Source organism: Spiroplasma endosymbiont of Villa modesta (genome assembly GCF_964030925.1).
Taxonomy (GTDB): Bacteria; Bacillota_I; Bacilli_A; order Mycoplasmatales; family VBWQ01; genus Spiroplasma_E.
Map to the genome: position 1 here is coordinate 1,038,087 of NZ_OZ034992.1, position 115,343 is coordinate 1,153,429.

General features: G+C 22.4%; 149 protein-coding genes (2 of these 149 cut by a window edge). 58 read left to right on the forward strand and 91 right to left on the reverse strand.

Going from position 1 to position 115,343, the window contains the following annotated elements:
* Positions 1-63 carry the 3' portion of a hypothetical protein gene (locus AAHM89_RS06750; RefSeq protein WP_342265820.1) on the forward strand. The gene continues 135 nt to the left of window position 1, outside the view, so only the last 63 of its 198 coding nucleotides appear in the window; the start codon falls outside the window, past its left edge; the stop codon is at positions 61-63.
* Here AAHM89_RS06750 and AAHM89_RS06755 read toward each other — a convergent pair.
* The 23 genes from AAHM89_RS06755 to mgtA all read right to left on the reverse strand — a co-directional run bounded on the left by AAHM89_RS06755 (position 60) and on the right by mgtA (position 20,812).
* Complete coding sequence (locus AAHM89_RS06755) at positions 60-2,087, reverse strand: hypothetical protein (protein WP_342265821.1); 2,028 nt, start codon at positions 2,085-2,087, stop codon at positions 60-62. The two genes, AAHM89_RS06750 and AAHM89_RS06755, sit on opposite strands and share 4 nt — an antisense overlap.
* Positions 2,038-3,279: a hypothetical protein gene (locus AAHM89_RS06760; RefSeq protein WP_342265822.1), complete on the reverse strand. Its 1,242-nt coding sequence runs from the start codon at positions 3,277-3,279 to the stop codon at positions 2,038-2,040. Before AAHM89_RS06760 ends, AAHM89_RS06755 begins: the two co-directional genes overlap by 50 nt.
* 20 nt (positions 3,280-3,299) lie before the next feature.
* A complete protein-coding gene (locus tag AAHM89_RS06765; protein WP_255495924.1) occupies positions 3,300-3,422 on the reverse strand; it encodes a hypothetical protein in 123 nt (40 codons plus the stop codon).
* A gap of 4 nt (positions 3,423-3,426) precedes the next feature.
* Complete coding sequence (locus AAHM89_RS06770; RefSeq protein WP_342265823.1) at positions 3,427-5,670, reverse strand: hypothetical protein; 2,244 nt, start codon at positions 5,668-5,670, stop codon at positions 3,427-3,429.
* Between the two features lie 3 nt (positions 5,671-5,673).
* A complete protein-coding gene (locus AAHM89_RS06775; RefSeq protein WP_342265824.1) occupies positions 5,674-7,392 on the reverse strand; it encodes a hypothetical protein in 1,719 nt (572 codons plus the stop codon).
* A gap of 14 nt (positions 7,393-7,406) precedes the next feature.
* Positions 7,407-8,591, reverse strand: a complete 1,185-nt coding sequence (locus tag AAHM89_RS06780; protein WP_342265825.1) for a hypothetical protein — start codon at positions 8,589-8,591, stop codon at positions 7,407-7,409.
* Positions 8,592-8,609: 18 nt separating this feature from the next.
* Entirely contained in the window at positions 8,610-8,984 is a 375-nt protein-coding gene (locus tag AAHM89_RS06785) for a hypothetical protein (protein ID WP_342265826.1), read from the reverse strand.
* 16 nt (positions 8,985-9,000) lie between these two features.
* Complete coding sequence (locus AAHM89_RS06790; RefSeq protein ID WP_174480113.1) at positions 9,001-9,189, reverse strand: hypothetical protein; 189 nt, start codon at positions 9,187-9,189, stop codon at positions 9,001-9,003.
* 207 nt (positions 9,190-9,396) lie between these two features.
* Positions 9,397-10,137 (reverse strand): hypothetical protein, encoded by a 741-nt coding sequence (locus tag AAHM89_RS06795; RefSeq protein ID WP_342265827.1) that lies wholly within the window; start codon positions 10,135-10,137, stop codon positions 9,397-9,399.
* 11 nt (positions 10,138-10,148) lie between these two features.
* Positions 10,149-10,385, reverse strand: coding sequence for a hypothetical protein (locus tag AAHM89_RS06800; protein WP_174480108.1), 237 nt, complete (start codon positions 10,383-10,385; stop codon positions 10,149-10,151).
* A 293-nt stretch (positions 10,386-10,678) separates the two neighbouring features.
* Positions 10,679-10,837: a hypothetical protein gene (locus AAHM89_RS06805; RefSeq protein ID WP_342265828.1), complete on the reverse strand. Its 159-nt coding sequence runs from the start codon at positions 10,835-10,837 to the stop codon at positions 10,679-10,681.
* Positions 10,838-10,840: 3 nt separating this feature from the next.
* Positions 10,841-11,134, reverse strand: coding sequence for a hypothetical protein (locus AAHM89_RS06810; RefSeq protein WP_342265829.1), 294 nt, complete (start codon positions 11,132-11,134; stop codon positions 10,841-10,843).
* Positions 11,135-11,136: 2 nt separating this feature from the next.
* Entirely contained in the window at positions 11,137-11,601 is a 465-nt protein-coding gene (locus AAHM89_RS06815; RefSeq protein WP_342265830.1) for a hypothetical protein, read from the reverse strand.
* Between the two features lie 2 nt (positions 11,602-11,603).
* Entirely contained in the window at positions 11,604-11,777 is a 174-nt protein-coding gene (locus AAHM89_RS06820; RefSeq protein ID WP_342265831.1) for a hypothetical protein, read from the reverse strand.
* Between the two features lie 134 nt (positions 11,778-11,911).
* The gene (locus AAHM89_RS06825; RefSeq protein WP_342265832.1) at positions 11,912-12,430 is read right to left on the reverse strand and encodes a hypothetical protein; all 519 of its coding nucleotides are present in this window, start codon (positions 12,428-12,430) and stop codon (positions 11,912-11,914) included.
* 2 nt (positions 12,431-12,432) lie between these two features.
* Complete coding sequence (locus AAHM89_RS06830; protein WP_342265833.1) at positions 12,433-12,684, reverse strand: hypothetical protein; 252 nt, start codon at positions 12,682-12,684, stop codon at positions 12,433-12,435.
* 889 nt (positions 12,685-13,573) lie between these two features.
* On the reverse strand, positions 13,574-14,134 hold the full coding sequence (locus AAHM89_RS06835) for a hypothetical protein (RefSeq protein ID WP_342265834.1): 561 nt from the start codon (positions 14,132-14,134) through the stop codon (positions 13,574-13,576).
* The gene (locus tag AAHM89_RS06840) at positions 14,106-15,605 is read right to left on the reverse strand and encodes an AAA family ATPase (RefSeq protein ID WP_342265835.1); all 1,500 of its coding nucleotides are present in this window, start codon (positions 15,603-15,605) and stop codon (positions 14,106-14,108) included. The genes AAHM89_RS06835 and AAHM89_RS06840 overlap by 29 nt, the downstream gene beginning before the upstream one ends.
* Before the next feature lie 133 nt (positions 15,606-15,738).
* Positions 15,739-16,131: a hypothetical protein gene (locus AAHM89_RS06845; RefSeq protein ID WP_342265836.1), complete on the reverse strand. Its 393-nt coding sequence runs from the start codon at positions 16,129-16,131 to the stop codon at positions 15,739-15,741.
* A gap of 217 nt (positions 16,132-16,348) precedes the next feature.
* Complete coding sequence (locus tag AAHM89_RS06850; RefSeq protein WP_342265837.1) at positions 16,349-16,807, reverse strand: hypothetical protein; 459 nt, start codon at positions 16,805-16,807, stop codon at positions 16,349-16,351.
* Positions 16,782-17,660, reverse strand: coding sequence for an ankyrin repeat domain-containing protein (locus AAHM89_RS06855; RefSeq protein WP_342267300.1), 879 nt, complete (start codon positions 17,658-17,660; stop codon positions 16,782-16,784). Before AAHM89_RS06855 ends, AAHM89_RS06850 begins: the two co-directional genes overlap by 26 nt.
* Positions 17,661-17,786: 126 nt before the next feature.
* Positions 17,787-17,942, reverse strand: a complete 156-nt coding sequence (locus tag AAHM89_RS06860; RefSeq protein WP_342265838.1) for a hypothetical protein — start codon at positions 17,940-17,942, stop codon at positions 17,787-17,789.
* Between the two features lie 146 nt (positions 17,943-18,088).
* Positions 18,089-20,812, reverse strand: coding sequence for a magnesium-translocating P-type ATPase (gene mgtA / locus AAHM89_RS06865; RefSeq protein WP_342265839.1), 2,724 nt, complete (start codon positions 20,810-20,812; stop codon positions 18,089-18,091).
* A 389-nt stretch (positions 20,813-21,201) separates the two neighbouring features.
* Between mgtA and AAHM89_RS06870 the strand changes: the two genes are divergently transcribed.
* From AAHM89_RS06870 to AAHM89_RS06890, 5 genes are all read left to right on the forward strand, one after another.
* Positions 21,202-21,531: a hypothetical protein gene (locus tag AAHM89_RS06870; RefSeq protein ID WP_342265840.1), complete on the forward strand. Its 330-nt coding sequence runs from the start codon at positions 21,202-21,204 to the stop codon at positions 21,529-21,531.
* Between the two features lie 3 nt (positions 21,532-21,534).
* Positions 21,535-21,714: a hypothetical protein gene (locus tag AAHM89_RS06875; RefSeq protein ID WP_342265841.1), complete on the forward strand. Its 180-nt coding sequence runs from the start codon at positions 21,535-21,537 to the stop codon at positions 21,712-21,714.
* 188 nt (positions 21,715-21,902) lie between these two features.
* The gene (locus AAHM89_RS06880) at positions 21,903-22,310 is read left to right on the forward strand and encodes a hypothetical protein (protein WP_342265842.1); all 408 of its coding nucleotides are present in this window, start codon (positions 21,903-21,905) and stop codon (positions 22,308-22,310) included.
* 22 nt (positions 22,311-22,332) lie between these two features.
* On the forward strand, positions 22,333-22,572 hold the full coding sequence (locus tag AAHM89_RS06885) for a hypothetical protein (protein WP_342265843.1): 240 nt from the start codon (positions 22,333-22,335) through the stop codon (positions 22,570-22,572).
* 44 nt (positions 22,573-22,616) lie between these two features.
* Positions 22,617-23,279, forward strand: coding sequence for a hypothetical protein (locus tag AAHM89_RS06890; protein WP_342265844.1), 663 nt, complete (start codon positions 22,617-22,619; stop codon positions 23,277-23,279).
* Positions 23,280-23,335: 56 nt separating this feature from the next.
* Here the strand turns inward: AAHM89_RS06890 and guaB are convergent, their stop codons facing one another.
* From guaB to AAHM89_RS06935, 9 genes are all read right to left on the reverse strand, one after another.
* Positions 23,336-24,802, reverse strand: coding sequence for an IMP dehydrogenase (gene guaB / locus AAHM89_RS06895; protein ID WP_342265845.1), 1,467 nt, complete (start codon positions 24,800-24,802; stop codon positions 23,336-23,338).
* A 3-nt stretch (positions 24,803-24,805) separates the two neighbouring features.
* Positions 24,806-26,347 (reverse strand): glutamine-hydrolyzing GMP synthase, encoded by a 1,542-nt coding sequence (gene guaA / locus AAHM89_RS06900; RefSeq protein WP_342265846.1) that lies wholly within the window; start codon positions 26,345-26,347, stop codon positions 24,806-24,808.
* A 200-nt stretch (positions 26,348-26,547) separates the two neighbouring features.
* Positions 26,548-27,249 carry a hypothetical protein gene (locus AAHM89_RS06905; RefSeq protein ID WP_342265847.1) on the reverse strand — a complete coding sequence of 234 codons (702 nt, stop codon included), beginning with the start codon at positions 27,247-27,249 and terminating at the stop codon, positions 26,548-26,550.
* Positions 27,237-27,806, reverse strand: a complete 570-nt coding sequence (locus tag AAHM89_RS06910) for an amino acid permease (protein ID WP_342265848.1) — start codon at positions 27,804-27,806, stop codon at positions 27,237-27,239. The genes AAHM89_RS06905 and AAHM89_RS06910 overlap by 13 nt, the downstream gene beginning before the upstream one ends.
* Before the next feature lie 246 nt (positions 27,807-28,052).
* Positions 28,053-28,460, reverse strand: coding sequence for a transposase (locus AAHM89_RS06915; RefSeq protein ID WP_342265849.1), 408 nt, complete (start codon positions 28,458-28,460; stop codon positions 28,053-28,055).
* Positions 28,461-28,483: 23 nt separating this feature from the next.
* Positions 28,484-28,906 carry a transposase family protein gene (locus AAHM89_RS06920; RefSeq protein WP_339045912.1) on the reverse strand — a complete coding sequence of 141 codons (423 nt, stop codon included), beginning with the start codon at positions 28,904-28,906 and terminating at the stop codon, positions 28,484-28,486.
* Positions 28,907-28,946: 40 nt separating this feature from the next.
* A complete protein-coding gene (locus AAHM89_RS06925) occupies positions 28,947-29,195 on the reverse strand; it encodes a hypothetical protein (protein ID WP_342265850.1) in 249 nt (82 codons plus the stop codon).
* A gap of 322 nt (positions 29,196-29,517) precedes the next feature.
* On the reverse strand, positions 29,518-30,495 hold the full coding sequence (locus tag AAHM89_RS06930) for an IS3 family transposase (protein WP_342265776.1): 978 nt from the start codon (positions 30,493-30,495) through the stop codon (positions 29,518-29,520).
* Between the two features lie 367 nt (positions 30,496-30,862).
* Entirely contained in the window at positions 30,863-31,993 is a 1,131-nt protein-coding gene (locus tag AAHM89_RS06935) for an Mbov_0401 family ICE element transposase-like protein (RefSeq protein ID WP_342265851.1), read from the reverse strand.
* A 289-nt stretch (positions 31,994-32,282) separates the two neighbouring features.
* Here AAHM89_RS06935 and AAHM89_RS06940 point away from each other — a divergent pair, with 289 nt between their 5' ends.
* Genes AAHM89_RS06940 through AAHM89_RS06950 form a run of 3 tightly spaced genes read left to right on the forward strand, consistent with a single transcriptional unit; the run spans position 32,283 to position 32,869 of the window.
* Positions 32,283-32,483: a hypothetical protein gene (locus AAHM89_RS06940; RefSeq protein WP_338960314.1), complete on the forward strand. Its 201-nt coding sequence runs from the start codon at positions 32,283-32,285 to the stop codon at positions 32,481-32,483.
* A 25-nt stretch (positions 32,484-32,508) separates the two neighbouring features.
* Positions 32,509-32,709 carry a hypothetical protein gene (locus AAHM89_RS06945; RefSeq protein WP_338960314.1) on the forward strand — a complete coding sequence of 67 codons (201 nt, stop codon included), beginning with the start codon at positions 32,509-32,511 and terminating at the stop codon, positions 32,707-32,709.
* Positions 32,710-32,734: 25 nt separating this feature from the next.
* Entirely contained in the window at positions 32,735-32,869 is a 135-nt protein-coding gene (locus tag AAHM89_RS06950) for a hypothetical protein (protein ID WP_342265852.1), read from the forward strand.
* A 721-nt stretch (positions 32,870-33,590) separates the two neighbouring features.
* Here AAHM89_RS06950 and AAHM89_RS06955 read toward each other — a convergent pair.
* Positions 33,591-34,475 (reverse strand): DDE-type integrase/transposase/recombinase, encoded by an 885-nt coding sequence (locus tag AAHM89_RS06955; RefSeq protein ID WP_342265853.1) that lies wholly within the window; start codon positions 34,473-34,475, stop codon positions 33,591-33,593.
* Positions 34,476-35,302: 827 nt separating this feature from the next.
* On the opposite strand from AAHM89_RS06955, the gene AAHM89_RS06960 reads away from it, so the two are divergent.
* The 8 genes from AAHM89_RS06960 to AAHM89_RS06995 all read left to right on the forward strand — a co-directional run bounded on the left by AAHM89_RS06960 (position 35,303) and on the right by AAHM89_RS06995 (position 38,023).
* Positions 35,303-35,554, forward strand: a complete 252-nt coding sequence (locus AAHM89_RS06960) for a hypothetical protein (RefSeq protein WP_342265854.1) — start codon at positions 35,303-35,305, stop codon at positions 35,552-35,554.
* Between the two features lie 168 nt (positions 35,555-35,722).
* Positions 35,723-35,851 carry a hypothetical protein gene (locus tag AAHM89_RS06965; protein WP_342265855.1) on the forward strand — a complete coding sequence of 43 codons (129 nt, stop codon included), beginning with the start codon at positions 35,723-35,725 and terminating at the stop codon, positions 35,849-35,851.
* Positions 35,851-36,315: a hypothetical protein gene (locus AAHM89_RS06970; protein WP_338978835.1), complete on the forward strand. Its 465-nt coding sequence runs from the start codon at positions 35,851-35,853 to the stop codon at positions 36,313-36,315. The genes AAHM89_RS06965 and AAHM89_RS06970 overlap by 1 nt, the downstream gene beginning before the upstream one ends.
* A 2-nt stretch (positions 36,316-36,317) precedes the next feature.
* Positions 36,318-36,611: a hypothetical protein gene (locus AAHM89_RS06975; protein ID WP_342265856.1), complete on the forward strand. Its 294-nt coding sequence runs from the start codon at positions 36,318-36,320 to the stop codon at positions 36,609-36,611.
* Positions 36,612-36,614: 3 nt separating this feature from the next.
* Positions 36,615-36,776: a hypothetical protein gene (locus AAHM89_RS06980; protein WP_338978831.1), complete on the forward strand. Its 162-nt coding sequence runs from the start codon at positions 36,615-36,617 to the stop codon at positions 36,774-36,776.
* Positions 36,776-37,012, forward strand: coding sequence for a hypothetical protein (locus AAHM89_RS06985; RefSeq protein WP_174480108.1), 237 nt, complete (start codon positions 36,776-36,778; stop codon positions 37,010-37,012). Before AAHM89_RS06980 ends, AAHM89_RS06985 begins: the two co-directional genes overlap by 1 nt.
* A gap of 11 nt (positions 37,013-37,023) precedes the next feature.
* A complete protein-coding gene (locus tag AAHM89_RS06990; protein WP_342265857.1) occupies positions 37,024-37,848 on the forward strand; it encodes a hypothetical protein in 825 nt (274 codons plus the stop codon).
* Between the two features lie 16 nt (positions 37,849-37,864).
* A complete protein-coding gene (locus AAHM89_RS06995; RefSeq protein WP_174480221.1) occupies positions 37,865-38,023 on the forward strand; it encodes a hypothetical protein in 159 nt (52 codons plus the stop codon).
* A gap of 102 nt (positions 38,024-38,125) precedes the next feature.
* Here AAHM89_RS06995 and AAHM89_RS07000 read toward each other — a convergent pair whose 3' ends face one another.
* The 7 genes from AAHM89_RS07000 to AAHM89_RS07030 all read right to left on the reverse strand — a co-directional run bounded on the left by AAHM89_RS07000 (position 38,126) and on the right by AAHM89_RS07030 (position 41,117).
* Positions 38,126-39,103, reverse strand: coding sequence for an IS3 family transposase (locus AAHM89_RS07000; RefSeq protein WP_342265776.1), 978 nt, complete (start codon positions 39,101-39,103; stop codon positions 38,126-38,128).
* Positions 39,104-39,297: 194 nt separating this feature from the next.
* Positions 39,298-39,483 (reverse strand): hypothetical protein, encoded by a 186-nt coding sequence (locus AAHM89_RS07005; protein WP_281748210.1) that lies wholly within the window; start codon positions 39,481-39,483, stop codon positions 39,298-39,300.
* A 1-nt stretch (position 39,484) separates the two neighbouring features.
* Positions 39,485-39,673 (reverse strand): hypothetical protein, encoded by a 189-nt coding sequence (locus AAHM89_RS07010; protein WP_174481134.1) that lies wholly within the window; start codon positions 39,671-39,673, stop codon positions 39,485-39,487.
* Between the two features lie 35 nt (positions 39,674-39,708).
* The gene (locus tag AAHM89_RS07015) at positions 39,709-39,867 is read right to left on the reverse strand and encodes a hypothetical protein (protein ID WP_342265858.1); all 159 of its coding nucleotides are present in this window, start codon (positions 39,865-39,867) and stop codon (positions 39,709-39,711) included.
* 16 nt (positions 39,868-39,883) lie between these two features.
* Positions 39,884-40,708 carry a hypothetical protein gene (locus tag AAHM89_RS07020; RefSeq protein WP_342265859.1) on the reverse strand — a complete coding sequence of 275 codons (825 nt, stop codon included), beginning with the start codon at positions 40,706-40,708 and terminating at the stop codon, positions 39,884-39,886.
* A gap of 11 nt (positions 40,709-40,719) precedes the next feature.
* Positions 40,720-40,956, reverse strand: coding sequence for a hypothetical protein (locus AAHM89_RS07025; RefSeq protein WP_174480108.1), 237 nt, complete (start codon positions 40,954-40,956; stop codon positions 40,720-40,722).
* Positions 40,956-41,117 carry a hypothetical protein gene (locus AAHM89_RS07030; protein ID WP_338978831.1) on the reverse strand — a complete coding sequence of 54 codons (162 nt, stop codon included), beginning with the start codon at positions 41,115-41,117 and terminating at the stop codon, positions 40,956-40,958. The genes AAHM89_RS07025 and AAHM89_RS07030 overlap by 1 nt, the downstream gene beginning before the upstream one ends.
* Positions 41,118-41,261: 144 nt before the next feature.
* On the opposite strand from AAHM89_RS07030, the gene AAHM89_RS07035 reads away from it, so the two are divergent.
* On the forward strand, positions 41,262-42,239 hold the full coding sequence (locus AAHM89_RS07035) for an IS3 family transposase (protein ID WP_342265776.1): 978 nt from the start codon (positions 41,262-41,264) through the stop codon (positions 42,237-42,239).
* 27 nt (positions 42,240-42,266) lie between these two features.
* Here the strand turns inward: AAHM89_RS07035 and AAHM89_RS07040 are convergent, their stop codons facing one another.
* The 11 genes from AAHM89_RS07040 to AAHM89_RS07090 all read right to left on the reverse strand — a co-directional run bounded on the left by AAHM89_RS07040 (position 42,267) and on the right by AAHM89_RS07090 (position 51,120).
* Positions 42,267-42,515: a hypothetical protein gene (locus AAHM89_RS07040; protein WP_342265860.1), complete on the reverse strand. Its 249-nt coding sequence runs from the start codon at positions 42,513-42,515 to the stop codon at positions 42,267-42,269.
* A gap of 2 nt (positions 42,516-42,517) precedes the next feature.
* Entirely contained in the window at positions 42,518-42,718 is a 201-nt protein-coding gene (locus AAHM89_RS07045; protein WP_342265861.1) for a hypothetical protein, read from the reverse strand.
* The gene (locus AAHM89_RS07050; RefSeq protein ID WP_342265862.1) at positions 42,711-42,989 is read right to left on the reverse strand and encodes a hypothetical protein; all 279 of its coding nucleotides are present in this window, start codon (positions 42,987-42,989) and stop codon (positions 42,711-42,713) included. The genes AAHM89_RS07045 and AAHM89_RS07050 overlap by 8 nt, the downstream gene beginning before the upstream one ends.
* A 168-nt stretch (positions 42,990-43,157) precedes the next feature.
* The gene (locus AAHM89_RS07055) at positions 43,158-43,409 is read right to left on the reverse strand and encodes a hypothetical protein (RefSeq protein WP_342265863.1); all 252 of its coding nucleotides are present in this window, start codon (positions 43,407-43,409) and stop codon (positions 43,158-43,160) included.
* 867 nt (positions 43,410-44,276) lie between these two features.
* Positions 44,277-46,463, reverse strand: coding sequence for an ATP-dependent helicase (locus tag AAHM89_RS07060; protein WP_342265864.1), 2,187 nt, complete (start codon positions 46,461-46,463; stop codon positions 44,277-44,279).
* A gap of 35 nt (positions 46,464-46,498) precedes the next feature.
* On the reverse strand, positions 46,499-47,194 hold the full coding sequence (locus AAHM89_RS07065; RefSeq protein WP_252320210.1) for an RDD family protein: 696 nt from the start codon (positions 47,192-47,194) through the stop codon (positions 46,499-46,501).
* Between the two features lie 4 nt (positions 47,195-47,198).
* Positions 47,199-48,197, reverse strand: coding sequence for a glycosyltransferase family 2 protein (locus AAHM89_RS07070; RefSeq protein ID WP_342265865.1), 999 nt, complete (start codon positions 48,195-48,197; stop codon positions 47,199-47,201).
* 73 nt (positions 48,198-48,270) lie between these two features.
* Positions 48,271-49,086 carry a hypothetical protein gene (locus AAHM89_RS07075; RefSeq protein ID WP_252320214.1) on the reverse strand — a complete coding sequence of 272 codons (816 nt, stop codon included), beginning with the start codon at positions 49,084-49,086 and terminating at the stop codon, positions 48,271-48,273.
* Between the two features lie 383 nt (positions 49,087-49,469).
* A complete protein-coding gene (locus tag AAHM89_RS07080) occupies positions 49,470-49,877 on the reverse strand; it encodes a transposase family protein (RefSeq protein WP_339045908.1) in 408 nt (135 codons plus the stop codon).
* 23 nt (positions 49,878-49,900) lie between these two features.
* Positions 49,901-50,095, reverse strand: coding sequence for a hypothetical protein (locus AAHM89_RS07085; protein ID WP_342265866.1), 195 nt, complete (start codon positions 50,093-50,095; stop codon positions 49,901-49,903).
* A gap of 47 nt (positions 50,096-50,142) precedes the next feature.
* Entirely contained in the window at positions 50,143-51,120 is a 978-nt protein-coding gene (locus AAHM89_RS07090) for an IS3 family transposase (protein WP_342265776.1), read from the reverse strand.
* Positions 51,121-51,555: 435 nt separating this feature from the next.
* Between AAHM89_RS07090 and AAHM89_RS07095 the strand changes: the two genes are divergently transcribed.
* From AAHM89_RS07095 to AAHM89_RS07130, 8 genes are all read left to right on the forward strand, one after another.
* Positions 51,556-51,858 carry a hypothetical protein gene (locus tag AAHM89_RS07095; protein ID WP_342265867.1) on the forward strand — a complete coding sequence of 101 codons (303 nt, stop codon included), beginning with the start codon at positions 51,556-51,558 and terminating at the stop codon, positions 51,856-51,858.
* Positions 51,859-51,872: 14 nt separating this feature from the next.
* The gene (locus AAHM89_RS07100; RefSeq protein WP_158500808.1) at positions 51,873-52,025 is read left to right on the forward strand and encodes a hypothetical protein; all 153 of its coding nucleotides are present in this window, start codon (positions 51,873-51,875) and stop codon (positions 52,023-52,025) included.
* Between the two features lie 313 nt (positions 52,026-52,338).
* Positions 52,339-52,725 (forward strand): hypothetical protein, encoded by a 387-nt coding sequence (locus tag AAHM89_RS07105; protein ID WP_342265868.1) that lies wholly within the window; start codon positions 52,339-52,341, stop codon positions 52,723-52,725.
* A gap of 85 nt (positions 52,726-52,810) precedes the next feature.
* Positions 52,811-53,041, forward strand: a complete 231-nt coding sequence (locus AAHM89_RS07110) for a hypothetical protein (protein WP_342265869.1) — start codon at positions 52,811-52,813, stop codon at positions 53,039-53,041.
* Positions 53,041-53,280 carry a hypothetical protein gene (locus AAHM89_RS07115; RefSeq protein WP_342265870.1) on the forward strand — a complete coding sequence of 80 codons (240 nt, stop codon included), beginning with the start codon at positions 53,041-53,043 and terminating at the stop codon, positions 53,278-53,280. The genes AAHM89_RS07110 and AAHM89_RS07115 overlap by 1 nt, the downstream gene beginning before the upstream one ends.
* A gap of 74 nt (positions 53,281-53,354) precedes the next feature.
* The gene (locus AAHM89_RS07120; protein WP_342265776.1) at positions 53,355-54,332 is read left to right on the forward strand and encodes an IS3 family transposase; all 978 of its coding nucleotides are present in this window, start codon (positions 53,355-53,357) and stop codon (positions 54,330-54,332) included.
* Positions 54,333-54,496: 164 nt separating this feature from the next.
* A complete protein-coding gene (locus AAHM89_RS07125) occupies positions 54,497-55,288 on the forward strand; it encodes a hypothetical protein (RefSeq protein ID WP_342265871.1) in 792 nt (263 codons plus the stop codon).
* A gap of 175 nt (positions 55,289-55,463) precedes the next feature.
* Positions 55,464-55,685, forward strand: coding sequence for a hypothetical protein (locus AAHM89_RS07130; protein WP_342265872.1), 222 nt, complete (start codon positions 55,464-55,466; stop codon positions 55,683-55,685).
* A 2-nt stretch (positions 55,686-55,687) separates the two neighbouring features.
* Here AAHM89_RS07130 and AAHM89_RS07135 read toward each other — a convergent pair whose 3' ends face one another.
* The gene (locus AAHM89_RS07135) at positions 55,688-55,966 is read right to left on the reverse strand and encodes a hypothetical protein (RefSeq protein ID WP_342265873.1); all 279 of its coding nucleotides are present in this window, start codon (positions 55,964-55,966) and stop codon (positions 55,688-55,690) included.
* Positions 55,967-56,172: 206 nt separating this feature from the next.
* Here AAHM89_RS07135 and AAHM89_RS07140 point away from each other — a divergent pair, with 206 nt between their 5' ends.
* The 7 genes from AAHM89_RS07140 (at position 56,173) to AAHM89_RS07170 (ending at position 62,024) form a co-directional block, all read left to right on the forward strand.
* The gene (locus AAHM89_RS07140) at positions 56,173-56,391 is read left to right on the forward strand and encodes a hypothetical protein (RefSeq protein WP_342265874.1); all 219 of its coding nucleotides are present in this window, start codon (positions 56,173-56,175) and stop codon (positions 56,389-56,391) included.
* 1,095 nt (positions 56,392-57,486) lie between these two features.
* The gene (locus AAHM89_RS07145; RefSeq protein ID WP_342265875.1) at positions 57,487-58,803 is read left to right on the forward strand and encodes a hypothetical protein; all 1,317 of its coding nucleotides are present in this window, start codon (positions 57,487-57,489) and stop codon (positions 58,801-58,803) included.
* A 29-nt stretch (positions 58,804-58,832) separates the two neighbouring features.
* Positions 58,833-59,852: a hypothetical protein gene (locus AAHM89_RS07150; RefSeq protein ID WP_342265876.1), complete on the forward strand. Its 1,020-nt coding sequence runs from the start codon at positions 58,833-58,835 to the stop codon at positions 59,850-59,852.
* Positions 59,853-59,961: 109 nt separating this feature from the next.
* Entirely contained in the window at positions 59,962-60,456 is a 495-nt protein-coding gene (locus AAHM89_RS07155) for a hypothetical protein (protein ID WP_342265877.1), read from the forward strand.
* A 14-nt stretch (positions 60,457-60,470) separates the two neighbouring features.
* Positions 60,471-60,695, forward strand: a complete 225-nt coding sequence (locus tag AAHM89_RS07160) for a site-specific DNA-methyltransferase (protein WP_342267301.1) — start codon at positions 60,471-60,473, stop codon at positions 60,693-60,695.
* Between the two features lie 524 nt (positions 60,696-61,219).
* On the forward strand, positions 61,220-61,609 hold the full coding sequence (locus AAHM89_RS07165; RefSeq protein ID WP_342265878.1) for a hypothetical protein: 390 nt from the start codon (positions 61,220-61,222) through the stop codon (positions 61,607-61,609).
* A 130-nt stretch (positions 61,610-61,739) separates the two neighbouring features.
* Positions 61,740-62,024: a hypothetical protein gene (locus tag AAHM89_RS07170; RefSeq protein ID WP_342265879.1), complete on the forward strand. Its 285-nt coding sequence runs from the start codon at positions 61,740-61,742 to the stop codon at positions 62,022-62,024.
* Positions 62,025-62,234: 210 nt separating this feature from the next.
* Here the strand turns inward: AAHM89_RS07170 and AAHM89_RS07175 are convergent, their stop codons facing one another.
* The 5 genes from AAHM89_RS07175 to AAHM89_RS07195 form a co-directional block, all read right to left on the reverse strand.
* Positions 62,235-63,122: a hypothetical protein gene (locus tag AAHM89_RS07175; RefSeq protein WP_342265880.1), complete on the reverse strand. Its 888-nt coding sequence runs from the start codon at positions 63,120-63,122 to the stop codon at positions 62,235-62,237.
* A 22-nt stretch (positions 63,123-63,144) separates the two neighbouring features.
* Positions 63,145-64,221 carry a hypothetical protein gene (locus AAHM89_RS07180; RefSeq protein ID WP_342265881.1) on the reverse strand — a complete coding sequence of 359 codons (1,077 nt, stop codon included), beginning with the start codon at positions 64,219-64,221 and terminating at the stop codon, positions 63,145-63,147.
* A 30-nt stretch (positions 64,222-64,251) separates the two neighbouring features.
* Positions 64,252-65,289: a DUF3137 domain-containing protein gene (locus AAHM89_RS07185; protein WP_342265882.1), complete on the reverse strand. Its 1,038-nt coding sequence runs from the start codon at positions 65,287-65,289 to the stop codon at positions 64,252-64,254.
* Between the two features lie 152 nt (positions 65,290-65,441).
* Positions 65,442-66,596 carry a YitT family protein gene (locus AAHM89_RS07190; protein WP_338956719.1) on the reverse strand — a complete coding sequence of 385 codons (1,155 nt, stop codon included), beginning with the start codon at positions 66,594-66,596 and terminating at the stop codon, positions 65,442-65,444.
* 13 nt (positions 66,597-66,609) lie between these two features.
* Complete coding sequence (locus tag AAHM89_RS07195; protein WP_342265883.1) at positions 66,610-67,503, reverse strand: hypothetical protein; 894 nt, start codon at positions 67,501-67,503, stop codon at positions 66,610-66,612.
* 126 nt (positions 67,504-67,629) lie between these two features.
* Between AAHM89_RS07195 and AAHM89_RS07200 the strand changes: the two genes are divergently transcribed.
* Positions 67,630-69,696 (forward strand): hypothetical protein, encoded by a 2,067-nt coding sequence (locus tag AAHM89_RS07200; protein ID WP_342265884.1) that lies wholly within the window; start codon positions 67,630-67,632, stop codon positions 69,694-69,696.
* Here the strand turns inward: AAHM89_RS07200 and AAHM89_RS07205 are convergent.
* Both AAHM89_RS07205 and AAHM89_RS07210 read right to left on the reverse strand, forming a co-directional pair.
* The gene (locus AAHM89_RS07205; protein WP_342265885.1) at positions 69,671-71,146 is read right to left on the reverse strand and encodes an anthrax toxin-like adenylyl cyclase domain-containing protein; all 1,476 of its coding nucleotides are present in this window, start codon (positions 71,144-71,146) and stop codon (positions 69,671-69,673) included. The two genes, AAHM89_RS07200 and AAHM89_RS07205, sit on opposite strands and share 26 nt — an antisense overlap.
* A gap of 236 nt (positions 71,147-71,382) precedes the next feature.
* Entirely contained in the window at positions 71,383-71,886 is a 504-nt protein-coding gene (locus tag AAHM89_RS07210) for a Pycsar system effector family protein (protein WP_342265886.1), read from the reverse strand.
* Positions 71,887-73,168: 1,282 nt separating this feature from the next.
* Between AAHM89_RS07210 and AAHM89_RS07215 the strand changes: the two genes are divergently transcribed.
* The 11 genes from AAHM89_RS07215 to AAHM89_RS07265 all read left to right on the forward strand — a co-directional run bounded on the left by AAHM89_RS07215 (position 73,169) and on the right by AAHM89_RS07265 (position 77,337).
* Positions 73,169-73,381 (forward strand): hypothetical protein, encoded by a 213-nt coding sequence (locus AAHM89_RS07215; RefSeq protein WP_174480025.1) that lies wholly within the window; start codon positions 73,169-73,171, stop codon positions 73,379-73,381.
* A gap of 18 nt (positions 73,382-73,399) precedes the next feature.
* Positions 73,400-73,534, forward strand: coding sequence for a hypothetical protein (locus tag AAHM89_RS07220; RefSeq protein WP_342265887.1), 135 nt, complete (start codon positions 73,400-73,402; stop codon positions 73,532-73,534).
* The gene (locus AAHM89_RS07225; protein ID WP_342265888.1) at positions 73,524-73,751 is read left to right on the forward strand and encodes a hypothetical protein; all 228 of its coding nucleotides are present in this window, start codon (positions 73,524-73,526) and stop codon (positions 73,749-73,751) included. The genes AAHM89_RS07220 and AAHM89_RS07225 overlap by 11 nt, the downstream gene beginning before the upstream one ends.
* Positions 73,744-74,397, forward strand: a complete 654-nt coding sequence (locus AAHM89_RS07230) for a PD-(D/E)XK nuclease family protein (protein ID WP_342265889.1) — start codon at positions 73,744-73,746, stop codon at positions 74,395-74,397. The genes AAHM89_RS07225 and AAHM89_RS07230 overlap by 8 nt, the downstream gene beginning before the upstream one ends.
* Complete coding sequence (locus AAHM89_RS07235) at positions 74,387-74,611, forward strand: hypothetical protein (RefSeq protein ID WP_174480767.1); 225 nt, start codon at positions 74,387-74,389, stop codon at positions 74,609-74,611. The genes AAHM89_RS07230 and AAHM89_RS07235 overlap by 11 nt, the downstream gene beginning before the upstream one ends.
* Positions 74,604-74,795, forward strand: coding sequence for a hypothetical protein (locus AAHM89_RS07240; RefSeq protein ID WP_338977522.1), 192 nt, complete (start codon positions 74,604-74,606; stop codon positions 74,793-74,795). The genes AAHM89_RS07235 and AAHM89_RS07240 overlap by 8 nt, the downstream gene beginning before the upstream one ends.
* A 9-nt stretch (positions 74,796-74,804) precedes the next feature.
* Positions 74,805-74,948, forward strand: coding sequence for a hypothetical protein (locus AAHM89_RS07245; RefSeq protein WP_342265890.1), 144 nt, complete (start codon positions 74,805-74,807; stop codon positions 74,946-74,948).
* Positions 74,941-75,765, forward strand: a complete 825-nt coding sequence (locus AAHM89_RS07250) for a RecT family recombinase (protein WP_342265891.1) — start codon at positions 74,941-74,943, stop codon at positions 75,763-75,765. Before AAHM89_RS07245 ends, AAHM89_RS07250 begins: the two co-directional genes overlap by 8 nt.
* Positions 75,766-75,781: 16 nt before the next feature.
* Entirely contained in the window at positions 75,782-76,015 is a 234-nt protein-coding gene (locus AAHM89_RS07255) for a hypothetical protein (protein ID WP_342265892.1), read from the forward strand.
* A 233-nt stretch (positions 76,016-76,248) separates the two neighbouring features.
* Positions 76,249-76,506 carry a hypothetical protein gene (locus AAHM89_RS07260; RefSeq protein ID WP_342265893.1) on the forward strand — a complete coding sequence of 86 codons (258 nt, stop codon included), beginning with the start codon at positions 76,249-76,251 and terminating at the stop codon, positions 76,504-76,506.
* Between the two features lie 3 nt (positions 76,507-76,509).
* Positions 76,510-77,337 (forward strand): hypothetical protein, encoded by an 828-nt coding sequence (locus tag AAHM89_RS07265; protein ID WP_342265894.1) that lies wholly within the window; start codon positions 76,510-76,512, stop codon positions 77,335-77,337.
* A gap of 37 nt (positions 77,338-77,374) precedes the next feature.
* On the opposite strand, the gene AAHM89_RS07270 is transcribed toward AAHM89_RS07265, so the two are convergent.
* The 14 genes from AAHM89_RS07270 to AAHM89_RS07335 all read right to left on the reverse strand — a co-directional run bounded on the left by AAHM89_RS07270 (position 77,375) and on the right by AAHM89_RS07335 (position 89,580).
* Complete coding sequence (locus AAHM89_RS07270) at positions 77,375-77,581, reverse strand: hypothetical protein (RefSeq protein ID WP_342265895.1); 207 nt, start codon at positions 77,579-77,581, stop codon at positions 77,375-77,377.
* A 17-nt stretch (positions 77,582-77,598) separates the two neighbouring features.
* Positions 77,599-77,721 (reverse strand): hypothetical protein, encoded by a 123-nt coding sequence (locus tag AAHM89_RS07275; RefSeq protein ID WP_338973392.1) that lies wholly within the window; start codon positions 77,719-77,721, stop codon positions 77,599-77,601.
* Positions 77,722-77,725: 4 nt separating this feature from the next.
* Positions 77,726-79,471 carry a hypothetical protein gene (locus tag AAHM89_RS07280; RefSeq protein ID WP_342265896.1) on the reverse strand — a complete coding sequence of 582 codons (1,746 nt, stop codon included), beginning with the start codon at positions 79,469-79,471 and terminating at the stop codon, positions 77,726-77,728.
* Positions 79,455-80,237, reverse strand: a complete 783-nt coding sequence (locus tag AAHM89_RS07285; protein WP_342265897.1) for a hypothetical protein — start codon at positions 80,235-80,237, stop codon at positions 79,455-79,457. Before AAHM89_RS07285 ends, AAHM89_RS07280 begins: the two co-directional genes overlap by 17 nt.
* A 5-nt stretch (positions 80,238-80,242) precedes the next feature.
* Positions 80,243-81,433, reverse strand: a complete 1,191-nt coding sequence (locus AAHM89_RS07290) for a hypothetical protein (protein ID WP_342265898.1) — start codon at positions 81,431-81,433, stop codon at positions 80,243-80,245.
* A 2-nt stretch (positions 81,434-81,435) separates the two neighbouring features.
* Positions 81,436-81,642, reverse strand: a complete 207-nt coding sequence (locus tag AAHM89_RS07295) for a hypothetical protein (RefSeq protein WP_342265899.1) — start codon at positions 81,640-81,642, stop codon at positions 81,436-81,438.
* A 2-nt stretch (positions 81,643-81,644) separates the two neighbouring features.
* The gene (locus AAHM89_RS07300; protein WP_342265900.1) at positions 81,645-82,106 is read right to left on the reverse strand and encodes a hypothetical protein; all 462 of its coding nucleotides are present in this window, start codon (positions 82,104-82,106) and stop codon (positions 81,645-81,647) included.
* A gap of 16 nt (positions 82,107-82,122) precedes the next feature.
* Positions 82,123-83,964 (reverse strand): hypothetical protein, encoded by a 1,842-nt coding sequence (locus AAHM89_RS07305; RefSeq protein ID WP_342265901.1) that lies wholly within the window; start codon positions 83,962-83,964, stop codon positions 82,123-82,125.
* A gap of 370 nt (positions 83,965-84,334) precedes the next feature.
* Positions 84,335-85,312, reverse strand: a complete 978-nt coding sequence (locus AAHM89_RS07310; RefSeq protein WP_342265776.1) for an IS3 family transposase — start codon at positions 85,310-85,312, stop codon at positions 84,335-84,337.
* A 100-nt stretch (positions 85,313-85,412) separates the two neighbouring features.
* On the reverse strand, positions 85,413-86,087 hold the full coding sequence (locus AAHM89_RS07315; RefSeq protein WP_342265902.1) for a hypothetical protein: 675 nt from the start codon (positions 86,085-86,087) through the stop codon (positions 85,413-85,415).
* Positions 86,056-87,405 (reverse strand): phage portal protein, encoded by a 1,350-nt coding sequence (locus AAHM89_RS07320; protein ID WP_342265903.1) that lies wholly within the window; start codon positions 87,403-87,405, stop codon positions 86,056-86,058. Before AAHM89_RS07320 ends, AAHM89_RS07315 begins: the two co-directional genes overlap by 32 nt.
* Before the next feature lie 3 nt (positions 87,406-87,408).
* Complete coding sequence (locus AAHM89_RS07325; protein ID WP_342265904.1) at positions 87,409-88,761, reverse strand: phage terminase large subunit; 1,353 nt, start codon at positions 88,759-88,761, stop codon at positions 87,409-87,411.
* Positions 88,755-89,150 (reverse strand): terminase small subunit, encoded by a 396-nt coding sequence (locus AAHM89_RS07330; protein ID WP_174480004.1) that lies wholly within the window; start codon positions 89,148-89,150, stop codon positions 88,755-88,757. Before AAHM89_RS07330 ends, AAHM89_RS07325 begins: the two co-directional genes overlap by 7 nt.
* Before the next feature lie 160 nt (positions 89,151-89,310).
* A complete protein-coding gene (locus AAHM89_RS07335) occupies positions 89,311-89,580 on the reverse strand; it encodes a hypothetical protein (protein WP_342265905.1) in 270 nt (89 codons plus the stop codon).
* Between the two features lie 219 nt (positions 89,581-89,799).
* On the opposite strand from AAHM89_RS07335, the gene AAHM89_RS07340 reads away from it, so the two are divergent.
* A complete protein-coding gene (locus AAHM89_RS07340; RefSeq protein ID WP_342265906.1) occupies positions 89,800-90,975 on the forward strand; it encodes an Mbov_0401 family ICE element transposase-like protein in 1,176 nt (391 codons plus the stop codon).
* Between the two features lie 398 nt (positions 90,976-91,373).
* Here AAHM89_RS07340 and AAHM89_RS07345 read toward each other — a convergent pair whose 3' ends face one another.
* The 8 genes from AAHM89_RS07345 to AAHM89_RS07380 form a co-directional block, all read right to left on the reverse strand.
* A complete protein-coding gene (locus AAHM89_RS07345; protein ID WP_339045908.1) occupies positions 91,374-91,781 on the reverse strand; it encodes a transposase family protein in 408 nt (135 codons plus the stop codon).
* A 23-nt stretch (positions 91,782-91,804) separates the two neighbouring features.
* A complete protein-coding gene (locus AAHM89_RS07350) occupies positions 91,805-92,020 on the reverse strand; it encodes a hypothetical protein (protein WP_339047170.1) in 216 nt (71 codons plus the stop codon).
* Positions 91,963-92,226, reverse strand: coding sequence for a hypothetical protein (locus AAHM89_RS07355; RefSeq protein WP_342265907.1), 264 nt, complete (start codon positions 92,224-92,226; stop codon positions 91,963-91,965). The genes AAHM89_RS07350 and AAHM89_RS07355 overlap by 58 nt, the downstream gene beginning before the upstream one ends.
* Positions 92,227-92,313: 87 nt before the next feature.
* The gene (locus AAHM89_RS07360; RefSeq protein ID WP_342265908.1) at positions 92,314-92,463 is read right to left on the reverse strand and encodes a hypothetical protein; all 150 of its coding nucleotides are present in this window, start codon (positions 92,461-92,463) and stop codon (positions 92,314-92,316) included.
* Between the two features lie 440 nt (positions 92,464-92,903).
* Positions 92,904-93,641: an Abi family protein gene (locus AAHM89_RS07365; protein ID WP_342265909.1), complete on the reverse strand. Its 738-nt coding sequence runs from the start codon at positions 93,639-93,641 to the stop codon at positions 92,904-92,906.
* A gap of 21 nt (positions 93,642-93,662) precedes the next feature.
* Positions 93,663-95,576, reverse strand: a complete 1,914-nt coding sequence (locus AAHM89_RS07370) for a hypothetical protein (protein WP_342265910.1) — start codon at positions 95,574-95,576, stop codon at positions 93,663-93,665.
* 155 nt (positions 95,577-95,731) lie between these two features.
* Positions 95,732-96,661 (reverse strand): RluA family pseudouridine synthase, encoded by a 930-nt coding sequence (locus AAHM89_RS07375; protein ID WP_342265911.1) that lies wholly within the window; start codon positions 96,659-96,661, stop codon positions 95,732-95,734.
* Between the two features lie 11 nt (positions 96,662-96,672).
* Positions 96,673-97,749, reverse strand: a complete 1,077-nt coding sequence (locus tag AAHM89_RS07380; RefSeq protein WP_174480467.1) for a CPBP family intramembrane glutamic endopeptidase — start codon at positions 97,747-97,749, stop codon at positions 96,673-96,675.
* Between the two features lie 185 nt (positions 97,750-97,934).
* Here AAHM89_RS07380 and AAHM89_RS07385 point away from each other — a divergent pair, with 185 nt between their 5' ends.
* Entirely contained in the window at positions 97,935-98,627 is a 693-nt protein-coding gene (locus tag AAHM89_RS07385) for a superoxide dismutase (protein WP_338959788.1), read from the forward strand.
* Between the two features lie 61 nt (positions 98,628-98,688).
* Here the strand turns inward: AAHM89_RS07385 and AAHM89_RS07390 are convergent, their stop codons facing one another.
* A complete protein-coding gene (locus AAHM89_RS07390; RefSeq protein ID WP_252319187.1) occupies positions 98,689-98,925 on the reverse strand; it encodes a hypothetical protein in 237 nt (78 codons plus the stop codon).
* A 345-nt stretch (positions 98,926-99,270) separates the two neighbouring features.
* On the opposite strand from AAHM89_RS07390, the gene ligA reads away from it, so the two are divergent.
* Genes ligA through gatB form a run of 4 tightly spaced genes read left to right on the forward strand, consistent with a single transcriptional unit; the run spans position 99,271 to position 104,487 of the window.
* Entirely contained in the window at positions 99,271-101,286 is a 2,016-nt protein-coding gene (gene ligA / locus AAHM89_RS07395; RefSeq protein WP_252319186.1) for an NAD-dependent DNA ligase LigA, read from the forward strand.
* Entirely contained in the window at positions 101,279-101,593 is a 315-nt protein-coding gene (gatC, locus tag AAHM89_RS07400) for an Asp-tRNA(Asn)/Glu-tRNA(Gln) amidotransferase subunit GatC (protein WP_338959780.1), read from the forward strand. Before ligA ends, gatC begins: the two co-directional genes overlap by 8 nt.
* A complete protein-coding gene (locus AAHM89_RS07405; protein WP_342265912.1) occupies positions 101,583-103,055 on the forward strand; it encodes an amidase family protein in 1,473 nt (490 codons plus the stop codon). Before gatC ends, AAHM89_RS07405 begins: the two co-directional genes overlap by 11 nt.
* The gene (gene gatB / locus AAHM89_RS07410) at positions 103,048-104,487 is read left to right on the forward strand and encodes an Asp-tRNA(Asn)/Glu-tRNA(Gln) amidotransferase subunit GatB (RefSeq protein WP_342265913.1); all 1,440 of its coding nucleotides are present in this window, start codon (positions 103,048-103,050) and stop codon (positions 104,485-104,487) included. Before AAHM89_RS07405 ends, gatB begins: the two co-directional genes overlap by 8 nt.
* Before the next feature lie 532 nt (positions 104,488-105,019).
* On the opposite strand, the gene AAHM89_RS07415 is transcribed toward gatB, so the two are convergent.
* From AAHM89_RS07415 to AAHM89_RS07445, 7 genes are all read right to left on the reverse strand, one after another.
* On the reverse strand, positions 105,020-105,367 hold the full coding sequence (locus AAHM89_RS07415) for a DDE-type integrase/transposase/recombinase (RefSeq protein WP_342265914.1): 348 nt from the start codon (positions 105,365-105,367) through the stop codon (positions 105,020-105,022).
* A 9-nt stretch (positions 105,368-105,376) separates the two neighbouring features.
* Positions 105,377-105,820, reverse strand: coding sequence for a hypothetical protein (locus AAHM89_RS07420; RefSeq protein ID WP_342265915.1), 444 nt, complete (start codon positions 105,818-105,820; stop codon positions 105,377-105,379).
* Positions 105,821-106,020: 200 nt separating this feature from the next.
* A complete protein-coding gene (locus tag AAHM89_RS07425) occupies positions 106,021-106,383 on the reverse strand; it encodes a hypothetical protein (protein ID WP_342265916.1) in 363 nt (120 codons plus the stop codon).
* Between the two features lie 91 nt (positions 106,384-106,474).
* Positions 106,475-106,744: a hypothetical protein gene (locus AAHM89_RS07430; RefSeq protein ID WP_342265917.1), complete on the reverse strand. Its 270-nt coding sequence runs from the start codon at positions 106,742-106,744 to the stop codon at positions 106,475-106,477.
* A 118-nt stretch (positions 106,745-106,862) separates the two neighbouring features.
* Positions 106,863-107,102 carry a hypothetical protein gene (locus tag AAHM89_RS07435; RefSeq protein ID WP_342265918.1) on the reverse strand — a complete coding sequence of 80 codons (240 nt, stop codon included), beginning with the start codon at positions 107,100-107,102 and terminating at the stop codon, positions 106,863-106,865.
* 29 nt (positions 107,103-107,131) lie between these two features.
* Positions 107,132-107,482 carry a hypothetical protein gene (locus AAHM89_RS07440; protein ID WP_342265919.1) on the reverse strand — a complete coding sequence of 117 codons (351 nt, stop codon included), beginning with the start codon at positions 107,480-107,482 and terminating at the stop codon, positions 107,132-107,134.
* 149 nt (positions 107,483-107,631) lie between these two features.
* Positions 107,632-108,477, reverse strand: a complete 846-nt coding sequence (locus AAHM89_RS07445) for a TrkA family potassium uptake protein (RefSeq protein WP_342265920.1) — start codon at positions 108,475-108,477, stop codon at positions 107,632-107,634.
* A gap of 166 nt (positions 108,478-108,643) precedes the next feature.
* On the opposite strand from AAHM89_RS07445, the gene AAHM89_RS07450 reads away from it, so the two are divergent.
* From AAHM89_RS07450 to AAHM89_RS07475, 6 genes are all read left to right on the forward strand, one after another.
* Positions 108,644-110,131, forward strand: coding sequence for a TrkH family potassium uptake protein (locus tag AAHM89_RS07450; RefSeq protein WP_342265921.1), 1,488 nt, complete (start codon positions 108,644-108,646; stop codon positions 110,129-110,131).
* A gap of 21 nt (positions 110,132-110,152) precedes the next feature.
* Positions 110,153-111,007 carry a bifunctional 5,10-methylenetetrahydrofolate dehydrogenase/5,10-methenyltetrahydrofolate cyclohydrolase gene (locus tag AAHM89_RS07455; RefSeq protein WP_342265922.1) on the forward strand — a complete coding sequence of 285 codons (855 nt, stop codon included), beginning with the start codon at positions 110,153-110,155 and terminating at the stop codon, positions 111,005-111,007.
* A 13-nt stretch (positions 111,008-111,020) separates the two neighbouring features.
* Positions 111,021-111,752: a hypothetical protein gene (locus AAHM89_RS07460; protein WP_342265923.1), complete on the forward strand. Its 732-nt coding sequence runs from the start codon at positions 111,021-111,023 to the stop codon at positions 111,750-111,752.
* A gap of 83 nt (positions 111,753-111,835) precedes the next feature.
* Positions 111,836-112,258 carry a transposase family protein gene (locus AAHM89_RS07465; protein ID WP_342265924.1) on the forward strand — a complete coding sequence of 141 codons (423 nt, stop codon included), beginning with the start codon at positions 111,836-111,838 and terminating at the stop codon, positions 112,256-112,258.
* A gap of 23 nt (positions 112,259-112,281) precedes the next feature.
* Positions 112,282-112,623: a transposase family protein gene (locus AAHM89_RS07470; RefSeq protein WP_342265925.1), complete on the forward strand. Its 342-nt coding sequence runs from the start codon at positions 112,282-112,284 to the stop codon at positions 112,621-112,623.
* A gap of 108 nt (positions 112,624-112,731) precedes the next feature.
* On the forward strand, positions 112,732-113,661 hold the full coding sequence (locus AAHM89_RS07475; protein WP_342265926.1) for a DDE-type integrase/transposase/recombinase: 930 nt from the start codon (positions 112,732-112,734) through the stop codon (positions 113,659-113,661).
* A 183-nt stretch (positions 113,662-113,844) separates the two neighbouring features.
* On the opposite strand, the gene AAHM89_RS07480 is transcribed toward AAHM89_RS07475, so the two are convergent.
* On the reverse strand, positions 113,845-114,252 hold the full coding sequence (locus tag AAHM89_RS07480; RefSeq protein WP_339045908.1) for a transposase family protein: 408 nt from the start codon (positions 114,250-114,252) through the stop codon (positions 113,845-113,847).
* 23 nt (positions 114,253-114,275) lie between these two features.
* Positions 114,276-114,698, reverse strand: a complete 423-nt coding sequence (locus AAHM89_RS07485; RefSeq protein WP_339045912.1) for a transposase family protein — start codon at positions 114,696-114,698, stop codon at positions 114,276-114,278.
* 493 nt (positions 114,699-115,191) lie between these two features.
* Here AAHM89_RS07485 and AAHM89_RS07490 point away from each other — a divergent pair, with 493 nt between their 5' ends.
* On the forward strand, positions 115,192-115,343 hold the start of the coding sequence (locus AAHM89_RS07490) for a DDE-type integrase/transposase/recombinase (RefSeq protein WP_342265927.1). Its footprint extends 472 nt past the window's final position; 152 of the gene's 624 nt are visible here — the first part of the coding sequence; it begins with the start codon at positions 115,192-115,194; the stop codon falls past the right edge of the window.

The following is a 115,343-nucleotide window of genomic DNA, read 5'->3' on the forward strand; positions in this document are numbered from 1 at the left end:
AAGCATAATGATGATGATATAGTATGAGATGGAAATTATCCAGAAGGATATTTTAATCATTAAATTTCTATATTTATATAAGAAATATTTTCATTATATTTATCGAATAAATTAATATTTTTTAAATCAATTTCTTGTTTATCAGTTAATAAAATTAAATCATAATTTCCAGCACCAAATATACCATTAATTTCAATCCGATTTAAGTTATTAATCGGATTTTCAATTTTTAACTCAAATTCACTATTATTATCAATTTGTGTAATTTCTTTATAAAATTCTAATTTAGAAAATAATTGTGTTTTATTTGAACCATATAAGTTTAAAGCATTTTTAATTTTAGATTTTTCAATAATTGTTCTTGTAAAATACTTTCCATATTCACCATTACTTAATGTTCAATCAGCAGGAATTAATGAAGGAATATTATTACTTTCTAATTCATTTGTAATAGATAATCAATTAAACTGGTTATCATCTAATTTAAATAATTCATTTTGACTAATATCATTGTTTTTTAATTTAATATTATTTATATCTGTAAAATCAAAATACTCAGATTTTAATATTACTTTTACATCTTTAAATTGTCAAATATCATTTTTGCTAGGATGTATTGGGCTTGATTTTAATTCAAAATAATAAGGTAATAAAATTTTATTATCATCATTTAAACCTTTACTAATAGACATATTTGAATAAATATTATTTGATAACATAATAATTATTTGTTTAAATATTTTTATTTGTTCTAAATTAATATAATTTGGATAATCTAATTTTCATTGTTTAAACAAATTAGTAATAACTTCATCGGGTTTTTGACCTTCAAATTTTTCACGTAATTTTGCAATAGCATTTTCTGGTTTTCCATTTTTATCATTATATGTAGCACCCTCAAAGTTTCTATTATAGTTATATGTATAACTTAACATATCTAATAATAGTTGTTGTAAACTATCAATTGTTGGTGCATCTTGTATTTCAATTGCTATACTTTTAAATCTATTATTGGTTGCAAGATAAACATATCATCCTTCATTACTATAAGATAAAACTTTTTTATCTTCTAAATGTATTTCGTGTTTTAATGGTCAATTACCATCTCAAACAGCACCCATTTCTCAACCTAATCAAGTATCAGTTACTCTTGCATTATTAATAACTTCTTTTCTTGTTACAGTACCAGTACTAATTTTAATCAAATCTAAAACTGATTTTTCTTGTCCTATAAATTGTTTTGCTAAATTTCAAGGCAATATTTGTTCACTAAATCATTGTTGTAATATTCTAACTTTTGGTTGAGTTTCAATAGGCATTGATAATAGCGGAAATGCTATCTTATCTTTGACAAATAACTTTGGGTATACTTCCATATTGTCAACTTCACCAAGTACCTTTATATTACCAAAAATCATGCTTCTAGGGGCTTTAATTTTTAAACCAGTTACTTTGGTATCTTTGTCTAATGGTTTTTGTAATTTAATAATAATGGGATAACCATCTCTTGTTTTAAAATCTTTAATTTTAATAATAGTAATGCTTTTAGTACTTCTTGTTTTTGGATTTTGATAAGGTTGTGAATAGTTATTAATGATATATAAATTATCAATATTATTTTCAATTAATGGTTCATTAATAGATACTGCATATAATTTAAATTGATTTAGTAAATTTATTTCTTGAAATATTAAATTTTTAATATCAGTCATACTATATTCAATTGTATTATCATTAATATTAGTACTTGCTCTTTGATTTAATTGCATAGTAAAATCAGATGTTTCAACAGCAGTAGTTTTTAATACTTTATCAATATCAATAAAACCAATTTTAATAGTATTTGCTGAAAATCTTAAACTATTATTTTCATTATTTTTAAATAAACGTTCAATTTCATAAATATAAATTGTTCTTTTTTTAAATTCATCGTATGCTCTATTAATATCTGGGTCACTAGTAGCACCCATCATATTAGTAAAATCATAAGGAATATTATCAATTAAATAATCATTTTCTACTTCTGCTTGATTAAGTTTAGTTTGTTTCTGTGGAAACTTCGTTTGTGGTTTGTTGTTGTTTTCCATTGTTCTCTCCTATTAATTGGTTATTTTCGGGATTAAATAATTTTAATTTAACTGTTAAGTTATTAATTTCTTGTTCATCATTAATATTAAATGTTTTACTATTTAATAAATCTTTATCTAAACGTACTAATATTTGAATAAATTTAAGAATATCAATATTAAATTGCCATAATTTTTGTTCAATATAATTAATGGTTGAAATATTTACAGCTGTACTTTCGGGAACTGATTGTTGTGCAGATTTCTTTTGACTTGGTATATGAATACCACAACGTTTAAATATTTCATTAACATTTCAATCGTATATATCAGTTAAATTTTTACCTTTAAAATTACTATTTGTCATATTGATGTTTTCGTTTTGTTCATTATTATCTCCACCACTTTTAAATATGTAGTTTTTAGTAACTAATGTTCTAACAGCTTCTTCTAATGTTGATTGAACATTACCATAAGTTTGACTAAAAATAAACTTTGGTGAGTTTAAAATAGTATCTAAAACTATTTGTTCATAAATAACATCTAATGCTTTAATTTTATCCATTACTTTATCACAATCTGCTAATTCATTTGCTTTATTTCGCATAATTACTATTGGTATATAATTAATATTTAATGTTTGTTCTTGCAATAAATTAGGATTATTATTATATGTTCTAAAATCTAATGGAAATTGTTTTTTATTATCACTAATACTATAAATTGCACGATTAATAGTTACTTGTTCATTATTTAGTGTATAAACTTCAAATAATCTTACAGTTTGTGCATTTTGTTCATAATTATCATAAAAAATAGTACATTGAATTAATTTACCAGTAATATCATAAACTCTTTGTTGTATATCTACTACTTGAAAATATAAATTATCATTTGCAATATAAATTAAATAACCACTAATTCCTAATTTACTTAATTTAAAAATAGAATTTCAATTTTTTCTATAAAATTCTTGTTGAATTAGATACTGTTTAATAGTTTCATTATTAATTTCTAATGGAGCATTATATAAATTAGCATTATTTTCTGCTACAAAATCAGTGAAATAAGTTTCATGGTTAAAATCATTAAAACCAAAATAATTTAAAATTGAAGCATGTGTACTTTTATTTTTATTAGTTAAAAATTTTAATTTTTCACCTTGATTATCATTAATATTATTTTTATCTTTTCTTTTAAATAGACTTATCATAATATTCACCACCTTTCTTTTTAAAATATTTGATTAATTTTTAATATAATTTTGACAATAATAAATATAATTAAACCAGCAGTTGCTGATGATAGAATTACTCCAATTAAACCTAAAATAATCTTTATAATTTTAAAAAACATAATACTATTCCTGTAATTCTTCTAATTTTAAAAGTTGTCCAAATGTAAAAGGATATGGAACAGTAGTCATGAATATACTATTTTGATTTACTTGTAATCACGTATATGAACCATCTGTATATATAAAACTATCTAAATATTCTGTATTATTATTTCCACTATATATAAATTCTTTATATATTCATGAATATTCTGTTTTATCATTAGTAGCACAATAATTGTAATAAATACGATATATTTTATTTTTAATAAAATTAAATTGAATAGTTTTATTATCTTTTTTTGTTCCTACTTCTTTTCATTTTGGACATGGACAAGGAGTTGGTGGTATTGGTGGAATTATTGGTAATATTTGTTCACTATAATTTTTTGTATTTATATTTTGTGCTTCTTCTAATGAATATATAAAACCAGTAGTATCATTAACATGTGATAAATATATTTTATTACTTGAAACAACTAAATCAGTGTAATTATCTACACTTTTTTTATTTGGAGATGAACCTACAAAATAACTATCTAATTCAGTAATTGCTCCACGATATATAAAAATTAAATATTTAACAGCACCAGTATCATTAATTAAACCCCAAGAATAGCCAATCCGATATAAAATATCTATTTTAAAATTATATTCAATAGTATTATTAGTTTTATTACCTACATTTTTTCATTTAATAATATTTAATTTATCAATATTAGTTTTAACTTCATTAATAGCACCAACAATAGTTTTATTAGTAGTTTCTAAAATAGGAATTTCTTGACCAAGAGCATTTAATTGAAATGCAATAGGAAAGTTTTGTTCTGTTTCTATTAATTTTTTATCTACTTCTGGTTTTGTATAATAATTATTTGGGTCAACTCCACCACCAGAAGCACTAATAACATTATTTTTAATCTTAATATTTTCACCAGCAGTTAATTTATCTTGTTTTTTATCTAATAAGTCATTAGTTTCTATTTTTGTATAATAATCACGTTCAGTACTATCTTCTGCTATAAATTCAATTGGTATTCCATTCCCTTGATATTGATATATATTAGAAATAAATCCTGAATAATATGTCCCGGGTGTAGCACTAGCGCGAATTTTACAATTACTGCAAGTTAAATATAATCTAATATTATTAGTTTTATCTGAATAAAAAGTATCTAATAGAGTATATGATTTTATTGCAGATTCTTCATCTAATTTAAATATAGATTTTCTAGTATATTTATATTTATAAATATCACTCTCATAAATATAACCTCATATTACTAATATTTCTTTATTTAAATTATCAATTGAAAGTTCATTAGATATCTCTTTTCATAATGGACTAGTTTCAATATTAAATCAGTTATTTTTAATATCATCAATATTTTGTTTATTAATCTCAATTTTATTTGCTAATAATTTGATATTATTATCAACTTTAGTTTCTAATAATTTAATACTATTTTCATTTGTAGTAATTCGTTTTTGTTGTTTAGCAGAAAAATCACAAGTTGGTGCATGTGTATAATCACCAATTTGTGGATTATTTTGTAATGCTTCTGGTGGTAATGTACCAATTTCATCAGGTCAATCTAAAATCATTGTTTCAGTTTCTTTATCATAATCAGTTGCTACATAACCTTTATTAACAAATTTACTAACAGGACCTCTATATATTTCATTTTCATTATCATCAACTAAATCATCATACAATTTAATTTGTTTTAATAATGTAAATTCTTTTTGTTGTTCAATTAATTCATCAACTTGATTTCTAGTATAAAATGCTTTTAAGTCAATTTTTTCAACATCTATTTCATCATCATTATAACTTGAAAATATTTGTTTTAATTCTGTTAATCTTGCTCATATTTTCATTCTACTAGGTGCTAAATCTCAAACATTAATCGTAGGAGTACTATTTGCACTAAATTGACTACCATTATTAAATTGAATAGTAGCATCAACATTAAATTCAATTGGTGTACGATTAAATACTCAATGTTCAACCATTACATAAACCATATCTCTTAATGTTTCTTTAATTAATTCATCTTTAAAACTATCAAAAGGAAATTTAGATAAAATAAAATCAAGATAAGCATTAATATCATTTTGAGCACGAATAGCAAAAGTTTTAAATCAATCATGAGCGTTTGATCATGTTTGTATATATTGCTGTGGTGTTTTTGTAATTTTTCCAGTTAATGGATATCAGTTATTATAATTTTCAAGACTGACACCAGTTCAAAGTTTATTAATCATAATTTATCATTCCTTAAAAAATGCTTTTTTATAATGATGAGTATGTTTTTTTGTTTTTTTATGTGTTATATGTTCAATTTCTTTTTGTATTTTATTTTTACCTTTTTTTAATTTTTTCTTACTTTTTGCTATAACTTGACTATATGCAAACTTTTCTAAATGATGTAATAATCCAGTACCAAATAAAGTATTTACTGAAAATTTTAAACCAACATTTTTAAATGATTTGTTAATATTTTCAATAGGATTATTAATAACATTTACTACTTTATGATAAGTTCTAATAGTTCTAAATATTTCTCTATATACTTTAAAACTATCTCTAATTACTTGTTGCACCACTGGTGGAGCAAATGCTATTGCTTTTAATCATTTATTACTATTTACCCCATAACCAATGTATCAACCACTATATCAACGATATCAATGAAATGGATGTATTTGAGTAACAAAAGTTTTTGCTTTAAGAATACTATCAACAACTGTAATTGGTTTATATTTAGGATTGCGATGATAAATAGTAATTGCACATTTATCTAATGATAAAGGTTGAATTTTACAACCCATAAATACTGGTGAATTTAATGGAATTAATTGTGCATGTTTAATTGCTCTTTTTTCTGCACTAGTAAATAAATCAGTTGCTTTTTGTTTTAATTTATTAATTTTTTCAAATGCTTGTTTTTCTAACTTTTCAAATTTTTCTTGTAATTTATATATACTTTCTCGTATTTTTTCAAAATATGATGTATCTTTTCAAAATTTATTTAAACCTTTTTTTAAATAAAATCTAATATCAAAATATTTAAAAGTTTGATTTGCTTTTAAAACAAGTTGATGAATAACATTATTTTTAAAAGCAAATTTAATAGCATTAGCACGAATTTTTTGTAAATCTAAAATTAAAGTTTTTCCATATCTATTTTCTGTATGTATTGTATGAACTAAATTTAATCAATCATGCTGATTCATAGATAGTACTTTTTTTAAATCAGTATTAAATTTTTTTAAAAAGTTATTTGCTTTTTCGATATCTTTAATTTTAAATTTAGGAGTTAATTGTGGACTTAATTTTATTAATGTATTTTGTAATAATAAGTGTTCCATTAATTTTTCTGTTTCTAATTTTTGAAAATTATTCTTATATTGTCTTTCAGCAACATAACCTAAATCTCGTAATACTGTTTCACGATTAGGAGTAAAACTATAATTCATTAAATAACGTTTATTACCAATAATTTTATCTGTTAAAATTTCTTTTCCACTTACTTGACTAATAATTTCTTGTAAGTTTTTTGCTTCTTTAATACCAACTTGTTCTAATGTTTTAGTTTTTTGTGCTAACTTAATAAATTTAGTTGTACGATAACCACGACTAATTTTATTAAGTCCAGCAAATGCTGGTAATATATTAAAAAAAGTATTTAATGGTGTTACATTTCCTTTTAAATAATCATAAACTTGATTAATAGTAAAATCAGTTAAAAATTCTACACCAACAGCACTAATACTAGCAATTAAATCACTTGCACCTAATCCAAGTGCTATACTTTCACTTAATCCACCAGTAAAAGGAGCAAGTGCTACTGCTATAACTTGTACACCAATCATTTCTAAAATTTCTCATCAAAAACTTTTATTTTCTTGTTGGTTACTTGTTCTAGTATGTTTTGGTTTATTTATGTTTAAAAGTATTGCTGTATTAGTTGTACCTATTGGCATGATATTAATTTCCTTTATTTAAGAGTTATTTTAATTGGATTTGTTGTTCCTTTATAATTTAAATCATTAACATTTGCAGTAATAGTTATATATAAGTCACCTGCTTTTTGTTTTTGATTACTTACATTAGTTTTTCCTTGTGCATCACTAAAATATTTAATAGTTGGATTTGTTAAATTTGGATTTAATGATTTAAGTTCATTAATACTTTTTATTTGTGTATTTAATTCATTGTTATTGTTATTAACATTTGCAGTAATATTTGTTGTTAAAACTGTAATTTTAGTTTTTAAATCAGTTTTTTCTGTTTTAATAACTCCACATAACATTCATCTTGATGTTGTTTCATTATTAGAAATATATGGTATTGCTTCTCCAACAACTTCACCAGCAACTTTATATGCTCTTCCTGCTTTATCATCTTTAATAAAATCTACATAAATAACTGTATTTTCTATCATGTATCTTTTCATCGCTCTTGGTGTTGCTAAAATAAAGGTCATTAATTGTTGTTCATTTTTATCATTAGTAAAAATCATATAGTCATCAAGAACGATTTCACATAATACACCTTTTACATATAAATTATTTCCATTTAAACGTAATTGTTGTGCCAACTGATTATCGGTAATTAAACCTTTATTATCAGCTAAATAAACTAAACTATCATAAAGACCATTAGTAATAAAAAATTTACTATTTGCAATGTTTCTAAATTGAAACAAAGTATTTCAAGCAGATAACATTGATTTTAAATATCCTACTGGTGTTGTATCTTCAATATCGATTTTAGTAGCAAATTTTGCAATTGCTTGTGTATCATCAATTGCTAATTTATCTGCTAAATCATTTGCAACTTCATATTGCATACTATCTAATAAATTTTGTCCATTATTTGCTTTTAAATCTACATCTGCAATAATTTCTCCTGCAAGATATTTTTTAGTTATTTTTTTACTAATTTTATCTGTATCAACATATGGTAATTCATATCTTTTACTTTTATCATCCCAAGCAATAATTTTTACTTCCGGTTTTTTTGGTTTTTTAACAATAAACTCAATATTTACTGAGTCAACAATTTCAGTAGGAAAAAAGTTTGCCCATGGACTATTTGAAATTTTAAAAAACTCTATAAATTCTGGTGCTTCTACTAATCTCTCTGTATTGTCTAAATTTTGATTAAATGGTTCTGACATTTTATTCCTTCCTTTCGTTTATAAATAATTTTTCTTTTTATAATTAATTAAAAAATTTTCTTTATCATTTGGTTTATTATTAATAATTATTTGTTTATTGCCACCTGTATTAATTGTTTGTTTAAATATTGGTTGCTCTTTAATAATTTTTTTAATAGTTTCTTCAATTTTTGGTTTTTCTATATTACTTGTTTTAAATTTTAAAAAATCATAAAATTCAGTTTTAACTTGATATTTTTTAAATATATTAATCATTTCTTTTTCTTTAATTTCTTGATTAAGTTTATTTAACTTATTTTCTGCTTCACTAACTTTATTTTCTATTTCTTGTTGAACATTATTTTCAGTTAAAGGTTCATTTGTTTGTTGAACATTATCTTCATTTTCTAACATTTACATCACCACTTTATTATTTATTTTCTTTATTAATTTTTTCATTTAATTTTGCTAATTTTTTTTGATGTTTTATAATTTTGTTATTTGCTCTAACATGTTTTGGAGTTGTGATAAATCTTTTTAATAAAACAATAATTTCTCTGCAAATTAATGTTCCAACACTTGTTCCAATAATTATTAATTCATGTAAAAATTCTTTCATTTCAATATTTTCCTTTCAATTATTTATTTTTTAATTATTCATCAAATTGACCACCATTAATTCTTTCAATCATCGATTTTGAATTACTTATAATGCTTACTAATAAGGAATTTCTTTATTTAATTGTTCCATTCTCTCTTTATATGTTTGAATTTCATTATTATAATATTCAATAATTTTTTCTTTATTCATGACTTTTCACCTCCTTTATAAACTCATGTGAGTATAATCTCAATTTAATGAAGCATTATCATAATTTAATGGTACTTCGCTCATATTATCACTACCATATTGACTACTTGTTTCACTATTAATAGTAAATCTATTATCATTTATTAATCTTGCAGTTTCATCATTAAATGATGTTTCTTGCATTTCTCTATTATGATTTGTTTCTATTGGAAGTAAATTATGGATTATTTCACTTGCACTAGCAACTATGGTAGGTACTGCATAAGCATTATTAAAATCATTATTTATCCCCATTGCAACACCAGTTGAAATTAAACATCCACCAGTTGCCATATTACAAATTTTTCTTATTGCTTCAAATTTATTAGGTATTAATTCTAGAATTCCACTAATAAGATTTGATATACCATAAGCATTTAAACTAATATATGTATCTCAATCCATTAATGACTGATTTTCTTGTTTATTTAATAATAATCATGGCGGACCTTCTGTTGTAGTTGTAGTAGTTATTGGGGTTGGTGTTGTTGGAATAATTGGAGTAATATTATTTTCACTTCATTTACTATAATTTGCTAAACCAATTGTTCCTAAACCTAAAATAATTTTTTTAGAACTATTAATTGAACCTAATAATGGACTATCTATTACTTGACCATAATAAGCACTTGTACCTATCATTGCACAAATTGGACTTATACCAGTTCTAATTAATTTAGTTAAAGTATAATTTGATTGATTTTCTATATTTGGCATTTTAATCTCGTTTAATTTTCTAATTTTTTAATTGTTACTTTAATTCAACCTTGATAAACATCATTATCACCAACTATTAATGCAACATTACTTTCAGGGTCAGAAACAATTATGTGTTTTGATTTAACATTTGGGTATTGTCTTAAAATAATTGCTCTAATATCATTACTTGTATGAATTGCTTTTGGAAATGGTGATAATATTTCAATTTCATCTTTATTTTCAAACAAAGTAGGTAATATAATCATTAATCAAAGTCACCTCTTTCTAAATATTCAATTATTAATTCCATATCTAAAAGTAAATGATTATTTAAATATTAAATTAATTGTTCTTTATTAATACAATTTTTATGCATTAATTTTCGTGTTTCTTTAACTTGTTTTAAATTTATTTCACAAAAATATCTTTCATTAACATTTTATTTATCTCTTGTAGTATTTGTACTATTACATTCAATTATTTTATAATAGGGCATAGCAATATCATATTAGGTATATGATATTTTTGTATCATTTTCAGTTCAATTACATTTCATTATTTATTTCTCCTTATTTTTAATTTGATTAGCAATTTCACTTAATATTCTTAATACTTTATATTCTTTTTTTAATTCTTTAATAATAAATATTAAGAATATTATTAGTGTTATACTTGTTATTAATATTGGTAATATTAATAAAATTTTTCATAATATCATTTTTTACTCTTTTCATTTTTTAAATCATTTAACATTGATTGAACAAAATGCACGATTTATATTCATATTTCAATTATTAAAGATTTCACCAGTTACTATAATTTCATCATTTTTGTTTAATAAAATACATCGTTTATAAAGTTTTGGGTTGTTAAAAATTAAAGTAACATAGTTTAAACCATTTCATTGACCTCGAACACTATAATATAATTCTTTATTACCTTTTTCGTAATATTTTGCTTCAATAGTGTTACTTAGTTTTACTGTTAATTTGACATAATTTGCTTTATCTTTCATTTTTATAATTTCCTTAAATAATTATCGAAAATTAATATTTTTTTATGATTTTTTAAATAATATTGAATATGCTTATAAGCATCTTGTTCATGTTTTGTTAATTTTATATTTCCTTTATAATTTATTATTTTATTTTTATTTTTAGGATAACTTGCGAAATAATCTCAGTTAAAAACATCTTGTACTAATACCATTAATGCTCCAATAATTTTAGGAGTTGCTAATGGATTAGTTAATAATTGTTTTGAACTTAAAAAGAAATTTTCTACAATAACTAATATTTTTTTATCAATAAATTTTTCTTTAATTAATTGAAATTTTTCTTTATACATATTTTTAGTTCATAAAACAGTTAATGTATTAAATGTTTCATTAAAAACAATATTATTAGTTTCACTTGAATATATAACCATTCCATTATTACCAATTCCAGCAGGATCAATCCCAATAATTAAGTCATATTGCATTATTAATCAAATTCTCGATTATTGATTTTTTTAATTAATGAATAATATATTGCATCATTACTTGCACTTCTATATTCATCATTTTCAATTTTATTTTTTAAATATTTAATTAATTTTTCTTTATATTCATGAATAATTTCTTGGTCTTTATAAGAAAATAATTTTTCTTTATCCATATTTATACCTCCTATTTAACCTAATATTTAAAATGCAGTCATAACAAATCGCTTTACCATTTTTATCTCTTAAAAAATATTTTCTTGTTTTTATATCATTAGTATTAAAGAATAAATAATCTAATTTATTTTGTTTACACGTTCAACAAAAATACTTTTTCATTATGAGTTGAAATTTCCTTAAAAGAAGTAATTATATAATTAATTGGTAAATCATTATGGTTATATGGATTATTTATTTTAAAACCTTTTCTGTTTTCTTCTCACGTAATGTTATATTTAAAACAAGGATTAGTAATTTTAGTTTTGTTATCAGTTATTTCACCAATAAATCAACTATTATGCTGTTCATAAAATGTTAATGGTTCAAGTTTTATATAATTAAGATAATATTCTTTTGGAGCAGTTGGTTTATTAACAGTTATTTTTTGGTCTTTAATATATGGTTCTAATAATTTTATTAATTCATTACCGCTTAATTCTCTTTTAATATTTTCTAAATTAAAAACTCAATATATATATTTATCATCAGCAATAAAACTATTATTTTTAACCATTCATTTTGGACATTGTAATTTATATTCACCATAATCAATAAGAATAGATTGTGGTCTATCTTTTACAATTTGTTCTTTTTTAAATTCTATTTGCATAATTAATCACTTCTACATCAATCACAAACATATCCAAATGGTTTTGTATAATCCAAATGTTCATCAATATCATAATCATCTTCAAATTTTCTAATATCATGTTGTTCTGCTTCTAATTCTGTTTTAAAGCGATAAAGCATTTGGATTTTGTCATCTTCATATAATTCATTACATTCAACACATCTTTTTCTTCTTTTTTTAATTTTTTTATCAATCTTTCTTAGTGCTTCATAATCAAGAATTTCTATTGCCATAATAATCCTTTCCTAATATGTTCTGTTGCTTCTAGCATAAAGAACATATATTTTGATTTTTAGGTTATTAATAATACTACTATTCGTTTTATTCATTCCAGCAATTCTGGGCTCAAAAATAAATTGTGAAATTTTAAAAAACATTGAGGCATTCGATTCAATATTTATTTAATTTGTGTTAAACAAATTAATATTTTAATTGAACCGGCCCCGCTCAATTTTTTTTACAAGTTTGAAATTTATTTTCTCGCCCAAAAAATTTTTCAAAAAAAATAAAAAATAAAACCAACACTTGCTCACTTGGTAGTGGCAAGGTTGGTTAAATAAAGAATAGAATTAATACAATAGGTCCCTACAACAGGTCTATATATACTAGTTTCCAATTCGCTCCCACCCCAAGAATTACCATTAATGGTTAGTATATTTTATTAGGTATCACTCCACTTTTTATTTATCCATGCAAGTCCACATGCTAGCTACTATTTTTAACAACTGTGTTGTAGTTCACTTTTTTAGTTCCCTAACACGTGTTGATAATAGCGTTAAAGACGATTATTAAAAATTTTAAAATTTTACAATTACAAAAAAAAGACAAGATTATTTCTTGTCTTTTTCCTTAATAACTTTGAGAATAATTTTTATTTTTTTAAATGTATATTTTTTAAAATACGTCGAATATAAATTTAAATTTAAGGGTTAAAGAGAGTAATTTTATCTAATTTTCATTATTTTTCAAATAATTCATTTTTGGAAATAAGTTACTAATATGATAATAAATTATTTCGTAACTTTGACAACCGCCCAAAATTTTAGTAAAATAAAAAATAAAATGCACCGTAATTAGATTATAAAATCAATATGGTGCATTTTTCATTTTAAAATATAAATTTTACTTAACTTCACTAAAGTAGTCATCCATTTTAAAATACTCAATACTATGATCAAAAGTTGATGAATAAATGATTTTAAAATTTAAAGAAATGCGATGTTCTTTATTTAATTCATCAACTTTATTATTTAATTTCTTTTTAATTCTTTTGATATTTCTAATATTACGATCAGTTTCTCTTCTAATATTAAATACAAAAAAACATTTAATTTTGTCAAAAGAAATTTCATGTTTTTTATCAATATTATGTTGAAAACAAATAAAGGTATCAGTAAATTTTTTTGATAAATCATTAATAATGTCTTCATGAAAATGTTTTTGAATTTTAAATTCAATGAATAAAAATTCATTTCTTTTATTATAAGTGATAGCATCAATTGATTTAATACCACGTGAATGACTACAACATAAAAGTTTAAGATTATCACCATCAATTGCATATTCTTCAGAATCTGAAGAATATGTTTTAGAAGCAGTACTATAAGATAACAAACGAAATGTTTTTTTATTTTTTTTATAAATAAATATTAAATTATTTTTTAATGTCTCATTTAAATTCATATTCGTCTAACTCCCTATATGGATAACTTAAAGCTTCATTAATGTGATCTAAACTATTCTCTTCAATTATACAAGAATCAAAATTTTTATCTTTGTTAATAAAATTATATTTAAAATTTAAGTTTTTAAAGTCACGACTTGCTAGTGAAGTTATTGTTTCAAGAATATATGGACTATGTGTTGAAATAATTAATTTAAAATTAATTATTTTAGCAATATTTAATAATAGTTTAGTAAATAAATATTGTCATTCTGGATGAATATACGCTTCAGGTTCATCAATAATTACTAAGTTACCTTCTTTAAAAAAGTCACTTTTAACCATTTCTTTAAATGATTCAATAATTTTTAATCCACGTGAGGAGTTAGCAAGTTTAATAGTAATACCATTCTTAGTTAAACTACCATTTTCAAAGTTAATTTTATTTTCATTACCAAAATAGTTTTCAAGTTCTTGATTAATTTTTTGTTTAATTAATACTAATTTCAAATTACTATACTGTTCAATATTTTTTTGAATATTAATTTTATTTTTAAAATCATCTAAGTAGTGACACTTTTTAAATTTGAAAATGTTATTTAATGATAATTTTAATTTTTCACTCTCTAACATATATGATGATTGTTTTTTACTAAGACTTTCTTCAATCATTAAATTTAAAATTTGGTCAGTATCACTAATATAAGTAGCATCAATTATTGGGTTTTCAATAATATTTTCTAAGTAATTAAACTCATGTTCTAAAGAAAATTTATTATTTTCATTAATATTAATTGTTAAACTTTTGTTATTGTCTAAACTAAGTTTTAAATAACTATCTTTATTATTATATTTTTTATTTCTTAAGTTTTCACCATGAAAGTTTTCACGAAGAATATTAGCCATTAAATATGAAATGATATCAGTATCTTTATTATTAGATAATTCTAAGGTTTGTAAAATATCATTATTAATAATATTAATTGTATATTTAATAATTTTAATTTTGTAACTATCTTTATTAGTATCTAATTCAATTCTTTGTAATGTTTTGGTAATTAAATCATCATTTATTTTTAGCAATTGATGATAGTCTGTTAATAAATTAATTCAAAAATTATTAAATTTTTCAATTTTATAATTAAAATTTGTTATTCATTTTTGCATAAATGTTTTATTATTTAAATTAATATTATTATAAATAGATTCAATTTCTTTAAATAAAGCACTTTCTTTTTCACTACTATTAAAATTTGTTTCAAGAAAATTACTACCAGTATTTTCAATTTGTGTAAAAGTATCTTCAGCAAAGTTAAAAAAATTCTTAATTATTTCTGACTTAATATCACTAGTAGCAATTTTTACCATTGCAAAAACTAATCTACTTAAGTAACTTTTACCAGTGTCATTAACACCAGCAATAATAGTAATATCGCCAATATTTAAAGAAGTATCATTAAAAGGACCAATATTTTTTATTTTTAATTTCATTTATATCACCTATATATCATTTTAAACTATATAAATATAATAACATTTAACATTATTGAAATGTAGAAAAATAATAATAGTAAAAAATAATAAATATAAATTATTAAATTTTAATGAATATAGTAATTGTTAATTATTTCACAATTTTCGATTGCATCTCAAAAATTGTTATTTCTTTTATTTTTAAACAAATATTAGTAAAAATTAATAAAGTAATTACATAAAATAAAGTTGGTACTAAAATTATACAGAAAATAACTCCAATTTGTAATTCTACTCAATTATAATAATTTCCAATATTTTGACTTATATAACATACATATTTTGGTGAATATTCTAAAATATGATATATGCTGGTTGTAGCTAATATTTGAAATCCATTTCTTTCTATATTTTCAAACTTTAACGTTGTTTGATTACGCATATGAGAATGATAATCACAAAAATCTATGAGAATTAAACCAGAAATTATAAGTAAAATAGTTAAAATAAATAATAATATTGTTATTATTTGTATTTTTTTCATTTCTTTTTACTCCCTTAAATCTAATATAATAAAGAAAATTAATATATATTTTGAAAAATAAAAATATTTTTATTTATACAACGTAACAATATTAACAAATTTAATTAACTTTACAATAATTTTTATCTATTTTTATAAATAATACGGAAACTATTTATTATTATTTTGCAGTTATTTTTATTAAAATATTAATTTTTAAGAAAAGTTTTAGCAGTAGTTATGCAATTGATAACTTCCTTCTTTTTTTGCTATCATTTTTTTCTGTATTTTCTAATTTACGCTTTTCTTTGTTAACTTCTTCTTTTGTTAATCATTCTTTTACTTTATTAAAATCTGTTTTCTTTTCTTCTGATCAATTTGTATCATCTTCATCTAATATTGCATCTAGGTATATCTTAAAAATTGCTTTTTCATTATCAGATAAATTTTGATCAGTTTGATATTTTTTGAAATTATGGATAGCAGTTACTCGTTGTTCTAAAGCATCTTTTTGTAATTCATTAAAATTAGGACAATTTGGAAGCTTTTTAATAGATGTTATAATTTTTGAATCAACATATGATAAATCATCTAACATACTATCTACTTCTTCTTTTATCTCATTATCAAAAAGATAATTTTTATTTTTAAAAGGATTACTATCTATTTTGTTAATATCAGTTAATACACAATACACTATTAACCAAATAATTAGTAACTTCTTTTAAGTTATATTTAATAGCTAAAGTTCATCAAGTTAATCCTTCTCTAGTTATATAATTATTATAATTACATTCATTTGTTATTAAAAAATCAATAATCATCATTTCAATTTGATTTTGATTTCTTGGTAATTGATGTAATCAATCAATTATCATATCTTCAAATTTAAAAGGTTTTTCATTATTTTTATTTTTAATATCAAAATTAATTTCTAAATCACCATTTTCATTTTTTAATAGTAGTGTTCTTATAATTTTTTTATTATTACTTTTAATTGCTCTATGTAATATAGTGTTATTAAACTCATCAATAGGTGTATTAATATCAAAATATTTGCAATTTTCTATTATTTCTAACATATCAAAATTGTTGTTTAGGATTGCTATTTCGTAAGGTGTATTACCATTATCATCTATTTGATAAAAATTAGTTTTTTTAGTGATGGCAAAATTAATTCTAAAATCAGTTTTATTACCCTCTTTAGAAATAATATGTAAAAGATTTTGATTTTTATTATTAACACTATTAATATTAAAATGAGAATTATTTTGAAAATCATTAACTAATTCACGAATTTCTTCATTTGTCGGATATGCATCAGCTTTATTAATCTCTTGTATTAATAATTTGCAAAATGGGGTTTCATTTTGCAAATTTACTAAATTGGGATTAACTTGTGAATTATTAATTAGTTGTTTTGCTATATTTTTAAACTCTCCTCCAAGTTTTCAGTCTACAATATATTGTTTCATAATTGCTAAATGTAAGGGTGAATTTCCTTCAATATCTTGTTGATTTAAAAAATTTTTATCATTTTTTTTTAAAATTTATTAATCAATTAATAAGTTTTATTTTATTAGTTGTAAATTCTATTAATTCACTTGAAGTTTCTCAACCTTCCTCATGTGGATCATAGTTATATTCATCTTCTATTTCTGCTCCTTCATCTAAATCTAATAAAAACTATTATGAAGGGCATTTCTATTGTTATTATCTAAACTAATAACTTCCTCATCACTAATGTTTGGATTATTCATAAAATCTTCAATAATAGAAAATTGAATTCTTTTCTTTTGAAATTGATCAATAAGGTAATTTAATGTTAGCATACTTTTATCTGTTCCTATCTATAATATGAAATTTCTGTTACTTTTAATAAAGTAACAGGAATACAAAAACTTTCTTTAGTTTTACATTTATTTGTATCATAATTTTAAAAAAATCCAATACATTTTTCTTAAAATTAAAATTTAGTTTATAATCAGCGTTTATTAACCTTTATATATATCATTTTTAATAATTGACTAGCAATGAAATAAACAATGACAACACCAGCTAAATAAGCATAAAAAATTAAAGGAATTGGTGTTAAACCAATAGTAGCTCCTAATTGTGTATATGGAATACTAATGCCAATAATAGTAATTATAATTGTTGTTAAAAATAACTGATGAGATGGCATACTTTGAATAAAAGGTACCTTAGAAGTTCGTAATAATTGTACAATTAATGTTTGTGAAGTAACTCCTAAAATAAATCATCCAGTATGAAATAATGATTGTTGATATATGCCAGCAGCACTATTAGGATCTACATTAGCAAAATTGGCAAAGATATGTAAACCATATCCTAAAAATAAAAAGGTGGTTATATCAAATATTGAACTTAGCGGTCCATTCCAGAATGCAAAAGGTAAAATACTTTTTGCATTTCATTTTTGTGGTTTTTTAATAAAGTCTTCATCAACCCTATCTCAAGGAACTGCTAATTGAGAAATATCATATAATAAATTTTGTAGTAAAATTTGAATTGCCATCATTGGTAAAAAAGGTAATCAAATTGAAGCAATTAAAATACTTAATGAATTACCAAAATTAGAAGAAATAGTAATTTTAATATATTTTAAAATATTACCAAAAGTATTTCTGCCACTAATCACTCCTTGTTCTAAAACATCTAAATCTTTTTCTAATAAAATAATATCAGATGCTTCTTTGGCAATATCAGTAGCACTATTAACAGATATTCCAACATCAGCGTGATGCAAAGCAACAGCATCATTAATACCATCACCTAAAAAGCCAACAGTGTGACCATTTAACTTTAAAATATCAATAATTCTTGATTTTTGTAATGGATCCATTTTCGCAAAAATAGTAGTTTTATTTACTAATGCTTGTAAATGTTGATCATCCATATCTTCAATGTCACTACCTAATAAAGGAATTCCTGGCTCTAATCCCACCTTTTTACAAATTGCTTTAGTAACAATTTCGTTATCACCAGTCAAAATTTTAACATCAATTCCGTGTTGATTAAGAGTTGTTATTGCTTTAATAGCACTAGGTTTAGGTACATCTAAAAAACCTATATATCCTAATAAAACTAAATTAGATTCATCTTCTATTTTAAAAACTGTTTTGTCACTAGCAAAATCTTGATAGCCAATTGCAATTACTCGTAAACCATCATTATTTAATTCCGTACTTAATTTTAAAACATTTTCTTTAATTTTATCAGTTAAGGTAATTACTTTCCCCCCAATTTCAACTTTAGTACAAATTTTTAATATTTCTTCTACTGCTCCTTTGCAAATTAAAGTATTATTAATTTTATCTTTTGAAACTACTATTGACATTCGTCTTCTTATAAAATCAAAAGGTATTTCATCAATTTTACGATAGGGCATTTCAACTATTTTATTATGATGAGCTTTAATGTGTTGGACAATTGTTTTATCAATATTATTTTTTAATCCAGTTTGTAAAGAACTATTTAAATATGCCATTTCTAAAACTTTGTTTGATTCAACACCTTCTGGATCTAAGTGTTTAACTAACTCAATTCTATCCTCAGTTAAAGTACCGGTTTTATCAGTGCATAAAACATCCATTGCACCAAAACTTTGAATACTAGTTAAATTTTTAACAATTACTTTTTTATGTGATAATCTAATTGCACCTTTTGCTAAGTTAGCGCTAACAATCATTGGCAGCATTTCGGGGGTAATACCAACAGCAACTGATATTGAAAATATTAACGCTGTTAAAATATTATTTTTAGTAATTACATTAACAATAAATATTAATGGTACCATTACACACATAAAACCAATAAGAATGTAGGTAACTTTTTTAATACCTTTACTAAAACTAGTAACAGGACGTTTACTAGTTACTGCACTAGCAATTGATCCAAAATAAGTATTAACACCTGATGCAATAACAATAGCAATAGCACCGCCCGAAACAATACTAGTACCCATAAAACATATGTTTTCAAATTCTAGGATACTACTTTTTTTATTATCATCTTTAGTATTAATAGCATGTTTTTCAACAGGAAATGTTTCACCAGTTAGTGCTGATTGATTAATAAATAGATCGGTTGAAACTAAAATTCGAACATCGGCAGGAATCATATCACCAGAAGATAAGAAAATAATATCACCTGGTACTAAATTTTCAATTAATACTTCTTTTGTAAAATTGGCAACACTATTTAAAGCATTAAAATCAATTTTTTTATTTTTATTACTAAATCGAAAAACACTGGCTGTTGTTTCAATTAATTGTCGTAATTTTTCTGAAGATTTATAGGAACGATAATCTTGAAAGTAAGATATAAAAACACTCAAAATAATCATTACTAAAACAATAATAGCACTGTACAAATCAACATTTTTATCAGTATTAGTATCAATAATACTGTAACTAATAAAATTATAGATAACTATTATCATTAAAACAATAATAAAAGGATTAAAAATATTGTGCATTAATTTTTTGTATCAAACAAATCGTTTATGAGAAAAAACATTTTTACCATATTTTTTAAGTCTGTCTTCTACTTCTTCCTTTTTTAATCCGTACATACTACCATCTAATTGTTGGATAACTTCTTCTTTCGATAGTTGCGAAAATTGTTTAAACATGGTTGTTGTTTTTTGTTCTATATGCTTCTTTTTAAAAAATTGCATTATCAACCAACCTTTCTTCAAACGTATAATTTAATTGTATACTAAAATAAAGTTCTTTTGATTTTAGTGAATAAAGTTCTTAAAACTACCAAATATTTAAAAATAATATTCTTCTATTTTCAATAAAAATTTGTATTATTTTAAATACAAATTATTTATATCAAAAATAGGAGTAAACATCAATGATTTAAAAGGAGTTGAAATATAATTATAAATCTTCTAATCAATTTTCTATATTTATTAATCAAATATGATAGTATTTAGTTAAACTTGATATGAGTTTTTAACCTATTATTTTTAAATAAAAATAATAGTTTTTTATTTAGAAAAATGAAAGGAAATATAAATTAATTATTTAAAAAATAATTAATTTATAAAGAGTAGTTAAAATGACTGAAAAACAGAAAATAGAAATTAATCAACTAAATTTAGAAATTAAAAAATATCATGAATCATTATGAATTCTTATCGACAAATTTAATGAATTAAATAATCTTTATAAACAGCAAAAAATAAAAATATCAAATACTAAAAAAGAACAAGAAAAATTATATTCTAAATATAAAATAATACGTAATAAATATTTAATTGAAGATAATCCAGAATTAAGTAAAAAATGAGGACAAGAAATGAAAATTAGTGGACAAAGACATACAATGAAATGAAAAAAAGTAATGGAGCAAGAAAAAAGAGCACTAAAATTAAAAGAAGAATGCTAAATTTTGGAAAAAGAAATTAATGAATTAGAAATAATACTTAACCAAAAATTAGATAAAATACCTACCATTCTTAATGATAATTTTAATCATATAAAAAATAAGGCAAATGATGAAAAAATAGATAATTTACAAAATATACAACATACAGTAAAAGAATATAAACCAAATTTACCAAATTTATAATAATAAAATTGTTACTATTAATAGTAACAATTTTATTAATTTATTATATATATCTAATTTCTTATATCTTTAATTTTTTCTGATATAGCACTTAATTGCAAACTGAATATAAGTTTTAAATTTTAACCATTACTTTAGTTTAAAAGTAAATGGTTTTTTATATTTTTAAAAAGGAGATAAAAAGAAAAATGAAAATACAAAATAAAATTATACTAAGTTCAACCATTTTCGGTGAAGTTATAGGAAATATTGCTGGATGATATTCAATCCCAACAATTATTGCTGAATGATTAGATATTATGAAATATGATTTTATTGATAATTATATAAACAATGATTTTAATCCATATCGTTCTACAGTCAAAGGTGTTTTAATATGAGGTTTAATTTCAGCAGTAACAATGGCAATAACTTCAACTGTTAGTGTAAAAACTGTTGAATATGTAAAAGTACTTTATGAAAATAGAAGACAAACAAATAGTAGAGAAATTGATGAAACAACACCTTTACTATCACAAACACAAATAAATTCAATAAATAATAATGAAGTAGAACCACCATTAGTATTAAATCCAGCAATAAGTGTAAGTTTATAATTAATATGGAGCGGAAAAAGATATGAAAAAAATATTATTACTACTTGCAATAAGTAATACTTTATCAATGACCAATAGTAATTTTTCTTATAATATTAATTCAAGTTTAACAAACACAATAAAAAGTAATGATGAAATTAATTTTTTAGCTACAGCAGATATTCATGCTGGATATCCTCAGTTAGTGACAAAACAATTAGTGTCCTTGCTAAATATTTACCAGAAAATAATAATAGAGGTGTTATTATTTCTGGTGATTTAACACGTTATGTTAAATATACAGGGAATTTATTTTCTTATAAATTAATGTTAGCATCAATCTCTAATCATCTTTTAGCAAGTTTTGGTAACCATGATTCTGATACTACTTGTAAAGTTAACCAAACTTGACTTAACCAAAATATTGTTAAACAAAATGCTATGACAGCAGCTCACTTACTCTATTATACTTCAAAAAATGAAGTTCCTGTATATTCTTGAAATTGATTGGGTATACATTTTGTTCAATGCAGTTTAGCGCCAATTAATAAAGATACTTCAGGTTGAAATTTTGGAAGAAGTGATCCTGGGCCAGCATTAACTGAATTACAAAAAGATTTAGAAATAAATGTTGGTTTGAGTAATATGCCAATTGTTTTAGCTTTTCATTATGGATATGATGATTTTTCAATTGATCAAGAATGATGAAGTAAAGAACAAAGAACTGAATTTGCAAATGAAATTTTAGCAAAATATAATGTTATTTTAATGTTAACTGGACATCAACACTTTGTACCAACCAAATATGATGAAAAAATAATTGCAGTTAATGTTGGTAAAAAGACAATTTATGATGTTTTAAGTGGTACTGCACTTTTTGGTGGTTATTCTGAAATTTCTATAAATAAAACTAACAAAGAAATTACAATTAAACGTCATAACGTACAACAAAACGATGAAATTGTTATTAATAAAAAAATTAAATATTAATTAAAATTAAAAACTAAGTTTTATTAAAACTTAGTTTTTTTAAATATACAAATTTTTTATTTATTATAATTTGGTGCTTCTTTTGTTAGTTCAACATCATGAGGATGTGATTCTCTTAAACCAGCACTTGAAATTTTTACAAATTTAGAATCTTGGATTAAAGATAAAATATTTTTAGCACCAACATAACCCATACCACTTCTAATACCACCAACTAATTGAAAAACAACATCTTGTACTTTTCCTTTAAAAGGAACGCGTGCTTCAATTCCTTCTGGCACTAATTTTTTAATTCCTTTTTGAAAATAACGATCACTACTACCGCGTTTCATGGCAACTAATGAACCCATACCAACATAATTTTTATATTTTTTACCATTGACAATAATTTCCTCACCTGGTGATTCTTCTGTTCCAGCTAAAATGCTACCTAACATTACACAATTGCTACCAGCAGCAATTGCTTTTACAATATCACCAGAATATTTAATACCACCATCAGCAATGACAGTTACGTTTTTATTTTTTGCTCAATTATAAACATCATTAATAGCAGTAATTTGTGGCACACCAACTCCTGCTATTATTCTAGTAGTACAAATGCTACCAGGACCAACACCAACTTTAATACAATTTGCGCCAGCTTCATAAAGTGCTTGTGCTCCAGCTGCAGTACAAATATTTCCAGCAATAATATCTAATTTTGGATAAGTTTTACGAATTATTTTAACTGTTTTTAAAATCCCTAAACTATGACCATGTGCTGAATCAACAACTAATACATCAACTTTTGCTTTAACTAATGCCTCAACTCTTGCTAAAGTGTCTTCACCAACACCAACAGCAGCACCAACTCTTAATCGTCCTTGATCATCTTTACAAGCATTTGGATAATCAATAGCTTTATCAATATCTTTTGTTGTAATTAAACCAATCAATTTATTATTTGAACCAACAATTGGTAGTTTTTCAATTTTATTTTTTAACATAACTTGTTTTGCCTGTTCGATTGTTGTTGTTTTATCACCAACAATTAAATTTTTGGTAGTCATAATATTTTTAACTAATGCATTATCATTATCAAGATATTTTAAATCACGATTAGTAACAATTCCAATTAATTGATTTTCTTCATTTACAACAGGCAATCCAGAAATTCGATAAGTACTCATAATTGATTTTGCTTCACTAATTAAAGTTTGAACACCAATAGTAATTGGATCAGTAATAAAACCTGACTCATTTCTTTTAACTTTTTGTACTTCTAAAGCTTGTTCAGCAATTGATAAATTTTTATGAATAATGCCAATACCACCAACTCTTGCCATGGCAATTGCTAGATCAGATTCAGTAACTGTATCCATAGCAGCAGATAAAATTGGAATATTTAATTCAATTTTATTTGTTAATTTAGTTTTTAAAGAAACTTGATTTGGTAAAACTTCTGAATATCCTGGAACTAATAATACATCATCAAAAGTAATTCCTTCACATATTATTTTTTGATTTAAATCTTTATTCATAGTTTACTCCCATTCTATAGTACCTGGTGGCTTTGATGTAATATCATAAACTACTCTATTAACACCATCTACTTTATTAATAATCTCATTTGCAACTTCATCTAGAAATTCTCATGGTAAATGTGAACTTGTTGCTGTCATAAAGTCAATTGTATTAACACTTCTTAAACTAACAACATAATCATAAGTGCGATTATCACCCATTACGCCCACAGTTTTAACTGGTAGCAAAGTGGCAAATGCTTGTGATACTTGATTATATATATTTTTTTCTTTCAATTTGGTAATAAAAATATGATCAACTTCTTGTAAAATTAAACATTTTTCTTTTGTTACTTCTTCTATAACTCTAACTCCTAATCCAGGACCAGGGAAAGGATGACGATTAATTAATGTTTCAGGTAATCCAAGTTTTAAACCAATTTCTCTTACTTCATCTTTAAATAAGGTTTTTAATGGTTCTAACAATTTAAATTGTAAATCATCAGGTAAACCACCAACATTATGATGAGTTTTAATTGTTTTTGAACTTGCATGTTTACTTGAAGATTCAATAATATCCGGATAAATTGTTCCTTGTGCTAAAAAATCAGCCGTTTTAAATTTTCTTGCTGCTGTTGTAAATACATCAATAAATTGTTTACCAATAATTTTTCTTTTTTCTTCAGCATTTTTAACACCTTTTAAAGCAGTAAAAAAATGTTTACTTGCATCAATCATTTCAAGATTAAGTTTAAAATTTTGTTTATAAATTTCCATGACATCAATTGCTTCATTTTTTCTCAATAAACCTGTATCAACAAAAATGCAAGTTAACTGTTTACCAATTGCCTTAGAAATAATGGCAGCGGCAACTGAAGAATCAACTCCACCACTTAAACCTAAAATAACTTGTTTATCTTGGACTTTATTTTTAATTTCTGAAATTTGATTACTAATAAAATCATCTAAACTTCAATCTTTTGTACAATTTGCTATTGTAAATAAAAAATTTTCGATTATTTGCTTACCAAATTCTGAATGGGTAACTTCAGCATGAAATTGGATACCATAAATTGGTTTAGTCAAATGTGCAATTGCTGAAATTGAAGAATCAGAATGAGCTATTTGTATAAAATCTTTTGGAATTTTTGTTACATGATCAGCATGACTCATTCATACTTTTGATTGATTAGCAACTTTTTTAAATAATTTATTATTTGGTTGATCAAGATATAAAATTGATTTTCCAAATTCTTGTTCATCTGCCAATTCTACTTTCCCTTTAAAATGATTTGTTAATAATTGCATGCCATAACAAACTCCTAAAATGGCAACTGGTAAATTAAAAATCACTTGATCAATTTTATAAGCATTTTGTAAATAAACACTTGATGGTCCACCAGATAAAATAATTGCTTTTAAGTTGGGATATGTTTTTATTTTTTGATAACTAATATTAAAAGATAAAACTTCAGTATAAACATTTGCTTCTCTTACTCTTCTTGCTAATAATTGTGTATATTGACTTCCAAAATCTAAAATCAATACTTGTGTATTTATCATTTTTTTTCCTCCAAATATAATAGTAATTAAATCATTTTTTAACAAAAAATAAAATAGATTACAGTAATAATTATTTTATGATAGATTTTAATTTCTTTAAAATATAATTAAAAATATTGATATTAATGATAAGAGCATATGAAAAAGAGTAATCATTTATTAATGATTACTCTTAAAAGTTAAAATATAATTTAAAGAAATTAAGTTGTAACTGATCTGGCTTCATTTTCATGAATTTTAATTCGTTCTAATTCTGTTTCGGGTTCATTAAGTAAATATTTTATTGCTTCTTCTTCAGTCATTGGTATGAATTCTTGATCTAATTGATTTTGATAATCTAAATTTGATGCTAAACGCATTTTTAATTTTGGCTGATAATAAATAAAATATCAAATAACAGCAATTACAATAAACATTCAAAACATTAAGAATTCAATAATAACAGCTATTAATACTTCCCCTCTTTTATTAATCATGTCATTAATCATACCATAGTTAAAAACAACAAACTGACTAAGTAAAAATAAACCACAAGCAACAAAAACAATTCATTCTCAAATTTTAATTTTAATTTGTTTACGATAACCCATAACACACGTGGCAGCTAACACAAAAATATATACAGCAATAGTAATGTTAGTAGAAAATCCTAGTACTGTATTAAAATCAAAAGGTGCATCAATTAAATCTGGGATTATTAACATAATAATACAAGCAATAATAGTAATAATTAAATTAGCTGTACTAGCACGCATTGCAATATTTTCTTTATTTAATTTGGCTAATTTTTCGGTAATATATCCTTCTTTGGCTAATGGTTGAATCATACCACCAGAATATAAAGAATTTTGCATAGCACCATTTAATTTCAATGATAAAGTAGAAATAACTAGTACAATCATACCAGTAATACCAGCAATTCCTGATATAACATTATTTGGATATATTCATTAGTAGCTCCAGATCAACCATTTTGGCCATTTGTACCGTCAATAGTAATGGCACCAAATACTAATACTGATACAGCTAAATAAAAAATAGTTGATAATAATAAAACTATTAAAATACCTTTACCAAAGTTTTTGGTTGGATTTTTAACATTTTTTCCAACAACAATAAAAGTTTCAAAACCAATAAAAAAATAGAAGAAGCCACTAAATGCATTATTAATTTTTGGTAAAGTTAAATTAATGTTTTTTGTTCCTTCAGCCGCTTGTGAAAATGCTAAACCTTTATTAGTTACTACCAAAATAATAGCACAAACAATTAAAAACAAAGCAGAACCTCATTTAATAATACCAGAAATATTAACAAATCAACGAAATCCCTTCATTCCAAAATACATGCAACTAGCAACAGCAGCATAAATAAAAATACCAATACTATCAATCATTAAACTCGATCATCGTTCAGGAACTCAATTAAAAATTGATAATTGATCTAAATTCACTCGAAACATAGAAATAATAGTTACAATAATTGTTGAAGGTAAAGTAATATATTGGACATATTCCGTAATTAAATTTAATTAATTGTCAATAAAATTGTTTTAAAACTATTTAGTGTTATTGAATATAGAAATAAATATTTTTTGAAAAAATAGTTTAAAAAATGAGTTTACATTTTAAACAAAAAATTGTTAATAATATTTTTATATTAACTCGATAAAAATTTAAATTTTAAAAAAATATTTTTAATATTTTTTTTATTTTAATGGTTTTATTTTATTAAAAATTTCACAAAGTAAGTTAAATCTTAAGTACATAAGTCTAAATTTAGATTTTCTACATTTATTTACTAAAATTTTGAATCTTTTCAATCAAACAAAGACATGTTCAACTTTAATTCTAATTTTAGATACAATCTTATTGTATTTTCTTTCTTGTTTAGTTAATTTTTTATTTTTAATTCTTTTAATTTGTATTATTGTATTTTTATAAATATTTTGTATACCTTGATATCCTAAATCACCAATAATTATTGTTTTTTCTGAAAATTCAAGATTTGAATTTTTTAATATTTGAAAATCATGCACTTTACCATTATCAGCAAAAATATCAACAATTTTTTTATTAAAAAAATCATATACAATTTGAAATTTTATAGAATACATTCAACTTTTACCAAAAAAATATTCTAACTGTAGTTTTTTTTAGTTGGTCTTTCAATTTCAATCTCAGTTGAATCAATTAAATAAAATTGAAATTCATTTGAATTTTCTTGTTTTTTATCAATTTTTAATTTATATCTTTCTTTTAAAAATTGGTAATCTTTGTGGTTACTAAGTTTATTTTCTACTCAAGTAATATTTCGAAAACAACTTGATGGGCTCATTTTAGATTTAATACTCATTTGAAAAAAAGTATAATATTCTTTTCAGTATAATAAAGTCATCATTAATCTTTCTTCTACTGAAAGTTTATTTTTTCGACCTTTATTTTTTTCTAATTTTTCTATTTCAATTAATTTTTCTAACATTTCATTAAAATGAAAACGTTTTATACCAAAATATCTGTAAAATTCTTCATTTTTTAATTTTTTTAAATTTTCAAAAATCATTTTTATCAACACTTTTCTAAATTTATTGTTAATAACAAAATTATAAAATAAATTTTAAAATTATTAATTGACTTTTAAAAAATTTAATTACGGAATATGTCTTTTCTTTACCATTAATTAAGTCTCTAGGAGTTGTTCCTATTCATAATCCTCCATCATAATAAGGTTGGAATAAATAGTTAGCATGTTGTTTAACTTTATTAGTAACTGATTGACCATCACGATTGGGGTTAACTTCAATTCAATTACGAATTAAACCTTTTCACGCTTCTAAATTTATTTTTATCATAATTACTTTTTTCCTTTCATTAAAATAATAAGATTTATTAAAATATTAATTTTTCTAAAGTTATTTCAAAATAAAAAATAATTGGCAATTTAGCACCAATTTTAAAATGTTATTAGGAAAATTAAATTAAAATAAATCTTAATTCTAATTTTATACTTGAAAAAATTAATATGTAATAAAAAATTTCTTATAAAAAAATATTTTTTTATAAGAAATTTTTTAACAATACTTAAAAATGTCCAAAAAATAGACATTTTTAATAAAAATAAATTGGGAGATGGTGGTTGGCCCTTAATTACTGGACCATTTTTGATATAAAATTCTAAATTTTAATTTGTAAAATTGGTGGTTTTAGAAATTTAGAATGTATTCTTTCATAATTATAAAACATAACATATTGATTTACATCATTTATAGCTTCATTGATGGATAAATATTGATTTGATCCTTTAGGTAGTCATTCTTGAGATAAATGAGAAAATCAGTTTTCAGATAATACATTACCACCAATATCATAAGGTTGTTTTTTGCTTAAAATTATTTGTTTATCCTCTGCTCATTTTGTGATATCCTGACAATAAAATTCGTTGGCGTTATCTGAATGTAAAATAACATTTTTTACTTGATTTCAAGAAAATTGTTTGTTGATTTTTTCAAGAGCAGGAAGAATTAAATCCTGATATGATTTATTAGGAGCAATATTATAACTAACAACATTATTTGAATAAAAATCAATAATTACAAAAAGATATAATCATCCTTCTTTAGTATTTATTTGTTTAGTGTCCATTGATCAAATTTGATTTGAAGAGGTTGTACTTTTATAATCTTTGTTTACTTTATCCATTGTAGGTATTCACTTATTTGGATTTTTTTTGTTTTTAGGATAGTTATTTTTAGTTTGTTTTAATCCTTGAATATTGTGTTCTTTCATAATTTTTCGCATTTGTTTTATTGATAATTCTATATTTAAAATGATATTTTTTTCTTGTTTTAATCACTCTTTAAAAGCTGAAAAAATTCTTAAATATCCATAAATTCTGCCTTTTCTTGTAGAATGAAATTCGATTAAAAGTTGGCATATTTTTTGATATTTATGATTGCATTTAATAATATGATTTTCTTCTTTTTTAATAGGTTTTTGTTTATTTTTTAAAAAGTAATATGTTGATCTGTTTAATTGAAGATATTGACATAGGTTTCTAATTGAATATTGATTTTTACAATCATCAATAATTTTAATTTTTTCTTTGATATTTAATTTGTTAATTACTAATGCTATTTGTTTAATTTTATCCATTAATAAAAATCCTTTCAGGTTAAAATTAGTGTTAATTATATAACACAATTGTTTTTAGAATACATTCAGGTTTTTTAAATTAATGGTCTAGTAAAAAGGGCTAAGTGGCGATTGTCAAAAATCCGGAATAAATTAAATCTTATATAGTCTTATTATTATGTTAGACAAGAAATAATTTGGATTTTTATGAAATTGTATTTAAATAATATAATTTTTTTAACTTAAATGCAACTAAAATACTTATTTTTAAAAATTACTAAAAAATTAAAAAATAAATTTAATATTTATACACAACAAAAATTCTTATTAAAGCGTATTTAATAAGTTTTATTCTATTTTGATTTTTAAAAAAAAGTTAAATTTTAATTTATAATAATTGTATCTCTGTATTTATCTTATTACATTTAAAAATAACCATTTTAATATAAATTGAAATATTATAAGTTCTATTACCAAGCATTTCTTTTAAAACATGTCAAATATTAGTTTCAGTAAAGCAACCAATATTTCATTTCTTACCTTGATTTTCAATACCTTGTTTATTATTTTTAAAATATTTTTTCTTTAATTTTTTATGATTTTCTAATTCTTTATATAAATAATCAATTAATTGTTCATATTGACCATTATTAATTAAATTTTTACAGTAATTATATTCTTTTAAATATTTTCCTTTATTTCCCGCCATTATACCAAGATATAATGTTCTAATTAAATGGAATTTATCTAAAACAAACTGTGCACCTAAATAATTAGTAACTTCTTTAATTCATCCTGCACTATCACCACAAATAATAATTTTTGCTTGCTCAATATTTTCATAAAATTTTTGACAATGTTCTTTAACAAATTCAGAAGTTTTTTTAACTCCAATTGCTGTTTTTGTTGGTCTAATAATTGCTTTTACTCTTTTATTTTGTACTTTGTGATTAATATTATCTGTATATGTTACTATTAATCGCATAGAATGTTTTGTACCTTTACGTTTAAAATTTCAAAATTTTCGGTGGCCATCATCAATTGCTACAAAAATAGGTTGATTTTTTTCTAATTTTACTTTTACTGGATTTGCTTCAATTACTTCTAAATTTTTAAAAACTCTATGAATAGAACTAAGACTAATATTTGCTTTTTTTATAATATCTCAAATATCTCTGTATCTTTTTCCATCAGCAAAATATTCAATAATAGTTTGTTCAATATCTTCACCTATTCTTTTATATTTTGGCAGTTCTAGTATTTCATCAACTAAACAAATACGAACTCATTTTTGCAATTTTTCATCAAAGTATTCATAAATTCTTCTTTTATAAGTTACTAATCCATACATTATTTTTCTTGTTCGATATTGATAATCAACAATTTTATATTTCTTTTTATCTCTTGTATTTTTTATTCTTCAATCTATTTTTTCTCATTTATTTGTTATATGTTTTAAAACTAATTTATCAATTTTTGCATTTTGTTCTCTAAAATTTCATTTATAATTAAAATTCAAATTTACTTCTCCTAACTATTTTAAAAAAATCAAAATTTATTGTAAATAATTTAAAATATTAATTTACTTGTTTATTATATACATATATAAGTGTAATTTAAAATTCAATAAAAAAACCACTTTCATATTTAAAATATAATAAACAATTTCAATATAATTAATAGTATAGGTCTCACAAAATAAACACCTTTTATTTAGGCGTTATTTTGCATTTAAAAGCATACTTGTAAAAATAATCAAAAATAGTACAATTTATAAGTAAAATCAAGGAAAAAAGGAGTAATTTAATATGAAAACATCTAAAAATAATACAACAACATGATATGTAGATAATATAAACGGAGTTAGACAATCAATCACTTATAATGAAGAAGTATGAGAACATATAAATTTAAATGAAGTAGTAGAAGATAAAAAAATAAAAAACAATAAACAAAAACAAAATATCAAAAAAAGTAAATGTTGTTCAAAACGTTGTACAATTTTATAAAAATATAAGTAAGGAGTAATTTAATATGAAAACATCTAAAAATAATACAACAACATGATATGTAGATAATATAAACGGAGTTAGACAATCAATCACTTATAATGAAGAAGTATGAGAACATATAAATTTAAATGAAGTAGTAGAAGATAAAAAAATAAAAAACAATAAACAAAAACAAAATATCAAAAAAAGTAAATGTTGTTCAAAACGTTGTACAATTTTATAAAAATATAAGTAAGTAGTAATTTAATATGAAAACATGAATAAAAACAAATTTAAGTAAAATAACATTAGCATTAGCACTAACTGGTGCTACAACCGGAACAATAGGATTAATCATGGGGGGGTACTTACCCATAATGTTAGTGGAGTTAAATATTTTTTAACTCCACATAAACAAGTTGAATGAGGTGTTCAAACTATTTGGACAACTAATCCTAATGATACTTTAAAAAAAGATTATAAATTTGAGTTATATTTTGCAGATGAACCGTTAAGAAGAAAATTTGATATATCTTTTCAAAATTGATATTACAGTACAGATATATTATGAAATGGTAAATATCCTAATGGATATTTTAATAAATAATTTATATCTCTAAGTTAATATAAGAAATATTTTCATTATATTTATCAAATAAATTAATATTTTGTAAGTTTATTTCTTGTTTATCAGTAATTAAAATTAAATCATAGTTACCAGCACCAAAAATACCACTGATTTCAATCCGATTTAAGTTATTAATCGGATTTTCAATTTGTAATTCAAATTCGCTATTATTATCAATTTTTAAAATTTCTTTATAAAATTCTAATTTAGAATATAATTGAGATTTATTTGAACCATATAAATTTAAAGCATTTTCAATTTTTTTATTATTAATAATTAATTTTGTAAAATATTTTCCATATTCACCATTAGCTAATGTTCAATCAGCAGGAACTAATGATGGAATATTATTACTTTCTAATTCATTTGTAATAGATAATCAATTAAATTGATTATCATCAAGTTTAAATAATTCATTTTGACTAATATCATTATTTTTTAATTTAATATTATTGGTGGTTGGCCCTTAATTACTGGACCATTTTTGATATAAAATTCTAAATTTTAATTTGTAAAATTGGTGGTTTTAGAAATTTAGAATGTATTCTTTCATAATTATAAAACATAACATATTGATTTACATCATTTATAGCTTCATTGATGGATAAATATTGATTTGATCCTTTAGGTAGTCATTCTTGAGATAAATGAGAAAATCAGTTTTCAGATAATACATTACCACCAATATCATAAGGTTGTTTTTTGCTTAAAATTATTTGTTTATCCTCTGCTCATTTTGTGATATCCTGACAATAAAATTCGTTGGCGTTATCTGAATGTAAAATAACATTTTTTACTTGATTTCAATAAAATTGTTTGTTGATTTTTTCAAGAGCAGGAAGAATTAAATCCTGATATGATTTATTAGGAGCAATATTATAACTAACAACATTATTTGAATAAAAATCAATAATTACAAAAAGATATAATCATCCTTCTTTAGTATTTATTTGTTTAGTGTCCATTGATCAAATTTGATTTGAAGAGGTTGTACTTTTATAATCTTTGTTTACTTTATCCATTGTAGGTATTCACTTATTTGGATTTTTTTTGTTTTTAGGATAGTTATTTTTAGTTTGTTTTAATCCTTGAATATTGTGTTCTTTCATAATTTTTCGCATTTGTTTTATTGATAATTCTATATTTAAAATGATATTTTTTTCTTGTTTTAATCACTCTTTAAAAGCTGAAAAAATTCTTAAATATCCATAAATTCTGCCTTTTCTTGTAGAATGAAATTCGATTAAAAGTTGGCATATTTTTTGATATTTATGATTGCATTTAATAATATGATTTTCTTCTTTTTTAATAGGTTTTTGTTTATTTTTTAAAAAGTAATATGTTGATCTGTTTAATTGAAGATATTGACGGGAGGTTCCCAAAAAAGTAGGAAGATGAATTACTAGATAAATAAATTCTTTTGAATATTACCATTTCAAAATGATGATAGACAAATTAAATTCTCTTTTACCCTTAAATTTATATTCGACGTATTTTAAAAAATATACATTTAAAAAATTATTATCAAAGGAAAAAGACAAGAAATAATCTTGTCTTTTTTTGTAATTGTAAAATTTTAAATTTTTTATTATTAGCACCCTTTAAATATCTACTACACGCAGTGACCAAGTAGGAGAAAGTTAATAATTAATAATCTTCTTTAACGCTATTATCAACAAGTGTTAGGGAACTAAAAAAGTGAACTACAACACAGTTGTTAAAAATAGTAGCTAGAACATGTGGACTTGCATGGATAAATAAAAAGTGGAGTGATACCTAATAAAATATACTAACCATTAATGGTAATTCTTGGGGTGGGAGCGAATTGGAAACTAGTATATATAGACCTGTTGTAGGGACCTATTGTATTAATTCTATTCTTTATTTAACCAACCTTGCCACTCTCCAGTGAGCAAGTGTTGGTTTTATTTTTTATTTTTTTTGAAAAATTTTTTGGGCGAGAAAATAAATTTCAAACTTGTAAAAAAAATTGAGCGGTGCCGGTTCAATTAAAATATTAATTTATTAAACATAAATTAAATAAATATTGAATCGAATGCCTCGATTTCTTTTTAAAATTTCACAATTTATTTTTGAGCCCAGTTTTCATGGAATGAATAAAACGAATAGTAGTATTATTAATAACCTAAAAATCAAAATATATGTTCTTTATGCTAGAAGCAACAGAACATATTAGGAAAGGATTATTATGGTAATAGAAATTCTTGATTATGAAGCACTAAGAAAGATTGATAAAAAAATTAAAAAAAGAAGAAAAAGATGTGTTGAATGTAATGAATTATATGAAGATGACAAAATCCAAATGTTTTATCGCTTTAAAACAGAATTAGAAGCAGAACAACATGATATTAGAAAATTTGAAGATGATTATGATATTGATGAACATTTGGATTATACAAAACCATTTGGATATGTTTGTGATTGATGTAGAAGTGATTAATTATGCAAAAAAAGTATTTTTGTTGAACTTGTAAACAACATAAATTAGATTATTTATTCTTTAATACTAATGATATAAAAACAAAAAAATATTTTTTAAGAGATAAAAATAGTAAAGCAATTTGTTATGACTGTATTTTAAATATTAGGTTAAGTAGGAGGTATAAATATGAATAAAGCAAAATTCATTACATATTTAGAAAATAAAATTGAAAATGATGGATATAGAAGTGCAAATGTTGATGCCATATATTATTCATTAATTAAAAAAATCAATAATGGTGAATTTGATTGATAATGCAATATGAATTAATTATTGGTATTGACCCAGCAGGAATAGGTAGTAATGGAATGGTTATATATTCAAGTGAAACTAATAATATTGTTTTTAATGAAACATTTAATACATTAACTGTTTTATGAACTAAAAATATGTATAAAGAAAAAATGCAATTAATTAAAGAAAAATTTATTGATAAAAAAATATTAGTTATTGTAGAAAATTTCTTTTTAAGTTCAAAACAATTATTAACTAATCCATTAGCAACACCTAAAATTATTGGTGCATTAATGGTATTAGTACAAGATGTTTTCAACTGAGATTATCTAGAAAACCACCCAAAAAATAAAAATAAAATAACAAATTATAAAGGAAATATAAAATTAACAAAACATGAACAAGATGCTTATAAGCATATTCAATATTATTTAAAAAATCATAAAAAAATATTAATTTTTGATAATTATTTAAGGAAATTATAAAAATGAAAGATAAAGAAAATTATGTCAAATTAACAGTAAAACTGAGTAACACTATTGAAGCAAAATATTACGAAAAAGGTAATAAGGAATTATATTATAGTGTTCGTGGTCAATGAAATGGATTAAATTATGTTACTTTAATTTTTAATAAACCAAAACTTTATAACCGATGTATTTTATTAAACAAAAACGATGAAATTATTGTAACTGGTCAAATCTTTAACACTTTAAACATTCCTAAAAATCGTGCATTTTGTTCAATCAATGTTAAATGATTTAAAAAATGAAAAGAGTAAAAAATGATATTATGAAAAATTTTATTAATAGCACCAATATTAATAACAAGTATAACACTAATAATATTTTTAATTTATATAATTAAAGATTTAAAAAATGAATATAAAATATTGAAAATATTAAGTGAAATTTCTAATCAAATTAAAAATAAGGAGAATAATTAATGATAATATTACCTACTTTGTTTGAAAATAAAGATGAAATTGAAATATTATCACCATTTCCAAAAGCAATTCATACAAGTAATGATATTAGAGCAATTATTTTAAGACAATACCCAAATGTTAAATCAAAACACATAATTGTTTCTGACCCCGAAAGTAATGTTGCATTAATAGTTGGTGATAATGATGTTTATCAAGGTTGAATTAAAGTAACAATTAAAAAATTAGAAAATTAAAGGAGATTAAAATGCCAAATATAGAAAATCAATCAAATTATACTTTAACTAAATTAATTAGAACTGGTATAAGTCCTATTTGTGCAATGATTGGTACAAGTGCTTATTATGGTCAAGTAATTGCTAAACCAATATTAGGTTCAATTAATAGTTTATTATTTGGTAAAAAATTAGGTTTAGATATTTGAAATTTAAATCAAAGACCAAATACTAAAACTAAATTAATTAATAGTTCTAAAAAAATAGCATTAGGATTAGGAACAATTGGTTTAGCAAATTATAGTAAATGAACAGAAAATAATATTAATCCTATTATTCCAATAACACCAATTCCAATAACTACTACAACCACAACAGAAGGTCCGCCATGATTACTATTAAATAAACAAGAACATCAGTCATTAATGGATTGAGATACTTATATTTCATTAAATACTTATGGTATTTCAAATCTTATTAGTGGATTAACTGAGTTAATACCTAATAAATTTGAAGCAATAAGAAAAATTTGTAATATGGCAACTGGTGGTTGTTTAATATCAAGTGGGGTTGCTATGGGTATTAATAATGATTTTATGAATGCTTATGCAGTACCTACCATAGTTGCTGGTGCAAGTGAAATAATCCATAATTTATTACCTATTGAAACTACAAATCATATTCAAGAAATGCAAGAAACATCATTTAATGATGAAACTGCAAGATTAGTAAATGATAATAGATTCACAATTAATAGTGAAACAACTAGTCAATACGGTAGTGATAATATGAGCAAAGTAGCATTAAATCACGATAATGCTTCATTAAATTGAGATTATAATCACATGAGTTTATAAAGGAGGTGAGTAATTTATGAATAAAGAAAAATTAATTGAATATTATAATCACGAAATAAAAACACATAAAGAAAGGATGGAACAATTAAATAAAGAAATTTCTTTATTAGTAACTATTATAAGTAATTCACAATCAATGATTGAAAGAATTAATGGTGGGCAATTTGATGAATAATTAAAAAAATTAAAAATTGAAAGGAAAATATTCAAATGAAAGAATTTTTACATGAATTAGGTGGTTGGCCCTTAATTACTGGACCATTTTTGATATAAAATTCTAAATTTTAATTTGTAAAATTGGTGGTTTTAGAAATTTAGAATGTATTCTTTCATAATTATAAAACATAACATATTGATTTACATCATTTATAGCTTCATTGATGGATAAATATTGATTTGATCCTTTAGGTAGTCATTCTTGAGATAAATGAGAAAATCAGTTTTCAGATAATACATTACCACCAATATCATAAGGTTGTTTTTTGCTTAAAATTATTTGTTTATCCTCTGCTCATTTTGTGATATCCTGACAATAAAATTCGTTGGCGTTATCTGAATGTAAAATAACATTTTTTACTTGATTTCAAGAAAATTGTTTGTTGATTTTTTCAAGAGCAGGAAGAATTAAATCCTGATATGATTTATTAGGAGCAATATTATAACTAACAACATTATTTGAATAAAAATCAATAATTACAAAAAGATATAATCATCCTTCTTTAGTATTTATTTGTTTAGTGTCCATTGATCAAATTTGATTTGAAGAGGTTGTACTTTTATAATCTTTGTTTACTTTATCCATTGTAGGTATTCACTTATTTGGATTTTTTTTGTTTTTAGGATAGTTATTTTTAGTTTGTTTTAATCCTTGAATATTGTGTTCTTTCATAATTTTTCGCATTTGTTTTATTGATAATTCTATATTTAAAATGATATTTTTTTCTTGTTTTAATCACTCTTTAAAAGCTGAAAAAATTCTTAAATATCCATAAATTCTGCCTTTTCTTGTAGAATGAAATTCGATTAAAAGTTGGCATATTTTTTGATATTTATGATTGCATTTAATAATATGATTTTCTTCTTTTTTAATAGGTTTTTGTTTATTTTTTAAAAAGTAATATGTTGATCTGTTTAATTGAAGATATTGACATAGGTTTCTAATTGAATATTGATTTTTACAATCATCAATAATTTTAATTTTTTCTTTGATATTTAATTTGTTAATTACTAATGCTATTTGTTTAATTTTATCCATTAATAAAAATCCTTTCAGGTTAAAATTAGTGTTAATTATATAACACAATTGTTTTTAGAATACATTCAGGTTTTTTAAATTAATGGTCTAGTAAAAAGGGCTAAGTGGCAAGTGGCAAGTGGCAAGTGGCTTTAAAGGTTCAGTTGTTTGTTGAACATTATTTTCATTTTCTAACATTTAACATTCTCCTAATCTTATCCCAATAATCAATCTTTAACTAATTGTGGCATTTCACTTATTAATTTTTTATAATCATTAACTGCGTTTTCTAATGTATCAATATCAGAAAATTTAAAACAATTATCAATATGTAAATCAAAATCTCTATCAATACTGATATCTTGTTTTCTATATTTTTCATTAAATTCAATTTTTGTCATATTATTTTTCTCCTTTATTAATTTTTTCGTTTAATTTTGCTAATTTTTTTTGATGTTTTATAATTTTGTTATTTGCTCTAACATGTTTTGGAGTTGTGATAAATCTTTTTAATAAAACAATAATTTCTCTGCAAATTAATGTTCCAACACTTGTTCCAATAATTATTAATTCATGTAAAAATTCTTTCATTTGAATATTTTCCTTTCAATTTTTAATTTTTCTAATTATTCATCAAATTGCCCACCATTAATTCTTTCAATCATTGATTGTGAATTACTTATAATAGTTACAAATAAAGAAATTTCTTTATTTAATTGTTCCATCCTTTCTTTATGTGTTTTTATTTCGTGATTATAATATTCAATTAATTTTTCTTTATTCATAAATTACTCACCTCCTTTATAAACTCATGTGATTATAATCTCAATTTAATGAAGCATTATCGTGATTTAATGCTACTTTGCTCATATTATCACTACCGTATTGACTAGTTGTTTCACTATTAATTGTGAATCTATTATCATTTACTAATCTTGCAGTTTCATCATTAAATGATGTTTCTTGCATTTCTTGAATATGATTTGTAGTTTCCATAGGTAGTAAATTATGGATTATTTCACTTGCACCAGCAATAATAGTAGGTACTGCATAAGCATTCATAAAATCATTATTAATACCCATAGCAACCCCACTTGATATTAAACAACCACCAGTTGCCATATTACATATTTTTCTTATTGCTTCAAATTTATTAGGTATTAACTCAGTTAATCCACTAATAAGATTTGAAATACCATAAGTATTTAATGAAATATAAGTATCTCAATCCATTAATGACTGATGTTCTTGTTTATTTAATAGTAATCATGGCGGACCTTCTGTTGTGGTTGTAGTAGTTATTGGAATTGGTGTTATTGGAATAATAGGATTAATATTATTTTCTGTTCATTTACTATAATTTGCTAAACCAATTGTTCCTAAACCTAAAATAATTTTTTTAGAACTATTAATTAATTTAGTTTTTGTATTTGGTCTTTGATTTAAATTTCATATATCTAAACCTAATTTTTTACCAAATAATAAACTATTAATTGAACCTAATAATGGACTATCTATTACTTGACCATAATAAGCACTTGTACCTATCATTGCACAAATTGGACTTATACCAGTTCTAATTAATTTAGTTAAAGTATAATTTGATTGATTTTCTATATTTGGCATTTTAATCTCCTTTAATTTTCTAATTTTTTAATTGTTACTTTAATTCAACCTTGATAAACATCATTATCACCAACTATTAATGCAACATTACTTTCGGGATCAGAAACAATTATGTGTTTTGATTTAACATTTGGGTATTGTCTTAAAATAATTGCTCTAATATCATTACTTGTATGAATTGCTTTTGGAAATGGTGATAATATTTCAATTTCATCTTTATTTTCAAACAAAGTAGGTAATATTATCATTAATTATTCTCCTTATTTTTAATTTGATTAGAAATTTCACTTAATATTTTCAATATTTTATATTCATTTTTTAAATCTTTAATTATATAAATTAAAAATATTATTAGTGTTATACTTGTTATTAATATTGGTGCTATTAATAAAATTTTTCATAATATCATTTTTTACTCTTTTCATTTTTTAAATCATGCCACTTGCCACTTAGCCCTTTTTACTAGACCATTAATTTAAAAAACCTGAATGTATTCTAAAAACAATTGTGTTATATAATTAACACTAATTTTAACCTGAAAGGATTTTTATTAATGGATAAAATTAAACAAATAGCATTAGTAATTAACAAATTAAATATCAAAGAAAAAATTAAAATTATTGATGATTGTAAAAATCAATATTCAATTAGAAACCTATGTCAATATCTTCAATTAAACAGATCAACATATTACTTTTTAAAAAATAAACAAAAACCTATTAAAAAAGAAGAAAATCATATTATTAAATGCAATCATAAATATCAAAAAATATGCCAACTTTTAATCGAATTTCATTCTACAAGAAAAGGCAGAATTTATGGATATTTAAGAATTTTTTCAGCTTTTAAAGAGTGATTAAAACAAGAAAAAAATATCATTTTAAATATAGAATTATCAATAAAACAAATGCGAAAAATTATGAAAGAACACAATATTCAAGGATTAAAACAAACTAAAAATAACTATCCTAAAAACAAAAAAAATCCAAATAAGTGAATACCTACAATGGATAAAGTAAACAAAGATTATAAAAGTACAACCTCTTCAAATCAAATTTGATCAATGGACACTAAACAAATAAATACTAAAGAAGGATGATTATATCTTTTTGTAATTATTGATTTTTATTCAAATAATGTTGTTAGTTATAATATTGCTCCTAATAAATCATATCAGGATTTAATTCTTCCTGCTCTTGAAAAAATCAACAAACAATTTTCTTGAAATCAAGTAAAAAATGTTATTTTACATTCAGATAACGCCAACGAATTTTATTGTCAGGATATCACAAAATGAGCAGAGGATAAACAAATAATTTTAAGCAAAAAACAACCTTATGATATTGGTGGTAATGTATTATCTGAAAACTGATTTTCTCATTTATCTCAAGAATGACTACCTAAAGGATCAAATCAATATTTATCCATCAATGAAGCTATAAATGATGTAAATCAATATGTTATGTTTTATAATTATGAAAGAATACATTCTAAATTTCTAAAACCACCAATTTTACAAATTAAAATTTAGAATTTTATATCAAAAATGGTCCAGTAATTAAGGGCCAACCACCAATAATTGTTTTGAACTTAAAAAGAAATTTTCTACAATAACTAATATTTTTTTATCAATAAATTTTTCTTTAATTAATTGCATTTTTTCTTTATACATATTTTTAGTTCATAAAACAGTTAATGTATTAAATGTTTCATTAAAAACAATATTATTAGTTTCACTTGAATATATAACCATTCCATTACTACCTATTCCTGCTGGGTCAATACCAATAATTAAGTCATATTGCATTATTAATCAAATTCACCATTATTGATTTTTTTAATTAATGAATAATATATGGCATCAACATTTGCACTTCTATATCCATCATTTTCAATTTTATTTTCTAAATATGTAATGAATTTTGCTTTATTAAAAGAATTATGGTATGGAGAATCACAAATTCCAGTAGTATTTTCAGTTAAACTTTTACATGTAATACATCTAGTCATTATCAAATTCACCATTTTTTATTTTTACTAATAAAATATTTAATTCATTAAATAATGATGAATCAGCACGATACAAATTTTTATCTAACATTATTTTTTCTAATTCTTTAATTAATTTTTCTTTATATTCATTAATTATTTCTTTTTTAAAATCTTCTTTTAATTTTTCTATATTATTTAAATGTTCTTCTGTTATTTCTTGATTACGTTTTTTATTATATTTATTAATAATTTCTTGGTCTTTATAAGAAAATATTTTTTGTTTATTCATATTTATATCTCCTACTTAATCTAACATTTAAAATACAGTCATAACAAATTGCTTTATTATTTTTGTCTCTTAAAAAGTTTTGTCTTGTTTTTATATCATTAGTATTAAAGAATAAATAATCTAATTTATGTTGTTTACAAGTTCAACAAAAATACTTTTTTTGCATAATTAATCACTTCTACATCAATTACAAACATATCCATATGGGTTTGTATAATCTAAATGTTCAGCAATATCATAATCATCTTCAAATTTTCTAATATTATGTTGTTCTGATTCTAATTCTGTTTTAAAATAATAAAGCATTTGGATTTTGTCATCTTCATATAATTCATTACATTCAACACATCTTTTTCTTCTTTTTTTAATTTTTTTATCAATCTTTCTTAGTGCTTCATAATCAAGAATTTCTATTGCCATAATAATCCTTTCCTAATATGTTCTGTTGCTTCTAGCATAAAGAACATATATTTTGATTTTTAGATTATTAATACTATTCGTTTTATTCATTCCATGAAAACTGGGCTCAAAAATAAATTGTGAAATTTTAAAAAGAAATCGAGGCATTCGATTCAATATTTATTTAATTTGTGTTGAACAAATTAATATTTTAATTGAACCGGCACCGCTCAATTTTTTTTACAAGTTTGAAATTTATTTTCTCGCCCAAAAAAATTTTTTCAAAAAAAATAAAAAATAAAACCAACACTTGCTCACTGGGGAGTGGCAAGGTTGGTTAAATAAAGAATAGAATTAATATAGTAGGTTCCCTAAGCAGGTCTATATATACTAGTTTCCAATCCGCTCCCACCCCAAGGATTACCATTAAATGGTTAGTATATTTTATTAGGTATCACTCCACTTTTTATTTATCCATGCAAGTCCACATGCTAGCTACTATTTTTAACAACTGTGTTGTAGTTCACTTTTTTAGTTCCCTAACACGTGTTGATAATAGCGTTAAAGAAGATTATTAATTATTAACTTTCTCCTACTTGGTCACTGCGTGTAGTAGATATTTAAAGGGTGCTAATAATAAAAATTTTAAAATTTTACAATTACAAAAAAAGACAAGATTATTTCTTGTCTTTTTCCTTGATAATAATTTTAATTTAACTTACAAAATGTATCTTTTATTTTTTTTAAAATACGTCGAATATTAAATTTAAGGGTTAAAGAGAGTAATTTTGTCTAATTTTCATTATTTTTCAAATAATTCATTTTTGGAAATAAGTTACTAATATGATAATAAATTATTTCGTAACTTTGACAACCACCCAAATAAATTTATACAAATTTTTTAATAGCAATATGATTAGAACTAATAATTCTAATACCACCATGATTTTTATGAAAAGCAACTTGAATTTTATCACCAATTAATTTAGTAATAATACCTTTTCCAAAAATTTCATGAATAATTATATCTCCAACATTTCAATTATTAGTTATTTCAACCTTATCTTTATTATCAGCTTTATAGTAATTAAATTTAGAATGATTACGATTTTGATAAGTTGCTGCCATTTCTTGGTGTTCGTTATTAATGATTTTTAAATATTTAAGATCTAAATCTTTTAAGAAACGAGATGGTTGTTTCATACGATCCAAGATATATGAATATCCACTGGCACTAGATAAAAATAATCATTTTTTTGCCCTAGTAATTGAAACATAAAAAAGTCGTCGTTCTTCTTCAATTTTATCTAAGTTTTCTATACTAAATTTACCTATTCCAGGTAAAATACCTTCATTAATGCCAACTATAAAAACAACATCAAATTCTAGACCTTTAGCACTGTGAATTGTCATTAAATTAACGGCTTTATTAGTACTATTTTCATCTAAATCAGTATATAAACTTACTTCTTGTAAAAATGACGTTAATAATTCTTCGCCTTGTAATTCATTATTACTACTATCATATTCAAGCAATTGTTCTAATAATTGTTGAACATTTTCAATTCTTTCTTTTTCAAGATTATCTTCTAGTTTTTTTAAATAATTAGTTTTATTTAATAAATTTTCAACCATGTTATGTAAAGAGGTAACATCTTTGATATTAGTTTGCATCTCATTAATTAAATTAATTAAAGGTTGTAAATGTTGACGATAATTTTTTGGTAATCCATACTGAAATTTAAATAAGTATTCATTTAAAGTTAGTGATTGTTCATTAGCAAGTAATAATAAGTTATCAATAGCTTTTGGTCCAATTTTAGGTGTTGCATTTAAAATTCTAATCATTGATATATTATCATTTCAAACAATAATTTTTAAATATGCCAAAATGTCTTTAATCTCTTTACGTTCAAAAAATTTATAACCACCAAAAATTTTATAATTTATATTATTATTAATCAAAGCTTGTTCTAAATCTTTTGATAAATAATTATTACGATAAAGAATAGCAATTTTATTCAAATCTAAATGATATTTTAAATGAATTTTTTTAACAGTTGTTGCAACTCAATGTGCTTCTTGATCACTACTACTAGCATGATACATAACAATATCATTACCAAGTTCATTTTTAGTAAACAGTTCTTTTTCAATACGTTGAACATTATTTTTAATTAAACTATTAGCTGTATTTAAAATCTTAGTTGTTGAACGATAATTTTGATTTAAAATAAATGTTTGTGTATTAGGAAATTGTTTAGTAAAGTTCAATATTAAATTAATATTTGCTCCTCTTCAACTATAAATAGTTTGATCAGGATCACCAACTACAGTAATATTTTTATGATTTTTAGCAAGTGATAATAAAATATTATATTGAATATCATTAGTGTCTTGAAATTCATCAACTAAAATAAAATCAAATTTCTTTTCTCATTTTGTTAAAATATGTGGAAATTCTTTAAATAGACGTTCAACTAATAATAATAAATCATCAAAATCTAAACATGAATTAATAAATTGATATTTTTTATACGATTCAAAAACTTTGATACGTAAAATTCACTCATCTTGATTTTGATAATCAGCTAATAATTGATCTTGAGAAAGATAATTATTTTTTCAGTTAGAAATATTAGAACTTAATAATCTTAACTCCTGCAATTCAGCTTTATGTGAAAATTCTTTTTGAAAAATATCTTTTAATATTTTTCGTTGATCTTCTTGATCAATAATATTAAAATTATTATTAATATTTAAATGATGAATATCTCTTCTTAATATTTTGGCACATAATGCATGATAAGTAACAATATTAACATTAATGTTAGTATCATTTAAAAGTTGCATTATTCGTTCTTTCATTTCGCGTGCTGCTTTATTAGTAAAAGTTAATGCCAATATTTTTTCACTAGCAATTTTAATTACATTAATTAAGTAAGCAATCTTATATGTTATAACCCGCGTCTTTCCAACTCCAGCCCCCGCAATAATACGACATGGGCCATCAACATTAATAATTGCTTGTAGTTGTTGTTCATTCAGATTTTCTAAAAGTTTTGTTTTATCCATGTTATTTATCCTTAAGTTAGTAAGAGTATATACTATTAAAGACTATTTATATTTTCTAATTCGTCATCATTAATATTTCCTGGTTGAGAATAAACTAAATGAATATGTGGATCATTAACGTTAGTTGATATCTTCCTTTTATTAGTTGCAAGTGGTTTCTTGTTAATGACAAAAGTTTTATGATAACGATCAAAGAATAGCTGATGATATTTATCAATTTTAGTGACGATCATAATCCCACAATACCAAGCAAAATCAAAACTAACTACAGAGCGAATAAGAATATTTAATCAAGAATTTAAAGTACTATTACTATTAATAGTAGCAATGTTTTCATTAAAAGTCAATTTCATAAAAAGAATTATTGAAGTGGTTAATAATAGAGGAATAAAAACTAAAAATAGTTCACGATAAAAAAAATGTTTTAACTTTAAATCTTGATTTTTTTCATTTACTAATCTTATTTGAAAAATTAATTTTCCCAAAGTTTGACCCTTACATTTTCATGGGATAATAACAAAATATATAATGACAACAATTATATTAATAATAAAAATAATTATTAATTGTCATGATTCTTGATTACCTTTATTATCTAAATAATGGATTGCTAATCCAATTATTAATGGGATTAAACTAACAAAAATCACGTCAAAAATACGTGCAATAATACGTTTTCATGTTTTAGCTATTATATATGTTTCGGTTGTATCTAATTTTTTAATATTCATTTTTTTACTCTCAATATTTTGAATCATCTCTAATATTATTATCTTTAAAATATTTCTTAAAATAAGTACTTAGATCAGGAGCATAAGTGGTAAATTTATCATTTGGATTAATAGTATTAAAATAAGAATTTTTTTTAAAATTTTTAAATTTAAATTCAATAATTTCTTTGACACGATTATATGTTTTTTCAATTAATGCAGGTTTTTTAGAAATACTAATAAATCTTAAAAGAGTATATAGATAGTATCTAACAAAAGCATATTCCAACTCTTCATATAAAACTTTTTTAATTTTATAATTATTATAATAGTTTAAAATATGTATTCATTGATGCATTAGTTCAAAAATATTATCATTTTCCAATGTGTTATTTTTAGACGTTAATAATGTTTCATTAATTGCATAATATGTTTTACAATGTGCTAAAAATGAGTATAAAAATAAACTATCAAATTGGATTTCTTTACGAAATTGTAAATTATATTCATTAATAATACTAACTTTCATGATTTTTGTTGTTAAAACTGGTGTTGTTAAAGCAAAGACTATTTTTCCTTGTGTTGTATTTAAATTATATATTTTATTAACTTCAGTTCTAATTGTTGAATGAAAAACATTATTTATATCAAATTCATAACGAATACAATATTCAATACAATCTAAATCCTTATTATTATCTAAAATTTTATTAACTGTTTCAACAAAATTAACGCTAAGAATTTCAGTTGGATTTAAAATAACTACATATTGTCCGGAAATATATTTAAGGCCAAGATTACGACTAATGGCAATACCTGATACTTGATAATTAGTAATCATTTTTAAATTTTGTGGATATAATTTAAAATATTTACTAAATATCTCCAAATTTTCATTGTTAATGCCATCATCAACAACAACAACTTCAAAATTAGTTTTTTTATTTACAAAAATCTTTGCTAAAAAAGAATCTAAGTGCTCGGATTCAAATGAAGTTGTATATAAAATAAAACTTAGTAGCATAATAAATATTTCCTCTCTTTTATAAATAATTATAACACTTCTTTAACAATTTTAAGTGAAGGTTTATCAACATTTATTTTTTATTTTTTTGATTACTATTTTTAAGTTTATTTTTAGATACTAAAGTAGATTTTTCTATATTATCTGTTTCTTTAATAACTTTAACAGTCATATTTTTATGATCAAAAATAGTTTTTAAATTACCTTCAATAATAACAGTTTCAGTATTATTAGGTTTAATAACGTTTCGTTTTGCGGGCTTGCTAACTTTTTTCTTTTTTTGTCCTTTTAATATTTCTGCTCTTAATAAAGCACGTGTTTTTCTAATTTCAAATTTTTCAAATTTAAAAAGAAATGATTTAATAAACTTTTTATAGGAATTAACAAAATATCGAAGTCTTTTCTTGCTTCGAGCATGATTATCATATTTTAATAAAATACAAACATAGTTTAATTCATTTCTTGCTTCTGATTCAATTAATGAATTAAAAAAACTGTGATAATTATGACTTAAGTTATATGGTTGACCAGATATTGGGCTTTTATAAGGAGTAAAACCTAGATTACCAGTAGTTTTATAATACTTAAAATCAGCAACTCGTGTTGTCATTTGTCCCTTAGGATGCTCTGGTGATTTAATTTCTGATATTTTAAAAATATTATTTGTATCAAATTCTAAAAAATAGCAATATACCTTATGAACAAAGTTACCTGCAGTTTTAAAAGCAATATATAAATCTACTTTTGCTTCATAATTTAAATTATCAAAAATACTAACGTATGGTTGATAAAAATCATATTTTTTATCAATAATTTCTCATCCTTGTTTTTTAATAGTAAGTTCAATCTCATCAGCACAAATATTTGGATTTAAAATAATTTTCTTCATTTTCTACTCCTAACTCTAATATTTTCTAAGTCTATTTTATCAAATTATATATAAAGTGTGGTCTAAGAAAATTTTTCACTTTGATTAATAATTAAAGTACTTTTATTTTTACTATTAAACAACTAACAATACATCATAAAATTATCTTTAAACTATATGAATATATCATATATTTCTACATAGGACATATTCCGTAATTAAATTTAATTAATTGTCAATAAAATTGTTTTAAAACTATTTAGTGTTATTGAATATAGAAATAAATATTTTTTGAAAAAATAGTTTAAAAAATGAGTTTACATTTTAAACAAAAAATTGTTAATAATATTTTTATATTAACTCGATAAAAATTTAAATTTTAAAAAAATATTTTTAATATTTTTTTATTTTAATGGTTTTATTTTATTAAAAATTTCACAAAGTAAGTTAAATCTTAAGTACATAAGTCTAAATTTAGATTTTCTACATTTATTTACTAAAATTTTGAATCTTTTCAATCAAGCAAAGACATGTTCAACTTTAATTCTAATTTTAGATACAATCTTATTGTATTTTCTTTCTTGTTTAGTTAATTTTTTATTTTTAGTTCTTTTAATTGGTATTATTGTATTTTTATAAATATTTTGTATACCTTGATATCCTAAATCACCAATAATTATTGTTTTTTCTGAAAATTCAAGATTTGAATTTTTTAATATTTGAAAATCATGCACTTTACCATTATCAGCAAAAATATCAACAATTTTTTTATTAAAAAAATCATATACAATTTGAAATTTTATAGAATACATTCAACTTTTACCAGAAAAATATTCTAACTGTAGTTTTTTTTAGTTGGTCTTTCAATTTCAATCTCAGTTGAATCAATTAAATAAAATTGAAATTCATTTGAATTTTCTTGTTTTTTATCAATTTTTAATTTATATCTTTCTTTTAAAAATTGGTAATCTTTGTGGTTACTAAGTTTATTTTGACCGCGTAAAATATTCGGTTGGTATAAAATTTCCAAAAACGGTGGTTGGCCCTTAATTACTGGACCATTTTTGATATAAAATTCTAAATTTTAATTTGTAAAATTGGTGGTTTTAGAAATTTAGAATGTATTCTTTCATAATTATAAAACATAACATATTGATTTACATCATTTATAGCTTCATTGATGGATAAATATTGATTTGATCCTTTAGGTAGTCATTCTTGAGATAAATGAGAAAATCAGTTTTCAGATAATACATTACCACCAATATCATAAGGTTGTTTTTTGCTTAAAATTATTTGTTTATCCTCTGCTCATTTTGTGATATCCTGACAATAAAATTCGTTGGCGTTATCTGAATGTAAAATAACATTTTTTACTTGATTTCAAGAAAATTGTTTGTTGATTTTTTCAAGAGCAGGAAGAATTAAATCCTGATATGATTTATTAGGAGCAATATTATAACTAACAACATTATTTGAATAAAAATCAATAATTACAAAAAGATATAATCATCCTTCTTTAGTATTTATTTGTTTAGTGTCCATTGATCAAATTTGATTTGAAGAGGTTGTACTTTTATAATCTTTGTTTACTTTATCCATTGTAGGTATTCACTTATTTGGATTTTTTTTGTTTTTAGGATAGTTATTTTTAGTTTGTTTTAATCCTTGAATATTGTGTTCTTTCATAATTTTTCGCATTTGTTTTATTGATAATTCTATATTTAAAATGATATTTTTTTCTTGTTTTAATCACTCTTTAAAAGCTGAAAAAATTCTTAAATATCCATAAATTCTGCCTTTTCTTGTAGAATGAAATTCGATTAAAAGTTGGCATATTTTTTGATATTTATGATTGCATTTAATAATATGATTTTCTTCTTTTTTAATAGGTTTTTGTTTATTTTTTAAAAAGTAATATGTTGATCTGTTTAATTGAAGATATTGACATAGGTTTCTAATTGAATATTGATTTTTACAATCATCAATAATTTTAATTTTTTCTTTGATATTTAATTTGTTAATTACTAATGCTATTTGTTTAATTTTATCCATTAATAAAAATCCTTTCAGGTTAAAATTAGTGTTAATTATATAACACAATTGTTTTTAGAATACATTCAGGTTTTTTAAATTAATGGTCTAGTAAAAAGGGCTAAGTGGCAAGTGGCAACTAAGAAAAAGATAGATATAAAATTCTATCTTTTTTAATTAGGTTAAAATTGTCGTTAACCTTGCTTAGTTTAAGAAAATAACAGCAAAACCAACCGAATAAAACTCTCCTACTTGGAATGTCGTAAAACCAAGCAAGCGAGGATAAACAATATAGGGGTGGCCGTACCGCTACGACATAATGGAGGCAATTCTTTTAGGCAATATAAAAGAGTTATTGTGGTTTGGGGATAAATCTTTAACCCGCAATGGTTAAAGGGTAAGTGTTCCACAATAAAAAAATTTAGAAATCTTACTATTTATAAGGAGGTTTTGAAAGTGTCTTTAAAAGAACTCTGTTGAAAAGAGTTAAAAATTAAATTAGCAAATAAGACAGGATTAATTAATCAATGTCAGTGTTATATCAATGAGTACTTTACAAAATTGACCAAAAGCAAAAAAGGTGGCTGATATTGTAAAAAGTATGCTCGGCATTGTTTAGCAAGATTAGAATTTATTAACAAACAAAAAATAAGTTATAATCTTTGATTTTTGACTTTACAATGCAAAAATAACCATCAAATTATTAAAAAATTAATTTTTAAGAAAAATAAATGATGAATTATTAATATCAAAAATTAGAAAGGAGAAATTATATGGTTGAAAATAATATCAAAAATACAATTAGCGATTTAATTAACGAGATTAAAACAACAACAGAAAACAATTTAAGCAATTTAGAACAAATTATGGAAGCTTTAATTGATAAAGTTAATAATATTGAAAATATTTTAAATCAAATACGATAAAAAAATTAAACCAATTATTTATTAAAATTAGTTAGTTTTTTATTTTTGATAAATAAAAAATAAAGGAGATAAAAATAATGAGGAAAAGTTGTCCTAAATGTAGATCAAAAATAGATGGTGATAATAAACATTTATGATGCACAAATGTTTATTGTATTTTTGCAAAAAATCCATATATTTTTAAAAAGAAAAAATAGATAAATATGTTTGTTTGTGACTCTTATTTTATTTTGTTTTTTATTTAAGTTTTTAGATGATCGCTTAGTTATTTAAAATGTTGTGAAATATTAGAAAATTTGGAGGAAATTTAATAATGACAGAAATAGTTAAAGAATTAATTGTAAAAATAAAACAAGAAATTAAATTATGTAATAGTGCTTTAGCATTAAAAACATTAGAAGATTTAATAAATAAATATGAAAAAGAACTTGCTGAAAAAGATAAAAAATATGGAATCTTGTTAGCAGACAGAGATAAATTAGAAATGTATCGGCATAATCAATTAAAGAAAAGTGATATAACTTTACACTATATTGAATGTAATGAATGTGAATCAGAGGAGTTTTGCGATGATAATAATTTATTTAAAGTAGTTAATGAATTTGAACATGATGAAAATTGTTCAGATTATGGAAATATATTAAATTTAGATATTAGATGTATTATTAAATATAAAAAATATGAAAGTTTAGAGGAATAATTATGCCAAATTACCTAGTAAGGATGCGAAATAATGACTAGTGGAGAAGCAAGTATTTTAGGAAAATTAGTTAATATCAAAAATCATGGGTAGAGGTTTGTTTACACCAATTTTAGAACCAATGTTTTATGAAAAACAACTGCCTAAAATGCGTGAAATGGGAATTAGATTATATAAATCAAAATATAAATGTACCATTTGTAATAAAAAATGAGAATGACAATATTTAGGTGCTTATGTATGCAGTTCAGATTGTATGATAAAGGTTAGAGAATTTTTAAAACAATATTATTTAAAACCAAAGGAGGAAAAATAATGACATATAAATTAAAAGATTGAATTGAAATTTATAATAAAAATTTAAATATTGAAGTTTGAAGTTGTCAACATATTATTTTTAAAGGAAAAATAATAGATTTTAAAAATTATGAAATTTTTAAAGATTGTAAAATTATTAATCAATCAATCAATAGTGATTTTCATTATTTTTACATAAATACATCAAATTTGGTAACCACTTGCCACTTAGCCCTTTTTACTAGACCATTAATTTAAAAAACCTGAATGTATTCTAAAAACAATTGTGTTATATAATTAACACTAATTTTAACCTGAAAGGATTTTTATTAATGGATAAAATTAAACAAATAGCATTAGTAATTAACAAATTAAATATCAAAGAAAAAATTAAAATTATTGATGATTGTAAAAATCAATATTCAATTAGAAACCTATGTCAATATCTTCAATTAAACAGATCAACATATTACTTTTTAAAAAATAAACAAAAACCTATTAAAAAAGAAGAAAATCATATTATTAAATGCAATCATAAATATCAAAAAATATGCCAACTTTTAATCGAATTTCATTCTACAAGAAAAGGCAGAATTTATGGATATTTAAGAATTTTTTCAGCTTTTAAAGAGTGATTAAAACAAGAAAAAAATATCATTTTAAATATAGAATTATCAATAAAACAAATGCGAAAAATTATGAAAGAACACAATATTCAAGGATTAAAACAAACTAAAAATAACTATCCTAAAAACAAAAAAAATCCAAATAAGTGAATACCTACAATGGATAAAGTAAACAAAGATTATAAAAGTACAACCTCTTCAAATCAAATTTGATCAATGGACACTAAACAAATAAATACTAAAGAAGGATGATTATATCTTTTTGTAATTATTGATTTTTATTCAAATAATGTTGTTAGTTATAATATTGCTCCTAATAAATCATATCAGGATTTAATTCTTCCTGCTCTTGAAAAAATCAACAAACAATTTTCTTGAAATCAAGTAAAAAATGTTATTTTACATTCAGATAACGCCAACGAATTTTATTGTCAGGATATCACAAAATGAGCAGAGGATAAACAAATAATTTTAAGCAAAAAACAACCTTATGATATTGGTGGTAATGTATTATCTGAAAACTGATTTTCTCATTTATCTCAAGAATGACTACCTAAAGGATCAAATCAATATTTATCCATCAATGAAGCTATAAATGATGTAAATCAATATGTTATGTTTTATAATTATGAAAGAATACATTCTAAATTTCTAAAACCACCAATTTTACAAATTAAAATTTAGAATTTTATATCAAAAATGGTCCAGTAATTAAGGGCCAACCACCATTAGCAACAATAAATAAAGATTATATTATTCAAATATATAAAAATAACCAATGACAGAAATTAACTGATGATGATTTAAACCAATTAATAACTAATCAGCAAGAACAAACAAAAGAAATAATGCTAAAAATCAAAGCACTAAATACATCAATGTTGTTAATTGGTGAAACAAACCAATTTAAAGTTATTAATAACTTAAATTATGATGAAAATAAAGTAATTGATTTAAGTAAAATTAAATATCAAAATCAAGAATATAATTTTAAATATAAAACAAAAGATGATATTTTAAATAATTATATTATGGAATATATTAAGCAAGGTTTTAAAATTAATAAATTAGATGAAATCTTGAAACAAGATATTGATTATCAAATATCATTACAAGGATTAAATGGCAAAAACATTAATATTAATGATAATGAATTACAGGAATTTATGAAAAAGATTCAAGAAAATAAATATAGTGAGTTAAAAATTACTATTTATGCTTTGGATAATAGTTTAAAAGCAGTTGGGAATGTTTCATATAAATTAATAAACAACCCAATAACAGAAAATGCCCCCAACAAACCAAATGAAATTCCCCCAACAGAGGGAATAATACCTAACACTCCTAATAATCCAAATGGAAATAACGAAAATAATGGGAATGAAGAGAATAATAATCCAAATAAACCAGAAAAACCAAACAAACAACCAGATCCTAACAAACATAATAAAAATAATGAAAGTGGTTGAAAAAAGTTTTTTAAAAAACCAGTTAATTTATTTTTTATGACTTTGATTAGTTGTGGGATAGTTGGTGGATTTATAACTTGAATTATCATTAAAAATCAATTAAATAAAAAAATTGGGGGTAAAATAGAAAGGAAAAAAAGTAAAAAGAAAAATAAAACAAAGAAACAATAAATAATATCTTTTTGCTCCCCCTTTTAGTTAATGCCATTATTAAGGATTTTGAGGGGAAAATTAGCAATGAAAGATATTTTATTATATTTTTTTATATATATTTATTTATATAAAAATAGTTTTTAAAACGGCATTTTAAATGCCGTTTTTAATTTAAAAGAAAGAGGTGTAGAATATGAAAAATAAAAAAATGAAAAATATTTTAAATTTATATAAATTTAAAACAAGTTTTTTAAGTACTAATAAGGAAACAAATTATAAAATTCAAGAAAAAGGGTTTTTTATTGGTAAACCAATAAATATTAATAATTTAGTTTTTGATTGGAAAATAGATTGAAAAAAAATAATAGAAATAAAAACTCGGCGGTTATTAAATTTAAATACAACTAAAATTTAAATTTATGTTCATTTAAAAATGATAAATTCAGAAAATAAAAAAGGAATATAAAAGTTTTCGAATTCATTATGTATCGAAAATAACTCTAAAATTTTATTTTTTCCATATGTATAAAATTGTTCTATAATAATTTGATCATGTTTTATTAATTCTTCTTTTCACTTTTTAAAGAATGATTCCTGTATATTTTTTTGATCAAATATTTTAAAATTATTCAATAAACTAAATAATGAATCATAATCAATTCTGTATGGTTTCAAATTCTCAAAATTTATCGGCATATATTTTACCTCCAAACTATTAAATTAATTATATAACAAAACGATAAATATAAAGAATACGACATTATCATTAAAAATCAATTAAATAAAAAAATTGGAGGCAAAAAAGAAAATAAAAAAAGTAAAAACAAAATAAATAAATAAAATTTTTAAAAACAACAATTAAAATTGTTGTTTTTAAATGTAAAAAGAAAGAGGTGTTAAATATGAAACCTATATTAATTATTTTATTTGTATTATTACATTTAGGAATTATTATTCTATTTTGAAAATGAACTGTTAAAGAAGACAAGAAAAATATCAAAAATCCTGATTATCCAACTAAAAGAGATCTATTAAAATTATTATATGCTTTTATATTGACGATATTTTTTTGTTTTGAATTTATAGGAAATTTAATAATTTTACACTATGGTACAATTTAGTTTTTATTATATAAATATCAAATAAAACCAAAATGTATTAGTGTATGAAGAGAAATACAAATAATTCAAAATTCAATAATATGTATTTTTAGAAAATTAACAATTATTCATTGAAAATTATTCCAATTATTATAAATTATATCTTTATTAAAATTAGGACTAGCCCTTTTAATTGATTCTAAAATAGAATATAGTAAAATATACTCAATAACAAATATTATAATCATAATACCAAGATTTAATATAGCAGACATGCCAAATTTTTTTCATCCTTTAACACAATATTTTTTTAAATGGTTAGTTATTCAAATTGAAATATTATTTTTTTTATTTTTTATTAAATTATAAATAAAAAAAGTAAATAAATTATAAGAAAAACTAATAAAAAAACCAATAATAAATCAAAGTCATAATTCTTTTATCAATATCATACTAAAATAATATCAAAAAATTAGGCAAATTCAAGCAAGGAAAAAAAAGAAAGAGGTACAAAATATGAAAAATAAAAAAATGAGAAAGAAAACTAAATTTGATTTTATTTTTTGAACTTTTTTTTGTATACAAATACTACTAACAATAGTGCTTATAATTTTATTTAGTTAATTATTTTAATGAAATATTTATTACCCCTTTATTTAATACCCTTATTACGCATTTTAAGGGGCAAATTAGCAATGAAAGTTAAAAAAAATTTTATTATAAAATAATATATAATATTTTTAATTAATTAATTAAAAATAGTTTTTAAAACGGCATTTTAAATGCCGTTTTTTAATTAAAAGAAAGAGGTGCAAAATATGAAAAATGTAATACCAAAAAAAACTAAAAGACGCCAAATATCGATTTTGACGCAATATAACAATAACAGATGTTTTGATAATTGCTGTTTGAGTTGGATTAACAATTATGTTTATATTTGGTTTTCAATGAAAACTATGAATAAAATTATTATCATCATCAATCATGATTTTAATTAGCTTACCACTAATTATTACAAATAAAAAGACTAATTTAAAAGGATGACAATGCTTATATTATAAAATAAATTTCCTATTTAGTTATAAGAAATATAGTAAAAACAAAACTAGTTTACTGGTGCCATATAATAAAGTTATTGATGATAATTATATTGCAACACACGGAATTTTAAAGGGTAATTTAAAAAAAACTTTAATTGGAGCAATTAAAATAAAGGGATTCGATATCACTTTATTAAGTGGCGAAGAGCAAATATTAAGATTACGAGACTTGCAAGATGTTTTTAAATTTGCTAATTTTCCAATAACTTTTTTAAAGTTAGAATTACCATTAAATTTTGATGAAAACATTAAATATTTACAAAAACAAATTAATAAAACGCAAACTCGTTATAAAAACAATGAAATTAGTTTTAATCAATTTGTAAAAATTACAAAACAAATTAAAAATAATATTGCTTTTTTAAAAAAAGAATTAATTAAAATAAACGATGAAATTAAAACTGAAAAATGTTTTTTTATTTTTGTATATGAAAATAATCAAAAAGATTTAAATGAAAAAATATTATTTTTAGAAGATAAATTATATAAAGGAAAAATTAATTGTAATACTTTATCTAATTACGAAATAACAAAAATCTTAAAATTAATGTGAAATCCGTATGAAAAACCATTAAATAAAACAGATTTTAATAAAAATAAAGATAATTTAGCAAAATTATTGCAATTTAACTACCTAAATATTAAAAAAAATTATTTTATAGCAAATGATTTATATTATTCAATTAATACCATTCAGGACTATCCTTTATTTATTAACGATTTATGAGGAGCATGTTTATTTTCAAATGAGCAAACTATTATTTGAAATATAAATCCTTTAAATTATGATGAAACAAAAAAAGCAATCAACAGTGCCATTCAAACAACCCAAACAAGACAAGTAATGACAAAATCATATGTTAATACAAATGAAAATAACTATGAATTAGAAACATACTATCATTTAATTGATGAGGTTAATGGTGGTGGTGAATTATTAAAAAATGTTAATATTTTATTTTTAAATTATGGAACAAATAAAAAAACATTACTACAAACACAAACACGATTAACAAAAGCATTAAAAGAAATGTATATTAAACTTAATCCATTGTGATATCAACAATTTAATGGTTTAAAAGGTTTTATTCCCTATAATAATAAGGTCATAATAAAAAAATATGGCCGAGAAATGCCAACAAGTACCTTAGCAGCATCATTTCCATTTATTGATAGTGGCTTATATGATAAACAAGGAATGTACTTAGGAATAAATAATATGGGAAATGTTGTATTGTTAGATCAATTTAAAATTACCAGTAAAAGAACAAACCATAATATGTTTATTCTTGGTTCATCAGGAATGGGAAAAACATATTTGTTAAAAAAATAATAAATTATCATATTCAGATGGGGCGGAAAGTGATTGTTATTGACCCTGAAAGAGAATACCAAGAATTATGCAAATATTATGATGGAAATTGAATTGATGCAGGAGATGCTTCGATAGGAAAAATAAACCCCCTACAAATTTTAGATAATAACTTTATTGATGAATTAGAAAATACCAATTCATCGCCCCTATCCAATCATTTACGATTTTTAGAACAATGATTCAAAACGCTTTATCCTGATTTTAACGGGCGAGAAATTAATTTATTAACAAAATATTTGAAATTATTATATCATCAATTTAAAATTACAAATAATATTGACATTAATAAAATTAATAATAAGGATTTTCCAATTATGAATGATTTTTATTATTTATTAGAAAAAGAATATAAAAACAATAAAAATCAACTTTTAAAAGAATTTATGGATTTAATAGCAACTGATTTTTTAAATGATGGAAAATATCAAGCACTTTGAAATGGTCACACAACAATAAAATTTAATAACAACTTTATTGTTTATGATGTTTATAATTTGTTTGATTTAGATGACAAAAAAACAAACGCAGCACAATTAATTTTAATGCTAAATATTATTAAAAAAGAAGTAAAAGAAAATCGTTTTAAAGATAATAATCAAATTGTAATAATTGTTGATGAGGCTCATTTAGCAATCGATAAAGATAATCCAGTTGCCTTAAATTTTATGTATCAAATGACAAAGCGAATTCGGAAATATAATGGTGCTTTGGTTGTGGCAACACAAAACATCGCTGATTTTGTAGAAAATGAAACAATTTTAAAGAAAACAACAGCAATTATTAATAATAGTCAATATTCGTTTATTATGGGGTTAAAACCTAATGACCTAGAAAAAGTTGTTAATTTATATAAAAGTTATGGCGGATTAACATCAGCAGAACAAGATTATATTGCTCGTAGCGTAAAAGGACAAGGGTTATTTTTTGTTTCTGGATTTGAAAGATATCGTATTAAAATTCAAACAAACAAAAAAGAAAAAGCAGGATTTGGAAAAAAAGATAATTAAAAAAAACAAGTAAATTTACTTGTTTTTTTTAATTTTTTATGAAGAATTTTGTTAAATTTTTGCTTTTTTAGTAAAAAACAACTAAAAAATTCAAAAAAGGAGGATAAAAATGTTTAAAACGAATTTAGGAAAATTAATAAATGGTGACGCATTAACTTTTATTAAAAGTTTAGAAAATGATAGCGTTGATTTAATTTTAACTGATCCACCCTATTTATATAATTTACCAAAAAGAAAAAACAAGCAAATAAATGAAAATAGAATATCAAAAAGTATAAATAAATATATTAGTGCTATCTATGATAATAATTTACATAATTCATTTGATATAAATAATTATTTAGATGAGTTTTATCGAATTTCAAAAACTAAATTTATGTTAATTTGAATGAATAGATGACAAATTAAAGATTATTTAGATTGGGTTTATAAAAATAATATGAATTTTGATTTTTATTTTTGAGAAAAAACAAACCCAATGCCAACTAATAATTTTATTTTGCAAGATAAAGAATATTGTATGATTATTTACTCTAAAAAAACCAAATTCCAAATTATCAAAATAACTATGAAAATAAAAAAACAATATTTAAAAACCCAGTAGGATCAGCTTATAAAATAACAGAACACCCAACAGAGAAGCCACTAAATATATTTTACGATTTAATTCAAAAATATAGCAAAGAAAATGATTTAATTTTCGATCCTTTTATGGGAAGTGGTACAACTGCGTATGCTTGTGAACAGTTAAACCGAAAATGACTGGGTTGTGAAATAAATAATAATTACTTTGCAATGATACAAAAACGATTAAAGAAAATACAACTTAAATTAAATTTTTAAAAAATGAAGAATTTTCAATTAATCAAAAACATAAATTATGTCGCAGTTTTAATTGCAATGATGGTTGTATTATCGCAAACTATGCGAATCCAAATTATTCCAAGAACATCAATCCCGTTATTTTTAATTCCTATTTTTATAAGTGGAGTTATTTTAAATTGATATTGGTGTTTGTTAATTGGATTTATGGGACATTTTCTATCAGATTTAACATTATGAGGTTTTACTGTGGGATCATTATGTTGAAATATTGGGACAGGTTTATTAGCAGTTTTAATTAAACTAATTAATTGAATAAAAATAAATCATAGTATTAAAATTATTCTTATTTTATTATCAAACATAATTATTTATCTTCCGATTGATTTTGTTCTTTTTTGATTAAATCTTGGAGTTTTAAGTATAGAACAAATAATTATCGGAATATTAATTACGAACACAATATGTTTACCAATTTTCTATTTTATAACATTAAAAATTAAAAAAAGATTAAAAATAATTTTATAGAGAAAGGAACTATCAAAATGAAAGAAACAGAAAAATATATAAGTTATCAAGTTATGACAAATAATTTAATTTTAACAAAACCTTATTATGATATTAAAGGTAATAAATGAATTGAGTTAAGGATAAAAAATTTATTGTATCCTTATGCAAGCATTAATATAAATAGCAAATATTTTAAATTACAATATAACAAAGATTATTGTTTTATTACAATTTTTAAAAATCAAAACTTTTATATTAAAAATAAAGATGGAAAAATTGAGGATGAGGTTAATTGAGAAAAACTGCACCCTTTTTTATTAGAAATGGATAAGCAAGTTTTAATTAAAAAAGCAGAACTAAAACAAATATACCAAGAAAATTTAAAATATTTTAATGGTAATAAATTTCCAAAAAAAGATGATTAATTAGACAGAATAAAAATGAAATTTTTGAAATATTTTGGCAAAGCCAAAATGTATAATGAGTAGTAATTTTGGCTTTTTAAATTTAATAAATTTTAAAGGATAAAAATTTCCAAAAAAGGAGGATAAAAAGATGGAAAAAGAAAAAAAAATTAAGTCATCACCACCGATTACAACTTTTAAAAAATATAAAAGTGGTACAGTTGACAAATTAATACGACATAATTTTAGAATTAAAATACCTGAAAATGTTAAATTAGATATGCTAGAAAAATCACCACTTGAACCCAATAAACTTATTGCACTATCGTCAGACATTCTACGAATATTAAGATTTTGATTACCTGTAAATAAAGGAGACATTTTAAACACTTCTTTCATATATAATAATAATTTTCTTAAGTTGCTACTTTTTTAAAATAAAAAGTAGCATCCAGTAATATATTATTACGTGAAACTACTTCCTTTAGTCGCATATATTATTTAACCTAAAAAGGTATGAAAAAATAATAGCATGTGTTTTATAACTTGTCTATATTTTTTTAATTTTTTTAATACAAAATTAGTTATAAAAGTAATTTTTATTATTAATTTTTATCTTTTTAAAAAAGAACTAAAAATTTATTAATTAACTATTAGTAGTAAAAATAAAAGTTAAACCTTCATATTTATTACCAAAAGCAATATCCTTTGAATTTTTACCCTCTAATCCAATTTTTATATAATCATAATATTTATCACCAAATTTTTTATTGCCAGTAATAGCAATAACATTATTATAACCGCCAGCATTTAACAAATATGGTTTAAAATTATCAAAAGTTAACCAAGTAAAGGGTTTTTTTGGAATAAAATTTAATAATGAAACTAAAATATTACCAAGTAAAGGGTTTTTCACTTCTTCAGAAGGAATTCACTCTTGAAATAATTTTCAAAAATTTTTAGCTTTATCTGAATTATTTCTTAAATATTGTTCTTTTTGATTTTTTTCTTCCCTTTTAAAAGTAGCACCAGCAGTAACTAAGTCATTATAAAATCCACCACTGTCTTTTTTGTTAATTGATAAATATTGTGTTCCATTAACTAATGGTTCTAATTTTTCATTTATATAATCTTGTAATGGACTAAAATTAGCATCAAAACTACAATCTTTTACCGTAGAATTATTATAAACAGCTAAATGAATTTTAATATTAGTAGTACTAATTTTTTTTATTTCATCTTGACCATTAGTAATTTCATAAGTAATATTACTAAAATCTTCTGGAGCAGTATTAAACAAGTTACTAATATTGTCTTCAATTAATTTTTTAAAATCAAAAACATGATTTTTATTTTCGGGTTTTAAAAAATTATTAAAATTGGGATAAGTATTATTAGCAATTAAATTTGCAGCATCTTCTAATAATTGCTGATAATCAACTGATGAATTGTGAAAAACATCACATGCACTAATATTAATACTAGTAATACTAGTAAATGCAAAAACACTTATAATTTTTAATATTTTTTTCATAATAAACTTCCTTAGATAATCACTACTTTTTTAGTATTATCTTCAAATTTTTCTTTTTTGTATTAATAATTCTATTTTTAATTTGTGAAATTTCATCACGGTTTTTTATTTCATAAAATAAATGATAATAAATATATTTCAACTCACTAACTTTAATATTTTGTTTTTCAACAAATATTAGAAATTGATAAATTTCATGTAAAAGTTCAAATATTTTATTTTTTTCTTCATTAGTTAATACTTTTTGTTTTAATTCATTTCGAATAATTAATGGTGCTTCTTTAACAAATAGAAAATCACTAATGATATTTTTATAATCTCAATTATAAAATATTTTAAAATCATCAACTTTGGTTTTAACATTTTTAATATTATTTAAAATAGTTTTAACATCATTTTTAACTAAACTTTGAATGAAGACTGCTAATATTAATGCTAAAGAACTAGCGGGAATAAAGTACTTTAAAACTTGATCAATGTTAATAGTACCCTTAGTAAAATTCAAAATTGAATTTTTTACAATTAAATATAAAACTTCAAAACCTAAAATAATAAATAATGATCGTTTTTCTATATCTTTTCATCAAGGATTACCAAGAATCTGATTTTTTTCTTCTAATATTTTTTCTAAAATAATATAAATAATAAAATAACAAAATCAATAAGTTAAAACAAATAATGTGGTAAAAACATTAGTAAAACAAAAAATATAAGTAATGTTTCTAGCAACATTTAATACTAATAAAGCTTTAAAAATAAAAAAATTATTTTCAAAATTTGAAATTACCTTATATTTATTTTCAATATATTTTTTCATTCAACATCTGATTTGAATAAATATTAAAGTATTACTTGCAATACAACTACTAAAAATAGCAATATATAAATAAGTTTTTAAAGTAATAATAGTTTCATCAGTAATACTAGCATTATTAAAAAAATCAAATGTTAAAATTTTATTAAAAATACTACTTTTAACTTCTCATAAAATTGCACAAATAATCAAACAAATTGTTAACAATATTCATAAGATCGTCTGCATCAAATATTTATTGTTAAATCATTTTCAACTTGATTTTAATAATTGATAGTTATTCATAATTTTATCTACCTTATTTTTAAATTATTATTATAATAATTGTAAGCTATTAACTCACATTTGTGCTTGCGTTAAATTTAAAATATCTTTACTAATCATTGCTAATAATTTATTAATAAACTTTTCAAGATTAGTAGTAGTGGGTAAAACCATCAATTTGCCTTTTCCATCATTATAAGGATTTTTTCCTAATTCATATTTTCAACTTAATGTTAATTGTTCATTTTCTATGTGAATAACTGGTAAATCCTTATTTCCTAAACTATAAGCAAATTCATTAAGTAAATTCATTACTTTTGGTTCTAAAATTAATCTTAATTTAATTTGATTATCACATTTTACTTCAAATAAATCTTCAAATAAATGTGATTCTAATTGAACTTTCTTTTTACTACGAAATTTTTTTGAAAATATATTACGTGGTGTTAATGTCATTGTAAAATTATTATTCCTAATAATAGTTGTATAATAAACAAAACGTGCATAATAACAAGTAATTTTTTCTGTTTCAATAACTTGAGCAGCACTATTATATCCAGAACTTGTCTCATACATAACTTTTTGGTTAATGATACTTCCATAGTTAAAATTTTGACCATTAATACTTCCTATCATTACTTGTTCGCAATAATTATAATAATTAAGTTGTTCATCTAAAGGTAAATTACCTTGTGGTTCAATTGTTCAATAATCACTAATAGTTGTTAAATTCATTTGTGAATTATTATCTTTAATAACTCATTGATAATAGTTAATAATTGGTAATTCTTCTATTAATTTTTCATGAATTTTAGTTTTTAATACAAAACTCTGCACTAATAAAAAGCATCCAACAATGAATCCAATAATACTAATAATGGTAAATGGTTTTTTAATAAATGATGATTTGTTAATACCAATACTAGCACCAATAGCAATTAGAGCAATAATGGTAGTAATAATTCATAAACTAATTCATAAACGATTATTTATTAATTTAATTCATCAATGATTACTACTATTATTATAGTCAGTATGAATATTATTAACAATCTCATTTACAACCTTTGGCGATAAATTATGTTTCATAATTATTCCATTCTTTTTTAATTCTTAATATAGCTTATAATTAATTTTGTTTTATAAAAAAATAGAAAAAGACTAACTATAGATGTAATAATCTATTTAGAAGTCTAAAAACCTACTATTATAAAACTAATTACATTATAACATATATATTATTAGTTTTTTTCTAAAAAATCATTAATTTCAGTAATATTAACAGGTGCATTTTGTGGAGGTTTACCTGCATTACCACCATGCATATATTTTGCAGGAACTGCTACCATAAAAACTTTAGGATCAATTCGAACTATTTTTGTTTTAAAAAAATTATATTCTAATAATGACATTGTTGTCATCATCATTTTATATTCATTACCTGAATACAAACCTTTCACATTTCAAACATTACCACCACGTAAATAATTATTTCGATAAATATCATTACGGATTTGCTCTAATTCATTAGAAATAATAAAGACACTCATCAACATATATTTTGGATAAACTCTATTCATAACAAAAGCTGCTACATAAATATAAACAAGCGTTGACATAAAATAAGGTCTAACTAAAAAATTATCAACAAGACTAGTTTTCTGTAAAAAAGTCCCATCAAGAATTAAAACAATAACAACAATAATAATATTAGTATTTCTAATAATAGTAGCAATTGAATATTTACGTTTCATAGAAATATAAGTACTAATAAAATCCATACCACCACTAGATCCACCAGTTTTAAATAAAATACCAATACCAGCACCATAAATTAATCCACCTAAAGCAGCAAAAATAAAAGTACGGGGTAAAACTAAGTGCCAATAATCTGTAGTACCTTTTAATGGCTCATTACCTAAAACTTGAAAATTTTTAAGAGCATCAATTGCTGTTAACAAAAAGTTAATTCCATTTTGAAATAACAAATAAATGATAGTATAAAGAGTAAAACGAAATCCAACCTTGAATAATCCTCAAATAATGATAGGACCATTAATAAGAAAATATACTGGATAAAATCAAAATGCTTGCGTTGTTTCTTGTTCAGTAATACTACCATTATAGGATAAGGCAATAAATTTAGCTATTAATTGTGCAAAAGCTGATAAACCATTAGTATATAAACCAGCACGATTAATAAAATAAAAAAAGGAAACAGTTGTTAAAAAAGCACCAATAAAAATTAATAATAAATTTTTGGAAGTTATTTTTCAATTAAAGTTTTTTCATGAAGAATGGATCTCTTGTTTAACACCAATATTTTTAAAAGTAAAGGCATCAACAATTAACGGTGGCTCTTTATCTTTATTTTTTGCTTCTGAATTATTGGACATATTAAACTCCTTTTTAACTATTAAATTGAAGTATTGTTGGAACATAATTACTATCATCATAAGGCGAAGGTAAAGACATGTCAATTAATGAATCTTGAAAACTAATCACAAAATTAACTTTAAGTTCTAATTTATTAGGACCAGAGCTTGTAACTTTTTGACCATCAATTCCTTTGATATTAATATTAACAGAATTAACATAAGGATTATTATTTAATGCTAAACTTATTCCTTCTTGAACTAAAGTTTTAGTTTTTTGAGAAAAATCAGCATATGTTTTATCAATATCAGGTTTAGTTTCTTCATCAACACTAATTGGTACTATTTGTTCTGATAATTTAGTAACATCACTAACACAACTATAAACTATGTAATCGCTTTGTGTATAAGAACATTTTATATTAAAAGTTTTTTTTATGTATTGTTCAACTTTAAAACTTTTATCATTATTTACTACTCCAACTTGATAAGTAATATTAATACTAATTCTACCAGTTGAAGTATCAACATTTCAAGTTCTTGCTTTTGTTGATTCATCTATTTTACCATTATCAATCGTAAAATAATAACATTTAGTACCTACTTCTAATTGACTATCAAATCAAGTTGGTTCTTTAATATTTGCTTTATCTAAAATTAATTTGGCAAGTGATTGTGCAAGACTGTTTTCTAATGCTTTATTTTCAATAACTTGTTCTTTTTCAGGTCTTTGACCATCAATAGGAACACCCACTGGATTTTTAATACCAACTTTTGATAAAGTTGATTCTCAACCATTATAATTACCATTACCATTAGTAATTGCTTTTAAAATACTATCTTGTTGTTGATCAGAACAAGCTAAAACTGGCGTTACTATTCCACTACCAAAAGCAATAGTACCCATTAATGTTAAAATTTTTTTCATAATTATAATCATTCCTTAATTTAAAAAATATCATATATAAATTGTAACTTATTTTTATTATTTTGCTATACACTATCTTCAAAATCTTTATAATTAATATTAGTTTATATTAAAGGAATTGATAATATGTTTAAAATTTTATATACACTAGTTACTATTTCACTAGCCGCTTTTACTAATTTAAGCCAAGTGAAAATAAATAATTATCATCATAAAGAAATAAAATCAGAAAATACTATCCTAAATGAACAAAGTTTAACCTTAGCTTTTGAAAGTGGAAATTTTTATAATTGAAATGAAAATGATTCAACTAATTCTATTGCTGGTATTTTTACAAATTCACAAGCACAATCTTATTTATTAAATAAGGATGGCACATATAATAATTTAGACTTACAAATTAATAATTTTATTAGATTTGATGATAACTTAGGAATTGCTACTTTAAATAATTTTCATAAAAGTGATGATACTAATTTTATTAATAATTCATTTTTAATGACTAAAAATGGTATTAGTGATGATGCTACTGCCATTGAAACTCCAAATCATACTTTTACTAACTTTGGTAATAATATCGTTAGTACCGATATTGGTGCTGACTTAATTAATACAGACGGAAAAGTAACTAACTTAGTTACTCCCTATCATTATGGAAAAGGTAAAACTAGTTTTACTACTATAAATGATACTTTTGGTGTTTTTGTTGGTGGTGATCAAAATTCTTATATTTTAAAAGTTGATGGTAATATCAAGCCAATTAATATGAATGTTCCTAATCCAATACTATTAAATTCTTTTGTTGCCATTAATAATAATGGTGGCATTATTCGTGATGTTAATGGTCAATTATTTTATTTAACAATAGAAGATAATGGTAATGCTACAACAAAACCATTAATTATTAATAAGGAGCCACTGTTTAGTACTACTACTGTTTTTTTTAGCAAGACTGGTAACAATCAAGGAATTTTAAATGTAAATCTCAAAAATAGCTCCAAATTTTTTGGACAACCTTATCATTTAAGCATCACTGATAGTAATGATATTAAACTTACAAAAATTAATGAACATTATATGAATAATTTCATTTTACTTCATGATGGTTTAGGTATTTTTATTGATGAACAAGAAATTGGCTATTTTGTAAATGAATTAGGTGCTTTTACTAAAATTGGTTATTGTGCCAATTTCCAAAGAATAAATGATAATCTTGGTTTTATTAATAATAATACAAGTAAATTATTACTAAGTGATAGTAAAAATAACAATTGAAGTCGAATTAATACTATTAAATTTACTAAAACTAAAAATGAACAATTGACTAATTTTATTAATTCATATATTGATAAAGATAAACTTACTGCAGTTAATCGCACTAATAATTGAATTAGTAATAATAATCTAATTTTAAATGTAACTAATGATGAACTAAAAGATATTACTATTAATGATAATCAACCATTATTACCAAATATTAATAATAGTATTACAACTATTATTAATAGTAATTCTGAAATTAATATTAAATTTAAAGATGAAATAATAACTTACCATGTATTAATATATAATCAAAATATTTTGCCAACACTAGATAATAGTACTAATACTAATATTAAATATGTTGGAATAGTAAATAATAATTTATATGATATTAATAGCACTAATACTAATGATGGTTTTACAATTAATTTTAACTATGATAATACTATCCAATTTGTAAATATTATTACTATTGATAGTACTACTATGAATAAAATGAATTTATGAACATTAAAACCAAAAACTACTTTTAAACTAAATGCCAAAAGCAATAATAATGTATATTTACTACAAACTGTTAATTGAAATAATATTAGCAACTGACAATATTTTACTATTTATCATGGTAATAATTTACCTATTATTGAATTTTGAACTACTGATACTGGTATAAAATTATGAAATGCTGCTTTAAAACTTAATTATACTTCTAAGGAACTAGAAAATATGAATGCAACAGAAATTAATAATCTAAGAAATTTATCAGTTAATTGAATAATTAATGAAGCGCGTGGTAATACTTTAGGTTATATTATTTCTGGTTTTCTTAGTATTGGTTTCATTTTAACTATTATTGCTATTATTTATGATTGATACTTAAAACAACAATTTAAAAAAAAGCAATCTAACACAAAGACAAATGTGAATTAATACAAAATAACTGCTCTTTTATTTTTTTGGAATTAGGTTTATCATTTTCTAAGTTATTTACTGCTTCAACATTAACTGATAAACTTAGTTCATTAGATTTCCGTCTTTCACTTTGTTCTTCTCTTATTTTTCTAACTCAAGGATTAAATGAATTAGCAAAACCTAAAAAATCAGTTTGTTTTACAAAACAATTATTTGGAACATAATATCCTTTTGTTTTTATATAAAACAAAAAAGGTTCTAGAAATTTTTTTCATAAAAAAATTCCTTCATTAAAAGGTTCATAAACAGCAAAATAAGAAATAGTCTGTTTATCTACTTTTATTCCATTAGGAAATGTAAAATCAGTTAATAATTGTTGATTAGGTAAAAAAAATGTATAAAAATTTTCATTAAAATCTCTAACGTTAATATTAACAAGTTCAAAAGAATGCTGGATTGGACATAATTGATCATTTATTGCCTCTTCATAACCCAAATTTTTACTTAATTTATCAAGAAATACTTTGTTTTCTAAAGTATTTGATATTTCTAAAGAGTATCTAAAATCAAAAAATTTTTCATAATTATGACCTTTTTTAAAAATTTTACTCAAATCTCTTTCTCTATAACTATTTGATCAACTATCTATTTTCAATGCTGCAAATGAATTAGTAGGTATTGGTGGTTGATGATATTTTATTGATTCATCTATTGTTCAACAAACTGCAAAAAGATCATAATCAGGAATTATTGGTTTTTTTTCTTTAGAAATTTCTTGACAAAAAATAGAAATTGGAAAATAAATTAAATTATTTTTTTCAATTTCTATTATTTCTTTTAAATCTCTATTATTTAAATTTTTAATATTATTTTCTTCATCAAGCGCAAAAATATAATAAACATTATATGTATTATCATTTTTTTCTTTTTCTAAATAAAGTACTATCTCGTTTTTTTTATTTTTTGGTTGACAACATTTAACAAAAATTTGATCCAAAAAAAATTCAGCATCAATAATTCCAAATTTTTCCATATTAACTAATAAAAAGAAAAAATGTTCATTAGTAATTTTTAAAATAGTTTCATTATTTTTTAATTTTAAAGAAACAGGATTTATTTTATTATCTTTATTATTTTTATTTAATTTTATTGAAAATTTCTTACAAAGAAGATTTATTTTTTCAGTTTGTGTTTCATTATCTTTTATTCCTATCTTGCTTAAAAATGTTAACTCATCTAAAGAAATTATAAATCCAGATTGTACACCTCAATCAGAACTTTTATTTTTAATACTAAAATGTTTTGCTGGATATTTTTGAGGTATTAATACTTTTGTTATTGGATTAACATTTCTTACAATAAGAACTACATTTTCTTCTTGAGCGGTTTTAATAAAACCTGCAAAATGTTCTTCAAAAATTCCATTATTTTTGCATTGTTTAACTTCATCATTAACATAAATTTCCATAGTTTTTTATTTCTCCTTCTTTCTTTTTATCTGTTAATTACACTTCAAAAAAAAGAAAAATTCTTTTCTTTTTTATTACTTTTTTTGTAACTAAAACATTAATTTATCAATATTTTTGGAATTATTTTTCTAATTTTATAAAAAATATCCTAAATAAGTGTACACATTTTTAAAAACAAAAAGGAAAAAAGACTATTTTTAAAAATAGTCTTTTTTATTAATTTTTCTAGTTTATTTTATATAAACATATAAAGTAAAAGTGAAATAACTATTGAAAGCGTTGATAAAATTAAAAATAAAATACCTAAAACTAACATTTTATGTTTTTTACAAGCTATAATAGAATTAATTTGAATTCGTTTCAATAAGTCAGTTTCTTGATCTTGTAAAATTATTTCTTTAATACTATCAGGTTTCATTTTTTGTAAATCTTTATAATAAAGAGTATAATCATTTTTTCTTATTTTATTAAGTTTTTTAGGTGTACTTCTTGGAAAAATTGTTAAAATAAAAAATAAAAATGCTAAACATAAAAACACCACATATAAAAGTACAAAAGTAAATAAAAAACATGTTTTAATTGTTATATTACAATTTTCAATATTTTTAAATATTGGTATTCAACCAAAAGACAGTCCTAACAGAGCACCGGCAATAGCTGATAATATGCTAGCCTTTCCATCAAATCTTTCTATTTGTTTTTTAATTTCATTTAGTAAATTAACTTCATTGTCATTCATTAGTTAAAATTCCTTTTTATTAGTTATTGATTTAAATAAAAAATAAATTAAATTAATAATTAAATTTTATTTTTTTTAATTTCTATTTCTTTAAGCTACATTTAAATTTTTAAGTGTAACTAAAAAACAATAACTATTCTTATCTTTGAAATTATTTTTATCAAGTTTATTTTTAATTTTGTTTTATAAAACATTATGATGATTTTTTGCAAACTTTGATAATTATTATTAACTATTAATAAAAAACTATCTAAAAAATAGTTTTTGGTTTTTTCAAACTAAGATTATTTTTATGGTTTTTGATAAGAAAATTTTTAAACATTAGAATGTTTTATAAAAACATATTCAATTAAATTAATATTTGACTGTAAGTTATTATTAATTATAAAATTACATTAATATTTTAATATTGTTAATAAAAATTGACTTTAATTATAAATTAACTTTTGTTAATATTTTTAAATACTATTTTGATAATAATTTAAAACATTAATAATTAATATATTTAAATATATTTAACACTAATTCTTTTACCATTTAACTCCAGAGATAGTATAACGTTTTTATTTTTTATGTTCAACTATCAATATCAAATTATATTTTGATAAATTTATTCTTTTTATTAATTTAATATTATATTTTATATAAAAAAGCAAAATTATTAATTATTTACAACATACTATCAAATAAACAATTAAGTATTTCTAATTATTTTTATAACTTAAAATATCCTATTTAAATAAATTTTAAATAGGATAATAGTAATTTTTATAATTCTTTTTTTAATAAAATATTTAAATATTTAAGCCATTTTCTTTAATGTTTTTTTATTATTTTCTAATATTTTAAGTTTATAAATATAATTAATTATAAAGAAATATTATTTTTTTCAATAACGGAAGTAGATACTGTGGGCGCATCACTTTAACCCTTAGATTCATAATTGGATAACAAAGAACGATATAACTATCGTTCTTTTTTTGTTAAAAGATTAAAACTTAATAAAACTGTCGTAGAAGTCTAATAGTGAGTACTTTATGTAAATACTTCTATATCAGAATAAAAGAGCATTTAATGTTAAGCAAGTTAAAATGTTACACTGTATCGCTTAATGTAATTATAGATTAATTTGAATAGCCTTATGATGGCTCAGTAAAGAACCCATTAATCTAATTAATAATTACATTTGTATTATGTAAGAAAATAGGGGGTTTTATATATAAATACATACCTCATTAACAATATCATAACACAATAACAAAAATAAAGGAGAAAAATAAATATGTCATACATTTATTTAGTAAAATACAAAGTTAATTATACAGATGAAACAAAATATAAAGTTTTTTGTACTTTTATAGATGCTAATAATTTTCATAGAAATTATAAACATCATTTATTAGAAAATGCTTTTATTACACATTATGAAATATTAGTATTGGAAGTTTATATTTCAAAAGAAGAATCAGACATGATAAATAAAAAACTTAATTAATGAAAGGAAAAAATATTTATGGAATATAGAGAATATAGAATGGTTGGTTCTTGTGATAATTGTAGAAAAAAATCTTCTTTTGGTAATAGATTATGTAATAAATGTTTTTGAATATTAATAGGTAGAAAGGAAAGTTATAAATATGAAAATTAATGGTAAAGAATATGATGGTTTTAAATTTGTTAATAGTTTTTATAGAGATAGATATAAAGAATGTAAAGAAAAAAATATCTCAGATGATTTAATAAATTATGGAATGTTAAAAATATTAGAAAAACTTATTAAAGAAGAAAAAGATATTGATTATGCATTAAAAATTATTGAAGGTTGATATGCTTTTTTAGAAGCCAAACGTGATGGATATGCCTAAATTAATTTTTAAAAAAGAAACACATCAATATTTTTTAGAAGATAAAGAATTAATTTCAGTTTCTAGAATTATTGATAATTATTTAGGTTTTGGATATAGTCATATAGCACCAGAAGTATTAAAAAATGCTTCAGTTCGTGGTAAATGAGTTCATAAACTTAATGAATTATATTTACAAAATATTAATCAAGAAAATATTATTAATAATTTATTAAAAAAATTAAAACCAGTAACTAATAATATAAATTATTCTTATTGTAAAAAATCACTTATTTTTTTAAAAGAAAAATTTAAAGATAAAAATAATTATGAATTTATTATTGAAAAACCTATTACTGATACTTTAGTTGCAGGAACACCAGATTTAGTTTATTTAGATAAAAAAGAAAATAAATATTATTTAGTTGATTATAAAACATATGCTTGTATTGATGAAGATAAATTCAAAAGAATTAAATTACAATTAACTGCTTATTATTGTATGTTACTTGAAAATGGCATAACTCCATCTTATAAAACTTATGTTTATTTAACTAATAAAAATACTCAACAAGAATTAGAAATTGAAATATCAAATGAATTAATAAATGAATGATTTAAAGCAAAAATAAAATATTTTAAAGGAGAAGATAAAAATGGAATATAAATTGGAATATTGTAAAAATAAAAAATGTAATTTTAATGAATTATTAGTTAAAAATCTTAATGCTAGAATTGAATTTTTAGAATATCAAATTGAAGAAATTAATTTAAATCAATTAAATTTATGAGAATTAGATGTTTTAAGAGGTCAAATTAAAGAATTAAATATTTTGAAAAATAATATTAAAGAATGATTAAGAAGAAATAAAAATGATTAATGAAAAAACAATTAAAGAAAAAACTATTTATTCTTGTAATTCAATTGAATTTGATAAGTTACCTAAAAAATTAGATAGTAATCTAAATAATTGAATTGAGATTAATAGTCATTTAATAGTTAATCCTAGTAAAAATATTGAAATACATTTAGATAATAGATTTAAAACAATTAAAAAATGATAGGAGAAAATTATGGATAAGAAAAGTTCTGGTAAGAAAAGTTCTGGTATGGATAAATCAATTTTAATTTTATTAAAACATATAGGAAAAATTAATAAAAAATTAGATGAAATTTTAGAATTATTAAATAAAAAAGGAGAAGAAAATAATGAGTAATAATAGTAAAAATGAATTAAAAATTCCTAATTTTATTAAAAGTAATAAAGAAGAATTATTAAAATTTAGAAATTATTATGAAATGATTAGAAATTCTAGTAAAGATTTAAGAAATATGAATCAACAAAGTTTATTTAATGCTTTATTTAATTTATACAAATTAAATCTTTCAATTAATCCTATTAAAAAAGAATTAGCATTAATTCCTTATGGTGATGAATTACAAGTTCAAATTCAAGAAGATGGTTGATTAACATTATTACAAAGAACTGGATTAGTAGTTGATTTTCAAAGAGAAAAAATAACAACTGCACATAAATTTAATCAAGAAAATAATAAATGAGAAATAAATCCAGCATTAATTTTTGAAAGAAAAACTATTAATACAATTGGTTATTATTGTTATATTTCACTTTTAGATAAAAATGGAAAAATTAATAATTTTTATAAAGGAATGACTGTTGAAGAATGTCAAGAATGAAGAAAAAAATTTAGTAAAACTAAGCGTGAAGATAGTCCTTGAAATACTAGTTTTGACCAAATGGCATTAAAAACAGTTGTAAAAGCATTAATTCGTGAAATTAATAAAACACCAATTATAGTATTAAATAATCAAGATGATATTAATTTAGCACTTCAATTAGACCAAAGTGTAGTAATTGATGAAGAAACAATTGCTTATAAAGATAATACTGGTGATGAAGTTAAAATTATTAATTCAAATAATAATATTGATAATACTGATATAAATTCTACTTTATCTAAATTAAAAGAATTAGAAAAAGAAGAAGAAATTATAGAAAATTTTGAAGTTTAATAAGGAGTAAAAAATAATGAATAATTCTAAACAGAAAAATATAAATTTAGGAATTAATTATAAAAATGCTTGATTAACATTTATTAGTGCAAATTGACATAAATGTAAAAATAAAAAATATAAATGCTATTGAAAAGATAACTCTATTGACATATTCACATTACTAGAATTGTATTTTAATTTTTCAAATACATGTGAACTAAATAACTTAACAAGAATTAAAGAAGTTGGTGATTTTGATAATGAATAAAGATAATTTAAAACCATGTAAACATTATATATATTATAAAGTACAAAATTATTATTTTGGAGAATGTGATATGTGTGATGAAGAAAAGGAAGTGAAATAATGACTAAATGAGATTTAGCAAAATGATTAATGGAACAATGATTAGAAGCCAGAAAAAATAATGATAAAGAATATATGCGAATAATACAAGATAGTTTTAATGAATTTGATTGAGAATAAAAGGATGTGAAATAATGAGAAATATTAGAACTGAATGATTTTATAATGAAAAAAGTCCAAAAGAAATAAAATGTCCAACAGTTGGATTATTAAAAAATAAAGAAGATGCTTTATGTTATTTATTAGCATTAAATTTATATCCAAAATTATATCCACAAGATATTTTTTATTCATGAATATTAGAAAATAATCAAACTGGATATTTAATTATAGTTGGTAATAATAGGGATACTATTGGAAATATGCAATTTAAATTTATAAAAGGAGAATAGAAAATGCCAAGTATAGAAAATACACAATCAAATTATACTTTAACTAAATTAATTAGAACTGGTATAAGTCCTATTTGTGCAATGATTGGTACAAGTGCTTATTATGGTCAAGTGATTTCAAATCCAGTATTAGGTTCAATTAATAGTTTATTATTTGGTAAAAAATTAGGTTTAGATATTTGAAATTTAAATCAAAGACCAAATACTAAAACTAAATTAATTAATAGTAGTAAAAAAATCTTATTAGGATTAGGAACAATTGGCTTAGCAAATTATGCTAAATTTACTAATTCTTCAATTAACCCTAATCCAACTGAAAGTCCAATAACTACTACTACTATTGACCCATTTCCACCAGATTTGGGACAAAACATAATTTTTATGGGACAAAATAGTGAATTTATGGGACAAATGGATTGAGATACATATATTAGTTTAAATGCTTATGGTATTTCAAATCTTATTAATGGAATTCTAGAATTAATACCTAATAAATTTGAAGCAATAAGAAAGATTTGTAATATGGCAACTGGTGGTTGTTTGATTAGTAGTGGTGTTGCTATGGGTATAAATAATGATTTTAATAATGCTTATGCAGTACCTACCATAATTGCTGGTGCTAGTGAAATAATCCATAATTTACTTCCAATAGAAACAAATCATAGTAGAGAAATGCAAGAAACTTCATTTACAAATGAAACTGCAAGATTAATTAATGATAATAGATTTACTATTAATAGTGAAACAAGTAGTCAATATGGAACTAATATGAGTGATGTAATTTTAGATAATGCTTCATTAAATTGAGATTATAATCACATGAGTTTATAAATAAGTAAAAATGCCTATTAAAGGCATTTTTTTATTATTAATAAATACTTTTTACTTCTGGTTGTTTATTAATAGAATTTAATTTAGTTTGTAATTTATTAATTTTATTTTGTTTTTTAAGTGCTTTTTTATTAGGGTCTGTTAAAGATTTACCAAAAGCAATAAATGCTTTTCCTAATTTAATTAAAACATAACCCCCATTAATACATAAATTAGCAACTATAATAATTGTTGTAGTATCCATATTAAATCACCACCTTTCTAAAATATTTGATTAATTTTTAATACAATTTTTACAATAATAAATATAATTAAACCAGCAGTTGCAGAAGATAATAAAACTCCAATTAAACCTAAAATAATCTTTATAATTTTAAAAAACATAATATTATTCCTGTAATTCTTCTAATTTTAAAAGTTGTCCAAATGTAAAAGGATATGGAACAGTAGTCATGAATATACTATTTTGATTTACTTGTAATCACGTATATGAACCATCTGTATATATAAAACTATCTAAATATTCTGTATTATTATTTCCACTATATATAAATTCTTTATATATTCATGAATATTCTGTTTTATCATTAGTAGCACAATAATTGTAATAAATACGATATATTTTATTTTTAATAAAATTAAATTGAATAGTTTTATTATCTTTTTTTGTTCCTACTTCTTTTCATTGTGGAATACTTGGACTTGGTGTTGGAGTATTTGGTAATTCAATATCTCAATAATTTTCTTCTATTTCATTAGTTTCTAAACTTCTTGAATTAATTTTTAATTTTGGTGTAACATCAACTTTAACTGTATTTTGTAATTCTTCTAATGAAAAAATATTTGCATATTTTTCATTTCCACCTTCTAAAATTAATTGTCATTTATTAATATCTAATAATTGTAAATATAAAATACCTTCTTCATTATTAATTAAACCTTTTGTAAGAAATATTTTAATTCCATGATTTCCACCTAAATAATTACCTGTTTTAAATTCTACTGTTATTCTTGTATTTACTTGATGAAATGGTGGAGATTCCCATGTAATAATTACTCTATAAAGAGTATTAAAAGCAAGATTAAAATCACCATATTTACGATTATTTATACTTTTACCTATTATTTTTCAATTTTCTTTATCTTGTTTTTTATCAATATTAGTTTTATTTTCATTAATAGCACCAACAATAGTTTTATTAGTAGTTTCTAATCTTCCATAAGTATTATTAAGCAATAATGAGATAGCAAGAGAACTATTTGAACTATCATTTATTCATAATTGGTCTCTATCATCTTTATATGTAAAATATCCTTTCATAAAAACAGATTTTTTATAATAATTAGTTAAATCTGGTATTTTATTATCAACATATTCTTTGTTAGTTGCATCAGTTTCAAAAGTAGGTGTTCCAACATCAATAATTCTTTTATTATTAGCAATAATACCTTTATCATCTTTTAATTTAACAAAATTAATATTATCTTTATCAACTTCTCATAATGAATCAATATTACTATCAACATGAATTTTTAATTTAGGTATAGTATCACTAACATTATCTATTTTTATACCAGTACCTTCAATTAAACTCATTTTTTGTAAAAATGTTTTATTACCAGAATCTCAAGTAATTAGTTTAGTATCACTTTCATCAAAAATACTAGGAGTATTAAAATTATCTGTATTACATGAAATAGGATTATTAATTGCTTTTCTTGGAGTATGTAAATTTGCTTGTTGTAATAAATTATATACTTCCATTAATACATAATCTGGTTCACTTGGGGGACTAATACTACTTGATAAACCATTACCACTAATTGAAACACTACTTCTTATAAATGCCATTCCAACAGTTAAATAATATATAGTCATTCTTGCGGTTGCTCTTTTAACTAATTGTTTTTGAGTAGTATTAAGATTATCAAATCCAGTTTGTTCAATTAAATTACCAGTAATAGTATTAATTCTTTCACTTGATATAGCAATTGCCATAATAGTAAAATCAGTTTTAGTATTATCAGTAGTAGTTTGGTCAGCATCTGGTATAAAACCATATATAGTTTTTAAATCATCTTTTGTAATATAATTTAAATTTACATTTCAATCAATATTATTTTTGTTTTCCATAATTTTTAAACCTTTCATATCCATGTACTGCTTGTGATTTATTAACTACACCAATAACTGATTTATATTTCTTTTGTTGAATTACTTTTTTACCTATATTTTTAGAATTTCTACGTGCTAAATATTCTTTATCTTCTTTATCTAATCCACCATGATAATATTGCCTTATAAGTATTGAATTAGCCCCAGTACCATAAGCACCAGTTGCTTTACACATATCAATTCACATTTCTTTTGATATCATAAAATAATCATATGATTTACTTAAATTAGTACGATATGTTAATGTCGCAATACCATAAGTACTGGACTGTTGTTGTATTACTGGAGTTCATATACCACCAGCAAGAGCAGAACTTGAAAGATTAACATAAACTCCAATCATAGAATCATAATCTTCTTGTGTTAAAGAATTCATTATTATTTCTTTACCTTTATCCATTAATGATTTACCATTTAAATATTGTTTTTGAATATGTTGTAATTTAGCAATATTATTATTAGTAATATGTGTCATTATTTTTTTATGAATTACTGGTAAATTTGTTAATTTTTGTAAAACTTGTTGAAATTCTGATAATTCTTTTTGTGATTTACCTTGTCCTAAAATTTTTGACATTAATTGATTTTTTAATATTCCTGCTGGATTTTTTAAAAAACTATTAAATAATGAATTATTTTTTTTAAATTTTTCTATTAATTCAGCAGTTTGAATATCACTAACAGCAGTTTCTAATATTATTCTTAAAAGTAAAATAATAGGCATTTAAATTACTTCTTTGTAAAAGTTACTTGTAAAGAACCATCATATAAATTTTTACCTTCAACATTAGCACTTGTTGCTGTTAAATCTGAAAAATTAGCATTACCTTTTCGATAATTAGGATTTTTAGCAATAACTGCTTTTTCTACTTCATCTGCAGTTGGTGTTGCACCAGCCATAGTAATAGCACCTAAATTAGTAAATTCAATTGCTGTTGCAATATCTATACTTGAAGTAACTGTAAATCCTTTAACTAAATCTGGTCTTAATGCTTTACCATCACTTACTAAAAACTTATGAAAGTTTTTAATATTACCATTAGTTTGTAAAATAAATGTATTATCAAGACCACGATTAAACGGAAATGCCAATGCTTCTTTATGCACTAATACAGCATCACAACCCCTAAAGTCAAATCCTTCTTGTTTATCAATAACTCCAGCTGGATAATTTCTTCCTAATCATGGACATTCTATAATTTTAATACCACCAATTTCTAATACTTTACCACTAGCTAATGCTTCACTAGAACTTTCACTACCTAAATTAGCATTTGCTAATAAAACTAACGGTTTAAAAAAACTAGATACTCATAATGTATAATCTTCTTCATTTGTACCAATATATTCATCAGTAATTCTTGCTTTTAAAGTTGCTAATGTAGTTGAGATTTTTAATCATAATAATGCTCTATAATCATCTGTTTTAGGATTAGTTGGTAATGTAATATTAATAATGCCATTTTCGTTTGCTGTTTTAACTGCTAATTGAAGTAATTTAGCAACTAAATATACTTCTACTGATTTTGCTTTTGCATCAATTCAACCAGAAACATAACTATCACCCATAGTAATGCCACCATCTTCAAATTTAGCACCTAATCTTTTTAAATCTAATGTTTCAATTTCATAATTAATTTCTTTTGATTTATTTAAAAGAATTTGTTCTGTTCTAATTGCTGTTACATCATTTTCACCAGCACCACGTTTATAATCTTGTGTAATATTACGTTTTGTAACATCATAAATAGCAGTACCAGCATCTAATTGTTCTCTATTCTCTACTGTTGCATTAATTAATGCTACTCTTTTTGATAATAAAACTTTTAAATTTTTAAGATATTTAACTGATAAATCTGCTTTACCACTAGGTGTACTAGGGTCATTAATTGTTGTTGATTGTGTTGTAATAATTGCCATATTTATTCTCCTTTAATTTGTTTTAAATCATTTAATACTTGTTTTTCAAAATTAAGTATTTTTTCTAAACAATTGATACTTTTTTCATATCCTTTAATACTTTCTAAAGTATTTATTATTTCTATACGAGTACTTCTAGTAATATTAAAAATATCAGGATAATCACTTTGAATATTTTCATATTTTTTATTAAATTCTTTAATAGTCATATTTAACCTACCATTCCGAATGTATTACTATCTACATCTTCTTTTTTACCTTCTTTAAATTTATCTTTTACATCTAAAGAATTACTAATATTTGTATCTTTATTTTTATTAAATAAATGTGGAAAATCTTTATTTAATAATGATAATTCTTCTTCAATATCATCTTTATCTCCAAGATATCTTTTTAATAAATTAATATTTTCTTGTGATAAATCATATTTTTTATAACTTTCTGAATGTCTAATTTCTCTATCTTTATCAGTTTTTTCTTTATATAAAGCATTATATTTTTCTTCTAATTCTTTATATTTTTCTTCTAAAGTTGGTTCTTTTTTATCTTCAGATTCAGATTCTTTTTCAGTATTTTCTTCTGATTTTACTTCTTCTTCCTTAGTTTTTTCTTGTTCATCTTTTTCTTTTTCTTCCATAGTATTACCTTCTTTCATTTCATTTTCATTTAACATAATTATCACCACCTTTCTAAGTTGAACTTTTTGGATTAATCACCAATGACGTAGTTTGAAGATTTCAATTTGCTTTTGCTACAAATGTGCTTCCAAGATAACTTCAACTTGTAAGGGTTGAAATAAATTGATATCTTAATACTATATATTTATTAAAACTAGTATAAGCCACTATTTTAAATCAAACGCTTCCTAACGAATCTATACCAGTTGTAGTTGGTAAATCATTAGTTCATAATAAATCATTAATATAAGTATTAGAAATACTATCATTAGAAGTTAAAGTTGCTATTTGTTTATCTTTACCTTCATTAATACTATTATTTATATTAAATGTTCAATTATTTGTAGCATCATTATGATTTCCAGAATTATTATTATAATTAATATTATTTGCTTCAAATTGTGGATTTTTTTCATTAATATCTTTTAAATCACTTAAATTAATTTTTATAGGTGTAAATCATGATTTTTTATTACCAGTTGTTGATGTTCCTTTCATTGGAAATGAACCACTCATATTAAAATTAAAATTAAATGTCATACTTTCATAATCTTCTTTAAATTTATCAAAACTATCATAACCATAATCTTGATATGAAAATAATATTGCTCTACCATAACCACTTAATTCTTCATTTATATAAGGTCTCATTTGATAACTATTATTTTCTGGTGTAGTACTAATAATACTATTTGTAATCCCATATTGACTTTGATTACTTAAATCAATAAATATAGGGTGCGCTCTTTCTATTAATGGGGGTGGTTGGATTGCTTGAGGATAATTAAATGGTTGGTCAAATTTAAAAGTATTATTTGCTAAAATAAATGTATTTTGAATTAATCTACTATTATTACTTGCTTTACCAACTGTTTGATAAGTACCACTTCAAATACTAAAATTATCATTAACAGCACCATTTCTATTATCAGGCATTGAATAAAATGTTATTTTAAAATTACTTTTTCCTACAACTTTAATATCAATCATATCAATTGCTCATTTTAATATATTAGTATTAGTAAATTTAGGTTCATTTAATAATGGAATTAAACTATTTTCTTTTGGTAATAACGAAATTGTATCTTTGCCACCAGCACCATTTAATTGACCTAAATTTACACTATCATAAATTCCTTGTGAAGAAATACTTCCATCATTAATGTTAAAATTTTGTAAATTAATCCTATCTGTTAAATTAAATGTAAATGATGTCATATGACTTGCTGTACCTAATACAGATTGAATAGTATCTGGTGTTTCATTTCTAAATACATCTAATGGAATTAATGCTGGATTAGTACTTTGTGAACTATATAATAATGTTGTATAAAAATTATATAATTCAGCAGATATTAAGCCATTTATATAAGGAAATTGTGGTATTAATAAATTACTTGATAATTTAGCACCAATATCTAATCCACCAACAAAAGCATTCATAAATGAACCAAATATAGGTATAGTATTAAGATTAATTTTAATAGTTTCTCTAACTGTTAAAGGTATTTCACTAATAGGATTATAAATAAAATAATGTAAAGCATTAATAGTATTTAATTGCTTAAATTTATTATTATTCATATTATAATGAGTATTACCAATAAATTTTTTATTATTTTTATTATAATATTGAAAATATGGATTACCAGCAGTTGCATAATTATAATCTTCTATTTCAGCACCATTTAAAAAATTATTATCTCAATAATTTACTAATCTTTCAGAAGCATCCACTTTATTAGTATTTTTAGTTTTTTCAACATTAGTTCTTAAATGACCTTCATAATGTTTAGTTGCACCATCATCATAATTTGGTGCAATTACTTTTTGTCAATCTGAATAACTATCCATAACACTCTGCCCTTGAACAGTTAATACATAATTAGTTTCTGGTAATGCTTGAAAACTTATTGGGTCATAAGTTGAACATTGATATTGTCATGGAAATAATAATTTACTTGGATATTGTCTATATTTATGATGTTTAGTATTAATAGAATTATTATCAATATCTCTACCTCATAATGCTATTGAAATAGGTTTTACTGAACCATAAAAAGATACTTGACAATGAGTAACTGGTAATGGAGTTAAATAATTATCATCTAAAACAATATTATTATTTTCATCTAATGCTGGTAATGCTACTGGGTCAGCAGGTGCACCTAATTGTACATAGGTGGTTGGCCCTTAATTACTGGACCATTTTTGATATAAAATTCTAAATTTTAATTTGTAAAATTGGTGGTTTTAGAAATTTAGAATGTATTCTTTCATAATTATAAAACATAACATATTGATTTACATCATTTATAGCTTCATTGATGGATAAATATTGATTTGATCCTTTAGGTAGTCATTCTTGAGATAAATGAGAAAATCAGTTTTCAGATAATACATTACCACCAATATCATAAGGTTGTTTTTTGCTTAAAATTATTTGTTTATCCTCTGCTCATTTTGTGATATCCTGACAATAAAATTCGTTGGCGTTATCTGAATGTAAAATAACATTTTTTACTTGATTTCAAGAAAATTGTTTGTTGATTTTTTCAAGAGCAGGAAGAATTAAATCCTGATATGATTTATTAGGAGCAATATTATAACTAACAACATTATTTGAATAAAAATCAATAATTACAAAAAGATATAATCATCCTTCTTTAGTATTTATTTGTTTAGTGTCCATTGATCAAATTTGATTTGAAGAGGTTGTACTTTTATAATCTTTGTTTACTTTATCCATTGTAGGTATTCACTTATTTGGATTTTTTTTGTTTTTAGGATAGTTATTTTTAGTTTGTTTTAATCCTTGAATATTGTGTTCTTTCATAATTTTTCGCATTTGTTTTATTGATAATTCTATATTTAAAATGATATTTTTTTCTTGTTTTAATCACTCTTTAAAAGCTGAAAAAATTCTTAAATATCCATAAATTCTGCCTTTTCTTGTAGAATGAAATTCGATTAAAAGTTGGCATATTTTTTGATATTTATGATTGCATTTAATAATATGATTTTCTTCTTTTTTAATAGGTTTTTGTTTATTTTTTAAAAAGTAATATGTTGATCTGTTTAATTGAAGATATTGACATAGGTTTCTAATTGAATATTGATTTTTACAATCATCAATAATTTTAATTTTTTCTTTGATATTTAATTTGTTAATTACTAATGCTATTTGTTTAATTTTATCCATTAATAAAAATCCTTTCAGGTTAAAATTAGTGTTAATTATATAACACAATTGTTTTTAGAATACATTCAGGTTTTTTAAATTAATGGTCTAGTAAAAAGGGCTAAGTGGCATATTGATTAATTGCTAATCCACTATGGGCTAATTTATCATTTAATGAACTAAAAGTACATTGAATATAAGCAAGTTCTTTATTTTCATTATTATAAGTTTTACTTGCAACTTCAAGAATATATCATTGTCTATCAACTTTAATAGATTTATCAGTATTTATAACTTTATTAATTTCTGGAATCATATATAACTTATATAAATTTGAAACAATATTATTAATAAAATTAAAATTCTTTTTTTCATTTGGAATATTAATAACTACATTTTTAATTGCTTGTTCTTGAATAAAAGCATTATTTGCTGGAGTTGCTGAATAAGTAATACCTAATTGGTCACTTAAAATATTTCCATAAAATACATCACCAACTTGTAATTGTTTATATGCTTCATCTGGATTATCTTTATTTTGAATAGGATAATAAGAATGGTCTCAAACTGCTTGTATTGCTTCTCTACCAGTAAAGATTTTACTAAAACTAGTATAATCATTAGGTATTGAAGTTGGTGGTTTATATCCCGTTTCTGTTGAATTTATAGCACCTAAAATAATAGTAAAAGGACATACACGAAATTGTAAATCTTTATTTTGTGTAAAATCTTTTTCAATTTCACCAGTTGATTTTCAAACTGTTTTAATTAATTGATGATTTATTTTCGGTATCATTTTTAGTTTCTCCATCAATATCTTTTACTAACTTATTATCAAAATCAATTTCTTCTTTTCTCATTCTTCTATTTTCTTCAAGAATGTTCATTGCTTCTTCTTCACTAACACCTTCTTCTTGCACAAGAATACGTTTTCTGTTAGTTAAATCTAATGCTAATTTTCTCTCATTAATTTCTAATGATTTTAATCTATCTATAATAGTATTTTCTTTAATTTCAAATGTTCATTTAGATTTATCACCATCTAATCCCATTAATATAAAACATCTTTGAAATATTTCATTTCAATCACTTTGATTTAAAGTTCTTTTAATTCTTGTAGTTTCCATATCTCTTGAATTAGTAATTAATACTTCTGCTTCTGTTTTTTGACTTGTAGTATCATTTACTGGACTATATCCACTACCCTCAAATGCTTTATCAATAATAAATTGTATAAAATCTGCATATTTATCTAATATTGGATTACCTTGTAATATTGCAATTGGTGGTGTTCCACTAGTACTTCCTAAACTTCTTAAATTTGCTTGTAAAATAAATTTACCTATTAATTTTTTTAAATCAAAAGCAGTTTTAGATTGATTTATTTCTTGTTCAGTAATATCTAAAAATACACGAGTAACATTACATTCAAGTTCATGGTTAATTGATTCAAATGTTTTATTTAATAATTCTTGTAATTTTTTAATTGGTGTCATATCTGGATAATAATCACCAATAACTCCACCAAAGAAATTCTTTTTAGGCAAATTTTGCATAAATTTAACTGGAATAATACCTAAATTATGATTTTCTATTAATGGTAATTTTAAATCATCACTTATTTTTTCTTGTAAACCATCTAATGTAATAAAATCACTAGTAAAATATCTAATTATTTGATTTTGAGTATATGTTGTTTTAACATAAATACTTTGGTCATCATATTGTAACCTTGACCATGTTGATGCACTATATTCAGTTTCTAATACTCTTGCTACTCTTGATTGAGCATATGGTTGAGCAAAATTTAATGAAATTCTACCAGTTTTACTTCTATCAATTTGAACAATACTATAACCATAACCAGATTTAATATGACAATCTTGATAAAATAATGAATCAAAATTATTTCATTCTTTTAATTTTTCAATTGCTCTTTTATAATCATCATCTTCACTTGTTAAAGTATAACCATTACCCCAAAGTAATTTAGAAGCATGATTTGCTATAATTTCTTGAAGATTTATCATACATCAATTAGGAGTTAATATTTCAGTATTATGATTATTCATGGGTGATTTAGGAGTTAATATTTCAGTATTATGATTATTCATATGTTACTTCCTTTCAAAATAAGGATTTATATTTGCACTTAAATTTCTAATATATGGTTCTATAGCATAATCAAATGCATCACGTAAATGGTCATTACCCGCTAATGGTATTTGTTTAATACTTTTAGGGTCTCATACAGCCAATCTAAATTCATCTAATAATGATTGTGCATTCATACTAATATTTAAGCGTTCTGATGCCATTAAAGCAACATTCTTACCTATTCTAAACTCAAGTCTTAATTTCACACAATCTTTAAAATATAATCATGAATTAACTTGATATTTAATTGCTGTATCATTTAACATTTCAATAAATGTATAATTACTAAAATCACAATATACAGTTAAACCATATTCATATAACAAATTATTTTCTTTTGCTAATTTAATATAAAACTCTACTACTAATCTTGCTAATTGCTTATTATCATAACGTATTAATTTATTTTCTATTTTTAAACAATCAATAACATTAACAAATTTAAAATTATAATCAAAACCTATTAATATACATGCTAAAGCATCATCTTTAAACCCATAATCTAATCCAGCACTAAATCTATAACTTGGTTGTAATAAACGTGATATCTTATGAATAAGATGTGAATATATTCCACCAGATTCATAACCTACTAATCCATGACTTCTTACTCTTGCAGATATTGGGTCTAATTTTTCTATTTCTAATAATTGATGTTTATCACTATCTTTTAAATGAGTATTTAATTTTCAATTTTGATAATGATAAATAGTATTATCAATAATAGTAAATTGTTCATATTCATTAATAATTTGTTTTTCATTTTGAGGGCATGAATTTATAGTTTTTTTAATAAATTCATTAAGAATTGACCAAGGATTACAACTTTCAATTTCTAATAATTGATTTGCACCTCTTATTGCATCTTTTAAATCTTGATAATCATTTTCAGTAATTTCATATCTTTCATCACTTCATATAATTACATAATCATATAAATAATTACTTGCTAATCCAGTTAATTTAACATTACTATTATCTTGTGAATGTAAATATTTACAAGTTATTTTACTACCATTAAATTCAATAGTTTTTTTAGTTTCACTAATAATAAAATTAATACTAGGATAAGTTGCTCTAATAATTTGTTTTAATTCTTGTCAACTATCATTTAATTGTTTTGACATATTACGAATTAAATAAGCATGAATATTAATATTATCTAACATTAATAAAATACCTAAGAATTCAATATCACTAAATGTTTTACCAGATTTACGACTACCTAATTGTTTAATTTTATTAATATTTAAAGATTGTTTTAAATACATTCTTTTAGCAATATCTAATAAATAACCAAAATTACTTAACATTTATTCTTACCTTTATTTTCTAAACTAATTGCTATAGGGGCTGTATTATCACTACTTTTTATATCAATTTTTGTAGATAAATGATATTCTTTCACAAATGCTCTTTCTAAATATCATGCAGTATTATTTGCATTTGCTTTTAAATATCTTTGTGTATTAATATGGCGTATTTGTAAATATGCTCAATTAATTTGTTGTAAAAAAGTATTTCTCTTTTTTTGTTTTCAACTATAAAGAGTATTTTCAGTAATATCTAAATAAACTAACATACCAATTTTAGTAGGTACTTCTTCAGTTTGTTTACAATGATTAAAATATTCTTCTAATTTTTCTCTTAATGCTTTTGCATCATTAAAAATTGTTCTTATTTTTATTTTTTCTTCTTGCACATAAAAATCTCCTTTCATATGCTTTAAAAACACAAAAATTTATGATATAATTAATATAATCTTTAAGTTAACTTTCGGTAAAATAACTTATGAACTTTATTAATTACTTCATATATTCTTTTATTTATTTTTTATAATATAATTATAACAAAGAATAGCATTACACTGCTATTTTTTTATTTCTTTTCTTAAATTTCAACATTTTCTTAATTTTATTTCCTAAACTTTTTCAAAATTTAAATTCTGGATGTTGTTTTTTATATATAATCATACATCCTATAAAAGTGCCAATAATATTAAGAGAAATAGTTAAAAATAATACTCCAAAAACTTTATTTTTTTCACATAGATTTCAACCATATAAACCTATAAATCCTAAAATACTAATTATAAATATTCCTAATAATATTCATCATGCAATATATTCCACTTTTATTTTCCTTTTCTATTTATATTTTTCTTTATTGTACATTATTTTATTAAAAAAGAAAAGATAACTAATAAAAGTTATCTTTTAAACGTAAATAGAATTTGCAGTTTATTTTATCGTTCTTTAATATTATACTCTAAAACCAAACATTTTTCAACAATATTTTAATAAATTTGATACAATTTTTGAGTTAAAAAATAAATAGAAAGGTGTTAAAAAATGTTTAGTTTTAAAGGATTTCTAAAATCTGAAATCAGTAATATTTTAGCAAAATATTTTCAAAAAATCCATAATTTTGATGAATATTTTTTTCTAAATAGAGATAAAAATCAATATAAAGTTGCTTGAACATGTAATAGAACAGTAAATACTCCAATTGGAATGGATACTTTTAGACAAAGAGTTTATTGAGATAAAATTAATAAAAAAACTTATTATCCAATTTATGAAGAATTTGGTATTAAAAAAAGAGCAAGAATTACTAATGATTTATATTTTGATATATTAGATAATTTAATTGAAAATTTAATAAGTAAAAAAGGTTATTTTAATATTCAATCAGAATTTAAATATACTTCTTTTTCTAAAAATCTTATTTCAAGGATTTTTAAAGAAGCAAAAATTGAAAAATGAATACCAGAAGAAAAATTTAAAGTATTAGATAATGAAAAATTAAATATATGTGCAGATGATGCTTTTGTTACTTGTTGAGATGAAAATGGTATAAAACAGCAATATTGTTGTAGACTTTTAACTTTTAATTTAGGTAAAAAAGAAATTTATTCATATAGAAATAAATTAGATAAAAAAATAACTTCATTTATGTTATTTAAAACTGGTAATGGTTTAAATCAACATGAATTATATCAATTTACAACACAAACTATTCTTAATCATTATGATATTAATTTAAATATATTAGGTGTTCAATGAGATTATCATAATTATAATTTAGTTGTTGCTGGTGATGGTGCATTGTGAATTAAAGCAATGGCAAGTTGATTGGGATGTTATTATATTTTAGATAAGTTTCATGCATTTAGTTATTTATGAAAGTCTTTTGTTGGAGTTCGTGGTAAGAAAAAAGAATCTCATGACTGAAAAAAATTTTTAGATTCTTCAACTACTTTTTCAAATGGTAATTGTAATAAATTACTTGATTTTTTAAAACTTAATGTTAATACTAAAACTTATAATTATTTTAAAAATAATGCTCATGGTATTGTAAATCAAAATGCTTCTTGAAATATTGGTTGTAGTGCTGAAAGTGATGTATATCATTTTTTAAAATCTTTAACTAATGGAGCAAAAATATATAATTATCAAACATTAAATAATATGTTAATAGCAAAAGCAAATTATTTAAACACTAGAAGTTATCTTAATAGTACTTAATAAGTTAAAATTTTATATTTTTAAAACCTAATTTTAAGATTAGGATTTTTGTTTTATTTAAATGTAATTTTGTAATTATATTTTTTAATATTTTTAAAATTTATGGTATAATTTAATTAACAAATCATAGAATTTGCAGTTATATTGTTAATGTTACTCATAATTCTAAGGGTTAATCTCATACGTCCGATACTGTGGACATATTCCGTAATTAAATTTAATTAATTGTCAATAAAATTGTTTTAAAACTATTTAGTGTTATTGAATATAGAAATAAATATTTTTTGAAAAAATAGTTTAAAAAATGAGTTTACATTTTAAACAAAAAATTGTTAATAATATTTTTATATTAACTCGATAAAAATTTAAATTTTAAAAAAATATTTTTAATATTTTTTTTATTTTAATGGTTTTATTTTATTAAAAATTTCACAAAGTAAGTTAAATCTTAAGTACATAAGTCTAAATTTAGATTTTCTACATTTATTTACTAAAATTTTGAATCTTTTCAATCAAGCAAAGACATGTTCAACTTTAATTCTAATTTTAGATACAATCTTATTGTATTTTCTTTCTTGTTTAGTTAATTTTTTATTTTTAGTTCTTTTAATTGGTATTATTGTATTTTTATAAATATTTTGTATACCTTGATATCCTAAATCACCAATAATTATTGTTTTTTCTGAAAATTCAAGATTTGAATTTTTTAATATTTGAAAATCATGCACTTTACCATTATCAGCAAAAATATCAACAATTTTTTTATTAAAAAAATCATATACAATTTGAAATTTTATAGAATACATTCAACTTTTACCAGAAAAATATTCTAACTGTAGTTTTTTTTAGTTGGTCTTTCAATTTCAATCTCAGTTGAATCAATTAAATAAAATTGAAATTCATTTGAATTTTCTTGTTTTTTATCAATTTTTAATTTATATCTTTCTTTTAAAAATTGGTAATCTTTGTGGTTACTAAGTTTATTTTCTACTCAAGTAATATTTCGAAAACAACTTGATGGGCTCATTTTAGATTTAATACTCATTTGAAAAAAGTATAATATTCTTTTCAGTATAATAAAGTCATCATTAATCTTTCTTCTACTGAAAGTTTATTTTTTCGACCTTTATTTTTTTCTAATTTTTCTATTTCAATTAATTTTTCTAACATTTCATTAAAATGAAAACGTTTTATACCAAAATATCTGTAAAATTCTTCATTTTTTAATTTTTTTAAATTTTCAAAAATCATTTTTATCAACACTTTTCTAAATTTATTGTTAATAACAAAATTATAAAATAAATTTTAAAATTATTAATTGACTTTTAAAAAATTTAATTACGGAATATGTCTTGTATCTTCTTTATTGATATCTAATACTACTGTTGCAACTGATTGACTATTTCTTTCAATAAATTGATCAAGCGTCTTTTGTACTTCTGATATTTTTAACAAACTTGCATATAATTGTTCAGCATTACCTTTCAATAATAAACAATTTAAAAAACCCTTTTGTATATTATCTGTGATTTTCAATTTTATTTAAATTAAAAATTGTATTAAGTAATATACTATTTTCAGTTTTTTCAATAGTTGGAGCAAAATAATTAGATATACCTTTATATTTTACTTCTAAGTTTTTATAAAAATGATTCATTATCTGAAAAAGATTTTTTTACTAATAATTTCTTCGGGAAATAACTCTTTTAATAAATCAAGTCGTTTTAATTCTGTAATATTTAAATCTTTTTTTTCATTATACTCTGATTTCATTTTTTTCCTACTTTCTTCAAGTTTCATTAATTCTAAATAAAATAAACCATTGTCATTTAAAAATGACAATGGTTTATTTTACACTAGTAATTAATTGATATAATTATAATATACTTATTAAATTAAATCTACTAAAATTTAATAATTTTTCTATACTAAGTATGAATTATACTTTGATTATCTTCCTTAACACAATCATGAATTTTAACATCATAACTATTAAATAAATTTTCATAATCAACATTAAATGGCACTAGTAATTGGTTTTTACTAGAAAAACGAGTAATTAATAAGTGCAAATAATGATGATCATTATTGGCATTTAAAGTTTGTTCATAATAAGCGAACCGTTCTTTATACTTAAATTGAATTGCTAATACTTTAAAATTATGTGATAAATAATTACGAACATCTTTAATATACTCTAACTGTTCTAATAAAATTTTACTATCATTAAATTCTTTGATACCAAAATAATGAGCAATCTTAGCGATACTTTTATCATTTAAAGTTTGTAATAATTTCATTGTTCATTCAAATGACATAACTTCTATTAAACTGCGTATTGTTCGTGATTTTAAAACACCACTTCTATTATATTTATTATAACTAGCACGAATCAAACGTAAAGCTGTTTTCATTTGAGCTAGGTGTTCTGGATTAAGAAAAGTAGCATTATCTAAATTTTGAACATTATCATTAAAAAGTTGATGTAATAAAGCATTTTTTAAAGAATTTTCAATCATTAAAATATGTTTTAAATACAATAAACGTAAATCAATGTTTAATAATAATAAATCTTTAAGTTGATGTTGAGGATAATTACGCTTTAATAATTCTAAATATTTTTCTTCAACAATATTTTCTACAAATCATTCTTCATTTAATAACATGTAATTCACTCCTTAAATAAACTAACCTCTAATTTTATAAATACCAACGCGAATAGAAGAATTTTCAGATTCTTTTGTTTCACTTTTAATATCTACTTCTTTTTTTCTTCGTAACAACTCTTGTTCAATAAAGTCATCAACGTTCATATTGGTACTTTGATAAGTAGCAGTTCAATCAAATGTTTTATTAGTAAAGTTATTTTTAGGTTTATTACTATCTTTAAAAAATTCTTGTACTTCTTGATTCATAAATGCTTTTTGCTTACGTTTACGTGAAAATAAATTAGTAAAGAATTTCTTAAAATTAAAAATTGATCAAAACTGACGAAAATTAATAGTCATTGCTAAACCAAAAATTAAAATTGATGAATACAATAATGAATAACCGATAACTCGTAATACAAAACTATAATCTGTGAAATTATATGTTGGTGGATATTTATCAAAGAAATAAAGACATCCAAATAATGTTACTGCTAAAATTGGAATAATTAACACTAAAGTATTTTGAATAATAAAACGTAAATCACTATTATACGTCAAATGTTTTCAAACATAAACTCAGATTGAAATTAAACGATAAACTCAACCAATACAACTTGATAAAAGAATCATATATAAACTTAATGATAAATATTGATAACTTTGATGTTTTCAACCTAAATTTGATAGTATTCAACCCAAAATAACACCTAAAACAAGATTTATTATTGATTGAATATATGAACCTCAAATTGTTTCTTTGTGTTTTACAGTAGCATTTACAATAACTTTTCCTGGTTCGGTTGCCACTTGAATTGTATTTTTTAAAGATAAAAGTAAAATAAATCATGGTTGTGACAAAAATAAATTCATAAAAAGATTTTTTGAAGAATCAAAATTACCATCAGAATTATTAATATTTGTAATACTTAAAGCAGACACTAAATATTGAGTAATAATAAATTGATTAATAAATAAAAAACCAGCAATCATATAAGCATATAACTCAAATTTAGTATACACAGTTCATCTAATTCGTCCACTTTTGGCAATTCAATATCCAAAAACTTCGCGAAAAGAACTAATTAAAATTAAAGCAATTGAGCGCATTGTTGTGGCAATAATAATATAAATAGTGTAAATTGATGTTGTTGTCAGTGATAAAAATAAAGTAATTAAAATAATATCAATGTTAGAAATAATCATGTCAGGTAAACGATTCAGGGCTACTCATCATGATTGTTTTAGCATCCTTTTTTGTTGTGTTCATTTTTTATGTTGTAATCATGGATATTCAATTTTAATAACGATAAAAGTAACAAATGCTTTTAATACACCACAAACAAAATAAGCAAAAAAAGGAATATACATATCTATTGGTTTACCATCAGATTTTCTAATAACTAATAACGTCATTAGTAAAATATACATAATAATCTCTGAAAAAATAAAAATTAAACGATTTAAATAACCTTTTTGATCAGCTTGAATTAAATTTTGATAAGCACCACTAAAATAAAAAAAGATTAATTCACGTGATCCTAAAGAAATAATAATAAGTGCTACTTGTCAAAAAGGAATTTCCATATCTAAACCAATTTCTGGTAAATGAACACTAGCTAATCCTAAAATAAAACCAGCACTGACAAGAATAATTAAATATATTCTTCCTGAATGATGATAATTTTTTCTTGTCGTATTAATAATATCGTTGACGGTTTCATAATCATCATTTTGTAAAGGACGATATAAAGAAAAAATGGTAATTAAACCAAGTCCTCCTTCTGTCAAACTAAGGTAAGTCAAAAAAGAAATAATAACACGAATTAAACCATTAATTTTTTCACCGTATGCTAAACCAGTAACATAAAGAAAAGTTAACTGTAAAATAGAGATAACAATTGTCATGATAACACCAACAATTGTATTAAAAATACCTTTTTTAGTTGTCATTACTTCACCCAATCTATACAAATAAAACTAATTTTGTTTTTTACTTAAATATGTTAACAACCCAAAATTAAAAGTTCAATATTATTAATCACTATTAAAAATAAAAAAATAGCAAAAAAATAAAAATGTAATCTATATATTAGTATAGATTAATTTTATCATTTTTCTTTTTTAATCTGTTTAATTAAATCTGTTTTTAAATCTTTTATTATAAAATTTTGATCATTCAAATAAGTAAATGGTTCTTCTAAATCATTAAATGACAAATAATAAGCAAATAATGCAATTTTATTAGGAGTAACTATTGTTGACCCATACTTAGTGTCACCAACAATTGGTAAATTTAAAAATTGTAAAGTACTACGAATTTGATGTTTTCTACCAGTAACTAATTGACACTCAACTAAAGTAAAGTCTTTAGTATTAAATATTGGTGTAAAGATGGTGCTACAACTTTTACTTTGTTCACTTGGTTCAATTGAAAATTTCATTCTCATTGTTAACTCATCATGAGTAATATAACCAGAAATATTTAAATTTTTAGTTAATTGGCCAGAACAAATAGCCAAATATTTTTTAATAATTTGACCATTTTTGGTAGCATTATGAAGTGCGTTTTGTGTCATTTTATTTTTTGGATAAATAATTAAACCCTTAGTTAGTTTATCTAAACGATACTGATGACTAATATTAAATGTTTGCTCACGTTTCTTCTTCGGGTATTTTTGTTGTAAATAATATTTTACCATGTTATCTAAGCAAGAACCATATGGTTGATGGACAACAATATTATGATCTTTATTAACAATTAAAAAATTATCATCTTCATAAAACAATTCAATTGGTGCTTCTTTAGTAATTTTTTCTGGTTTATAGTTAACAACTAAATTACTTTCATAAATGACTACTAAATCATTTTCTTGTAAGCGATATTTAAAATCAGTAGTAGTTTTATTATTAACTCTGATTTTTTTTGTTCTAAATAAACGATAAATTTTTGAGAGTGGTAGTGTTTTAAATACTTTTTTTAAATAATTAATTAAAGTTTGATCAGCATCATTGGCAGTAATTGTTAGGGTAGTCATAATTTCTCCTTTTAATTTTTATTAATAAAACCAGAAATAGTTGCAATTAGATTAGAAAAAGCATGTAAACCAATAGTATATGTAGTATTACCGCGTGTCATTATAAATAATAAGGGTAATATAATACTAAATCCTAAATAACCAATAATATTATTTCAATCACCACTATCCATAACATGCATTGATGGGAAATAAATTAATGAAGCAGCATATGCTAACCAACGATAACGAACAATGGTAAAAGTACCATGACGATATGATATTTCTTCATTAATTGGAGCAATAAAAATAGTACTAAGAACTAAAACAAAAATGCCATATGGACTATTCATTAATAAGTTTAAAACATCTTGATTTTTTGAAGTATTATTACTTGTTAACATATTAAATTCACTAAATTTAGGAATTATGTTGAAAATAATATTTAAAATAGTACCAATAACAGCAAAAATGGTAACTCAAGTTATTAAATCTAATTTTGCTTCTTTTAAAGTAGTAATAATTCTCTCACGTAATGATCTACAAAATATTAATACTAAAATTGATCCTAATAATTGAAATAACTGTTGAATTAAAAATGTAGTAGCAAGCGAAGTTACATCATCATCTTTACCACTAATAACTTTTGTTGCAATAAAAAATAAAAGAACAAATACTACACTAATAAAACCAAATACACTATGACTATAAGCAGCCCACCCACCTTTTTTAATCATAGTTTCTCAATCAATACCAAGTGAAACAACTAACCCAAAAATTGGCAATAAACTAAAAATAAAAAGACTAAGAAATGAACTTTGACTAGTATCTTTTACAGCATAAGTTTTGATTAAACTATAAAGAATTGGAATTATAATAAAAGATATAAGATAAATTATTGTTAGAGTTCAACTGGCTGTTTTGAAATTAAAGTTATTGGTGTCATCACAACTAAGTGATTTTGAAGTAAATTTATCAATAAATGACTGTTTTTGTTCATTTTTTTCTAAATTATTACTATTAATGTTATCAGTTTGGTTTACATTAATTCTACGTATGATATCATTGTTGTGAGAAACATTAATTTGATTAGATTTTTTATTAAACATGTATAAGTACTGCACGAAAACTTTCACCCTTTGTTAGTAAAATTAGTATTTAATATTAATTTTTAGTATAACATATAGTGAGAAATCTTGTAATATAATAAACTTGTAATTTTACATTAATTTATTATAATGTAATGCAATATTTATATGTGAAGAGTTTAAAAAGAAAAGGAGGATAGAAAAGAATGCCTAAATACAAGATTAATATTATCGATTTACCATATAATTATGATGCTTTAGAACCTTATATTTCACAAGAAACAATGAAACATCATTATGAAGAACTTCATAAGAAATATTTAACTTCTTTAAAATTAGTGATGGATAAACATCCGAAAGTTTTTTCTGATTATAATCTTGAAACTAAAGGGGAACTAAATCGTTTATTAAGTAATTATTGTAAATTAGAAGATATATGTGAGGATAAAGAAACTTGTAATGTAAAAAAATTACAAAGTAGCATTCGACAATTTGGTGGGGGAGTAATTAATCATAATCTTTTCTTTTCACTATTGGGGAAAAATAAAGGTTTTAATGAAAAATCAGCTATTGGTAAAGCAATAATTAATCGCTTTGAATCTTATGAAAAATTTGAAGCTGCTTTAACAAAAACTGCCATAGATATTTTTGGAAGTGGTTGAGCATGATTAGTAATTGACAATAATGGTACATTAAGACTATACAAAACTTTTAATCAAGACAATCCATGATTCTTGAATATGTATCCATTGATCGCTATTGATGTATGAGAACATGCACATTATCTACAATATAAAAACGAACAAGAGAAATACTTACAAGCATTATTAAAAGTTATCAATTGAGAACAAGTAAATAACAATTATCAAGAGTATTTAAATGAAAAAACTAAAAAATAAGTAAAAAAGAACTCAATTGAGTTCTTTTTTTATAATATTATTAATATTAATCTAATCTAAATTATTTTTTAGAAGAATTTTTCGAAGAAATAGCAGCAATTCTAGTTTTTTCAATTTCTGCTTTTTTTTCTATTTTAATTTTTTCAACATGCTTTTTAAAACCACATCGATTACAATTCAATTGAATATTTTTTGCTTCTAAAAATTCGGCAATTAAAATAACCCTACCACATCGATGACAAGCAAAAGCATTTTCTGGCTTTTGTGCTAAACGAACAGATGCATATGTATCTTTCATAACTTACTCCTAACTCATATAAAATTAAAGTAATTATTTTTAGTTTTAATACTATACTTAAAACTTATCAAAGGTTAATATTAAAAAATGTGTCTAGTTATATATAAAAAAACCTTTAAGTCAAAATAAACTTAACAGGAGTTTAAAAACTAAATACTTAATTAGCCATTATTTTTTAATACTAATTTTATTATAATCATTTTTTTTAAAAAATGTATATTATTATTTATTTATTTTATTTACATTACTAAATTATACTTTTATAAAACAATATTACAATTAAAGTAATAATTCATTTATAATTAATTATGTCTTATTAACAAACCAATTAGGGGAGAAAGTAATATGAGTAACAAAAATAATGATATTAAAAATGAAATAATACAATTAAGAAACCAAATTAAACAATGAAATTATGAATATCATGTTTTAGATAAACCTACTGTTAGTGACGAACTTTATGATAGCGCCTATCATAGATTAATAAAATTAGAAGAACAATATCCCCAATTTAATAGTAATGATTCTCCAACTAAAACTGTTGGTAATAAACCACTTAATTCTTTAACAAAAATTTTTCACCAACAACCAATGCTAAGTTTGGGTAATGCCTTTAACTATGAAGATTTACTAAAATTTGATCAACAAATTAAAAAAACATTATCAGAAAATAACATTGAATATGTTTGTGAGTTAAAAATTGATGGTCTATCAATTTCTATAACTTATGAAAAAGGAAAAATAAAAACTGCTGCTACCAGAGGTGATGGTATTGCTGGTGAAGACATTACCAATAATATTTTGACAATTAAAACAATACCAAAAACAATACCAATTAATTCTAAATTAGAAGTAAGAGGAGAAATATATTTAAGTAAAGAAGAATTTAATCGCATTAATGAAAAACAACAACAACAAAACTTACCACTCTTTGCTAATCCTCGCAATGCTGCAGCCGGTACTATTCGCCAACTTGATATTAATATTGTTAATTCAAGAAAATTAGATGGTTTTCTTTACTATTATATTAATGCTACTAATGATAATATTAAAACCCATGAACAAGCATTATTTACCTTACAAAAATATGGTTTCAAAATTAATGAACAATGACAGTTATGTAAAAATATTGAAGAAGTATGAACTTATATTCAAAAATATGAAAAGTTAAGAAATACATTACCATATGAAATTGATGGTATTGTCATTAAAATTAATGATCTAACCAGTTATGATATGTTAGGAAGAACTAATAAGGCACCAAAATGAGCAATAGCTTATAAATTTCCTGCTGTTACTAGTGTTACTAAGCTTTTAGATATATTTCCAACTGTTGGTAGAACAGGAAAAATAACCTATAATGCTAGATTACAACCAGTGATAATTGCTGGTACTACCGTTACTTTTGCCACACTTCATAATGGTGATTATATTATTAATCGTGATTTACGTATTAATGATTTAGTAAGTGTTAAAAAAGCGGGTGATATTATTCCAGAAGTAATTGCCCCAATTATTAGTAATCGTCAAATAAACAATATTATTTTTAAAAAAGCTATCCATTGTCCAGTGTGTAAAACAAAATTGGAACAAGTTCCGCCAGAAGTTGATCAATTTTGCATTAATAGTGATTGTCCATCACGAATTCTTAAATCATTAATGCACTTCTGTTCAAGAAATGCTATGGATATTATTGGTTTAAATGAAAAAATATTATTACGTTTTTTAGATTTAAAATGAATTAAAACTATTAGTGATATTTACAATTTAGTTAATTTACGAAAAGAAATACTATCATTACCACGTTTTGGTGAAAAATCTTTCACTAATCTTGCTAATTCAATTATTCTATCAAAACAAAATTCCTTAGAAAGACTTTTATTCGGTTTGGGAATTCGCCATGTTGGCCAAAAAACAGCAATTATTCTTGCAAAAAAATATTTAACTTTAAATAACTTAATGGAAGCAACCTTTGATGATCTAGCTAATACTAATGAAATTGGTCCAACAATTGCTACTAGTGTTATTGATTATTTCCTTAATCCTACTAATCAACAACTAATTACTAACTTGCAAAACTTTAAACTTAACTTTAATTATTTACAAAAAAACCAATCACAAGTATTGAATGGTAAAACTTTTGTCTTAACAGGAACTTTAACTAAAAGTCGTAACGAATTCATTCAATTATTAAATAACTATGGTGCTAAAATTACCAATACTATTAGTAATAATACTTCTTATTTAATTGTTGGAGAAAATCCAGGAAATAAATTAGCACAAGCACGCAAACTTAATGTTAAAATTATTAATGAAGAGCAATTACAAAATTTATTGAAAGAGGTAGCAAAAAATGGATAAAATTGAAAAGAAAATGACAACAAAAATGCTACATGAATTTGCTAACGAACTTATGTTCAATTTAAGCGAAGAACAATGTGAAAATCTTTTACTAGAATTTAAAGCTATTGAAAAACAAATGGAAATTGTGACAAATATTAATACAAATGATATTGAACCTTTAAATTACCCATTTCCTATTATTAATAATTTATTACGTTCCGATAATGTTGGAACTCATTTAACATCTAAAACTGTTTTAAATATTGCTCCAGAAGTTGAAAATAATTACATTAGTATTAATCAGGTGATTAATCATGAAAATTAATTACCACCAACTTTCAATTCGTCAACTTCATGAACTATTAAAAACAAAAATACTTACTCCAGATCAATTAACTAAATTAGTATACAAACGATTAGAACAATTCAAAAAATTAAATGCTGTTGTTACTTCACTGGAACAAAATGCCATTAAACAAACAAAATCAATTACTGAACAAGAAATTAATGATAATTTATTAACAGCAATTCCATTTGTAATGAAAGATAATATTGCTACTATTAATTTCTTAACAACAGGTTCATCAAAAATTCTTGCTAATTTTATTCCTAATTATGACAGTACTGTTAATATGTTATTAACAAATAATAAAGCCATTAATATAGCTAAAACTGCTCTTGATGAACTAGGAATGGGTGGAGATGGTTTATATGCAGCTACTGGTCATGTCTTAAACCCTTGGAATTTAAAACATATCACTGGTGGTAGTTCTAGTGGCAGTGCAGCTTTAGTCGCTGCTGGAATTGTACCATTTGCTTTAGGAACAGATACTGGTGATTCAATACGTAAACCTGCCGCTTATTGTGGTATTGTTGGTTTTAAACCAACATATGGTTTAATTTCAAGAAATGGTGTTTTTCCTTATGCTCCAAGTTTAGACACAGTTGGTATATTTACTAATCATGTCGAAGATATTGCCATTGTCTTGGATAGTATTGCTTTATTTGATGAACAAGACTTTACTAGTGTTCAAAGTAAAGAAAAAGATTATACTCAAAACTTAAATCAAAATATAGAAGGTAAAAATATTGCTATTTTAAATTATAATGATTATCAGTGAAATGATATAGTTAAATCTAGTTTTGATGAAGCAATAAAGCATTTAACTGATGGTGGTGCAAAAGTTCAAAAAATTGAATTTAATAAAGAATTATTACAATCTTTATTACCAGTCTATATGATTATTTCTTTTGCTGAAGCAACTAGTTGCCACGCAAATCTAACTGGTATTAATTTTGGTGTTCGTAAAAATGGTAAAAATTATCAAGAAGTTATGACAAATTCACGAACATTTGGTTTCGGTGATATGGTAAAACGCAGACACATTATTGGTGCATATGCTTTATCTGAAAATCATCAAGAAGAATTATTTAACAAAGCTAAAAAAGTAAGAAGATTAATTGTTGAACATTTAAATACTATCTTTAAAAAATATGATGCTTTCATTATTATGCCAAATATTAATCCAGCTCCAAAAATTAAAGATGTATTAGAACAAAAAAAAGTTATTAAAAGTGAGCATGATTATTTAGAAGACTTACTACTACTTTCTAATTTAAATGGTGGACCAAGCATTAATATTCCGTTAACTACTGTTAATGGTTTACCGATTGGTTTTAATATTAATGGTGCACCTTTCAATGATCAAGTTATATTGAATATTGCTTCATTTTTAAGTAAAAAAATTAATTTTAATAATAAACTACTAGGTGATGATCATGAATAATAAATATGATGTTGTAATGGGTATTGAAATCCACTGTGAATTAAAAACTAAAACTAAATGTTTTTCCAACGCCGCCAATACTTTTGGTCAAAAACCAAATACTCAAATTAATGCCATTGATTGCGGATATCCAGGAACATTACCAACAGTTAATCAAGCTGTTATTATAATGGCAATTCAAACATGTACTGCTTTAAAAATGAATATTGATCCACTCTTACGTTTTGATCGAAAAAGTTATTTTTATCCCGATTTACCTAAAGGTTATCAAATCACACAATTTTTTCATCCAATTGGCACAAATGGTGAATTACCAATAGTTGTAAATAATGAAGAATTTATTGTTAGTTTTGAACGCTTACATATTGAAGAAGATACAGCAAAACAAATTCATAATAATAAAAAAACATTATTAGACTATAATCGAGCGGGAATTCCCTTATTGGAAATTGTTACTAAACCAATTTTTAACACAAGTGAACAAGTAGTAGCATATATTAATACTCTACGTCAATTATTAATTCATTTACAAGTTAGTGATGCTAAAATGAATGAAGGCTCATTACGATGTGATATTAATATATCGTTAAAACCACATGGTAGTGATATTTTAGGTACCAAAGTTGAAATTAAAAACTTAAATTCTACACATAATATTACTTTAGCAATAAATGATGAAATTAATCGTCAAACTAATATTTTAAATAAAAAACAAAAAATTAATCTTGAAACTAGAAGATTTGATGAAAAAACTAATAAAACCGTTAGCATGCGTAGCAAAGAAAATAAAATTAATTATAAATATTTTCCTGAACCAAATATTTTTCCAATTCAACTAGACGAAAAATGAATCAAAATGATTGCTAAAAATCTTCCTGAATTGCCTAAAGAAATAATGGAAAGATTAAAAAAACAATACAATCTACCAACAAAAGATATTAATTTATTAATTGATAAAGTAGAAATATTAACTATTTTTGAACAAACAGTTGCCATTAATAATTTAGCATTACCTACCTTTAATTATTTAGTAGGTCCTGTGCAAGCTTATTGTAATACTAATAACACTACTATTAAAAACAGCGAACTTACTGCTAATAATCTATCACAATTAGTTAGTCTAGTTTATGAGCAAAAAATTAATGATAAACAAAGTAAACAGTTATTAAATGCAATTATGATTAATAGTGAAAAAAGCCCTACCGAACTTATTAGAACATTAGGTATTACTTTAGTAAGTGATAGTAATGATTTAGAAAAAATATTAATCACAATTTTAAAAGCAAATGAAAACATGATTACTATTTATAAAGTCAATCCAGAAAAAGCAATGAAATTTTTTATGGGTCAATTAATGAAACTAACTAAAGGACAAGCAAATCCACAAGTTTCTAAAGAAATATTAAAAAAATTGATTGAAAACTATAATTAGTTTCAATCAATTTTTAATTAAGAATTTTTATATTATACTTTGAATATTTTTATTATCAATTTTATATACTAATATTTTATTTAAAATCTACATTTTCAATTAAATTTCCTTAAATTACTAAATCATCATTTGTCTTATTAACAATTAATGAATATTTTAATAAAATATTTATTTTTATTCTTTTAAGTAACTTTCTTAATTTTAATTAAAATTACTTGTTGGTCTTAAAAATTGTAATGACATTGTTAAATTATTAACTAATGTTTTATTTGTCAATTCTGGTTTATTTAATTGGATAGTTATTGTTTGATGGTGGTTGGCCCTTAATTACTGGACCATTTTTGATATAAAATTCTAAATTTTAATTTGTAAAATTGGTGGTTTTAGAAATTTAGAATGTATTCTTTCATAATTATAAAACATAACATATTGATTTACATCATTTATAGCTTCATTGATGGATAAATATTGATTTGATCCTTTAGGTAGTCATTCTTGAGATAAATGAGAAAATCAGTTTTCAGATAATACATTACCACCAATATCATAAGGTTGTTTTTTTGCTTAAAATTATTTGTTTATCCTCTGCTCATTTTGTGATATCCTGACAATAAAATTCGTTGGCGTTATCTGAATGTAAAATAACATTTTTTACTTGATTTCAAGAAAATTGTTTGTTGATTTTTTCAAGAGCAGGAAGAATTAAATCCTGATATGATTTATTAGGAGCAATATTATAACTAACAACATTATTTGAATAAAAATCAATAATTACAAAAAGATATAATCATCCTTCTTTAGTATTTATTTGTTTAGTGTCCATTGATCAAATTTGATTTGAAGAGGTTGTACTTTTATAATCTTTGTTTACTTTATCCATTGTAGGTATTTACTTATTTGGATTTTTTTTGTTTTTAGGATAGTTATTTTTAGTTTGTTTTAATCCTTGAATATTGTGTTCTTTCATAATTTTTCGCATTTGTTTTATTGATAATTCTATATTTAAAATGATATTTTTTTCTTGTTTTAATCACTCTTTAAAAGCTGAAAAAATTCTTAAATATCCATAAATTCTGCCTTTTCTTGTAGAATGAAATTCGATTAAAAGTTGGCATATTTTTTGATATTTATGATTGCATTTAATAATATGATTTTCTTCTTTTTTAATAGGTTTTTGTTTATTTTTTAAAAAGTAATATGTTGATCTGTTTAATTGAAGATATTGACATAGGTTTCTAATTGAATATTGATTTTTACAATCATCAATAATTTTAATTTTTTCTTTGATATTTAATTTGTTAATTACTAATGCTATTTGTTTAATTTTATCCATTAATAAAAATCCTTTCAGGTTAAAATTAGTGTTAATTATATAACACAATTGTTTTTAGAATACATTCAGGTTTTTTAAATTAATGGTCTAGTAAAAAGGGCTAAGTGGCAAGTGGCAAGTGGCGATTATTAATATTTCTTTGATTCAAATTTGATTCATTATTTTTTTGTTGTAATTGTTGTATCTTTTCATGTAATTCATTATTTTTTTTGTTGTAATGTTTGCATTTGAACATGTAATTCATATTGCTTAATTTCTAAATTAGTAATTTGTTTTTCTAAAGATGCTATTTTAAAATTTGCTTTTTTTGGTATTTCTAAAAGAACTTTAAAATTAGTAAGTTTATTATTTTGATAATCAGCTTTTAATTCTTTTTCTAATTTATCTTTAATATCTTTAATATTTTCTTTTAATTTTGTCTTTTGATTTTCTATCAAGATATTTTTTTGTTTTAACTTCTGCTGTTGTTTTTGTAAAAATTTTATGTCCCTATCAAAAATTTCTTTTCATAAAAGTTTTATTTTACTATTTAAAGTTAGTAAATCGCTTTCTGTTTCTATCAATTTACTATTAAAATAAGATCTAAATCTTAATACTTTCAATAAAATTTTCTTTAAATGTTTTTTAGAAAAATCATCTTTTTCAATTTGTTTATTAATAAATAAATTTAATACTTTTATTTTTTTTAAAATTAATAAAATCTTCAAGTATTTTTGGTAAAAAAACCTCTTTTAAAGTAGTTAATTGAAAATTATATGAATAATTATTTATTTCATCATTTAATTCTAAGATTAAGGAATTTGTTCAATCTTCAATAATTTTAAGTGAATCAAATTTCCCTTTTAGAATTGGTATTTTTTTATCCAAACATTTTATTTTATATTGTGTTCATTTATTACTAAAAAAATAAATATAATTGTCCATTGTTCTTCATCCTTTACATAAAATTATTATTTTAAATACTAAATAAATAAATTTTCCTTAATTTAGTAAATTATTAAATATTAATAGAATTTACTTATACTTTTGATATTTTTTCCTTTTAAATACTATTACTAATTACTTTACCATTGACATTAGAAAATATCTTATTTTCTGATATATCTAATATAATATCAATAATCTCGGGCGTTTTAGGTACCTCTGGTCTTTCAAACATATTAGTTTCAATGTTATTAATACCATTAGATAAATCTTTAACGTTAAATATATCTGCCTTGTGTACTATTTCTTGTTCTTCATTACTTTGAGTTACTGGCATTGGTACGATGTTAGAAAGCATTATCTTATCATCAACTTTTTGCTTTACTATTACTGTCGCATATTTTGTTTTATGTCTTTTGAATTTTTGCAAATTTGAGTATCATCTCACTCTATAGGAATTTGAATATGTTCTCTCATTTTTTCTTTATTTTTTTGACATCATCTGTAATAATATTCTCGTTTTCTTGCTTTCACTTCTGACTTTTGATTATATTCTCGTTTTCTTGCTTTCACTTCAGGCCTTTGAGCATATTTTAATTTTTTAGTTCCAACCTCAGGTTTTTGGTTATGTTTCCGTATTCTTTCTTTGCTGAAATTTTTTTGATTAATTTGAATTATTTCAAAAATTTGTTCTATTTTTTTAATTAGTACTTTCTTATTTTTTTCCATTGTATACATAATATTTTCCTTTCAAAAAATAAAAAACCTATTTACTTTAAAAAATAAAGCAATCGGTTAAAAACTTATATTTAAATTAAAATATATAAATTTTATTACAATGATAATACATTAATATTTCTAAAAATAAAAAACAATTTTATTGACAATTAATTTTTTTTATTAGTGTTTTTTTCTTTCTTAACTTCCTTTTTCTTTAATTTTTTATTTTTTTTCTTTTTCTTATTTCTTCTGAATCAATTTCAAAATGAACGCTTTTTCTTTACCGCTTTAATAATAGTAGGCTCAAATACTTTATTAGTATCACCAATTGAAAAATCATTACAAACAGAATTAATATTTTCATTAGAACTAATAAATAATAGTTCATCATTTAACATTAATATTTCATTTCTACTAGGAATAATAACTTTACCATGACGTTTAATTGCAACTAAGTTAATTTTATAATTGCTAGGAATTTTTAAAGTTTCTAGTTTTTTATTTGTAAACTTAGTATTTTTAACAATTACATTAGCTATTGAGTACTTTTCATCAACTGTAGTTAAATCTACTCCTAATTTTCAAATAGCACGATATGCAGCTTTCTTACCAGCTTCTGTTTCAGATAAAATAATATTAGTAATACCAATTGCTTCTAAAATTAGTTGGTGAGTACTATCAACAGCTTTCGCAATAAGATTAAGTGATGATAATGTATTGTGTTCACGATGAATTGCTAAAACATGAACAGCAGTAACAATTGAAGCTGCTAAATCAGAACCAATAGCAATAATAATATTTTGCACTTTGTGAATTCCGGCATCATCTAATGCATCACGATTAGTTGAATCTAAAATTAAAGTTTCAGAAGCTATTGATGAAACTAATTGACAACGGTCTTCTCTTTTATCAATAGCTAATGTAACTTTACCTAATTCTTCTAAAGTTTTAACAACTGAAATTCCGAATTTACCTAAACCAATGACACAAAAATCATTTTCTGATGAAGACATCTATATCCTTCTTCCTTAAATAATATTTACTTAAATATGTTATATTATACTAAATTATAAACTAATTCTTAAAATATTGGTATTTTAAATTTAAAACTAATATTTAATAGAAATGACTATAGTATAGTATAATAATAAAAGAAAATGTTATTTTAGGAGTTTTTTGATGCTATCTAAGGTTAATTATCGTAGTGTAAAAAATATTTTTAAAATTATTTTTGTTGGTAAAACTCGTCCCCGACAAATGTTTAATTTATATTTTTTCACTTTATTAGTTGGAACAATACTTTTAATGACACCAATTGCCACAACAAAAGGACAATGAAACTTTTTGCCTGCCCTTTTTACTGCTAGTAGTGCGTTTTCTGATACTGGTTTAACAGTAAAAAGCACTGCTAATGACTTTACTTTCTTTGGGCAATTTATTATTTTAATTTTAATTAAATTTGGTGGTATTGGTTTAATTACAGTTAAACTAGCAATATTATCCTTATTTGTATTTAATCGACATACTAGTTTAAGAGAAAGATTACTAATGCAAGGTGAACGTGGTTCTAATAAATTAGGAACGACTATTGATGTATTAAAAATTGGGATTATTGTTATGACAATTACTGAATTTTTGGGAGCAATTGTTTTATTTTTATATTTTTATTTTGTGCCTATCTCAGGAATAGAATATGGTCTAAACAATAATACAGGTTACTATAATCACATACTATTAGCATTATGATCGGGAATTTTCCACTCGATTTCTGCTGTTAATAATGCTGGTTTTGATATAGTTGGTATAACTTCATTAGAACCTTTTCAGAGTGATTATTTTGTGCAGTGAATTTTTATTATTGAATTTGTAATTGGTGGTATTGGTTTTCCTGTTTATTATGATTTATATCATTGAATTAAAAATAAAACTCATGGTAAAAAATTTAGATTTAGTTTATTTACTAAACTAACATTAATAACATATTTTTTAGTTACGATATTGGGTGTTAGTAGTGTTATGTTTATTGAATATTTTTCACGTAATGTCATAACTCCATCAAGGCAAGAGCCCATTTTTAAAAATTTATCGACATCTGATGCAATTATGGCTGTTTTTTTTAATACAATGTCAACAAGAAATGCTGGATACTATACAGTTGACTTAAATAAATTTCACCTTGCCTCACAAATGATCCAATCATTAATGATGTGAATTGGTTCTTCACCAGCAAGTACTGCCGGAGGAATTAGAACGACAACTTTAGCAATCATTCTTTTAACAATTTTTAATATTGCCCGTGGCCGTAATGATGTTTTTGTATTCAAGCGTAAAATTCCTAATCAAACTGTTCGTATGTCATTTATAGTCGGCACACTTGGTTTTATTTTAGTTTTTGTATCAGTAATGATTATCACAATTGAAAATGTTTTTATAATAGATAATTCTGATATGACCTTTGCACAAGTAATTTTTGATGTTTCAAGTGCTTTTGGAACAACAGGACTTTCATTATTTGATAATTCCAAATTAGGTATTTTTAGTCAACTTAGTTTAATTTTTGTCATGTTTGTGGGACAATTAGGAGTATCAACTACTGTTCTTGCTTGAAGTGATCGTAAATCAAAACCAACGATAAGTAGAGTTGAAGAAAACGTATTAATTGGATAAATTAAGAAACGGTGAACACATATGATAAAAATTTTAGATGGTAAAATAATTGCCCAGCAAATTAAAGCAAAAATTAAAGCACAAGTAACAACTATTACTAATCGTAAACCTAAACTAGCAGTAATAATTATTGGTGAAGATTTAGCATCACAAATGTACGTACGAACTAAAATTAAAGCATGTCAAGAATGTGGTATTGATGGACAAGTATTTTCACTAACAACAGCAGTAACACAAAAAGAAATAATTAATAAAATTGAACAATTAAATAGTGATAATAATATTGATGGAATTTTAGTACAATTACCACTACCAAAACATTTAGATACATTAGCAATTATTAATAGCATTACTATTAATAAAGATGTTGATGGTTTAACAAATATTAATGCCGGAAGATTATTACAAGGTGATAAAAAAGCAATGTTGCCTTGTACAGTAAAAGGTATTTTAAAATTACTAAATCACTATCAAATTCCCATTTCTAAACAAAATATTACTATCATTAACGATAGTAATATTGTTGGTAAACCATTGGCTTTATCATTAACTAATATGGGAGCAACTGTTAGCATTGTTCATAAATTAACTAAAGACTTAACTCTTTATACTAAAGAAGCTGATATCATTTGTAGTGCTACTGGTGTCTATAATATTATTAATAGTAGTCAAGTTAAACGTGATGTTGTTATTATTGATGTAGCAATTAATTATCAAGGTAAAGAAAAAAAAGTTGTTGGTGATATTAATTTTGAAATAATGAAAAATACCGCTTCAGCAATTACTCCTGTGCCTGGTGGTGTTGGACCAATGACTATTGCCATGTTATTAGAAAATTTAATGATTTGCTATCAATTAAATAATAAATATAATTAAATTGGAGAATCAATTGTTAAAGAAAAATTGGATTAAAAAAAGATTAAATAATATTGAAAAAAATAATTTAGAATTATTAAAATTTAAGTTTTTAAAAGAAACTATTTCAACAAATAGTGTTTATTTTGATAGTCCTTTACATTTTTTAAAACCAGAAAATTATTCAGATTATCAAATACATAATGAAAATAATACTATTATTTTTAAAATAGAAGTTAATATACAAAAATTATATGATGATTGAATAAAAGGAATGAATAATTTTGCTTGAGATTATATTTTAAGTAAAAAATATATAAATATTAACACTGAATATAATTTAAAAACTAATGAGTTTATTAATAAAATTAATCAAAACTTATTTCTTTTAAAAAATAATTTAATATCAAAAAATAATATTTACGTTGTAAAAGTTTGAACCTCAAAAATAGTAAAAAATAATTTCAATATTTCTTCCTTTGAAAAAGATTGAGAAGAATTTAACGATGTTGGATATTGATGAATAGATAAAGATACTTTAAATAAAGAAGTTTCTTTAAATGAAAAATTACGTTTTACTTTTAGAAATTCATCAGATTCTTTAATAAAAGAACTATTATTTAAAGGAAATCATGAAATTACAATAAAATATGTTGAAACTGAAATTGAAATTGAAATTACTACTAAAGGTTATAAATATAAAAATTCTAATTGATGAAAAAGAAATTGATCATGATTTATTTCAATAGACATATTCCGTAATTAAATTTTTTAAAAGTCAATTAATAATTTTAAAATTTATTTTATAATTTTGTTATTAACAATAAATTTAGAAAAGTGTTGATAAAAATGATTTTTGAAAATTTAAAAAAATTAAAAAAAGAAGAATTTTACAGATATTTTGGTATAAAACGTTTTCATTTTAATGAAATGTTAGAAAAATTAATTGAAATAGAAAAATTAGAAAAAAATAAAGGTCGAAAAAATAAACTTTCAGTAGAAGAAAGATTAATGATGACTTTATTATACTGAAAAGAATATTATACTTTTTTTCAAATGAGTATTAAATCTAAAATGAGCCCATCAAGTTGTTTTCGAAATATTACTTGAGTAGAAAATAAACTTAGTAACCACAAAGATTACCAATTTTTAAAAGAAAGATATAAATTAAAAATTGATAAAAAACAAGAAAATTCAAATGAATTTCAATTTTATTTAATTGATTCAACTGAGATTGAAATTGAAAAACCAACTAAAAAAAACTACAGTTAGAATATTTTTCTGGTAAAAGTTGAATGTATTCTATAAAATTTCAAATTGTATATGATTTTTTTATTAAAAAAATTGTTGATATTTTTGCTGATAATGGTAAAGTGCATGATTTTCAAATATTAAAAAATTCAAATCTTGAATTTTCAGAAAAAACAATAATTATTGGTGATTTAGGATATCAAGGTATACAAAATATTTATAAAAATACAATAATACCAATTAAAAGAACTAAAAATAAAAAATTAACTAAACAAGAAAGAAAATACAATAAGATTGTATCTAAAATTAGAATTAAAGTTGAACATGTCTTTGCTTGATTGAAAAGATTCAAAATTTTAGTAAATAAATGTAGAAAAGCCACTTAGCCACTTAGCCCTTTTTACTAGACCATTAATTTAAAAAACCTGAATGTATTCTAAAAACAATTGTGTTATATAATTAACACTAATTTTAACCTGAAAGGATTTTTATTAATGGATAAAATTAAACAAATAGCATTAGTAATTAACAAATTAAATATCAAAGAAAAAATTAAAATTATTGATGATTGTAAAAATCAATATTCAATTAGAAACCTATGTCAATATCTTCAATTAAACAGATCAACATATTACTTTTTAAAAAATAAACAAAAACCTATTAAAAAAGAAGAAAATCATATTATTAAATGCAATCATAAATATCAAAAAATATGCCAACTTTTAATCGAATTTCATTCTACAAGAAAAGGCAGAATTTATGGATATTTAAGAATTTTTTCAGCTTTTAAAGAGTGATTAAAACAAGAAAAAAATATCATTTTAAATATAGAATTATCAATAAAACAAATGCGAAAAATTATGAAAGAACACAATATTCAAGGATTAAAACAAACTAAAAATAACTATCCTAAAAACAAAAAAAATCCAAATAAGTGAATACCTACAATGGATAAAGTAAACAAAGATTATAAAAGTACAACCTCTTCAAATCAAATTTGATCAATGGACACTAAACAAATAAATACTAAAGAAGGATGATTATATCTTTTTGTAATTATTGATTTTTATTCAAATAATGTTGTTAGTTATAATATTGCTCCTAATAAATCATATCAGGATTTAATTCTTCCTGCTCTTGAAAAAATCAACAAACAATTTTCTTGAAATCAAGTAAAAAATGTTATTTTACATTCAGATAACGCCAACGAATTTTATTGTCAGGATATCACAAAATGAGCAGAGGATAAACAAATAATTTTAAGCAAAAAACAACCTTATGATATTGGTGGTAATGTATTATCTGAAAACTGATTTTCTCATTTATCTCAAGAATGACTACCTAAAGGATCAAATCAATATTTATCCATCAATGAAGCTATAAATGATGTAAATCAATATGTTATAGACATATTCCGTAATTAAATTTAATTAATTGTCAATAAAATTGTTTTAAAACTATTTAGTGTTATTGAATATAGAAATAAATATTTTTTGAAAAAATAGTTTAAAAAATGAGTTTACATTTTAAACAAAAAATTGTTAATAATATTTTTATATTAACTCGATAAAAATTTAAATTTTAAAAAAATATTTTTAATATTTTTTTTATTTTAATGGTTTTATTTTATTAAAAATTTCACAAAGTAAGTTAAATCTTAAGTACATAAGTCTAAATTTAGATTTTCTACATTTATTTACTAAAATTTTGAATCTTTTCAATCAAGCAAAGACATGTTCAACTTTAATTCTAATTTTAGATACAATCTTATTGTATTTTCTTTCTTGTTTAGTTAATTTTTTATTTTTAGTTCTTTTAATTGGTATTATTGTATTTTTATAAATATTTTGTATACCTTGATATCCTAAATCACCAATAATTATTGTTTTTTCTGAAAATTCAAGATTTGAATTTTTTAATATTTGAAAATCATGCACTTTACCATTATCAGCAAAAATATCAACAATTTTTTTATTAAAAAAATCATATACAATTTGAAATTTTATAGAATACATTCAACTTTTACCAGAAAAATATTCTAACTGTAGTTTTTTTTAGTTGGTCTTTCAATTTCAATCTCAGTTGAATCAATTAAATAAAATTGAAATTCATTTGAATTTTCTTGTTTTTTATCAATTTTTAATTTATATCTTTCTTTTAAAAATTGGTAATCTTTGTGGTTACTAAGTTTATTTTCTACTCAAGTAATATTTCGAAAACAACTTGATGGGCTCATTTTAGATTTAATACTCATTTGAAAAAAAGTATAATATTCTTTTCAGTATAATAAAGTCATCATTAATCTTTCTTCTACTGAAAGTTTATTTTTTCGACCTTTATTTTTTTCTAATTTTTCTATTTCAATTAATTTTTCTAACATTTCATTAAAATGAAAACGTTTTATACCAAAATATCTGTAAAATTCTTCATTTTTTAATTTTTTTAAATTTTCAAAAATCATTTTTATCAACACTTTTCTAAATTTATTGTTAATAACAAAATTATAAAATAAATTTTAAAATTATTAATTGACTTTTAAAAAATTTAATTACGGAATATGTCTTATGTTTTATAATTATGAAAGAATACATTCTAAATTTCTAAAACCACCAATTTTACAAATTAAAATTTAGAATTTTATATCAAAAATGGTCCAGTAATTAAGGGCCAACCACCGTAAAAATCAATATTCAATTAGAAACCTATGTCAATATCTTCAATTAAACAGATCAACATATTACTTTTTAAAAAATAAACAAAAACCTATTAAAAAAGAAGAAAATCATATTATTAAATGCAATCATAAATATCAAAAAATATGCCAACTTTTAATCGAATTTCATTCTACAAGAAAAGGCAGAATTTATGGATATTTAAGAATTTTTTCAGCTTTTAAAGAGTGATTAAAACAAGAAAAAAATATCATTTTAAATATAGAATTATCAATAAAACAAATGCGAAAAATTATGAAAGAACACAATATTCAAGGATTAAAACAAACTAAAAATAACTATCCTAAAAACAAAAAAAATCCAAATAAGTGAATACCTACAATGGATAAAGTAAACAAAGATTATAAAAGTACAACCTCTTCAAATCAAATTTG